This is a genomic window from Streptomyces sp. CB03238 (genome assembly GCF_002099185.1).
GTDB lineage: Bacteria > Actinomycetota > Actinomycetes > Streptomycetales > Streptomycetaceae > Streptomyces.
The window spans coordinates 1-113,003 of record NZ_NBCN01000021.1; the positions used below are offsets into that span (position 1 = coordinate 1).

A 113,003-nucleotide genomic window follows, 5' to 3' on the forward strand; every position below is an offset into this window, starting at 1 on the left:
AACGCTTCCAGGTCTCACCCAGTACGGCCCAGCGGTGGGCCGGCCGCTACCGCACGCACGGCGAGGCGGGCGTGGCAGACCGCTCCAGCCGGCCCCACCGCAGCCCTGGCCGCACGCCGACCCGCACCGAGCGACGGATCATCAAGGTCCGCCTGCTCCGCCGGTGGGGACCGGCCCGCATCGCGCACTTCCTGCACCTGGTGCCCTCGACGGTGCACCGCGTCCTCACCCGCTACCGCCTGGCCCGCCTGTCCCATCTCGACCGGGCCACGGGCCGCATCGTGCGCCGCTACGAACGTGACCGACCCGGCGAACTCATCCACGTCGACATCAAGAAACTGGGCAACATCCCCGACGGCGGCGGGCACAAGGTCCACGGCAGAGCCCAGGGCGGCCGCAACAGCTCCGCGCACCGCGACCCCACCCGACCCCGCCCCTGCCACGGCCGCCCCAACCTCGGCTACAGCTACCTGCACACCGCCGTCGACGACCACTCCCGCCTCGCCTACAGCGAGATCCTCCCCGACGAGAAGAAGGAGACCGCCACCGGCTTCTGGCAGCGGGCCCACGCCTTCTTCAGCCGGGCCGGGATCACCGTCGAGCGGGTGCTGACCGACAACGGCTCCTGCTACCGCTCACGCGACTGGCGCGACGAGCTGACCCGGGCAGGCATCCAGCACAAGCGCACCCGGCCCTACCGGCCCCAGACCAACGGCAAGGTCGAACGCTTCAACCGCACGCTGCTGGAGGAATGGGCCTACGCCCGCCCCTACCGGTCCGAAGCCGAGCGCCGGGCAGCATTCCCGCAATGGCTACACACCTACAATCACCACCGCGGACACACCGCGCTGAAAGGCCAACCACCCGCCAGCCGCGTCCCCAACCTCACGGGTCAGTACAACTAGCCATGCGTCACCGACGATGCCTCAAGGAGGAACGCGCCTCATGCCCCGAGTCCTGACAGACGAACGCCGCGACCTGGTCAAGGCGGTGGGCGACCTCTGCCGCCGCGAGTGCGGCACCAAGGAGCAGCGGGACAAGCTGACGGCCGACGGCCGGGAGCCGCACAACCAGCGGCTCTACGAGAAGATGGCGGAGTTGGGCTGGCTGGGCATCGTCGTCCCCGAGGAGTACGGCGGCGCGGGCCAGGGCATGACGGAGCTGTGCCTGTTCCTGGAGGAGACCTCCTACGGGCGCGCGCCGATCAGCGGTTTCGCGACCACGGTCATCGCCGCGGCGGCGTACGAGAAGTTCGGCACCGAGGAGCAGAAGCGCGTCGTGCTCGGCGGCGTGGCCAAGGGCCGGGTCGAGGCCATCTCGATGTCCGAGCCGGGCGCCGGGTCGGACGTGGGCGCGCTGACCTGCCGCGCGGAACGCGCCGACGGCGGCTATGTGATCAACGGTCAGAAGACCTGGTGCTCCAACGCGCATTTCGCCGATCACATCCTGCTCATCGCCCGTACGTCACGGCAGGAGTCGAAGCACCGGGGGCTCACCCAGTTCATGGTGCCCACCGACGCCGAGGGACTGGAGATCAGGGGCATCGACACGATGGGCGGCCGGGAGGTCAACGACCTGTACCTCACCGACTGCTTCGTGCCGGACGCGGCGGTCGTCGGCACGCCCGGCGAGGCCTGGGCGCAGCTGATGGCCGGGCTGAACCTGGAGCGGATGATCCTCGCCGCGCTGATGCTGGGCGTCGCCCGGCGCGCGTTCGACGACACCCTCGCGTACGTGCGGCAGCGGGAGCAGTTCGGCCGGCCGATCGGCTCCTTCCAGGCGCTCAAGCACCGTATCGCGGACATGGCCACCGAACTCGAGTGCGCCCAACTGCTGCTGGACGACGTCGCGGCCACGATCGACGCCGAGCCCGGCCGCGTGTTCGCCCGCGAGGCGTCCATGGCCAAGCTCAAGTGCACCGAGCTCGCCAAGCACGTGGCCCTGGAGGGCATGCAGATGATGGGCGGCTACGGGTACGCCACGGAGTACGGCATGGAAGCGCTGCTGCGCTCGACCGTCGTGTCCACGGTGTACGGCGGGACGAGCGAGATCCAGCGGGACATCATCGGCAGGACGTACGGCCTGTAGCGGCGGTCCTCAGGGGCAGCGGCCAGGCGCCGGGCCGGCCTGGCCGGCCTCCGTCACCAGCCGGGGTGGGAGCGGCCCTGCCAGGGCGTACCGGGCCGGGCCCGTCTGCCCCACAGCAGCCCCTGCGGCTCGGGGGGCGCGGGAGTGCCCCGGCGCAACGGCCAGGCGATCAGCGCGCCCGCCACGAAGCCGATCACATGCGCCACATAGGCCACGGTGCCGGCCTGTGAGACGCCCGCGCCGTACGAGTACACCGCCTGAAGACCGAACCACAGCCCCAGCACCGACCAGGCCGGAAGCCGCAGGGGCAGGAAGATCAAGAATGGCACCAGCACCCACACCCTGGCCTTCGGAAACAGCACCAGGTACGCGCCGAGGGCACCGGCGACCGCACCCGAAGCACCGATCACCGGAGCCCCCGAGTCGGCGTTGATCAGCGCGAACCCGTACACGGCGGCGTAGCCGCAGACGCCGTAGAACAGCAGGTAGCGCACGTGGCCGAGGCGGTCCTCGACGTTGTCGCCGAAGATCCACAGGAACAGCATGTTGCCGAGCAGATGCAGCCAGCTGCCGTGCAGGAACATCGCCGTCAGGGCGGACAGTGGCGGTGACTTGTCGTAGACGGGCGGGCCGACCAGACAGCCCGGTCCGGCCGGGCCGATGCCCACCCGGCCCGTGGGCACCAGCTGCGGCAGACGGTCATGGATGAGCTCGCGTGGCACGGCCGCCCACTGGTCCAGGAACGCCTCCAGGCGGCACAACTGCGCCAGGCCGCTCTCGCCGGCCACCGAACCGGCCAGGCCGGGGGTGCGCAGGAAGACCACGAAGTTGGCGACGATCAGCGCGTACGTCACCCAGGGGACGCGCCGGGCCGGATTCACGTCATGAACGGGAATGACCACAACAGATCACTTCCCGGTCACCGCCGCCCGAATCCGGCGGTTCCGCGGGGGCGCTACTCGCGCATCCGCGCGTGAGGTCGCCGACAATGGAAGGGCGCGCGTCTCCGGGCTCGTCTCCTCCGGTGTGGAGAGTGATGCAGAAATTGGCCAGGAAGGGAAACGGGCCTTCCCGCCCGAACCGACGGTCGCACGACCGCTTTCGCCGACGCGAGTCCGACGGCTCGCGTCGTGGTCCGAGGTCGGGAATGCGCTCCCTGCTGAGCCTGCGCACCGCCGCCGGGCAGGTGTTCCTGTTGCAGGTCGTGATCGTGTTGCTGGTGGTCGCGGCCGCGGTGACGGCCGTGGTGGTCCAGGCCAATCGGGCCAGTGAGAGGGAAGCCGAGCGCCTGTCGGTGACGGCGGCCCAGTCGTTCGCGAACGCGCCGGGCACGGCCGAGGCGTTGAACAGCCGCGATCCGACAGCCCTCCTGCAGCCACGTGCCGAGGCGGCGCGCGAAGCGGCGGGCGTCGACTTCATTCTCGTCATGACCACCACCGGCATCCGCCTGACGTACCCGGACCCGCGGGAGATCGGGAAGAAGTTCGTGGGCACCATCCAGCCGGCGCTGGAAGGCCGCACCGTCGTGGAGCGGGCCGGCGGGCCGCCGCTGCCCGCCGGCACCGGCGTGGCCGTACAGGCCGTGGTCCCGGTGACGGGTGCCGACGGTTCCGTCGTCGGTCTGATGTCCGCCGGAATCACCGTGGAGAACGTGGGCGACCTGGTCGAACGGCAGCTGCCGCTCATCCTCGGCGCCGGTGCGGCCGCGCTGGCGCTGTCCACCGCCGGGACGGCACTGGTGTCCAGGCGGCTCCGGCGGCAGACGCACGGCATGGGCCCGGCGGAGATGACCCGGATGTACGAGCACCACCACGCGGTGCTGCACGCCGTACGGGAAGGCGTGCTGATCATCGCCGCGGACGGCCGGGTGCTGCTGGCCAACGACGAGGCGCGGCGGTTGCTGGACCTGCCGGTGGACGCGGAGCCGGGGCGGGTGGCGGACCTGGGGCTGGACGGAGAGACGGCGCGGTTGCTGGCGTCGGGCGAACCGGTCACGGACACCGTGTGCCTGGCCGGAGACCGGCTGCTGGCCGTGAACAAACGGCCCACGGCGCCCTACGGGGGCCAGGCGGGCAGCGTGGTGACGCTGCGGGACACCACGGAACTGGCGACGGTCACCGGGCGCGCGGAGGTCGCACGGGAGCGGCTGAAGCTCCTGTACGACGCGGGAGTGCGGGTGGGAGCCACGCTGGATGTGACGCGCACGGCCGAGGAACTCGCGGAGGTGTCCGTACCGCGGTTCGCCGACGCCGTCACCGTGGAGCTGCTGGACGCCGTCCTGCTGGGCGAGGAGCCACCACCCGGGACGAGCGCCGAGTTGCGCCGCGCCGCCGTCCACGGCGTGGGAGCGGACCGTTCCCTCCGCCCCGTCGGCGAGCTGATCCGGTTCGCTCCCACCGGTCCCGTCGCCACCGCGATGGTGACCGGCCGGGCGGTCCTGGAGACCGAGGTTCCGGAGCAGGGCTTCCGCTCCCTCGTCGCGGTGCCGATCCGGGCGCGGGGCGTGCCGCTGGGCGTGGCGAACTTCTGGCGGGCGAGCACCTCCGCACCGTTCGAGGAGGAGGACACGTCCTTCGCCGAGGAGCTGGCCACCCGGGCGGCGGTCGCGATCGACAACGCCCGCCGCTACACCCGCGAGCACACCATGGCCGTCACCCTGCAACGCAGCCTCCTGCCCCGGGGCGTACCCGAGCAGAACGCCCTGGAAGCGGCGTACCGCTACCTCCCCGCCCGGGCCGGGGTGGGCGGCGACTGGTTCGACGTCATCCCGCTGTCCGGCGCCCGGGTGGCCCTGGTCGTCGGCGACGTCGTCGGCCAGGGGCTGCACGCCGCGGCCACCATGGGCCGGCTGCGTACCGCCGTACACAACTTCTCCACCCTGGACCTGCCTCCCGACGAGCTGCTGAGCCATCTGGATGAGCTGGTGGCCCACATCGACACCAACGAGGACGCCCCGGAAGACCGGGACGGTCGGGGAATCACCGGCGCCACCTGCCTGTACGCCGTCTACGATCCCGTCTCCGGGCGGGTGGCCGCCGCCACCGCCGGCCACCCGCAGCCCGCGGTGGTCCACCCCGACGGGAACGTGACCTTCCTGCGCATGCCGGTCTCGCCGCCGCTGGGCCTGGGCGCCGGAATGCCCTCCGAAAGCGCTGAACTGACCCTGGCCGAGGGCTCGAAGCTGGTGCTCTACACCGACGGGCTGATCGAGGACCGCGGCCGCGACCTGGACGCCGGCATGGAAGCCTTGCGTACCGCCCTGACCGGGACCGACCGCACACCGGAGTCCACCTGCGCCGCGGTGATCGAGGCCATGCTGCCCGCCCAGCCGAGCGACGACATCGTGCTGCTGGTCGCCCGCACGCGCCGCCTCGACCCCGCGGACTTCGCCGAGTGGGAGGTGCCCCGTGACCCCGCGGCGGTGGCCCCGGTCCGCACCGCCTGCGCCCGCCGCCTGGCGGACTGGGGCCTGGACGACATCAGCTTCAGCACCGAACTCATCCTCAGCGAACTGATCACCAACGCCATCCGCTACGGCGGTGCCCCGATCACCGTCCGGCTGCTCCACGGCCGCAACCTGATCTGCGAGGTCTCCGACGGCAGCAGCACCTCACCCCACCTGCGCCGGGCCAAGGCCACCGACGAAGGCGGCCGCGGCCTGTTCCTCGTCGCCCAGTACGCCGAACGCTGGGGCACCCGGTACACCCCCGAGGGCAAGGTCATCTGGACCGAACAATCCCTCCACGGCGGAGCGGTGGAAGCCCCGGGACTCGACGACGCCCTGCTCGACCAGTGGAGCGACGAGGGCGACGAGGCGCTTTGACCCGTCGGTCAGGGGGCGCTGGAGGCAGTGGGGAGGCGTGCGGCCAGAAGGGCGACGTCGTCGGTGTGGTCGGCCGTCAGGCCGGCGAGGAGCTCGTCGCAGAAGGTGTCGAGGGGTTCGCGGGCGAGTGCGGCGGCGTGCTGACGGAGCCGGGTCATGCCGTTGGTGAGGTCTTCGCCGCGGCGTTCGATGAGCCCGTCGGTGTAGAGCAGGACCGTCGAACGGGCGGGGAGGGTCTCTGTGGCGTGGGGGCGCGGCAGGTCGGGTTCCACGCCGAGGAGGAGGCCATGGCCGCCGTCGAGGTGACGGGTGTCACCGTCGTAGGTGACGAGGAGGGGCGGTGGGTGCCCCGCGCTGGAGTAGGTGAGGGTCCATGCTCCGTCGTCGCCCCGGTCGAGCAGGGCGTACAGGCAGGTGGCGGTGGCGTGGGGGTAGAGGGAGTGGTGGGCGAGGTCGAGGCGGCGCAGGATGTGACCGGGCGGTTCCTGGCGGTCGCAGCCGATGCCGCGCAGCATGTTGCGCAGCTGGCTCATGGTGATGGCGGCGCGCAGGTCATGGCCGGTGACATCGCCGATGATCATCGTGGTGCTGCCGTTGGGCAGGGGGAAGCTGTCGTACCAGTCGCCGCCGACCTCGGCGGTGGTGGCGGCCGGCGCGTAACGGGCGGCCAGCCGTACCGGGCCCGATCCGGGCAGCGTCGGCAGGAGTGAGCGCTGGAGGCGTTCGGCGATGTGCTGGGTTTCCCGGTAGAGGCGGGCGTTGTCCACGCCGAGCGCGATGCGGTGGGTCAGGTCCTCCACCGTGGCCAGATCATCGGCGGTCAGCGGTGGGCGCTTGTTCGTGCGGCCGATGGTCAGCGCGCCGAGCACCTGACGGCGGGCCCGTACGGGCGCGACGATGGCGGTGTCGGTGCCGAGCTGGTCGAACAACTCCAACTGCCGGAGGTGCAGTGGATCAGCCGCTTCGCCGGGGCTGCGGATGTCCGCCGCGGTCAGCAGCAGAGGGCCGGCACCGACGAGCACGCGGGCCAGCGGTCCGACGGGGTCCTCCGGCACGTCGGGCAGCAGACCGGTCAGGCCTCCGACGGGCAGTACCGCGGGGTCGCGGTGGACGACGCTGACCCGGCGCGGGCGGCCGTCGTCCTCGAGCAGGTCGACCGCGCACCAGTCGGCCAACTGGGGGACGACGATGCGGCAGACCCGCTGCACCCCAGCGTGGGGATCGAGCGTGCTGGTCATGGCAGTGGTGGTCTCGGCCAGCAGCGTCAGCCGGTCCAGCGCCCGCTGCACCACATCGTCCACCTCGAAATCGTTCACTCCCGTTCTCTTCCCGCGGTGGGTGGAAACCACCGGCGCACACCCCCGGACGGCCGTCCAGGGGTGCTGACTGTGCGGAGTCGGGAGCATGAAGTTCATGGGCGTGGGAAATACGTACGGCACCCTGGTGTGTCGTTGGAGGGCTGCGATCGTGCTGATTCCGGACCCGCGCTGTGTGAGAACGCTGCTTGCCCGATACGCGAGTGCACGCATCGCACTGGCGGAGAAGAGTGAGCCGGCATGGCAACGAGAGCTGGAGGACGTCACCTACACGCTGTGTGTGGTGACCGGAAGCCGCTCGATCGCCGACGCCCTCGCGGCTGCCGACGCGCTCCTGGCGAAGCCCGCGGCATCAGGCACCACAGAAACGTCCCTGGCGGCTTGAAAGGCCACGGCACAACTGGGAGATACCGTTGAGAATGCTCATCAACGTGCCCGAGAGCGTCGTCGCCGACGCCCTGCGCGGCATCGCGGCCGCGCATCCCGAGCTCACCGTGGACGTGGAGAACCGGGTCGTCGTACGGCGGGACGCGCCCGTCGCCGGGCAGGTGGCGCTGGTGTCGGGGGGCGGGTCCGGGCACGAGCCGTTGCACGCCGGGTTCGTCGGGCCCGGGATGCTGGCGGCGGCCTGTCCGGGCGAGGTGTTCACGTCGCCGGTTCCGCAGCAGATGGTGCGCGCGGCAGCCGCCGTGGACAGCGGGCGCGGGGTGCTGTTCGTCGTCAAGAACTACACCGGTGACGTGCTGAACTTCGAGATGGCGGCCGAGCTCGCCGAGGACGAGGGCGTGCAGGTCGCCAAGGTCCTCGTGGACGACGACGTGGCCGTGTCCGACAGTACGTACACGGCCGGGCGGCGCGGAACCGGGGCGACGCTGTTCGTGGAGAAGATCGCGGGCGCGGCCGCCGAGGAGGGCGCGCCGCTGGAACGGGTGGAGGCGATCGCCCGGCGGGTGAACGCGAGTTCGCGGAGCTTCGGCGTGGCGCTGAGCGCCTGCACCACGCCCGCGAAGGGCAGCCCGACGTTCGACCTGCCGCCCGGCGAGCTGGAGTTGGGCATCGGTATCCACGGCGAGCCGGGCCGGGAGCGGCGGCCGATGATGACTTCACGGGAGATCGCCGACTTCGCGGTGGACGCCGTGCTGGAGGACCTGAAGCCCGGCGGGCCGGTGCTGGTCCTGGTGAACGGCATGGGCGCGACACCTCTTCTGGAGCTGTACGGGTTCAATGCCGAGGTCCAGCGCGTGCTGGGCGAGCGGGGCGTCGCCGTGGCCCGTACGCTCGTCGGCAACTATGTGACCTCGCTCGACATGGCCGGCTGCTCGGTGACCCTGTGCCAGGCCGACGAGGAACTGCTGCGGCTGTGGGACGCGCCGGTGCGGACCGCCGCGCTCCGCTGGGGACGGTGAGACGGTGACGGCCATGCTGGACGCGGACTTCTTCCGGCGCTGGATGACCGGCGCGGCCGCCGCCGTGGACCGGGCGGCGGACCGGCTCACCGAGCTGGACTCGGCCATCGGTGACGCCGACCACGGCGCCAATCTGCAACGCGGCTTCGCCGCCGTGGTCAAGGCCCTGGAGGGCGAGCCGGCCGGGACGCCGGGGGCCGTGCTCACGCTGGCGGGGCGACAGCTGATCTCGACCGTCGGCGGTGCGTCGGGTCCTTTGTACGGGACGCTGCTGCGGCGCACCGGCAAGGCGCTGGGCGACGCCGCCGAGGTGGCGCCCGTGCAATTGGCCGAGGCGCTGCGCGCGGGCGTGACCGCGGTGGCGGAGCTCGGCGGGGCGAAGGCCGGGGACAAGACGATGCTGGACGCGCTGGAGCCGGCCGTCGAGGCGCTGGCCGAGTCGCTCGGCGAGTCGTTCGCGGCGGCCGCGGAGGCGGCGGACCAGGGCGCCCTCGCGACCGTACCCATGCAGGCCCGCAAGGGCAGGGCGAGCTATCTCGGTGAGCGCAGCATCGGGCACCAGGACCCGGGCGCCACGTCCTCGGCCCTGCTGATCGCCGCCCTCGCGGGGGCGGAGGGGCCCCGGTGAGCGCCCGGGTGGGCATCGTGCTCGTCTCGCACAGCGCGGCGGTCGCGTCCTCCGTGGCCGATCTGGCCCGGGGCCTCGCGGGCGGCGGGGTGACGGCGCCGGTGGCGGCGGCGGGCGGCACGCCGGACGGCGGGCTCGGCACCAGCGCGGAGCTGATCACCCAGGCGGTGACGACGGTCGACGGCGGGGCGGGCGTGGCCGTCCTGGTGGACCTCGGCAGCGCCGTCCTGACGGTGAAGGCCCTGCTCGCGGAGGGCGACGAGCTCCCCGACGGGACCCGGCTGGTCGACGCGCCGTTCGTGGAGGGCGCGGTGGCGGCGGTGGTCACCGCGTCGGCGGGCGGTGACCTGGACGCGGTGGCGACGGCCGCGTCCGAGGCGTACGGCTACCGCAAGGAGTGAGGCGAGGCGCTGCCGAAGAGGGGCGGCGGCCCCTGGCCTCTCCCGCACGCGGACGGAACGGTGTCCCGCGCACGGCCAAGACGCTCGACGACGTCCGTGACCGGCGGACTCGGCCCACACCGCAGCGCGGCCCGGTTTCGGCCGGTCAGGGTTTCCGCTGCGCTCGCCACTTACAGGAGAAGCGGCTTTTCCGGCGCAGAATATGACTTGCCGGAAGGTGATTCATCATTCCAACGGGCGTTCCGCCCGGCTCGTTGGTCGACCACGAGCGACAAAAGGGCGAGTTACTGGCGTGTCCGAGACACGCCACAGTCCGATAAAAGACCCGTCGAAGCACCCATATGCCCCAATGGCGTCACCCGAGTGACGCGCATCCGGATCATGATCGAAGGCGTTAGGGGGACTATGACCACCGCACCAACACCTGTCTCGTCTCCTCGCGGCTTCCTCGGAGGAGGTTGGGACAACCGCCCTCGGGCCACTCGGGCAGGTAAATGGACATTGACCCAGAGGTTCGGCGCATATCCCGTCGGCAAAAGCGCGACTTTGCACAATGACAGCCAGTGCATCGAATTGCATTACTCCTCCTCGGTCCTGGAGGACTTCTTGATGGCGATGAGCCGCATTCAGGCCGAGTTCGACCGCCGATCACAGGCTCTTGAGCCGGTCGCCGTCCACGGCGGCGAGTTCCCGGGACAGCGCTGTCATGTATGAGACGCACAGTCGCCGGGACCAGCCCTCTTCTCACTCACCGTCGGATTTCCCCACCCCGCCGTCGCCCGAGAGCCGGCCCTATCGTGCGGCCGGCCGTCAGCCGCTGCCTCCCCTGGGTCCGCTGGACCCGCTCTGGGACCCGGCGGAGGAACTCGCCTGTCTTTTGCAGGAGTCCGTGCCTCCCGAGCACGTCGACGCGTTCGCGTCCGCGGTACCGGTGCAGGAGACCGCCCATGACGCGTTCGAAGCCGACCACTCACTGGCCGGCCTGGAACAGATCACCGCCCAGCTGTCACCGGTGCGGCCCCCCACCCCGAGCCACCGCCGTGTCTCCCCGAGGAAACGCGCGCTCACTCCCCTGCAGACAGGGAGCTTCTTCACTGCCGCGCTCGCTGCTGTCATCGTCTCCATGGTCAGCGTCTACGGCGGCATGGTCACCTACGACCCGTTGCGCCACGTCGCCGAACCGCGCACTCCCCGCCATGTGGTCGGCTGGTGGCCTCTGCTCGTCTACGGCCCCTGGATGGTCGCGTCCCTCTCCATTCTGAGAGCGGCCCTCCACAGGCGCCGCGCGGCCCATTCCTGGTGCGTCGTACTGCTGTTCTCGACCATCGCCGTCATACTCTGCGTGGCGCAGGCCCCACGGACCATCACTGATGCGGCCGCAGCCGCCCTGCCCGCCGTCGCGGCGCTGGCCTGCTTCCAGCAACTCGTCCGCCAGATCACGCTGACGCGCCCCCCTCGCCAAGCAGCGCCCCGGCACCGCAATGTCACACCCTCACCACCCCCACCACGGCGCGAGGGATCGACTCCTCCGATCCAGTGACACCGTGCATGCGGCCATGCCGGCGCGGGGATTTCCTCCCGCGACCGGAACCGAATCGGCAGGAGGCACGATCATGCAGGCCAGCGTGGGTGACAGGCTGCTCGTCCATGGACGGATCGTCGGGCAGGGCAACCGTACGGCAGAGATCATCGAGGTGCTGGGGTCGGACGGCACGCCGCCTTACCGTGTGCGCTTCGAGGACGGGCACGAGACCATCATGTCGCCCGGCCCGGACACCGTGGTGAGGCACTTCCCCTCCCACGGCTGAGGCTCTCGAGCCGTCTGCCGCACCCGAAGGCCCTGCCGGGACGTCCCGGCAGGGCCTTCGGGCTGTCCGGGCGGGCGAGCACCGTCTTGGCCCGGCCAGGCTGCGCCCGGCCCGTCGTGGCCCGGCCCGGCCGGCGCCGGCCGGTGCCGACCGGACGCCCGCGCTGGTGCGCGGGTTGTGATGTACCTGGTCAACGCACTACTGTCACAGGGCCTTGGTGTACGGGAAACCGGTGCGGTACCGGTGCGGCCCTCGCCACTGTGATCGGGAAGTCCGGCTCCACTCCCTGGGAAACCACCCCGGGAAAGCCACTGGAACACCGCGGGAGACCGCGGGGTCCGGGAAGGCGGAGTCGCGGCGGCATACCCCATGCCATCCCGTCAGCCAGGAGACCGGCCAAGGCGCGTTGTCCATCCACGAGGTGCTGGAGAGGGTCTCCCAACCATGCATATTGCCGAGGGGTATCTACCCCCTGCACACGCGGTCGCCTGGACCGTCGCGGCCGCTCCCTTCGTCGCCCACGGCGTACGGGCCCTGACCCGGGAGGTCAAGGCCCATCCCGAATCGACTCTCCTGCTCGGTGCGTCCGGTGCCTTCACTTTTGTCCTGTCTGCCCTGAAGATTCCGTCGGTGACGGGCAGTTGCTCGCACCCGACCGGTACGGGACTCGGCGCGATCCTGTTCCGGCCGCCGATCATGGCGGTGCTGGGCACCATCACCCTGCTCTTCCAGGCGCTGCTGCTGGCACACGGCGGCCTGACGACCCTGGGCGCCAACGCCTTCTCGATGGCGATCGTCGGCCCATGGGCCGGGTTCGGGGTGTACTGGCTGCTGCGCCGCTTTGACGTGCCGCTGATGGTCAGCGTGTTCTTCGGGGCGTTCGTCGCCGACCTCTCCACGTACTGTGTCACCAGCGTGCAGCTGGCGCTGGCGTTCCCCGACCCGAGCAGCGGTGTCGCCGGTTCGCTGGCGAAGTTCGGCTCCATCTTCGCGGTCACCCAGATTCCGCTGGCGGTCAGCGAGGGCCTGCTCACCGTGCTGGTGATGCGGCTGCTGACGCAGTCCAGCAAGGGCGATCTGGCCCGGCTCGGCGTCCTGCCGATGAAGAAGGAGGCCGTGGCCCGATGAGCCGTAACGCCAAGATCAATACGCTGCTGCTGCTCGTCGTGGTCGCGCTCGCCGTCCTCCCGCTCGCGCTGGGGATGGGTGACCACAAGGAGGAGCCGTTCACGGGCGCCGACGCGCAGGCCGAGACGGCCATCACCGAGCTGAAGCCGGACTACGAGCCGTGGTTCAGCCCGCTGTACGAGCCTCCGTCCGGCGAGGTCGAGTCGGCGCTGTTCGCGCTCCAGGCCGCCATCGGGGCGGGGGTGCTGGCGTACTACTTCGGGCTGCGGCGCGGGCGCCGGCAGGGCGAGGCACGGGCGGGCGTGGACGCGGGGCCGTCGGGCCCCGACGCAGCCGAGGCCACCGGGGCCGGCGGCCGGCAGCCCTCCGTCTAGCCGCCGATGCTGCCGATCGACGCGGCGGCGCACAGCAGTCGCTGGCGCCGCCGTCACCCGTGCGAGAAGGCCGTGCTGGGCTTCGGCCTGACGGCGCTGGCCGTGTGCCTGCCGCCGTGGCCGGGCGCCGTGCTCGTCGCCGCCGCGACCCTCGTGGTGCTGCTCGGCCCGGCCGGGGTCGCGCCCCGGCAGCTGTGGCGGGCGTGGCGCATCCCGCTCGGCTTCTGCGTGACGGGCGCGGTTCCGCTGCTGTTCCAGGTGGGTGGGACGGGCGGGTTCATCACGCCGGCGCCGGACGGGCTGGTGCACGCGGGGCAGTTGCTGCTGCGTACGTCGGCGGCCTCGCTCGGCGTGCTGCTGTTCGCGTTCACCACGCCGGTGTCCGACGTGCTGCCCCGGCTGGTGCGGGCCGGGGTGCCGGCGCCGGTCGTCGATGTGGCGCTGGTGATGTACCGGATCAGCTTCCTGCTGCTGGACGCGGTCCGGCGGATCCGGGAGGCGCAGGCGGCGCGGCTCGGGCTGACGAGCCGGGCAGCCACCTGGCGGTCGCTGGCGGGCCTGGGCGCGACGGCGTTCGTGCGCGCCTTCGACCGGGCGGCGCGGCTCCAGACGGGGCTGGCCGGGCGCGGTTACGTCGGAACGCTGCGGGTGCTGGTACCGCAGGTGGCGGTCTCCGGGCGGTTCCTGGGCGCCAGCGCGGCGCTGCTCGCGGGTCTCGTCGCCCTGACTCTCGTACTCGAAAGGTTCCTGCCATGAATCGTGACGCCGTCGTGGAACTGGTCGGTGCGGGATACGCCTACGAGGACGGCCCCGCCGTGCTGCGGGGCGTCGACTTCACCGTGCCCGAGGGGCGGTCCATCGCGCTGCTCGGCCGTAACGGCAGCGGCAAGACCACGATGCTGCGGTTGCTGAGCGGCGGGCTGCGGTGCGCGAGCGGGCAGTTGCGCCTGGAGGGGCGGGACGTGTCGTACGACAGGGCGGGGCTGACCCGGCTGCGTACGACGGTGCAGCTGGTCGTGCAGGATCCGGACGACCAGTTGTTCGCGGCGTCGGTGGGCCAGGACGTGTCGTTCGGGCCGATGAACCTGGGGCTGACGGAGGCGGAGGTACGGGAGCGGGTGCGCGAGGCCCTGGAGGCGCTGGACATCACGGCGCTGGAGGACCGGCCGACGCACCTGCTGTCGTACGGGCAGCGCAAGCGGGCCGCTATCGCGGGCGCCGTCGCGATGCGACCCCGGGTCCTCATCCTCGACGAGCCGACGGCCGGCCTCGACCCGCACGGCCAGGAACGGCTGCTGGCGGTCCTGGACCGGCTGCGGGCCTCCGGGACGACGGTCGTGATGGCCACGCACGACGTGGACCTGGCGCTGCGCTGGGCCGACGACGCGGCGGTGCTCACCCCGGACGGCCTCCGCACCGGCCCGGTCGCCGAACTGCTGGCGGACGGCGCCCTGCTGGACGCGGCACGCCTGCGCCGCCCGTGGGGCATGGCGGTGGCGCGTGTGCTCCGGGAGCGGGGCCTGCTGGGCGCGGAGGAACCGGGCCCGCGTACGCCGGAGGAGCTGGAGGAGTGGGCTTCGGCGGTACGGGGGGCGTAGGGCCGGTGCCGACGGTCGGCGAGTAGGGTCCCACCGTACGGTTGTGGTGGTCGACGGGGGCGGGGGACGATGCGGCGCTGGGTCAAGGTCTCGGTGGCGGCCGCGGTGGTCCTGGGCGTGGGCGGCTACGTCGCCGAACCCTACGCGCAGGACTGGATGCTCGCCCGTGACGCCTGCGACGGGGCCCTTCCGCCGGACGCGGTGGAGCAGCTCACGCCCGATGACGCGCATCTGCTCGACGAGACGTCCCGCCTTCACGAGGGTCTCGGCTCGTACACGTGCCGCCTCACCGCCGAAGGCGGGGCCAGGGACGACGGGCGGCTGGTCGTCGGCATGGAGGCCTACACCCGGCGGGACGACCAGGACCGGGAGTTCATGAGCATGTTCCCGGAAGAGGGGTTTTCGCCACAGGCCCCGCTGCCCGAGGGGCTGCCCGGGTTCATCGACAAGTACCACGACATCAACTTCCTCTTGCCCTGCCCGGAACTCGCCAAGGACGCCGGGGGCAGGCAGCGCGAGCTTCTGGTACGGATGTCGCTGGGCCGGGAGGCCAACCACGGGGTGCCCGGCGCCGCGTACCGGACGGCCGTGGCGCTCGCGAACGGGGCGTCGGACAGGCTCGGTTGTGGTGCCGAGCCGCTCAAGGCACCGACCGGTGGCGCCGTACCGCCCGACCCCGAGGACGACGTGGAGACCGTGCCGCTGTCGGAGTCGAAGGGCACGGCGTGCGGGTGGATGGCTGGGGCCGGGCTACCTCAGGATCAGGGGCTGCGGGTCGCGGCAGGTGTGAACGACGCCGCCCCCACGGGGCGCTGCGACCTGACGGACAGGGACGGGGAATCGGTGGTGGCCCTGGCCGCCTGGTACGGGGACTGGAGCAACCGTCTCACCTCGCGGCACGGGGTGCGGCACTCCATGACGGCCACCGCCCGCTGCGACGGCGAGGCGGCCAACTTCGCTCTCGGCGCGTCGTCCGACGACATTCCGGGCGTCGGCAAGGCCGTACAGCGGCGGCTGCTCAAGGAGTTCGCCGAGGACCAGGTACGCCGGCGCGGGTGTTCGGACCTGCGGTTCTTCTGACGTCAGAACGTCAGCCACAGTCCCAGGACGTACGCGTCGTCCATCATCTGCCGCATGGTGGTGGCGCGTTGCGCCGGTACGCCGCGTTCCTTCGCCCACCGGTCCAGCACCGTGAACAGCTGGTGCCGTCCGTCCATCGGGTCGCCGCTCAGCGGCCCCGCGACCGGCCGGTCCGCGATGTCCCCCATGGGCGGGCGGGTGTCCAGCTGCCGGGACGCGGGGCGGAACGCCCCCCGGGTGTGTTCGCGTACGGCCCTGTCGAAGGCGGCGAGGTCGGGGATCGTTCCCCTCCTGGCGTGGTCGGCGCGGTGCTTCATCAGGCTGCCCACGCGTTCCGCCAGGTCCCGGAGGTCGAGGTCCACCGAGCCCGTGGGGCCCATGTCGCCGCGCGAGGGGCGGTACGCGGGGTCGCCGCCCTGGCGTGTCAGCCGCTCCAGGTAGTACGCCAAGTAGGCGCGCTCGGCGTCGTACAGGACGGCGAACGCCTCCGGGTCCTTGGCCAGTTCGGCGACCAGTGGCTCGATGTCGGCGTCCGCTTCCGCCGCCCGGTCGGTGTACGGGAAGGCGGCGTGCGCGTCGCCGGAGGTGAGGAAGTCGCCCAGCCAGGCGTTGCCTTCCGGCTTGGGCAGGCTCTGCTGGGCGGACACGGCGGGGAGCGGCACGTCGTCGTACAGCAGGTCCTCGCGCGCCGCGTCCTCGATGTACTCGGCCACCATCCGGGCCACGCCCGGCGCGAGCCCCTCCGGGAGTTCCTCGTCGTCGAGGGCCGCGGCCACCGCGTAGGCGCTGCGGGCCTGTGCCAGGGTGTGGGGCTTGCCGGGACCGGACGAGCGGGTGGCGGCTTCGACGACCCGGCCCAGGACGCGGGCGCCGTCACCGCACAGCCGCTCGTGGACGAGCAGCTTCCTCACGGTCCCGAGGCGGGCCAGGTCGTCGCCCGGGTCGAGGGCCCTGGTGGCGGCCGCGGGGTCGTCGGCGAGGGTTCGTGTCGAGGCGGGCAGCGGCCGGCAGGGCTCTGCGGCGGCTTCGTCGGAGTCGGTGCGGGTCAGGGGCACCGCCAGCCCGGCCGCCAGTACCACCAGGGCGGCACCGGTAAGGATGAGCCGGTGCTTCCCCAGCCGTCGGAACCCGCTCGCCCGCCCGCTGTCGTCTCCCCCCTCACGCATCCCGGCAGCCTAGCGAAGCGCAGGTCGGCCACGTAGCGCAGGTCACGTCCCGATCCTTATGCAACTTGTTGCACAAGTCGTCCGGCGTCGTCTACAACTGGTGCGACGACATCGCGCGAGGAGGCGCCCCCCATGACTGCGACCCCGGCCCCGGCCCCGTACCCGCACCTGCTCAGCCCCCTGGACCTGGGGTTCACCACCCTGCCCAACCGGGCGCTCATGGGGTCCATGCACGTCGGGCTGGAGGAGGCCGAGAACGGCTTCGCGCGCATGGCCGCCTTCTACGCCGAGCGCGCCCGGGGTGGCGTCGGGCTGATCGTGACCGGGGGCATCGCGCCCAACGACGCGGGCCGGCCGTACGAGGGCGGGGCGAAGCTCACCACCGATGAGGAGGCCGCGAAGCACCGCGTCGTGACGGACGCCGTGCACGCGGCGGGCGGGCGGATCGCGATGCAGATCCTGCACTTCGGGCGGTACGCGTACCACCGCGACCTGGTCGCGCCGAGCGCGCTCCAGGCGCCGATCAGCCCCTTCGTGCCGAACGAGCTGACCGACGCCGAGGTCGAGCGGACGATCGAGGACTACGTACGGGCCGCGGAGCTGGCGAAGTCCGCCGGGTACGACGGGGTCGAGATCATGGGCTCCGAGGGCTACCTGATCAACGAGTTCATCGCCGCCGCGACCAACCACCGCACCGACCGCTGGGGCGGTTCGTACGAGAACCGCGTCCGCTTCCCGCTGGAGATCGTGCGCCGTACGCGGGAGCGGGTGGGCGAGGACTTCATCCTGATCTACCGGCTCTCCATGCTGGACCTGGTGCCGGGCGGCTCGTCGCTGGAGGAGGTCGTCGCGCTCGCCAAGGAGATCGAGGCGGCCGGCGCCACGATGATCAACACGGGCATCGGCTGGCACGAGGCCCGTATCCCCACCATCGCCACCTCGGTGCCGCGCGGCGCGTACACCTGGGTCACCAAGCGGCTGATGGGCTCGGTGTCCATCCCGCTGATCACCAGCAACCGCATCAACACCCCGGAGGTGGCGGAGGCCCTGCTGGCCGAGGGCCGCGCGGACATGGTGTCGATGGCCCGCCCCTTCCTGGCCGACCCGGAGTTCGTCGCCAAGGCCGCGAGCGGCCGGCCGGAGACCATCAACACCTGCATCGGCTGCAACCAGGCATGCCTGGACCACACCTTCAGCGGCAAGATCACCTCCTGCCTGGTGAACCCGCGCGCCTGCCACGAGACCGAACTGGTCCTCTCCCCCACCCGGCTGCGCAAGCGCGTCGCCGTGGTCGGCGCCGGCCCGGCGGGCCTCGCCTGCTCGGTGAGCGCCGCCGAACGCGGCCACGACGTCACACTGTTCGACGCGGCGGACGAGATCGGCGGGCAGCTGAACATCGCCAAGCGCGTACCGGGCAAGGAGGAGTTCGACGAGACGCTGCGCTACTTCCGTACGCAGCTGGCCGAACGCGGTGTGGACGTCCGCCTGGGCACGTACGCCGACGCCGAGCTGCTCGCCGGCTTCGACGAGGTCGTCATCGCCACCGGCGTCACCCCGCGCACGCCCGCCATCGAGGGCGTCGACCACCCGTCCGTGGTCAGCTACCTGGACGTGCTGAGGCACGGCGCGCCGGTGGGTGAGCGGGTCGCGATCATCGGGGCGGGCGGGATCGGCTTCGACGTGGCGGAGTTCCTGACGGACGGCGGCGAGGGCGCGAGCCAGGACGCCGAGACGTACTTCCGGCAGTGGGGCGTCGACACCTCGTACGCGGGGAGGGGCGGGCTGCGCGCGCCCGAGCGGCCGAAGCCGCCGCGTACCGTGCACCTGCTCCAGCGCAAGAAGTCCAAGGTCGGCGCGGGTCTGGGTAAGACGACCGGCTGGATCCACCGCACGGAACTCAAGCACCGGGGCGTGACCATGGTCGCGGGCGCCACGTACGAGCGGATCGACGACGAGGGCCTGCACATCACCGTGGACGGCGAGGCCCGCACCGTACCGGTCGACACGGTGGTGCTGTGCACGGGCCAGGAGCCGCGGCGCGAGCTGTACGAGGAGCTCGTGGCGGCCGGGGTGTCGGTGCACCTCATCGGGGGTGCGGACGTGGCGGCGGAGCTGGACGCCAAGCGCGCGATCGACCAGGGGACGCGGCTGGCGGCGGCCCTGTGACGATCTCGCGTCCCTAGGATGCGGTCATGTCACTCCCGCACGCGATCCTCACCGCTCTGCTCGAAAAGCCGTCCTCGGGCCTGGAGCTGACCCGCCGCTTCGACCGGTCGATCGGCTACTTCTGGTCGGCCACGCATCAGCAGATCTATCGCGAGCTGGGAAAACTGGAGCGGGCGGGGCACATCCGGGCCCTGCCCGCCGAGGTTCCGTCCCGAGGGCAGAAGAAGGAGTACGAGGTGCTGCCCGCGGGCCGCGCGGAGCTGACGGACTGGGTGCGGCGCAGCGAGGACCCCAAGCCGATCCGGGACGCCCTGCTGCTGCGGCTGCGGGCGGCGGCGGTGGTGGGGACGGAGGGCTTCGCGGACGAGCTGCGCCGCCATCTCGGGCTGCACCAGGCGCAGTTGGCGGCGTACCTGGGGATGGAGGAGCGGCAGTTCCCGCCGGAGCGCCGCACCACCGAGGCGGACCGGCTGCGCCATCTGGTGCTGCGCGGCGGGATCGAGCTGGAGCGGTTCTGGACAGCGTGGCTGGCGGAGGCGCTGGCCGGGCTGGACAGCGACCCCGGGCCCGGCCCCGACTCGGATTGTTAACGGTAATCATTTTCAGGTAGCGTGGCCGCCACCGTACCGACGATGGAGGTCCCGCAGTCATGGCCGTACCCAAGCGGAAGATGTCCCGCTCCAACACCCGCCACCGCCGAGCCCAGTGGAAGGCGTCCACGCCCCAGCTGGTGCCCGTCACGGTCGACGGCGCCGTCTACCAGGTGCCGCAGCGCCTGGTGAAGGCGTACGAGCGCGGCCTGATCCACCCGGAGGGCTGAGCGCGATGACGACGGCCACGGCGACCGGCTCCCACCCCCGCCTTCCGGTCACGGTGCTCTCCGGCTTCCTCGGTGCCGGCAAGACGACCCTGCTCAACCACGTCCTGAGCAACCGGGACGGCCTGCGGGTCGCCGTGATCGTCAACGACATGAGCGAGGTCAACATCGACGCCGCCCTGGTGCGCGGTGGCGAGGCGGCGCTCTCCCGCACCGAGGAGCGGCTGGTCGAGATGACCAACGGGTGCATCTGCTGCACCCTGCGCGACGACCTCCTGGAGGAGGTGGACCGGCTGGCCCGCGAGGGCCGCTTCGACTACCTCCTCATCGAGTCCAGCGGCATCAGCGAGCCGATGCCGGTCGCCGCGACCTTCGCCTTCCCGCGTGACGACGGCGCGACGCTCGGCGACCTGGCCCGGCTCGACACCATGGTCACGGTCGTCGACGCGGCGAACTTCCTGCCCGAGCTCGAGGGCGGCGACGGGCTCGCGGAGCGCGGCCTGGACCAGTACGAGGACGACGAGCGGACCGTCAGCGATCTGCTGATGGACCAGATCGAGTTCGCGGACGTCATCGTCGTCAACAAGCTGGACCTGGTCGGCGAGGCGGACGCGGCACGGCTGACGGCCGCCGTCACCCGCCTCAACCCGGCCGCGCGGATCGTGACTGCCGTACGCGGCCGGGTGGACCCGAGGGACGTTCTCGGCACCGGCCTGTTCGACCTGGAGCGTGCCCAGCAGGCGCCCGGCTGGGTCATGGAGCTCAACGGCGACCACGTTCCGGAGACGGAGGAGTACGGCATCTCCTCCACCGTTTTCCGGGCTCCCGAGCGGGCGTTCCACCCGCAGCGGCTGTGGCGGTTCGTCACCGAGGCCTTGGACAGCGGGGAGTTCGGCCGGGTGCTGCGCTCCAAGGGCTTCTTCTGGCTGGCCGGCCGCGACCGGGTGACCGGCCTGTGGTCCCAGGCAGGCACGGTGGCCCGCTTCGAGCCGTCCGGCACCCGTGAGGACGGCGGCCAGGGCCAGGATCTGGTCTTCATCGGCACCGGCCTCCGCGCGGGCGCCCTCCACCGGGCGCTGGACGCCTGCCTGGTGGCGGAGGGCGAGAGCGGCCCGTGGGACGACCCGTTCCCGGCCTGGGACGTCCACGGCACGGAGGACGTCTGCGACCACGAGGCGGTGTACGCCTGACGGGCCGTGGCCCGAACCGGGCACGAGCCTGGAGTCCCCGCTCGGTCCGAAGCGTCGGCAACTGGACGTGGCGTGCATGGCCGCCGTCAACCCCGCGTCACGACGGCCATGCCCTGATCACGGCACCGTGAACCAGCAGACGTCCCCGGAGTCGGGCAACCGGGAATGCGGCTGGACCTCTGCCGCGATCCGCTCCAGCACCTCGGCTTTGTCCATTCGCCACGGCACGAAAGGCTTCCCGGCCGACTCCGTCAGTTCGCCCGCTCGCGCTCCCGCGTCATACAGATCGCCGACGATCCGCAGGAGCAGCGTCAGCTGGTCCTGGAATGAGGCGCCGCGTCCGAGGAGGCTGCCCACAGACCCGCTGATGACCGAGAAACCGAGCCAGTCGTCGTTGGCGTACCGCATCAGATAACCCAGCTCGCGGCGGTATGCGTCCTGGTTCACCATGGCTCGCCCGGCAGCCCGACGGCTCAGCACGTCGCCCTGCGCCAGGCCGATTCGCGCAGCAGGCGCAGCCCGTTGAGGCCGACCAGGACCGTGGAGCCCTCGTGGCCCGCCACGCCGAGCGGCAGCGGCAGGTGCCCGGCCAGGTCCCAGATCACCAGGGCGCCGATGCAGACCCCGGCGATCACCAGGTTCTGCACGACGAGCCGGCGGGCGCGCCGGGAGAGGGCCACGACAGCCGGGACGGTGGCCAGTTCGTCGCGTACGACGACGGCGTCGGCGGTCTCCAGGGCGAGGTCCGAGCCGGCGCGGCCCATCGCGATGCCGCAGTGTGCGGCGGCGAGCGCGGGCGCGTCGTTGACGCCGTCGCCCACGACCAGGGTGCGCAGGCCGGCGCGTTCCCAGTCCCGTACGGCGGTGACCTTGTCCTCGGGCAGCAGCCCGGCCCGTACGTCGGTGATCCCGGCGTCGGTGGCGAGGCGGTGCGCCGCGCGTTCGTTGTCGCCGGTCAGCAGGGTCGGCGCGGTGCCGGTGAGCCGGGCGAGGGCGGCGACGGCGGCCGGGGCGCCGTCGCGGAGCCGGTCGGCGATGCCGAGCACGGCGACGGGCACGCCGTCGACGGTCACCACGACGGCGGTATGGCCATCGGCCTCCAACTCCCGCACGGCCAGGGGCGGCCCTTGGTCCGGCTCCAGGCCGGGCTCCCCCGGCACGGTGGTGCTTTCACGGTCCGCGGCCGGGCGGCGCACCGTCACCTCACGGTCGTCGGCGAGGGCGCGGACGCCGACGCCCGGGACCGAGGCGAAGTCCCGGGCGGCAGGTACCGGCAGATCCCGCTCCCGGGCGGCGGCCACCACCGCGCGGCCGAGGGGGTGTTCGCTCGGCAGCTCGGCGGCGGCGGCCAGGCCGAGGACCTCGGGCTCCGTCAGGGCGCCGGTCAGCCGTACCTCCGCGACGCGTGGCGCGCCCTCGGTCAGGGTGCCGGTCTTGTCGAGCGCGACCCGGTCCACCTGGCCCAGCCGCTCCATCACCACGGCCGACTTGACCAGGACACCGTGCCGGCCGGCGTTGGCGATCGCGGAGAGCAGCGGCGGCATGGTGGCGAGGACCACCGCGCACGGTGACGCCACGATCATGAACGTCATGGCGCGCAGCAGCGTCTCGGTGAAGTCCGCGCCGAAGGCCAAAGGCACGGCGAAGAGGGCCAGGGTGGCGACGACCACCCCCACCGAGTAGCGCTGTTCGACCTTCTCGATGAACAGCTGGGTGGGGGCCTTGGTGGCACTGGCCTCCTCCACCATGGCGACGATCCGGGCGATGACGGACTCGGAGGCGTCCTTGTCGACCCGTACGCGTAGCGCGCCCGTGCCGTTGAGGGTGCCGGCGAAGACGTCGTCACCGGGCGCCTTGGGGGCGGGCAGGGGTTCGCCCGTGATGGTGGCCTGGTCGACGTCGCTCGTGCCGTCGAGGACGGTGCCGTCGGCCGGCAGCCGCTCCCCCGGCCGTACGAGGACGGTGTCGCCGACCCGCAGGTCCGCCACGTCCACCGGCTGCTCGTCGGAGCCGTTCAGCCGGACGGCGCGCGCGGGCGCCAGGTCCAGGAGGCCGCGTACGGAGTCGGCGGTGCGGCGAGTGGCGAGGGCCTCCAGGGCGCCCGAGGTGGCGAAGATGACGATGAGCAGCCCGCCGTCCAGGTACTGCCCGATCGCGGCGGCGCCGAGCGCGGCGACGACCATCAGCAGGTCGACGTCGAGGGACTTCTCGCGCAGCGCCTGGAGTCCGGCCCAGCCGGGCTCCCAGCCGCCGGCGGCGTAGCAGACGGCGTAGAGCGGGCCCCAGGCCCACGCGGGAGCTCCGGCCAGGTCGAGCGGGAGCGCGGCGAGGAAGGCCACGGCGGACAGCGCGGCCCAGCGGACCTCGGGCAGGGCGAACAGCCGGGTCCGGCGGGTCGGCGGGACGGCCTGGGCGGGCGGGGCCGCGGGCCTGGTGTCGAGCACCGGGGAAGCCATGGGCGTGCACCTCTTCACGGGGCGGCAGGGACGGGCTCCACCATAGCGGAACGCATGAAGAGGTCTTCATCTGTACGACTGGACACGCGGTTACCATGACCCGCATGGGACATGGAGTGAACGGTGAGACGACCCCGGCGGCCCTCTTGGACGCGGAGTCCGCAGCCACCATCGCCGCCACGCTCCAGGCCCTCGCCACGCCGTCCCGGCTGATGATCCTCACCCGGCTGCGCCAGGGGCCGTGCGGGGTGACCGAGCTGGCCGAGTCGGTCGCCATGGAGCAGTCGGCGGTCTCGCACCAGCTGCGGCTGCTGCGCGCCCTGAGCCTGGTCACCGGCGTGCGACAGGGCCGCCGCATCGAGTACAGCCTGTACGACAACCATGTCGCCCAGCTCCTCGACGAAGCCGTCTACCACATCGAGCACCTCCGGCTCGGCGCACGCGACCTCCCCCAATCCGCGGTGGATACTGGTCAGTCGTAGACCGACGACGCGAAGGGGCGCGCATGGCCGACCAGTTGGGAACGAGGCGCGGGGCACGGCACGCCGTGGTCATCGGTGGCAGCATCGCGGGACTGCTGGCGGCCCGGGTGCTCGCCGAGCACGCGGACCGGGTCACGATCGTCGAGCGCGACCGCTTCCCCGACGAGCCCGAGCCTCGCGCGGGCGTGCCGCAGGGGCGGCATCTGCACGTCCTGATCGACGGGGGCAGGCGCGCGCTGGAGCAGCTGCTTCCGGGGGTCGTCGACGAGCTGCGGGAGCAGGGGTCGCCGAGGGTCGGCATGCCCGAGGACATGGTGCAGTGGCAGGGCGGCTGCTGGTACCGCCGTACCCCGGCCACCGCGTACCTCTACACCGGTTCCCGCCCCCTGGTCGAGCAGGTGCTGCGCCGCCGCGTCCTGGCCGGTCCCAGGATCGGGACCATGGAGGGTACGGAGGCCGTGGGCCTGGTCGGCGACGCCGCCCGCGTACGAGGGGTGCTGTTGCGCGAGCGCGGCGCGGGGAGGAACAAGGAGCCGCGCCCCCTGGAGGCGGACCTCGTCGTGGACGCGTCGGGCCGTGGTTCCCGCGCCCCGGACTGGCTGGCGGCGATCGGGGCGGAGCCGCCGCTGGAGGAGGTCCTCGACACGGGCCTGGCGTACGCGACACGGGTGTACCGGCCGGGTGCGGCGGCGGACGGCGGGGACGTCACCGGCCAGTACATCGTGCCCAACCCCACGCAGACGTACGGCGGTGTGGTACTGCCGATCGAGGGCGGGCGGTATCTGGTGACCCTCTCCGGCCTGCGCGGCGAGGAACCGCCCACGGACGAGGACGCGTTCGAGAAATTCGCGGAACGGCTGCCGCACCCGGTCCTGCGGGACTGGCTCGCCAAGGCGGAGCCCGCGTCGGCGGTGCACGGCTTCCGCCAGACGGCCAACGTCCGGCGCCGGTACGACCGTCCGGGGCGCCGCCCCGCCGGGTTCCTGGCCACGGGCGACGCCCTGTGCACCTTCAACCCGATCTACGGGCAGGGCATGTCGGTCGCCGCGATCGGCGCGGTCGCGCTGCGCGACGCGCTGGCGGACCCGCGCCGTACGCCGACGACGCGCCGCGTGCAGCGGGCCCTGTTCGACGCCTCCGGGCAGGCATGGGACATCTCGGCGGGAGCGGACAGGAAGATGCCGGGCGCGGAGGGCGACGCCGCACGGACCTCGGTCGCCGACCGGGCGGCCGCCTGGTACCTGAAGCGGGTCCAGGACCGCGCCCCGGGCGACCCGGTCGTGGGCGCCGCCTTCCTGTCGGCGCTGTCGCTGGCCGAGCCGCTGACCGCGCTGTTCGCCCCGCCGGTGCTCCGCGCGGTGCTGTTCGGCCCGGTGCTGGAGGCCCCGACGGAACCGCCGCCGCGGCGGGAGGCCGACGCCGCCTGATCCATGCCGCTCACGGACGCATGACGACCTTGACCGCGCCGTCCTGCTTCTGCTGGAACATCTTGTACGCGTGCGGGGCGTCGGCGAGCGGGACGTGGTGGGTGGCGAAGCCGTCCACGCCGAGCGGGTCCTCGTCGGTGAGGAGCGGCAGGATGTCGTCGACCCAGCGGCGGACGTTGGCCTGGCCCATGCGCAGCTGGATCTGCTTGTCGAACAGCGTCATCATCGGCAGCGGGTCGGCCGCGCCGCCGTAGACGCCGCTCAGCGATACGGTGCCGCCGCGCCGCACCAGGTCGATCGCCAGGTACAGGGCGGCCAGCCGGTCGGTGCCGGCCTTCTGGTGCAGGCGGGCCGCCCACGCCTTGGGCAGCAGCCCGGCGGCCTGCTGCTGGGTGCGGGCGAGGGGGCTGCCGTGGGCCTCGGTGCCCACCGCGTCGATGACGGCATCCGGGCCGCGCCCCGAGGTGCGGTCCTTGACTGCGTCCACGAGCTCGTCGTGGCTGTCGAACCCGCTCAGGTCGAACACCTCGACGCCGCGCTCCCGGGCGCGCTGCAGGCGTTCGGGTACGAGGTCGACGCCGACGACCTGGGCGGCGCCCTGGTGGAGGGCGATGCGGCAGCACATGTCGCCGATCGGGCCGAGCCCGAGGACGGCGACCGAGCCGCCCGGGGGGACGTCGGCGTACCGCACGGCCTGCCAGGCGGTGGGCAGGACGTCGGAGAGGTACAGGAAGCGGTCGTCCGGCGGGCCTTCGGGGACCTTGATGGGACCGAACTGGGCCTGCGGGACGCGGAGGTACTCGGCCTGGCCGCCGGGCACGGAGCCGTACAGCCTGGAGTAGCCGAAGAGCGCGGCGCCCATGCCCTCCTCCCGCACTTGCGTGGTCTCGCACTGGGTGGGCAGCCCGGACGTGCACATCCAGCAGTGGCCGCAGGCGATCTGGAACGGGACGACGACGCGGTCGCCCGGCTTGAGCCCCGGGACCTCGGAGCCGGCCTCCTCCACGACGCCCATCGGCTCATGGCCCAGGATGTCGCCGGGTGTCATGAACGGGGTGAGGACCTCGTAGAGGTGCAGGTCCGAGCCGCACAGGCCGGTGGAGGTGACCTTGATGACCGCGTCCGTGGCCTGTTCGATCTTCGGGTCCGGCACCGTCTCCACCCGTACGTCGCGCTTTCCCTGCCATGTCACGGCCCTCATCGTGCGTGTCCCTTCACCGGCTCCTGCGGGGTGCGGGCCGGGTACCCGGGCGCCGCGCCAGTGAATCCGTTTCGGCCAGAGTGCGGCGGAATGACGGACAGCCCCTTCCTAAAAGGTTTAGACCAATGATAGGGATTGATCACCCACACGGCACGCTCGACTACTATGAGCGAAGGAAATTGAGGGTTGAACATGGCTGAGCCCCAGAGCCCCGCGGCACTTCCGCTCTACCTCCGGGTCGCCGCCGCGCTGCGCGACGACCTCACCCAGCGGCGCATCGCCCCCGGAACCAGGCTGCCGTCCGAGCGCTCCCTCGTGCACCGCTTCCGGGTCAACCGGCACACCGTACGCAACGCGCTGCAACTGCTGCGCGACGAGCGGCTCGTGGTGACCGAGCGGCGCGGCACGTTCGCCGCGGCCGCCGCGCCCGAGGCGGCGGGGCCCGTCCTCGCGCCGGGCCTGCTGCGGTTCCCGTGCGGCACCGGCACCCCCGAGGCGTCCGCCGTGACCCGGCTCGCCTGGGAACCCACGCCGACCGGGCTCGCCGAGCGGCTGGGCCTGCTGCCCGGCGAGCCGTCGCTCGTCCACCACCACGAGGTTCCGGGCGCCGCGGGCACGCCCGTACAGGAGGCACTGTCCCGGTTCTCCCGGTACGCGCTGGCGGAGGTTCCCGAACTCGCCCGGTTCCGGCGGCCGGAGGCCTGGCCCGCGCGGCCCGACCTGCGGCTGCTGTACCACTGGATGCACCGCGCCGGGCTGCGGCTGACGCGCCGCGAGTCGATCGGCGTCGGCCACGGTCCGGTCGCCACCACGTGCCTCACCGTGCACCGGGTCGTGAGCGACCAGCACGGCCATGTGCTGGAGGTCACGGACATCCGGTTCGCGCCCGAATCGGCCTCGTGGACGTACGAGTTCACGAGCTGATCGCGTCGTCAGACGATGCCCTCGGAGATCTCCGCCCGCTCCCGGGCGTTCCCGTACGGGGCCGGCGTGCCGTACGAGCCGCGGGCGACGTACCACCACACGCTGGCGAGGATCAGGACCACCGCGAGCGCGATCACGGCGTAGTTCATGGAGTCGATGGTCACCGGCGACTTCTGCGGCAGGCAGAACAGCACCGTGACCACCGCCACCCAGACCACCGCCGTCCAGCCGATCGGCTTGCTCCAGCGGCCCAGGGACCAAGGGCCCGGCCGGAACCGGTCACCCGCGCGCAGCCGCAGGTAGATCGGGATCGCGTACGCGGGGGTGATACCGATGACGTTGATGGCGGTGACCGCGCCGTAGGCGGTGGCCGAGTACAGCGACGGGACGGCGAGGACGCCCGCGACGGCGACCGACAGCCAGACCGCGGGGACCGGTGTCTGGGTGCGGCTGCTGACCTTCCGCCAGAGCGCCGAGCCGGGCAGCGCGTTGTCCCGGCTGAAGGCGAACACCATACGGCTGGCGGCGGCCACCTCGGCGTTGCCGCAGAACAGCTGCGCCACGATCACGACCAGGAGCAGGGCGGAGGCGCCGCCAGAGCCGAGCGCGTCGAGCAGGATCTGCGCGGGCGGCACCCCGGTGGCGCTGTTCTGCGTGCCGGCGTAGTCCTGGATGGCGAAGGTCAGCCCGGCGAGCAGCGCGAATCCGGCGATCCAGGAGACCCAGATGGCCCGGACGATGCCCTTGGCGGCCGAGACGGACGCGTTGGACGTCTCCTCGGAGAGGTGGGCGGAGGCGTCGTACCCGGAGAAGGTGTACTGCGCGAGCAGCAGGCCGACCGCCGCGACGTAGAACGGGTTGGCCCAGCCGGTGTCGTTGACGAACTCGGTGAAGACGAACTCGGCCGACTGGTGGCGGTCGGGGACGATGGCGAGCGCCCCGACGATCACGGCGACACCGGTCAGGTGCCACCACACGCTGATGGAGTTGAGGACGCTGACGAGGCGCACGCCGAACAGGTTGAGCACGGCGTGCAGCAGCAGGATGCACAGGAAGATGACGAAGGTGGAGCCGGGCGTGGGCTCGAAGCCGAACCGCAGGTTGAGGAAGGCGCCGGTGAAGAGCGCGGCGCCGTAGTCGATACCGGCGATCGCCCCGAGCAGACCGAGCAGATTCAGCCAGCCCGTGTACCAGCCCCACCGGCGCCCGCCGAGCCGGTCGGCCATGTAGTACAGGGCGCCGGAGGTCGGGTACGCGCTGGTGACCTCGGCGAGCGCCAGGCCGACGCACAGCACGAACAGGCCGACGCCCGCCCAGCCCCACATCATCACGGCCGGGCCGCCGGTGCCGAGGCCGAAGCCGTAGAGGGTCATGCAGCCGGACAGGATGGAGATGACGGAGAAGCTGATGGCGAAGTTGCCGAAGCTTCCCATCCGGCGGGCCAGGACCGGCTGGTAGCCGAGTTCCCTCAGCCTCTCCTCCTCGTCCGTGGGCCGGGGCGACTGCTCCGGACCGGCCCATAGGGTGCGGGACATGGCGCTACCTCCGAGGTGGTGGGTTGGTGCGGGTCAGCGGGGGGAGGACAGGCAGCGGGCGCGGGCGCGGGTGAACAGCTCCTCGGCCAGGGCCTGGTCGGCGGGGTCGCGGGTGCGGTACGCCCAGGGCTGCGGGGTGTAGTACGGGCCCAGCGCCGCGAAGAGGCGGGCGGCGGCGTCGAACCGGAGGGCTCCCCACAGGGCGTGCGCCAGGTGGTTGAGGTCGAGGAGCGACTCGGCGGCGGGGTCCGTGTGGTCGAACCAGGCGTGCAGGGCGCGCTCGGCGTCACGGGCCGCGTCCTCGGTGACCCAGTGCAGGTCCAGGGCCTTCTCCTGGCCGCGCTCGCGGCGGTACCGCTCGACCCTGGCGTACAGCGGCAGGGCGTGCAGCGCGGAGCCCGGAGGCGCCGAAGCGGCGGCCCACTGGACGAAGTTGACCGCCTCCGACAGCGAGCCGCTGCCCGAGTGGCGGGCGTACAGGAACTGGAGCATCCGGTGGTACGCCTCGCGGTTGTACGGGTCGCGCTTGTCGGCCTCCGCGAGCAGGCCCCATGGTCCGGGCGGCAGCATCGGCCCGGGCGGCCGCATCCGGTGCTGTTCCATGCGCTGTTCCTCGTCCAGGACGGCGAGGGCCAGCAGGCACACCCAGGGCACCGGGTCGGCGGGGGCCGCCTGGGCGGCGGCCGAGCATGCCTCCCAGGCGAGCCGCCACAGTTCGCCGGTGCGCGGGCGCCCTTCGCGGTGGGCGCGCAGGGCGCGTTCCACGGCGACCCTGGCGTGCATGACGGTCGCGGCGGCGCTGTGGGGCTGCTCGGCGCGCCAGGCCCGGACGACGTCGGAGCCGGCGGCGACGGCCGCCAGCACCTGGGTACGCCGGGTCCACAGGGACCGGTCACCGGCGGTGTCCGCCAGGAGCTGGGCCATCGAGAGCCAGCGTCCGGTACGCAGGTCCTGCAGCACTCCGCGCAAGGCGGCGTCGTGGCCCGCCGGGTGGTACACCGGCCGGAAGTCCTGGCCGGACATCACCCCGTCCCCGTCGGTGGGCAGGCCGGTATCGGTGTGCTGGTGGTCATGGGTCCTCTGAGCGTGCGGTGGAGGTCCGGAACGCCACGGAGAGCGGTCGGACTGCTCCATGACTACCGGCCGTTGATCGGCGATCACTATAGGGCTCCATGGACGATCCCGGTCCACTTTTGCGCAGAAAGCGAAATGATCCGAAGAAATAAGCAAGTTGACGCATCATCAGAGACAACCGCGTCCGGTGCGCGTCCGTGCGATCACGGACAGATCTTGACGCCGGCGCCCGGGCTGGACCAGGCTTCCGTTCGACGATCTTCGTCTTTCCGAGCGGCACGAGCGGACGGGAGTGGGCGATGACGGGCCCCGTACTGGCCGTCGATCAGGGCACGTCGGGCACCAAGGCCCTGGTGATCTGCCCGGACCGCGGTGTGATCGGTTCCGCCACGGCACCGGTGCGCCCCCGCCACTTGCCGGGCGGCCGGGTGGAGGCCGACCCGCGCGAGCTGCTCGACTCGGTCGTGGACGCCGGGCGCCGCGCGCTGGCTGCCGCCGGGGAGCCGGTCGCCGCCGTGGGCCTGGCCAACCAGGGCGAGACGGTCCTCGCCTGGGACCCGGCGACCGGCGCGCCCCTGACGGACGCGATCGTCTGGCACGACAAGCGGGCGGAGGACATCTGCGCCGAACTCGCCCCGTACGCCGACCGGTTGCGGCAGATGACCGGGCTTCCGCTCGACCCCTACTTCGCCGCGCCCAAGATGGCCTGGATACGCCGCCATCTCACCCGGGACGGGGTGGTGACGACGAGCGACGCCTGGCTGGTGCGGCAGCTGACCGGTGAGTTCGTCACGGACGCGGCGACGGCCGGGCGCACCCAGCTCCTGGACCTGGACGCGGTCGCCTGGTCGCCGGAGGCGCTGGAGGTCTTCGGGCTGTCCGGCGAGCGCCTGCCGCGGATCGTGGACGCGGCGGGGCCCGTGGGGACCACCCGGGCCTTCGGCACCGGTCTGCCCCTGACGGGACTCCTGGTCGACCAGCAGGCCGCGCTGCTCGCGCAGGGCGCCACCGAGCCGGGCGCCGCCAAGTGCACGTACGGCACCGGGGCGTTCCTCCTCGCGCAGACCGGCGACCGGCCCCGGCGGGGCCCCTCGGGACTGGTCGCCTGCGTCGCGTGGCGGCTCGGCGGGCGGGCCGACTACTGCCTGGACGGGCAGGTGTACACGGCCGCCTCCGCCGTGCGCTGGCTCACCGACCTCGGGGTGATCGGCGGCGCCGCCGACCTCGACCGGGTGGGGTCCACCGTGCCGGACGCGGGCGGTGTCACGTTCGTACCGTCACTGTCCGGGCTCGCGGCGCCGTGGTGGCGCGGGGACGTCCGCGGGTCGGTGACCGGACTCGGGCTGGACACGACGGCCGGGCACCTGGTGCGGGCCCTGTGCGAGGGCATCGCCGCGCAGGTGGTGGAGCTGGCGTCGGCGGCCGGCGCCGACCTGGGCGCGCCGCTCACCTCCCTGCGCGTCGACGGCGGGCTGACCCGGTCGGCGCTGCTGATGCAGACCCAGGCGGACCTGCTCCAACGGCCCGTCGAGGTGTCGGCGCTGCCGGACGTCACCGCACTGGGCGTGGGCGCCCTCGCCCGCCTGGGCCTCGACCCGCTGCTGCCGCTCAAGGACGCGGTCCCGCCGTGGCGGCCGTCCACCGTGTACGAGCCGCGCATCACGGCCGCCGAGGCCGCCGAGCGGATGGGCGCGTTCCGTGCGGAGGTCGCCGCGCTGCTGGACCGTACGCCGTGACCCCCTTCCCCGAGGAACCGTACGACGTGGTGGTCGTCGGCGCCGGAGTGGTCGGCTCGGCCATCGCCCGTGAACTGGCCCGCTTTCCCCTGCGTACCGCGCTCGTGGACGCCGCCGCCGATGTCGGCGAGGGCACGTCGAAGGCCAACACCGCGATCCTGCACACCGGTTTCGACACCGTCCCCGGATCGCTGGAGGCCCGGCTCGTACGGGAGGGGCAGCGGTGGCTCGCCGCGTACGCCACCGAGGTGGGCATCCCGGTGGAGCCGCTGGGCGCGCTGCTCGTGGCCTGGGACGAGGAGCAGCTCGCCGCACTCCCGGGTTTGGCCCGCAAGGCGGAGCAGAACGGCTACCGGGAGGCCCGGATCATCGGCCCCGACGAGCTGTACGCGCGCGAACCGCACCTCGGGCCGGGCGCGCTCGGCGCGCTGGACGTGCCGGGCGAGAGCGTCATCTGCCCGTGGACCACGACACTGGCGTACGCGACCCAGGCGGTCCGCGCGGGGGTGGACCTGCACCTGAACTGCCGGGTGGAGGACGTCCGTCCCGGTCATGAGCTGGTGACGAGCCGCGGGACCCTCCGCACCCGGTACCTGGTCAACGCCGCCGGGCTGTACGCGGACGAGCTCGACCGGCGGCTCGGGTACCGCGACTTCACGGTGACGCCCCGGCGCGGTCAGCTGATCGTGTTCGACACGTTCGCGCGCCACCTGGTCCGGCACATCCTGCTGCCGGTGCCGACGGCCCTCGGCAAGGGCGTGCTGGTCGCCCCCACCGTGCACGGCAAGGTGCTGCTCGGGCCCACCGCCGAGGACCTCGGCGACAAGGCGGCGACCGGTTCGACGGCCGAGGGGCTGGCGTTCCTGCGGGAGAAGGGCCGGCGGATCCTGCCCGCGCTGCTGGAGGAGGAGGTCACGGCGGTGTACGCGGGGCTGCGGGCGGCGACCGGGGAGGACGACTACCGGATCGCCTGCCACCCCCAGCGGCGGTACGTCACGGTCGGCGGCATCCGCTCGACGGGGCTGACGGCGTCGATGGCGATCGCCGCCCATGTGGTGGAGCTGCTGGCGGACGCGGGCCTGGAGCCGGGGCCCGCGCGGAAGCTGCCGGTGGTGCGGATGCCGAACGTGGGCGAGGCGTTTCCCCGTCCGTACAGGGACGCGGAGCTGATCGCGGCGGACCGCGCGTACGGGGAGATCGTGTGCCACTGCGAGCGGGTGACGCGCGGCGAGATCCGCGACGCGCTCGCGTCCACGATCCCGCCCGCCTCCCCGGCCGGGCTGCGGCGCCGGACCCGGGCGGGCGGCGGGCGCTGCCAGGGGTATTACTGCGGGGCGGCGGTCCGGGCGCTGTTCGAGGGGGCGCGGTGACCGCCACGCGTACGGTCGATGTGCTCGTCGTCGGGGCGGGACCCGCCGGGCGCGCGGCGGCCGCGCGGCTGGCCGCCCTGGGCGCGGGCACCGTGGAGGTGCTGGAGCGGGAGGCGGGCGGCGCGCCACGGCCGTCGGGGGGTGCGGTGATCCGGACGGGTGTCACCGCCACCGGCTGGGCGGGGCCGCTCACGCTCGACACGACGAGCCCGGCCGGCCTCGAACGCGTCACCGCGCGGGCGGTGGTCCTGGCGACCGGGGCCCGGGAGCGTCCGCGCGCCGCACGGCTGGTGCCGGGGACGCGGCCGGCCGGTGTGCTGACCGGCGGGGAGCTGCGGCGCGCGGTGTACGGGTACGGGCAGGCCGTCGGTACGCGGGCGGTGGTCGTCGGGGCGGACCCGGCCGCCTTCGGCGCGGTGCGGGCGCTGCGCCGGGCGGGCGTGGCGGTGGCCGCGCTCGTCACGGAGGAGGTGGGGCGGACGTCCAGCGGGTGGCGGCCCGTCCCCGTGCTGAGGGGGACGACGGTCACCGAACTGCTGGGCCGGGGGCGGCTGTCGGGCGTGCGGCTGCGGCACCGCGACGGGCGGGAGGCGACCGTGGCGTGCGACACCGTGGTCTTCACCGGCGACTGGGTCCCGGAGCACGAGCCGGCGCGGTGCGGCGGGGTGGTGCTGGACCCGGGGACGCGCGGCCCGGCGGTGGACGGCGCGTTCCGTACGTCGGTGGCGGGCGTGTTCGCGGTGGGCGACGTCCTGCACGGGGGCGAGCCGGCCGGTACGGCGGTCGCGGAGGGGCGGGCGGTGGCGGGGCCGGTGCTGTCGTTCCTGTCGGGTGCGGTGTCCTGGCCGGAGCGTCCGGTTCCGGTCGTGGTGGACGCGCCGCTGCGGTGGGTGACGCCCAGCCGTATCGGTGGGCCGGCCGGCGGTGGCTTCCTGCTGCGTGCGGCGGAGCGGCTGGTGCGGCCTGTAGTGACGGTACGTCAGGACGGCGCGGTGCTGCACCGGCAGCGGGTGTGGCGCACGGCCACCCCGTCGCGGTCCGTGGTGCTGGCGGGCGGCTGGACGGGCCGGGTGGAGCCGGAGGGCGGGCCCGTCCGGATCACGGTCGCAGGCCGGCCGCCCGGGCGGCACGGCTGAGCACGTCCGTCAGCATGGTGGGGGTGAGGCGGCCGGTGAAGGTGTTGCGCTGGCTGACGTGGTAGCAGCCGAACAGTTCCAGGTCCGGGCCCCCGTCGGTGGCGGCCAGGGTGACGTGCGCCCCGTGCGCGAACGCGGGCCGGGGCCTGGGCACCGACCAGCCGGCCGCGGCCAGTGCGGGCAGGACGGCCTGCCAGCCGAACGCGCCGAGGACGACGAGGGCACGCACGGTCGGGCGCATCAGGCGCAGTTCGCCGGCCAGCCAGGAACGGCAGGTGTCGCGTTCCTCCGGTGTGGGTTTGTTGGCGGGCGGGGCGCAGTGGACGGGGGCGGTGACCCGTACCCCGTACAGGCGCAGTCCGTCGTCGATGTGGGTGGCGTCCGGCTGGCTGGCGAGGCCGACCCGGTGCAGGGCGGCGTAGAGGACGTCGCCGGAACGGTCGCCGGTGAACATGCGGCCGGTGCGGTTGCCTCCGTGGGCGGCCGGGGCCAGGCCGACGACGAGGAGCCGGGCGTCGTCGGGCCCGAAGCCGGGGACGGGCCGGGCCCAGTAGTCCCAGCCGGCGTAGGCGCGCCGCCCCTCGCGCGCCACCTGCTCCCGCCAGTCGACCAGCCGCGGGCAGGCCCGGCAGTGCGTGAGGCGCTCGTCGAGCGCGGGCACGGAGGGGGCGCGGGCCGCCTCCCGTACGGGGTAGTCGGGCGCGTCGGGCCGCCGCTCGGCCCGCTCCGGTCCCTCTGGCCCTTCGGACACGGACATGTGACCTCTCGCTCCCTCGCTCGGGGTGATCGTTCCGACTGCGACGCTAACCCGGCGGCCTGAGGGCAGACTTTCCGGCATGACGGTGAAGCGAAGCGCGGGTCTGCTGCTGTTCCGCACCTCGGGCGGAACCCTGGAGGTGCTCATCGCCCATATGGGCGGCCCCGCCTGGGCGTCTCGCGACGCGGGGGCCTGGTCGGTCCCGAAGGGCGAGTACGAGGCGGACGAGACGCCCGAGGCGGCCGCGCGACGCGAGTTCGTGGAGGAGCTGGGCCTGCCGGCCCCGGACGGGGAACCGGTGCCCCTCGGCGAGACCCGCCAGGCCGGCGGCAAGATCGTCACGGTGTGGGCGGTGGAGGCCGACCTGGACCCGGCCGCGGTGGTGCCGGGGACGTTCACGATGGAGTGGCCGCGCGGATCGGGGCGGTCGCGGGAGTTCCCGGAGGTCGACCGGGTGGCGTGGTTCACGCCCGAGGAGGCGGCGCCCCGGCTCGTCTCGGGGCAGCGGGTGTTCCTGGAGCGGCTGGTGGAGTACGTGCGGGGGCGCGACGAGGGCTGATTGTCAGTGCCGTGCGCGACAGTGGACGGCATGGACGGCACCAACCGGTCGACAGGGAGCGAGAGATGACCACCACGCTGACCATGCATGAGCGCGCCGCTGCCCAGGCGTACATACGGCTGATGGAGGCGGCCCAGGCGGTGCTCTCCGACCCGGAGCTGGCCCCCATGGCCGGGGTGTACCTGTCGTCGCCGATGGCGGAGGCGGACGAGGCGCTGCGCAGCGCCGGCCTGACGGGCAATGAGGCGCGGCTGCTGCGCCTGGTGACCGCCCTGCGCTCACCGGACGGCGCCGCCCCCGCGTAACCGTACGGGCAGGGTCCGTACGCTGTTGCCCACGAAGCTCGGGAGGCGGGGCAGGCGGGCTTCGGGAACGGCGAGGTCCAGATCCGGGAAGCGGGTGAAGAGCCGCTCCAGCGCGATACCGGCCTCCAGCCGGGCCAGCGGGGCGCCCAGGCAGTAGTGCGGGCCGTGGCCGAGCGAGAGGTGGCGGGGGCCGGAGCCGCGGGCGGTGCGGGTGATGTCGAACCGGTCGGCGTCGGGCCCGTGGGCGGCCGGGTCGCGGCCCGCGGCCGAGTAACCGGCCAGGACGGGGGTGCCCTGGGGGATGAGTGTGCCATCGAGGACGAGGTCGCGGGTGGGGTAGCGGAAGGGGAAGTGACTGACGGGGCTGTCCCAGCGCAGGGTCTCCTCGACGACGCCGGCCCAGTCGCCCCGGCCAGTGCGGACCAGGTGGAGCTGGTCGCGGTGGGCGCACAGGGCGCGGACGGCGTTGGTGACGAGGTTCAGCGTGGTCTCGTGTCCGGCGACGACCAGGAGGAGCAGGGTGCCGATCAGTTCCGGCTCGCCGAGCCGGTCGCCGTCCTCCTCCCGGGCGGCGATCAGGGCGCTGGTCAGGTCGTCGCCGGGGGCGGCGCGCCGGGCAGCCACGACGGCGCGGAGGACGTCCACCATCTCCCGGTTGGCGGCCACCGCCTCCTCGGGTCCGATGTCGGTGGCGACGACCCGGCTGGAGAGGTGGTGGAGCCGGTCGTGGTGTTCGGCGTCCACGCCGAGCAGCTCGCAGATGACGCCCATGGGCAGGGGCAGGGCGAAGTGGCGGCGCAGGTCGGCGACGCCGTCACCGGCCCTGGCGGCCTGTTCCAGTCCGTCGAGGAGCCGGGCGGTCAGCGTCTCGACCCGGGGCCGCAGTTCCTCCACCCGCCGTGCGGTGAACGCCTGGCCGGCGAGCGAGCGCAGCCGCCGGTGGTCGGCGCCGTCGGCGGTGGTCATGCCCTGGACGGTGGCGAAGGTCCGCAGGGGCCAGCCGCCGGGTATCAGCCCGTCCTGGAGCGCGGTGAAGTGTTCGGCGCCCTTGGCCACGTCCGGGTGGCTGAGGAACTCCTTCAGCGTCTCGTGGCCGAGCACGGCCATGCCGGGTACGTCGCCGGGGAGGACGACGGACGAGACGGCGCCCCGGGCGAGGAGCCGCGCGTTGTCCGCGTGCGGGCAGCCGCCGGCGGCGTTCATCCGGTGCGGGCGTGCAGCGGTCATGAGCGGTCTCCCGTCCGTCGCGTGAGGTCCTCCGGAAAGAGCTTCCGTCGCACGGACCGGTCAGCCCTCGACCCAGCCGTGCGAGCGCGCCAGTTCGGCGACGCGGGTGCGCACGCGCTTGAGCTGCGCGGTGGTCAGGGTGGCGTCTGCGTCGATGAGGACCTCGGTCAGCTCGGCCTGGAACTCGGCGGTGGACAGCACGTCGAGGGTGTCGTCGTCCAGGTCGTCCCGCATCACCGGGACCGGCCCGGGCTCCGGCAGCCGGCGGGTGGGCTGCTGGACGAGCCTGATCTCGGACGCCTTGGGGCCCTTGTCACCCATCTCCAGGTAGAACTCGACCTCGCGGCCCGCCTGGTACAGGTACTTGTCGTCCACCAGGTCGTTCGCGTGCATGAAAACGTCCTCGCCCCCTTCTCTGGGGACGATGAACCCGTAACCGCGGACCTCGTCGAACCGAAGGATCTTGCCCACCATCAACACAGCCGTACCTCCGCGCCAACACCACTGCTCTTCCACCCGGGCGCGTCCCCCCGTGGGGCGCGCCCGCTCGCCGGTGAATCTACAGCGTCGCGTGGACCCGGGCGTACCAGAACAGCATCAGCGGCGGCAGGAGCAGTTCGACGCCGATGAAGGCCGTGTGCATGGCGTGCGGTGCGCCCACGTCGAGGTACGAGATACCGCGTGCCACTCCCCCGAGGAACACGGCGCCGAAGACGGCCCGGAGGGCGGGGGCGTGGCTTTCCGGGCGGCGTGCGGCGATCGTCAGGAGGATGCCGAGGCTGCACCAGATCCCGGCGAAGAACCGGTAGTTGCTGTCGACGGTGGTGCTCACGTCGGGGTCGCCTGGCAGCAGCGAGGGCCCGACGATGATCTCCAGCGCGCCGGTGACCAGCACGAACACTGCGAGCAGGACCACTACCAACCGGAAACCGCGACGTGCCGACATGACCGCTCCTCATGTGTCCGTGCATGACCGGCTTCCATCGTCGGCCGGAGACCTCCCCTTGAGGAAGCGGAAAATGATGCGCCTCGCACCCTCATTGATACCGTCCAGGGCATGGATGGTGAGCCGGGCGGGTCCGATCCGAGTGTGCGTCAGTTGCGGCTGCTGCTCGTACTGGCCGAGGAGCTCCACTTCGGCCGGGCGGCCAGGCGCCTCTACATCAGCCAGCCGGCGTTCAGCCGCCAGATCCGCAGGCTGGAGGATCACCTGGGCGTCGTCCTCCTGGAGCGCTCCACCCGGCGCGTACAGCTGACCGCCGCCGGGGAGGCGCTGCTCCCCCGGGTCCGGGCCATGGTGGAGGCCGCCGACCAGCTGCGCGAGGCCGTGCGCGCGGAGGCCGGGGCGCCGGCGGGCCGGGTGGTCCTGGGCTGCTACATCACCGCCCTGCCGGTCATCACCGCCCTGGCCGAGCGGGTGCGCGCGCGACACCCGGGCGTGGAGGTCGTGCTGCGGGAGGTGGACTTCGTCGAGCAGACCGCCGCCCTGCTGGACGGCCGGGTGGACGCCGTCGTGGCGTACGCCCCCATGCCGCCCGGCATCCAGACCCTTCCGCTGGCGACGGAACGGCAGGTGGTGTGCCTGTGGGAGGGGCATCCGTTGGCCGGCCGGACGTCCGTGGCGCTCGCGGAGCTGGCGGACCTGCCCGTCATCGGGTCGTCGCCCCTGGTGGCCCCGGTGTGGCGGGACTTCTGGGCGGCGGACCCCCGCCCGGACGGGGCGCCGGTCACGTACACCGGCCATGCGACCACGACGTTCGAGGGCGGGATGTCGGCGGTCATCCAGGGGCGCGGCATCCGCTTCGTGTCGGCCGGCTGCCGCGAGCTGTTCCCCCGGCCGGGGATCCGTTATGTCGACGTGCCGGACGCGCCCGTGTGCACGGCGGTGCTCGCCTGGTCATCCGCACGCCGCGACACACCGGAGGTCGCCGCGCTGCGTCGCGCGGTGGGCGGCATGGTGGGGAGGGGCAGGACCGACCCGAACCCTCGCTGGTGGCACACCGAGCACACCGAGTCCAAAGGGGATTGACATGCCGATGATGCGCCGGGCGCGCGTGTCCGACCATCGCACGCTCGTCGAGTGCGTGCACAGGTGGTGGGGCGATTCGCGTACGCCCGCGGAGGCCCGTGAGCTGTCCCTGCTGCTGCCGAGGCTGTTCCTGCAGTGCTTCGCGGGTACGAGTCTGGTCGCGGAGGACAGTACGGGGGTCAAGGCGTTCCTGGTGGGCCTGCATTCCGGCGACAACGGGGAGGACGCCTACATCCACTTCGTGGGGGTCGATCCGGCGCTGCGGGGGAGGGGTCTGGCGCGCGGACTGTACACGGCGTTCTTCGACCGGGCCGCGGAGGCGGGGCGTCGGGAGGTGCGGGCGGTGACGTCTCCGGGGAACACGGGGTCGATCGCGTTCCACCGGGCGCTGGGCTTCAGTCTGGTGGCGAGCGACGACGAGGTCGGGGGCGTGCCCGTGCACCGCGACTACGACGGGCCCGGGCAGGACCGGGTGTGCTTCCGCAGGAAGATCGAGGTGTGAAGGCGGGCCCGGGGAGGGTCCCCGGGCCCGCGCGCTAGCCGCCCTTCTTGCAGATCGGTATGCAGCCGGCCGCCTTGGTGACGCCCTCCTGTCTGCGCATCCGGCGCACGGCCCAGGGGATGCTGATCAGAGCTGCCGCCGCGGCGGTGGCGGCGCCTGCGGCCTTGGCCTTCGAGGACCGGGATCGGCTGGTGCGGGCCATGAGGGACTCCTTCGGTGTGCTTCCGGTCGGTGCCGCTTGTGCGGGATTTGTCCCGTCCCTCATGAGTCTGGGCGGTCCCGGGTCTCGGGTGCATGGGGCTGAGGTCCCGTCGCTGTCCCAGACGCGATCAGCCCGGTCGCGGCGGTGGAGGCGGGGCGGGAGGGGAACACGGCACGGACGACCGTCCCGTCGGCGCTGCTGGTGAGGGTGAAACGGCCGCCGAGCTCGTCGGAGCGTTCCGCCATGGAACGCAGGCCCACCCCGGCGTGCTGCTGGTGGTCCGAGAAGCCGTCGCCGTTGTCGTGGACCTGGACGGTCACGGTGTCGTCGGCGACGGTGATCATGGCATGGGCGTGGTCGGCGTGGGAGTGCCGTACGGCGTTGTTGAGCGCCTCGGCGGTGATGCGGTACACGGCCACTTCGAGCGCGGCGGACAGCCGGGGCAGCGGGTCGGGGCGTACGGTCACGGAAATGCTCAGCGTACGGCTGCTGAGGTGCTCGCCGAGCTGCCGCAGCGCCCGGGACAGGTCGGCGCCGTCCAGCGCGGCGGGCGCCAGGCCGTCCGTGATGTGGCGCAGCTCCCGGATGGCGCGGCCGATGCCCTCGGAGACGGTGAGCAGGGGGCCGGCGGCATCGGGCTGGGCGGTGCAGCGGACCGCGTCGACCTGGAGGCGGAGGCCCGACAGGGCGGGGCCCAGGCCGTCGTGCAGGTCGTGCCGCAGCCGGCGCCGCTCCTCCTCGCGGGCGACGATGATCTGTTCGCGGCTGCTCTGGAGGTCCTCGTACAGCCGCAGCGACGCGATCGCGGGGGCGGCGTGGTCGGCCAGCACCTGGACGGCTTCCCGGTCCTGCGGGTCCAGTGCGAGCTCGCCGGGGCGCGCGGGCACCGTCAGGCGGCCTATCTCCTCGCCCTGGTAGCAGAGCGGGAACTTCTCGCCCGCCGGGCCGGGGTGGCCGAGGGCGACCAGTTCACGCGGGCCGTGGTGGGTGTCCACGGTCAGGGCGGCGGCGCTCAGGCCCAGCGTGTGCACGACCGTGGCGCACAGCAGCCGTGGCGCCTCGCCCGGGTCGGGTGCCTTGCTCAGGCGGTCGGCGAGGTCGCGGACGACCTGGTACGGCTGGGCGCGGGCGCCGTAGTAGTAGCGGTCGACGACACGGGACGCCCAGCGGGCGGTGGGGCGCAGCAGCGCCCCGATCACCAGGGCGACGGCGACGGGCAGCAGGGTCGAGCCGTCGAGGTCCCGGGGCCCGGCGTTCCAGACGAGCAGTCCGCCGGCGCCGTACACCAGGAACAGGACGAAGGTCAGCACGAGGGCCGTCAGGATGCGGCGGGCCGCCCGGTCCAGGTGCCAGGCCCGTTCGCGGAGATCGATGAAGGCGAGGGCGGCCGGCCAGACGGCCGCGCCCAGGTACTGCACCGCGTAGACGACGGTCTGCGGGGTGTCGGCGTAGGCCCCGAAGTACATGACGGCGAGCCACACCAGATATGGCAGGGCCAGGAAGTAGTTGCCGCGTCCCGCCGCCGGTGTGCGGTACCAGCGGACCACCAGGATGAGCAGGGCCGTGCCGGCGGCGAACGGCGGCACCCACTGGATCGCCGGGACCATCACGGGTGCGGCCCACTGCCCGAGACTCGCCCAGCCGCCCCCGGCGAGGGGGTTGTCCATGTACCAGGTGTCGAGCTGGATGAACTCGTACAGCTGCTGTGCGAAGCTCCACACCGTCAGGGCGATCACATAGGCCCTGGCCCATCCACGGGGGAACCGGCCGTCGGGAAGCCACAGCGGGAGCGTGTAGACGACCGTTCCGAACAGGGCGTAGCCCGTCACGTCGACGAGTATCAGGACGGCCGCGACCGCCGGGGGGACTCCGGCGAGCCCTGCCGTCAGGGACAGGGCCGCGCCGCCCGCGAAGACGCCGCCGGTGGACAGCAGCAGCCAGCCCAGGGCGAGTCCGGAGCCGCGCGCGACGAGCGCCATGCCGGACAGGGCGAGCCCCATGGCCAGCAGGGCGCCGATGGCCGCGTAATGGAGGGTGATGGTGTCCAGGACCGGATGGCCGGGATGGACGAGGACGAGCGTCACCCACAGGAACCCGGAGAGCATCGCCGCCACGCACACCACATAGGCGGGGAGAGCGGCAGGACCGGCTCCGGGAGTCCCCCTGGTGGTCTGCGGTCGAGGCATCTCACGCTCCTCGCGGTCGGTGCTCCCGTTCACGTTCAGGGTGGGCGGCCCGCTGTCCCGGCCGCATGAGGTGGCTGTCCCGCCCCGGTCCCGGGCCGGTGTCCCGGTGCCGGTCCCGGGCCGGTCCTGGGCCGGTGTCCCGGGCCGGTGTCCCGGTGCCGGCAGCGGTCCCGGGCGGGGGCGGTGAGGTCAGGCGTCCTCGCCGAGGCCGGCGTCCCTGGCGCGGGCGACGGCCTCGGCACGGGTGGCCACATGGAGCTTTTCGAAGATGTGCGTGATGTGGTTGCGCACGGTCTTCTCCGACAGCACCAGCTCGCGGGCGATCCGGCGGTTGTCGAAACCGCGGGCGATCAGCTCCAGGACCTCGACCTCACGTGCCGTCAGCGCCGGGAAGAGCTGCTCGGCGTCGCGCCGCCGGCTGCCGGAGACCAGCCCCGTCAGGCGGGCGGCGACTCCGGCGCCGAACACGGCGCCGCCCGCCGCGACGGTACGCACGGCGTGCAGCACCTCGTCCGCGCTCGCGCCCTTGACGACGTAGCCGCGCGCGCCCGCCTGGAGCGCGGCGAGCAGGTCGCCGTCGTCGTCGGACATGGTGAGGGTGAGGACCGGCAGCCCGGGATGGAGTTCGGCGAGCCGGCGGATCGCCTCGATGCCGGAGCCGTCCGGCAGGGACAGGTCCATCACGACGACGTCCGGCCGGCACCGTCCCACCGCGTCGGGCACCTCTGCGACGGTCTCGGCCTCGCCGACCACCAGTACCTCGCCGAGGTTCTCCAGCGCGGACTTCAGGCCGTTCCGGAACAGCGGGTGGTCTTCGACGATGAGCGTGCGGAGCACGGGCCGCTCCGCCACGTCCGGGGTTTCACCTTCTTCACTCACACTGCAGACGGTAAGTGATCTTTGTGACGCAGGCATATTTTTGAGGCATTAGGGCATGGTCAGCACCGGTTTGACGACCTTGCCGCTCGTCGCGGCCGCCGCCGCTTCCCCGATCGCGGCGAAGGGGAACGTCTCCACGATCGCGTCGACGGGCAGGCGTCCGGCCCGGTACAGGTCCAGCAGGGCGGGGATGAACGTACGCGGCACGACACCGCCCTGGTTCACCCCGACGATCCGCGGCCCCCGGTCGAGCATCCGCGGTACGTCCAGACGCACGTCCGTCCCGGCGGGCGGGGCGCCGACCGCCCCGCACACGCCCCCGACGGCGAGACCGTCCACGGCCTGGCGCAGCACCCGCGGCAGGCCGCTCGTCTCCAGCGCCCGGTCCGCGCCGCGCCCGCCCGTCAGGTCCCGCACCGCCTCCAGGGGGTCGGCGTCGCCCGGGTCGACCGCGTCGGTTGCGCCCAGCCGGAGGGCCAGGGCCCGCCGCCCCGCGTCGGGGTCGACCGCGACGACCCGGGTGGCGGCGGTGAGCCGGGCGGCCATGACGGCGGCCAGGCCCACCGAGCCGGTGCCGTACACCGCGAGGGTGTGGCCCGGCTCGGGGTGCAGCACGTTGAGCACGGCGCCCGCGCCGGTCTGGACGCCGCAGCCGAACGGGGCGACGACCTGGGGCGGCAGGTCGCCGGGCACGGGCACCACGCTGCGTTCGGCTGCCAGGGCGAGCGTCGCGAACGAGGACTGGCCGAAGAAGTGGCCGTGCAACGCGGCGTCCGCGCGCCGGCCCGTCCCGCGCAGGGTGGGGCTGCCGTCCAGGCGGCTGCCGCCGAACAGGTTCAGCGCGGGCCAGTGGGCGCACCTCACGGGGTGGCCCGTCAGGCACTCCGGGCAGGCCCCGCACGAGGCGAAGCTCATCACGACGGTGTCGCCGGGCGCGACGGAGGTGACGGCGGCGCCCACGGCCTCGACCGTGCCGGTGCCCTCGTGGCCGAGGACGGCGGGCAGCGGGAAGGGCGTGTGCCCGGCGCGGACGCTCAGGTCGGTGTGGCAGATGCCGACGGCGCGTACGCGGACGAGGACCTCGTCCGGGCGGGGCGCGTCGACCCGTATCTCTTCGAGGGCGAAGGCGTGGCCGGGGGCGCGGACCACTGCGGCGGTGGCGAGAGGCATGGAGCTCTCCTTACGTGTCAGGGCAGCACGCCGCCTTCGCGGGCGGTGCGCAGTGCCTGGGCGGCGATGGTCAGGGTCGGGTTGACGGCGGCGGAGGAGGGGAAGAAGCCGCCGTCGACGACGAACAGGTTGCGGACCTGGTGGCTGCGGCAGTGCGGGTCGAGGACGGAGCGGGTCTCGTCGAGTCCGGCGACCGTCGTGCCGCACTGGTGGCCGGTGGCCTCCACGCCCATCCGGCGGCGCAGCACCAGCGGGTAGCCGGCGCGCCGCATCATGCGGGCCGCGCCGCGCACCAGGCCGCGGTGGGCGCGGGTGTTGGTGGGCCGCCGGCGCAGGATGACACCGCCGTCCGGGCCGGGCAGGACCCGGTTGTCCGGGTCGGGCAGGTCCTCGGACATCACCCACCAGTCCACGCTGCGCGCGGCCACGGCGCCGAGGAGCCGGCGCGGCAGGTGCGGGTGGGAGGCGGTCAGGGCGGCCTCGTGGACCTTCCCCATGAGCTGGAGGTTGCCGAGCGGGTGGTAGAAGTCGTTGACGGCCAGGGTCTTCTGGAACGTCACGGGATTGCGGCGCCGGGGGTCGACGGCCATGAGCACGCTGTTGTTGTGCACCATCAGGTTGCGGCCGACGAGCCCGCTGCCGTTGGCCAGCCCGTCGGGGTGCGCCGCCCCGCCCGAACGCAGCAGCAGCGCCGCCGAGTTGATCGCCCCGCACGACACCACGACGGTGCCCGCCCGGATGCGTACCCTCCGCCCGCCCCGTTCGGCGTCGACCGCGGTGACCCTGCGCCCGGTCGGGTCGGTCAGCAGCCGCTCGGCCCGGGTACGGGTCAGCAGCCGGACCGTCCCGGTGCGCAGCGCGGGCCGCAGCGCACGGGTCTCCGCGTCGCTCTTGGCGTCGACGCGGCACGGGAAGGCGTCACACGTACCGCAGCGCAGGCAGGCGCCCCGGGCCGCCAGGTCGATGCCCAGCTCGATCGGGAAGGGGTGCAGTCCCTGGTCCGTCAGCTTGGCCGCCAGCTCGCCGATGACCGGCTCGTGCGGGACGGGCGGGTGGGGGTACGGCTCCGAGCGCGGCGGCGCCGTGGGGTCGGCGCCGTCCTGGCCGTGAACGCGGTAGAGGCGTTCGGCCTCGGCGTAGTACGGCTCCAGGTCGGCGTACGAGAACGGCCAGGCCGGCGAGGTCCCTTCGAGCTGCTCGGTGGCGTCGAAGTCGCTGACGCGGAGCCGGGGCAGGGCGGCGCCGTACACCTTGGTGGTGCCGCCCACGTAGTAGTGGTTGGCGGGGGTGAAGGGCCGGCCGTCGGCGGTGTGCCAGGTGCCGGCGTTGTGGTAGCGGCCCTCGCCGAAGACGGCGTCGGGCGACCAGTTGGCCTCCTCGTGGGGGAGGAAACCGCCGCGTTCCACGACCAGGACGCGGGCGCCGGTGGAGGCCAGGGCCCAGGCGAGGGTGGAGCCCCCGGCGCCCGATCCGATGACGGCGACGTCGGCGTCGTAGGCGTCCTGCTCCTGGATGACGACGGGCGGGGTGCCCCGCCCCCAGATGCCGGTCATGACGTGTCTCCTGTCGGGTCGAACAGACGGACCGTGGTCTCGTCGTGGTACGGCAGCCGGGCGGGCGCCTGGACGAGTTCGATGTGCAGGCCGATGGGGGTGCGGAGGTAGAGGAAGCGGGTCCCTGCGATCGGCCCGTCGCCGACGGTCTGCGGCTCGCCGAGCGGGCGGACCCCGTCGTACGCGGTGAGCCGGCGCAGCGAGGCGTCGAAGTCGTCGGTCCACAGGGCAAGGTGGTGGCCGCCCCAGTCGCTGTTGCGGGGGTGCTCCCGGCGCTGGCCGGGCGCCTCGTACTCGAACAGCTCGACGTTGGTGACCGGGCCGAGGCGCAGCATGGCGATGTGGGCGACGGCGTGCGGGTGGACGCCCAGCTGGCGGGCCATCCACTGTCCGTCCCGGTCGGCTATCGGGCCGGTCCGGTAGGCGAGTTCGGCGCCGAGGACGCCGGTGAAGAAGCCGACCGCCTCGTCGAGGTCGGGCACGGTGTACGCGACGTGGTGGACGGCGGTGACGCCGGGCACCAGCTGCGGGTGTGCGGTCATGACGGGTGCTCCTCGGGGATGCTGGGGGTACGGGGTGGCAGGGCGCGGGTGACGGCGGGCGGGGTGAGGGTGAGGCACAGCAGGGCGGCGCCGGACGGGCCGGCGGTGAGCCGTACGCGGTGCCCGTGCCGGCCGAGGACGAGGGCGCGCGCGGTGAGCGGCACCGGTTCGTCATCGGCCGTGACCGAGCCCGAAAGGACGTACCAGGCGGCTTCGGTGCCGTCCCGGCCGGCCAGGTCCAGGCGGGTGCCGGGGTCGAGGCGTACCTCGTCGAAGGCCTCGCACTCGCTGTGGAGCATGCCGCGCCGGGCAAGGCACCGGATGGTGGTCCGTTCGCCGCCGGTGCCGAGGAGGACGGAGGCCCGGTCGCCGGAGTGGATGATCATTGAGGTCCCTCCGGTACGGCGAGGACGGCGTGGAAGTACTCCAGCCCCTCCGAGCCCGCGCTCAGCCACGCCGACGTGCCGAGCGGCAGGGTGAGGGCGGTGCCCCGCGCCACGGACACATGCCGGCCCGTGGCGCGGGCGGTGCCCGACCCTCCGGTGATGAACACGGTGTGCTCCTCGCCGTGGGCGTCGAGCGCGGTGCTGCCGCCGGCCGGCAGCTGGGTGAGGCGGACCGTGCGCAGGGGTCCGGCGAGGACGGTGGAGGCGTCCAGCGGGCCGTGGGCGCGCAGGTCGCGCACGACGGCGCTGTGGTGACGGTCCATCGGGTGCTCCTTCGTGGCGGTGGGGGCGGTGAGTTCGACGACGAGCCAGGCCAGCGGCCGGCGCCCGGTGTTGCGCAGCGCGTGGCGGGTGCCGAGGCCCGTCAGGACGGTGTCGCCCGCCCTGACGAGGTGGGGGCGGCCGTCGAGGGTGATCTCGCCGCGCCCGGAGAGCAGGAAGTACAGCTCCTCGGTGCGGGAGTGCAGGTGCTCCCCGCTCACCCCGCCCGGCGGCAGCCAGGCCCATTCGACGGCCTCCCAGCCGCCGTGGAGCCCGGTGCGGCGGGCGAGGCACGTCCAGCGGGAGTGCCCTTCGGCGGCGTGTACGCCGTGGACGTCGGCGGGGGCGTGCACATCGGCGACGACGACTGCCTCACGCATGGGAAGTCACCTCCCCGAGGGCCGCCAGCTCGCCGGCCGCGCGGGCCAGTTCGCCGGTGGTGAGGTCGTTGACGAACACGGAGCCGCCGATGCCGACCGGCAGCGGCAGGCGCTGCTTGCCGTCGCGGTGGCGGACGGTGTCGGCGAGGGCCTCCTTCAGTACGCCCGGTTCGCACAGGGCGTGCGTGACCGGCAGCCCGAGGGTGCGCATCACGCTCAGGACGCGGTCGCGCTGATCCATGCTCATCAGGCCCCGTAGGCAGGCGATGACGGTGGTGAGCGCCATGTCGAGGGCGACGGCCTCGCCGTGCAGGAGGGCGGGCAGGGCCCGCATCTCCAGCGTGGGGCTGAAGGAGTGCCCGTAGTCCACGACGCGTTCCAGCTTGTGTTCCCAGAGGTTGTCGTGGAGCTCTTCGAGCATGCCGTGCACGGCTCTGCCCAGGACCTCGTCGCCCGTCGCCCCGGCCGGCTGGAAGCGGTCGGCGACGAGCCGGGCGCCATGGGTCTCCAGCAGTGCGAAGAGGTCGGCGTCCTTGATCAGGGCGATCTTCAGGATTTCCGCCATGCCGTTGCTGACGTGCCGCTCGTCCAGGGTGGCGAGGAAGCCGGGGTCGAGCAGGGTCTCGGTGGCGGGGTGGTAGGTGCCGAGCCGGTTCTTGCCGGTGCCGAAGTTGACGCCGGTCTTGGCGCCGACGCCGGCGTCGACCAGCCCGATGAGGGTGGTGGGTACGCGGACGTAGGGGGTGCTGCGCCGGTACAGGCTGCACGCCAGGCCGACGATGTCGAGCAGCACGCCGCCGCCGACCGCGACGACCGGCTCCCGGCGGCGGTCCAGGCCGAACCGGTCCATGGCGGCGACCACGGAGAAGACGGAGTCCATGGTCTTGAGCCGCTCGTGGGCGGGCAGCACATGGATCACGTACTCGTCGTGGCCGCGCGCGTCGCAGTAGGCGCGGATCAGGTCGCCGTACAGCATGTCGACGCGTTCCTCGACGACGAGGAGCCGCCGGGCCGGGGCCGGGCCGCCGTCGACGGCTCCGGCCTTGGCGAGGGCGCTGTTGGACGGATTGAAGACGCCGGGTGCGAAGCCGACGCGGTAGCTGACCGGTTTGGCGGTGCTGACGGTCCAGCTGCGGACCGGGCCGCCGTGGGTGAACAGTCCGTGCGGGTCGGTGTGGTGGGCGAACATGGTTCTCCTCAGTGGATGTTGATCAGGTCGGTTTCGGATACGAGGGTGTGGGGGGCGATCACGTCGAGCGCCGGGCGCAGTACGTCGTCGTCGACCTCGGTGAGCATCCGGCCACGTACGACGTGCGGGGCGCCCAGCCCGTCGAGCAGCACCATCCGGGCGGGTCCGGCGTACGGGGCCGGTACCGGGCCGGTGGCCGCGCCGCGCCGGAGGACCGCCGCGACGGTGTCCGCCGTGAGTGGGGCGGGCAGCGCGCGCGGGGCGCCCCAGCGGGCCATCAGCTCGTGGTGGGCGCGCTCGGCGGCCGGGTCGAGCAGCCCGAGCAGGACGGCGACCCGTGCGGCGACGAGCATCCCGAGCGCGGCTGCGTCGCCCTCGGACAGCCCGGCGCCCATCGACAGCAGGGCGTCCGCGACGCTGCGGCCGTAGCTGAACGCCATGGCCGGGCCTTGTTCGCTCGGGTCGTAGTACATGAGCGTGGCGCGGATGTCGGCGTTCAGGGCGACGACGCGTGCCATGAGGCGGGTGTCGAAGCCGGTCACGTCGGGCCGCAGCAGGGCGGCGGCCGTGTCGTAGAAGGACGGGCTGACCGCCAGGACGTTCCTGACGAGGGCCGCGAGCCCGGTGCGCAGTTCGTCCGGCGGCAGGGTGCGCAGCAGGTCGAGCTGGGCCCAGACCAGGGTGGGCGCCAGGCCGTGGGCGGCCGGGTGCTCCAGGCTCAGTGCCGTGTCGGTCATGGCCCGCGGCGTGGTGGGCACGAGAAGCAGGCGCGGCCGGTCCGGGGCGCCGGCGGCCAGCCGGGCGGCGGCCTCGATGACGGTGCTGCCGCCCAGGGCGACGACCACCGTGTCCGGCGTGGGGGTCTCGTCCCAGGCCGTGTCCGGGGCGGGTGCCCGAAGGACGCGCGTCGGGGCGGCCGGGCCGAGCGCGGACAGCACCCGGGCGGTGTGGCCGCGGGGCAGTCCCGCGTCGGTGACCAGCCAGAACGCGTCCGCCGCCAGGTCGGTGGCGATCCGCGTCAGCTCCGGCCAGGTGGCGTCGCCGCCCCGGATGAGAACGGGGAAGTGGAGGTTGCCGGCGAGGATGGCGCGGTCCATGGAGATGGTGGTCGGCGGGGTGGTGGTCGGTGGAGTGGTGGTCGGTGCGGTGGTGGGGTACATGAGAGAGCTCGTTCACTCGTTCACTGGTGCGTCTCGGAATGTCGCCCCTTCACCGTCGGGCGCCCGCTGTCCCGTCCACCTGAGGCCCCGGCCCCCACGCGGCCCCTGACCTGCCCCGTTTCCCACCGGGACGTGCACCCGGCCCCCGCGCACCGGGCCGGGACGCCGACCGGGACAGGGGCCCGGGCCGTGCCCGGGGGCCCGGGACATGGGGCCGGGATCCGGGGCCCGGACCGGGCCCGGCTCCGGGCCGGCATCCGGGGCGGCGATCTCCGCGACGGGGCGCGCTCCGTGTCATACGATCACGCCCGGCGGCTGCGTCACCCCGGCGTCACCCCGGCGTCATCCGAGGCCGCCCACGCGCCCATGGAGGTCAACCGTGACGAGGACTGCCGGCGGCAAGCGACGCACCCACCGCACCCCCCGTACCGTCTTCACCGCCTGTGCCGCGGCGACCGGGCTGCTGCTCGCCGCCACCGGGTGCGGGAACGGCGACGAGGGCCCCGGTGAGGCGGCGGGCGGGGTGCCCGTGGTGGAGAAGGGCAAGCTGACGACCTGCACCCATCTGCCGTACCCGCCCTTCCAGTTCGAGCGGGACGGCAGGATCGTCGGCTTCGACGTGGCGCTGATCGACCTGGTCGCCAAGAACCTGAAGGTCGAACAGAAGATCCTCGACACACCGTTCGAGAACTTCAAGACCGGCGCGTTCCTCAACTCCGGCGAGTGCGACCTGGCCGCCGCCGGGATGACGATCACCGAGGACCGCAAGAAGAACGTCGACTTCTCCGTCCCCTACTTCGACGCCACCCAGGCCCTGCTGGCGACCAAGAAGAGCGGCGCCACCAGCCTCGCGGACGTCAAGGCGAAGAAGCTGAAGCTGGGTGCCCAGGCCGAGACCACCGGGGAGAGCTACGCCACGTCCCAGGGCTTCGACCCGGTGGCGTTCGAGAGCTCCGACGCCGTGCTCAACGGCCTGCGCACCGGCCAGGTCGACGCCGTCGTCATCGACTACCCGGTCGTGCAGGGCTGGTTGAAGGACAAGGCGAACGCCGACGCCTTCGCGCTCGGGCAGAACATCGAGACCGGTGAGCAGTACGGCTTCTCGGTGAAGAAGGGCAACGACAAGCTGCGCGCCGCGATCGACAAGGCGATCAAGGACGCCAAGGCGGACGGCACGTACAACAAGCTCTACGAGCAGTGGATCGGCCCGCTGCCCAAGGGCCTGTCGTGACCTCACGGCTCACGAGGCGGCAGCGGCGGCGGATCTCGCAGGGCGTTCAGTACGCGGTCTTCGTCGCCGTCGTCGTCCTGATCGCCGTCCTGGCCGACTGGGACCGGCTCCAGAACCAGTTCGCGCAGGCGGACCTGGCGGGGCGGCTCTTCCCGGACATCATCACCACCGCGCTGCGCAACACGGTGGTGTACACCCTCTCCGGGTTCGCCTTCGGCCTCGTCCTCGGGCTGGTCATCGCCCTGATGCGGCTGTCGTCGGTGGCGCCCTACCGGTGGGCCGCGAGCGTCTACATCGAGATCTTCCGCGGCCTGCCCGCCCTGCTGATCTTCATCTTCGTCGGCGTCGCCGTACCGCTCGCGTTCCCGGGTACGGAGATCCCCGGCGGGACGTACGGCAAGGTCGCCCTCGGCCTCGGGCTGGTGGCCGCGGCGTACATGGCGGAGACGATCCGGGCGGGCATCCAGGCGGTGCCCAAGGGCCAGATGGAGGCGGCGCGTTCGCTGGGCTTCTCGCACGCCCGCGCGATGGTATCGGTGATCCTCCCGCAGGCGTACCGGATCATCATCCCGCCGCTCACCAATGAACTGGTGCTGCTGTTCAAGGACTCCTCGCTGGTGCTGTTCCTCGGGGTGACGCTGCAGGAGCGGGAGCTGACGAAGTTCGGCCGGGACCTGGCCAGCCAGACCGCCAACTCCACACCCATCCTCGTCGCCGGCCTGTGCTACCTGCTGGTGACGATTCCGCTGAGCTTCGTGGTGCGCCGCCTCGAGGCCCGTGCCGCCAGGGCCAAGTGAGGGACACCGATGCCGACACGGAACGAGATCGAGATCCGGGGGCTGTACAAGTCCTTCGGCGACAACGAGGTGCTGCGCGGCATCGACCTGGACGTCGCCACCGGCGAGGTGGTGTGCGTCATCGGGCCGTCCGGCTCCGGCAAGTCGACACTGCTGCGCTGCGTGAACCTGCTGGAGGAGCCCAGCAAAGGGCAGGTGTTCGTGGGCGGTACGGAGGTCACGGACCTGGACGTCGACATCGACGCCGTACGCCGCCGGATCGGGATGGTGTTCCAGCAGTTCAACCTCTTCCCGCATGTGACGGTGACCGAGAACCTCACCCTGCCGCAGCGGCGGGTGCTGGGGCGCGGCAAGGAGCGGGCCGCGAAGGTCGCCCGGGAGAACCTTGCGCGCGTCGGGCTGGCGGACAAGGCGGACGCCTATCCGGCGCAGTTGTCGGGCGGTCAGCAGCAGCGGGTGGCGATCGCGCGGGCCCTGGCTATGGGCCCGGAGGTGATGCTGTTCGACGAGCCGACGTCGGCGCTCGACCCCGAGCTGGTCGGCGACGTGCTGGCGGTGATGCGGATGCTGGCGGCGGAGGGCATGACGATGATGGTCGTCACCCACGAGATGAGCTTCGCCCGGGAGGTAGCCGACCGGGTGGTGTTCATGGACGACGGCCGGATCGTCGAGGAGGGCCCGGCGGCCCGGGTCGTGGGCGACCCGCAGCACGAACGTACCCGCCACTTCCTGACCCGCATCCTCGACCCGGCCGCCGCCGAACCCCCGGGACCGGACAAGGCTCCCTAGGCCGCGCGCCGGGTCCTGGCGAGCAGGAGCAGGGACGCCACGGCGGCGAAGGCGCACCAGGTGGAGACGAACTCGGTGCGCCACAGCGCGACGCACAGCGCCGCCCCGGCCGCGACGACCGCGCCGAGGATTCTCAGGCCCCGGTCGGCCGCGAGGAGCAGGGCGCCGACGGTGGCCAGGAGGTAGCCGGCGACGAGGAGCGGGGCGTACGGGAGGTCCAGGACGTAGCCGATGGTGCGGCCCCGGATGTGGGCCGTCACCGGCCGGGTGGCGAGGCAGTACGCGAGAGCGGCGGCCGTCACGAGCCCGGCGGCGGCCGGGACGGTGAGGCGGGCGCGGCTCCCGGCGGGCGTGACGAGCAGGACGCCGAGCGGCAGCCAGAGGGGCAGCAGCGGCAGCGCGATGACGGCCCAGGCGAGGGTGGCGGGGCCGCTGCCGCCGCCGGCGTCCCAGACGGCGGACTCGACGATCTGGTGTGCGCCGAGCAGCAAGGGCAGGGCGGCGAGCGGCAGTTCGCGTACGCCGCGGGCGCGGGCCACGCACAGGGCGCCGACGGCGGTGATGACGGTGCCGGCCGCGAGGTCGGCCGTCGCGCTCCAGCACATGTGGGTAGCGTACGAGGGGAACCGTACGACGGCCGGGAGGAGATCCCTTGTCAACGCTGCGGGTGTCGCGGGCGACGCCGGAGGACTGGTCCCTGGTCGGGGAATGGGCCGCGGCGGAGGGCTGGAACCCCGGCCTTTCGGACGGGCCGAGCTTCTTCGCGCAGGATCCCGACGGGTTCTTCCTCGGCAGGCTCGACGGCGAGCGGGAGCCGGTGTCGGCCATCTCGGTCGTCAACTACAGCGACACGTACGCCTTCCTCGGCTTCTATCTGGTACGCCCCGACCGGCGCGGCCTCGGGCACGGGCGGGCCACCTGGAAGGCGGCGCTCGCCCATGCCGGGGACCGCACCGTCGGCCTCGACGGGGTGCCCGCGCAGCAGGACAACTACCGCCGCTCGGGCTTCGCCCTGGCGCACCGCACGTTGCGCTATGTGGGGGCGGTGTCGCCGCGAGCGCCGGGGGCGGGTGTGGTGCCGGCCGCCGAGGTGGGGCTCGCCGCGATCGCCGCGTACGACAGCGGCTGCTACCCGGCGGAGCGGCCCCGGTTCCTGGGGCGGTGGCTGGGCGCGCCCGGCCACCGGGCGCTGGCGCGGGTCGTGGACGGCCGCCTGACGGGGTACGGGGTGATCCGGCCGGCGCTGGAGGAGGCCCGGGTCGGTCCGCTGTTCGCCGACTCGCGGGGTGACGCGGAGGTGCTGCTGGACGCGCTCGTGGACGGTTTCGGGGCGGAGCGGGTCGCCGTGGACGTACCGGAGTCGAACCCGGCGGCGGTGCGGATGGCCCAGGGGCGGGGGCTGGTGCCGTCGTTCCGTACGGCGCGCATGTATACGGGGCCGGTGCGGCCGTTCGCCCAGGAGCGGGTGTTCGGCGTCAGCACCCTGGAGCTGGGGTGAGTCACGATCCCGTGCCGTACTGGTCGGCCTGGAGGAGGTACATGCGCCGGTAGCGGGAGCCCGGCCGGTCCATCAGTTCCCGGTGCGAGCCCGACTCGACGAGCCTGCCCTCGTGGAGGACGTGGATGACGTCGGCGGACTGGATGCCGGCCATGCGGTGGCTGACGAGCACGACGGTCCTGCCCTCGCCGGTGAGCGCGCGGATGCGTTTGAACGACTCGATCTCCGCCTCGGGGTCCAGGGCGGAGGTCGGCTCGTCGGCGATGACGAGGCCGGCCTCGCGGTAGCGGAAGCGGGCCTGGCCGACGGTCTGCCACTGGCCGCCGGAGAGCTCGGAGCCGTGCCGGAACTGGCGGGCGAGCAGGGTGTCGTAGCCGCGCGGCAGGGTGGCGCCGAGCTTGTCGGCGCCGGAGTAGGAGGCGGCGCGCTCGACCCGGCCGGCGTGCGGGGTGGTTCCGGGCTGCCCGATGCGGATGTTGGTGTGGAGGGTGAAGGGCCAGCGCTGGAAGTCCTGGTCGAGGACGGCGACATGGCGGAAGATGTCCAGCCGGTCGGCGTCGGCGAGGTCGGTGTCGCCCCACAGGACACGGCCGTCGCCCGGCTGGTGGAGGCCGGAGAGGATTTTGACGAGGGTGGACTTGCCCGATCCGTTGGCGCCGACGAGGGCGACGACCGAGCCGGCGGTGATGGTCAGGGACACGCCGCGCAGGGCGGGTTCGTCGCGGTCGGGGTAGCGGAAGGTGACGTTCTCCAAGGTGATCTTCTCGGGCAAGTCCGGGACGGGGGTGCCGCCGAGCGGGATGGCCCGCGCTTCGGCGGCGGCGGTGAAGCGGTCGAGGTCGCGGACGTACAGGGACTCCTCGTGCAGGGTGTTGATGTGGGTGATCAGCGCGCTGAGGCTGGCCGAGCCGGTGCGTACGGCGAGGGCCGCGGTGCCGGCCATGGCGATGTCCATGCGGCCGGTGACCAGGAGGGCGCCGAGGGCGGCGTACGTGAGGAGGGCGGCCACGCCGGAGAACGCGGCGGCGAGCAGCTCGGTGACGGCGCGTCCGTCGGCGAGGCGGGTCTGCTCGGCCTCGGACGTCTCGGCCATGTCGTGGAACTTGTCGAGGAGGTAGCGGCCGACCTGGTGGACGCGGACCTCCTGGGCCGACTCGCGGCTGGTGATGAGGTTGTTGACGAGGCGGGCCGCTCGCTCGTGCTCGATCCAGTTCATCCGGGAGGCGTAACGGCGCTGCGCCACGTGCATGGCGCCCCAGCCACGCGGGAGGGCGATCAGGACGAGCAGCGGCAGGAGCGCCGGGTGGAGCACGGTGAGGACACCGGCGGCGGCGACGATGGTGAACACGCCGTTGAGGGCGCCCACACAGGCGCCGATCATGTTCCGGGCGGCCAGGGCGCCGAACTGGGCCGAGTCCAGGAGCTTGCGGAACGCCCCGTCCTCGATGGCTTCGAGTTCCACCCCTGCGGCGCGGTGGAGGTACTTCTCGGTGGCGAGCCGTTCCACCTTGGGCTCCAGGCGGCCGGTGCCGGCCGTGGAGAGGGAGGCGAGGACCGCGTTGACCACGGCGAGGACGCCGGCGGCGATCAGCGCGGGCAGGGCGGCGCGGAGGCGTTCGGTGGTGGTGCCGGCGGCGAAGAGGGCCTGGAGGACCTGGTTCGTCAGGAGCAGTCCCACGGCCTGGGCGATGCCCTGGCCGATCTCGGTGAGGCCGACGGTGAGCAGGGCGCGCCGGTCGGACTCCCAGGCGAGCCGGAGGGTGCTGCCGACGAGGCGGGGCAGGGCGCGGACGGCGGCCAGGGGCTTGAGGTCGAGCACGGCGTACTCGTGCTTTACCCAGCCGAAGTCGTAGCGCAGGGCTCCGCCGAAGAGCTCGCGTTCGCTGTCCGAGACGGGTGGCTCGGCCCTCCAGGCCCGCCGGAACAGCTTCTTGTCACGCACGATCCCCCACCCCCCGGCTGCGGCTCCCTTGCCATCGCAGCAACCGCTCCCCCACCGCCGACCGGGTGAAACGTCGCCCGACCGGGTGGGCGCGTCCCCGCCATCATGGGTCCGACGATCCTATTTTCTCCGCTATGCGAACGACTGGACTGGCGGCCGTGATTCCGGCGGTGGTGTGCGGGCTGTGCGCGGTGAGCCCCGGAGCGCCGGCGACTCGGGCACACGAGACCTCCGCCACGATCGGCAACCCGATGGCCGGGAACAACGGCTTCGGTGTCGTCACGCGGCGGGACGCGCGGCTGGGCGGTACCGAGTCCGGCAGCGCCGTCGCCGTGGGCGGCGACCTCGCCCTCGGATCGCGGTACACCGTGGCGCGGCGCGGTACGGGCGGCTTCGTGGCTGCCGGGGACGCGCGGCCCACCGCTCTCCTGGTCGGCGGCGCGGTCGACTTCGCCGGCAGTGCGGCGGACGCGGTGCTGCGGGTGGCCGGTGACCGCTACGTCAAGGTGGGCGACCTCGGCGGCGGCGCCACGCGGGCCACCGGCATGAACGGCACGCCGGTCAAGACCCGGCTGGTCGCGGCCGGGGCCGGGTACGGCACGACGCCGCGCGTCGAGCTGACCACCGCGCAGCCGCCCCCGTCGGTGGGGCCGGCGCGGGGCCTCATGGACTTCGGCACCCTCTTCGCCGGCCACCGGCAGCGCGCCGACGCGCTGGCCCGGTGCCGGGGCACGGTGGCGCCGCGCGACGCGGGCGACGCCACGGTGCGCGTCCGGCTGGCCGACGACCGTACGAACGTGCTGCGGCTGACCGGTGCCCGGCTCGCCGGCATCCGGGTGCTGGCGTTCGAGAACCGGCCGACGGCCGCGCGCCCGCTCGTGATCGTGGTCGACACGACGGCCGAGGGCGGCGAGCTGTCCTGGCGTACGCCGACGATGGCGGGCGTCGGGGGCGAGGACGCCCCGTACATCCTGTGGACCTTCGCCGACGCCACCGACATCGCCCTCACGGCGGGCGACACCCTGACCGGGTCCGTCTACGCACCGCGCGCGGAACTGACGGACGGCAGCCCGGCCGACATCGAGGGCGACGTCGTGGTCCGCGCACTGAAGGCGGGCCCCCTCGCGGGCGGCATCCGCAACGCCCCTTTCACGGCGGAGCCGTCGTGCGACGACGCCCCTGCGACGACGCCCACGCGCTCCCCCTCACCGGCCCCGTCACCACCGGGCGCACCCGGACCGGAACCGAAGCTGGAGCCTGGGCCGGAGCCGGAGCCGGAGCCGAAGGGGGAGCCGGACGCGGAGCCCGAACCGGAACCGGAGCCCGCCGCCTCGGGAGCCGTCACGGACGCTCGGCCGCCCTCCGAGCCATCCCCCGCCCCGCGCGGCGAGCCGCGTGCCGAGAGCGCCGAGATGGCGGACACGGGCTCCCGCCCGAAGCTCTGGCTCCTGGGCGCGGGCGCCGTCCTGCTCGTCACCACCGGCGCCGTCCTGACCAGGGCGTCCCGCCGCAACCACCGGGACCCCGGCGAGTGAGCCGAGCTCAGGGGCCCCGGAGGAGAACCGAGCCATAAAAAAGAGAGGCCCGGGTACCCGAACCGCCTCCCGCAGGCCGACGAGGAGGGCGGAACACCCGTGAGGAACCACTCGCAAGACGCCACCCAGCCGGGCGGGCCGGGCGGGCCGGCCGAGCCGTCCGGGCTGCGACTGGCCGGGGGCAGAGCTGTGGAGGGCGAGCCGGACGGCGCGCTCCTCGGCGCGCCCATGGGCGGCGGGGCGGCGGGCGGCGGCGGTCCGGGCGGGCCCACTGGCCCCGGTGGCCCCGGTGGCCTCAGTCGCAGCCTTCCTCCGGACCGTACGCAGTCCATCCTGGAGGCCACCAAGCAGGTGGCGGGGCTGCTCAAGAGCACCGGCCATCCGTTCGCCCTGGCCGGCAGTGTGGCGGCGTACGCGCACGGCGTCCCGCAGAGCCTCCAGCACGACACCGATTTCGCCATCCTGCGCGAGGACGCGGAGGCGATCACCCAGGATCTGGAGGCCGCCGGCATCCAGGTGCGGGTGCCGCCGGAGGACTGGCTGATCAAGGCGCGCAGCCACGGTGAGGAGATCGACCTGATCTTCGAGCTGGCGCGGCACCCGGTGACGCGGGAGTTGCTGGACCGGGCCCACGTCCTGCCGGTGGATTCGGTACGGATGCCGGTGCTGGCGCCGACCGACCTGGTGGGCAGTCTGCTGGCCGCCTTCTCGGAGCACCACTGCGACTTCGGTGCCGTCCTGCCGATCGCCCGCACGCTGCGGGAGAAGATCGACTGGGACCTGCTGCGCCGGGAGAACGAAGGCTCTCCGATGCCCGAGGCGTTCCTGTACCTGCTGGAGCGCCTGAACGTCATCGAACCACCCGAACCACGGGAGGCAACCCCATGAGCGCCGCCGACACCGCCGAGTACCGCATCGCCCATCTGCGGGACCGGCTGGCGAGCGAGGACATCGCCGAACTCGGCATCAGGATCGAGCAGCGCGGTACCAGCGTGATGCTCTACGGCACGGTCGCCAGCGCGGAGTGCCGGTCCGAGATCCTGCGCATCGCCCAGGAGGAACTGGCCGGGCTGCCGCTGCGCGAGGACCTGGTCGTCGTCTGCGGGGACGCCCCCGACCACCCCGAGGAGCTGTCGTGATCCGAGTAGCAGCGGTCGGTGACATCCATCTGGGCCCGGGCAGCACGGGCGCTCTGCGGCCGGCCTTCGACAAGATCCACGAGCAGGCGGACCTGCTGCTGCTCGCCGGTGACCTGACGCGGCACGGCACGGCCGAGGAGGGCGAGGTCGTGGCCGGCGAGGTGGCAGGCCTGGGTGTGCCCGTGGTCGCCGTGCTGGGCAACCACGACTACCAGAGCGACCAGGAGGCGGAGGTGACGGCGGCACTCGACCGGGCCGGGGTGACCGTCCTGGAGGGCGAGGGCACGGTGCTGAACGTCGGCGGGGTGCGCGTGGGCGTCGCCGGGACGAAGGGGTTCGGCGGCGGGTTCGCCGGGCGCAGCGGCGGTGAGTTCGGCGAGCCGGAGATGAAGGACTTCATCCGCTACACCCGGCGCTGCGCGGACGGGCTGCGGACGTCCCTGACGATGCTGCACGAGGCGGACTGCGCCGTACGGATCGCGCTGACGCACTACGCGCCCGTGCCGGACACGCTCGCGGGCGAGCCGCTGGAGATCTATCCGTTCCTGGGCAGCTACCTGCTGGCCGAGGCGGTCGACGAGGGCGGCGCCGACCTGGCCGTACACGGTCATGCGCACCATGGCACCGAGCACGGCATGACCGGTGACGGCGTACGGGTGCGCAATGTCGCCCAGCCGGTGATCGGCCGGGCGTTCGCCGTCTACCACCTGCCCGTGCACGCCGGGAGCGCGGCCGTGGGTGACGGCGGCGTGAAGGCGGGAGCCGGCGCGGCGGCGCACAAGGCGGGGATCGGCGGTTAGAGGCCCCGATGGGTGGGTAACGGGGCATACTGCGACATAGAGGGCGCAGTGGCAGGACGTAGAGCGACAACAGCAGCAGAGGAGCCGAGGATCGTGACCGACGTTTCGAGCCAGGGTCCCGCACCCGGCGACGACCGGAAGGTACTCACCAACCGGCAGGGCCACCCTGTCTACGACAACCAGAACCAGCGCACGGTCGGGGCCCGGGGCCCGGCGACGCTGGAGAACTACCAGTTCCTGGAGAAGATCAGCCACTTCGACCGGGAGCGCATCCCCGAGCGGGTCGTCCACGCGCGCGGGGTGACGGCCTACGGCTACTTCGAGGCGTACGGCGCATGGGGTGACGAGCCGATCAGCCGCTACACCCGCGCCAAGATCTTCCAGGAGCGCGGCAAGCGCACCGACCTGGCCGTCCGCTTCTCCACCGTGATCGGCGGCCGGGACTCCTCCGAGGCGGCGCGCGACCCGCGCGGGTTCGCGGTGAAGTTCTACACCGAGGACGGCAACTGGGACCTCGTCGGGAACAACCTGGGTGTCTTCTTCATCCGGGACGCCATCAAGTTCCCCGACGTAATCCACTCCCTCAAGCCGAACCCGGTCACCTTCGAGCAGCAGCCGCGCCGGATCTTCGACTTCATGTCGCAGACCCCGGAGTCCATGCACATGCTGGTCAATCTGTTCAGCCCGCGTGGCATCCCGGCCGACTACCGCCATATGCAGGGGTTCGGCGTCAACACGTACAAGTGGGTCAACGCCGAGGGCAACACGGTCCTGGTCAAGTACCACTGGATGCCCAAGCAGGGCGTCCGGAGCATGACCGAGGAGGACGCGGCCAATGTGCAGGCCGAGGGCCTCGGCCACGCCACCAAGGACCTGTACGAGGCGGTAGGGCGCGGCGACCACCCCGAGTGGGAGCTGCTGGTCCAGATGATGGAGGACCACGACCACCCGGAGCTGGACTTCGACCCGCTGGACGACACCAAGACCTGGCCGGAGCAGGACTTCCCGCCGAAGCCGGTCGGCAAGATGGTGCTCAACCGGATGCCGGAGAACTTCTTCGCCGAGAACGAGCAGATCTCCTTCGGCACGGGTGTGCTGGTGGACGGCCTGGACTTCTCGGACGACAAGATGCTGGTCGGCCGGACGTTCTCGTACAGCGACACCCAGCGCTACCGGGTCGGCCCGAACTACCTCCAACTGCCGGTCAACCAGGCCAAGAACGCGGACGTGCGCACCAACCAGCGCGACGGGTTCATGACGTACCGCCAGGACGGCCACGGCGAGAACCCGGACGTCAACTACGAGCCGTCGATCCGGGGCGGGCTGCGCGAGGGCCAGTACCCCACGCACGACGAGCAGGGCCCGGAGATCCACGGCAGGCTCACCCGCAAGCGGATCCCGCGGACCAACGACTACATGCAGGCCGGCCAGCGCTATCTGCTGATGGAACAGTGGGAGCGGGACGACCTGGTGCGCAACTTCGTCAACGCGCTGAAGCAGTGCGACCGGGCCGTGCAGGAGCGGATGGTCTGGCACTTCCTGCTGGTCGAGAACGACCTGGGGCTGCGCGTCGGCGAGGGCCTCGGCATCAGCCCGCAGGACGTGGCCCACCTCGAACCCCTGGCGAGCCAGGACCTCACCGAGGAGGACCGCAAGCGGCTGGCCAACCTCGGGGAGAACCCGCCCCGGGACGTCGAGGGGCTGACGATGACGCACTGCGTGCCGGACGAGCGGCATGTGGTGAGCCGCTGACGGCGTACGCGTGACAGGGCCCCCGCCCATCCCGGGCGGGGGCCCTGTGTCACGTGCTCATGGTCGTCGCCAGGCGTCGCTCTCCAGGTGGGAGCCGGCCTGCGGGCCCATCCGGAGCATGCCGCCGTCCACCACCCACGAGGCGCCCGTGACGTACGAGGCGTCCTCGCCCGCCAGGAACGCGATGACCGCCGCGACCTCACGCGCGTCGCCCGGCCGCCCCAGCGGCACGCCGGGCCGGGACTTCTTCCGTACGTCCTCGTCGTCCTGGCCCGTCATCGGGGTGGCGATCTCGCCCGGTGCGACGGCGTTCACGGTGATGCCGTACTCGGCCAGTTCCAGCGCCATGACCTGGGTGAGCAGCCCGAGTCCGCCCTTGGCCGCGCAGTAGGGCGCCGCTCCGACGCGCGGCTGGTGCTCGTGCACGGACGTCACGTTGACGATCCGTCCGCCGTCGCCCTGCTCGATCATGCGGCGGGCGGCGGCCTGGGAGCACAGGAACGGCCCGATCAGGTCGACGTCCAGCACGTCCCGCACGGTGTCGTACGTCATGTCCAGGAAGGGCGTGGCCGTGCCGGTGCCGGCGTTGTTGACCAGGACGTCGACGCGCCCGAGTTCGCCGGCCAGCTCGTCGACGACGCCGGCGGCTTCCGGCAACCGTGTCAGGTCCAGGTGCGCGACGGCGGCGCGGCGCCCGTGACCGCGTACCTCCTCGGCGGTGCGGTGTGCGCCGTCCTCGTCGGTGTGCCAGGTGATGCCGACGTCCATGCCCTGCGCGGCGAGCCGGACGGCGGTGGCGCGGCCGATGCCGGAGTCGGAGCCGGTGACGACGGCGACGGGGGTGCCCCGGTTCACGGGCGGGTTCATCGTGCCTCCTCGGCAAGGGGAAACGGGACTTTGGCGGTACCACGTCACGGGTGAGGCAAAACGGCGTCCGAGGGGTTCCTGGGACTGAAGTGTGGTGAGTGGCTCATGATCGGGCACGTGAAGGGGATGCCGGACGTATCAGCACCCGTGATCAAACTGGTGCGGCGGACCACCGAACCCGTCGCGGCGCAGACGCTGCGCTCCACGGCCGCCGCCGTCATCTCCTTCGTCGTCGCCCTGATGGTTCTGCCCGCGCAACCCGCCCCTCTGACGGCCCCGCTGACCGCGCTGCTGGTCGTGCAGGTCACCCTGTACGCGACGCTCACCACCGGTATCCGGCGCGTCAACTCGGTCGTCGTCGGTGTCCTCATCGCCATCGGCTTCACCGCCCTGGTGGGGCTGACCTGGTGGAGCCTCGGTCTGACGATCTTCACCGCGCTGATCATCGGCCGTTTCGTGCGGGTGGACGAGTTCGTGCCCGAGGTGGCGATCAGCGCGATGCTGGTCCTCGGTGTCTCCCAGGCCACGTCGGCGGCCTGGCACCGGGTGCTGGAGACGCTCATCGGCGCCGGGGTGGGCCTGCTGTTCAACCTGCTGTTCGCACCGCCCGTGTGGACGCAGTCGGCCGGGGCGTCCATCGACGGGCTGGCGCGCGGGATGGGCCGCATGTTCCGCACCATGGGCGCGGAGATCTCCGAGGGCCACCTCCCGTTCCCGCACGCGGCGGCGCGGCTGCACGAGGCGCGGCGGCTGGACCACGACATCGTGGAGGTCGACGCGTCGCTGCGGCAGGCGGAGGAGAGCCTGCGGATGAACCCGCGCGTACGGGAGGGCCTGCTGTCCCGGGTGGTGCTGCGGACGGGGCTGGACACCCTGGAGATCTGCGCGGTGGTGCTCCGGGTGCTGACCCGGAGCCTGACCGACCTGGCGAAGTTCCGTACGGAGGAGTCGCTGTTCCCGGAGGACGTGTCGGCCGGGCTCAAGGAGCTGTTCGCGCACATGGCCGACGCCATCGAGAGCTTCGCCCGCCTGATCACCACCCAGGTGGCCGCCAACGCGGAGGCCGCCGAGGAGCGGCTGACCGCCGCCCTGGCCGCGAGCCGGGTCACCCGCGACCGGGTCGCCGACATGCTGCTGGAGGACGTGCAGGAGCACCCCCGGCAGTGGCAGCTGCACGGCGCGCTGCTCGCCGAGATCGACCGGATCCTCGACGAGCTGGACCTGGACAGGCGGAGCGAGCGCCTCATGCAGGAGCTGGACCGCCGCTCGGCGGAGCTCAGCGAGCGCTACCCCCGGCTGGCCGCCCTGCGCCGCCGGCTGCGCGGCGAGGGCGGCACCGAGCGGCGGCCGGGCGTGGAGGCCTGAGCCTCGTACGTCTCCGTACGTCGGCGTACGCATCGGGCGCCGGGGGCGTGGAACCCGGGTGGGTGACCAGTCACCGCCCGTCGGAGGAGGCGTACGTGTCGGAGAACCCCGAGCCCGTGTACGACCGGATCAGGGAGGAGGTCGCCGCCCGAGCGGAGCGGCTGTGGGACGTCGGCCTCGCGCTGCACCGCTCACCGGAGACGGCGTTCGAGGAGCGGCAGGCGGCGCGGCTGCTGACCGGTGAACTCGAACGGGAGGGGTTCGAGGTGGAGCGCGGGGTGGCGGGCCTGCCGACCGCGTTCACCGGCCGCACCGGCTCGGGTGAGGGACCGTGCGTGGCGCTGCTGCTGGAGTACGACGCGCTGCCGCTGCTGGGGCACGCGTGCGGCCACAACCTGATCGCCGCGGCCGGTCTGGGCGCGGCGCTCGCGGTACGGGGAGCGCTCGGCGAGGTCCCGGGGTCGCTGTTGGCGGTGGGTGCGCCGGCGGAGGAACGCGGGGGCGGCAAGGTCGTGGAGGTCGAGGCGGGGCTGTTCGACGGGGTGGACGCGGCGCTGATGTTCCACCCGGGCGTCTACAGCTGGTCGTGGGCGCCGCTGACGGCCAGCGCGCAGATCCGGGTGGCGTTCCACGGGCGGGCCGCGCATCCGACGGGCAACCCCACGGAGGGCATCGACGCGCTCGGCGCGCTGATCCAGCTGTTCAACACCCTGGGCGTGCTGGACCGGCGGCTGCCGGCCGGGTCCCACGTCCAGGGCATCATCGCGGACGGCGGCCGGGCGACGAACATCGTCCCCGAGTACGCGGAGGGCCTCTTCGGGCTGCGCGGGGCGACGACGGCCGCACTGGAGGACCTGGTGGAGGAGCTGCGCTCGTGCGCCCAGGGCGTGGCGACGGCCACGCGTACCCGGGTGGAGGTGACCGGCGTGGGCGGGCGCTACGAGCACTTCCGCGACAACGAGGTGCTGTCGGGGCTGTTCGCCCATCACCTGGACCGGGCGGGCATCCCGTTGTCGGAGCCCGTGCCCGGCGTGTACCTGGGATCGTCCGACATCGGCAATGTGAGCACGCGGGTGCCCGCGATCCACCCGTTCGTCGCGATCATGGGCTCGGACGCGTCGGACCACACGCCCGAGTTCGCCGAGGCGGCGGCGGGGCCGCGCGGGCGCCAGGTGATGCTGGCGGCGGCGGAAGCGCTGGCCTGCACGGCGGCGGATGTGCTGCTGCGTACGGAGATCTCCGGGCAGGCGTGGGCGTGCCTGCGGGAGAAGGCCGCGGCGGGCCTGTGACCGAGGCCTTTCAGTGCTCCACGGTCACCCGTACCGTCTTGACCTCCGTGTCGGCGGCGTCCGGGACGACCATGCCGGCGTCGACACCGCTGCGCAGGTAGTGCAGCACCTCGGCGTTGAGCTTCTCGCCGGGCAGCGCTGCGGGGATGCCGGGCGGGTACGGGGTGAGCATCTCGGCGCTGATCCGGCCGACGGCCTTCTCCCACGGCACCTGCTCGACCCGCCCGAAGAACGCGTCGCGCGGCAGCATGACCTGCTCCAGGCGGAGGTCGGCCGGGTCGGGGACCTCCACCCGCGGCGCGGGGCGCAGTTCGTCCGCGTGGCCGGCGACGTCGCGCAGCGCGGTGAGCAGGGCGTGGGCGCTGCGTTCGTCGTCGGCGTGGGTGAGCTGGGCGCTGCTGCGGCGGTGGTCGGACAGGTGCATGTTGATGTGGTGGTGCTCGCGCAGCCAGTCGGCGACCCGGTAGCCGGTCGTACCGAGCCCCGTGACGTCGATGATGACCTGGAGGGGGTCGAGGTCCGCGGAGCGGCCGGGTCCGCAGAAGTCGTCGCGCCCGTGCACGTGGAGGCCGTCGATCTCGGCGATCCGCGTCCGTACCGTCTTGGCCAGGGCCAGCGCGTCGTCGTAGAGGGCGTGGCCGTGCTGCACCATCTGGCGGCGCCAACCGTCGAGGGCGGCGTAGACGAGGACGGAGGGGCTGGTGGTGCCGAGCAGGTCCTCGCGGTTCTTCAGGACCTCCGGTTCGATCAGGTCGCCCTGGAGGTGGAAGACCGAGCCCTGTTCGACGCCCGAGCCCATCTTGTGGACGGAGGTGACGCAGATGTCGGCCCCGGCGTCCATCGCCCAGGTGGGCAGGTCGGGGTGGAACGGCAGGTGGGCGCCCCACGCCTCGTCGACGATGAGCGGTACGCCGTGGTCGTGGCACGCCTCCGCGATGGCGGGCAGATCGGAGCAGGTCCCGTACGGCGTCGGGGTGGTCACCAGGGCGCCCCGCGCGTCGGGGTGTTCGGCGAGGGCGGCGCGGAAGGCGTCGGCGGACGGCGGGTGGGCGAGGTGGCGCTCGGCGTCCCACTGCGGTTCCACCCAGATGGGGACGATCCCGGCCAGGACGAGACCGGACACCACCGACTTGTGCGCGTCACGTCCCACCAGCAGCTTCTCGTGCGGTCCGGCGACGGACAGCATGGCGGCCTTGATGGACAGGGAGCTGCCGCAGGTCGAGAAGAACGTGTGCTCCGCCCCGACCGCGTCGGCCATCAGCTCCTGTGCCTTGGCGAGCACGCCGTGGGACGAGGTCCGGTCGTCCAGCCCGCTGGTGGCGAGCACGTCCGAGTGGAAGACGGCGTCACCGAGGACGGCGCGTACGCGTGGGTCGGCGCCGCGGCCCTGTTTGTGGCCGGGCGGGGTGAAGGGCGTCTGGTTCTCTGAGTGGTACGCGGCCAACGCGTCGAGCACGGGTGCCTGTGAATGGTCCATGCCGTCCCAGTGCCCTGCAAAGGAGGACAAAAACGGGGACGATCATGGCCGGGGGCGGATGCGCTGCCACCGTGGCCGGGCGTCGCCGCCCCGGCGGCCGGCCACGGAGGCGCAGCGGGGGCAGACCCGCTGGACGCGGTCGGCGGCGCCGCCGGACTCGGGCAGGACGTCCGGCCAGACGACGTGCGGGAAGCGGCCGAGCTGCGACCGGCTGAGGGAGAGGCCGCAGACGGTCTGGTTCATGCCCGGCTCCCAGGCGTGGACCTCCCCGGCGGGCAGCCGGCGGCGGCCGTCCTCCTCGTCCGTCCACTGTCCGGAGGCGGCGACCGCGTACCGCTTGGTCGCGGGCATGGGTGACCGTCAGCCGGCGGCGTTGTCGACGCGCATGCGGACCTGGTCCTCCAGGCGCTGGAGGCTGTGGTCGAGGGCGTCGTTCACCGGCTTCTCGCCCGGGTCGTGGCTCTCGTCGAAGAACGACAGGTGCACGGTCACCTCGCTGGCTCCGCTGCCGATACCGGCGACCTGGAGCCACCCGGCGTAGCTGCCCTGCTCCCTGGTGCCCCATTCGAGGCGCATCTGGTCCTTCTCGGCGCGCAGCAGCGCGGAGGTGTCCTCGTCGGTGCGGTCCTCGTGCACGGTGACGGCGGGCAGCTCCTCGGCGTGCACGTGCAGGGCCTCGGGCAGCCAGTTGTCGAGCTGGTCGACGTTGGCGGCCTGGTCGAAGACGTGCTCGGGCAGTGCCGGCATGGTGCGTGAACGCTCGTACTCGGTCATCGCTCCACCGTTCCTCGTCTCTCGGCTCTCGATCTTCCGAGGGGACGGGTGCCCGGCCTGCGGGAGCTGAAGCCGGGCGGGAACGCAAGACGCCCCGGCTGGACGGGGGGACCAGCCGGGGCAGTGTGTGGCGGTCGTGAAGGCGTCTTCACAACCGACTGAATGAACGATAAACCATTGAGCGGCGCTCCATCCAATCGGCCGCCGGTTCGCCGCGCGTCACCGCGTCACGGCACCGTGCGCGCGGTGGCGGTGGTGGGGCCGGCCGGTGTCATGGCCTTGGCGGCCTGCGCGGACAGCGGGGTCGCGATGTCCTCCAGCGACTTGCGTTCCGCCGCGACCGCGAAGAACAGCGCCACCAGACCACCCAGCACCATGAGCGTGGCGCCGATGCAGAAGGCGAGCACCGTGTCCGCGACGACACCGCTTTCGGTGAGACCGGCGAAGATCAGCGGACCGGAGATGCCTCCGGCGGCCGTGCCGACGGCGTAGAAGAACGCGATGGCCATCGCGCGGGTCTCCATGGGGAAGATCTCGCTCACCGTGAGGTACGCGGAGCTGGCACCGGCGGACGCGAAGAAGAGGACCACGCACCAGCTGATGGTCATCGTCGTCGCGGTCAGCCAGCCGTTGGAGAACATCCAGGCGGTGACGAACAGCAGGGCGCCGGACAGGATGTACGTACCCGCGATCATCGGGCGACGGCCCCAGGTGTCGAAGAGCCGGCCCAGCAGCAGGGGGCCCATGAAGTTGCCGAACGCGATGACGGCGAAGAAGTAGCCGGTCGAGCCGGTGCCGATGTCGAAGAACGTCACCAGGATCGAGCCGAACCCGAAGGTGATGGCGTTGTAGAGGAAGGCCTGCCCGATGAAGAGGGCCAGGCCCAGCACCGCCCGCCGGGGATAGGCGCGGAAGAGCGTACGGGCGATCTGCACGAAGCCGACGCTGTGCCGCTGCTTGATGGTGATCGCCCCGGCCGGCTCGGGCAGCGGGCGGCCCGTCTCCGCCTCCACCTGCCGCTCGACGTCCGCCACCAGCTGCTCGGCGCCCTCCTCGCGCCCGTGGATGAACATCCAGCGGGGGCTTTCCGGCACATGGCGGCGGACGAGCAGGATGACCAGGCCGAGGACGACGCCGAGGCCGAAGGAGATCCGCCAGCCCAGGTCCTTGGGGAGGATGTCCGTGTCGAGGGCGAGGACGGACAACAGGGCACCGCCCATCGCGCCGAGCCAGAAGCTGCCGTTGATGATCAGGTCCACCCGGCCGCGGTACGCGCTGGGGATCAGCTCGTCGATGGCGGAGTTGATGGCGGCGTACTCGCCCCCGATGCCGAAGCCGGTCAGGAAGCGGAAGACGAAGAACCACCAGGAGGAGAAGGACAGCGCCGTCAGCGCGGTCGCGGCGAGATAGACGGCCAGGGTGATCAGGAAGAGTTTCTTGCGGCCGTAGCGGTCCGTGAGCCAGCCGAAGAACAGCGCCCCGGAGCACGCCCCGGCGACGTACAGCGCGGCGGCGACGCCGGTGACCTGGGCGCTGCTGATGGCGAGCCCGCTGCCCTCCTCGGAGAGCCGGCCGGCCATGCTGCCCACGATGGTCACTTCCAGGCCGTCGAGGATCCAGACGGTGCCCAGTCCGATGACGATCATCCAGTGCCAGCGCGACCACGGCAGTCTGTCCAGTCGCGCCGGTACCTGGGTCGTCACGGTGCCGTTCGACGCTTGCCCAGCCGCTTGCCCGAGCTCCCGCTCAGTCATGGGTCACCTCCGAGGCGTGAACACGGCGGGCGGGTACCCCATGATCAATCCGGTGAAACGGCGCCGATGGGTGGGTACCCGGCGCGCATGGACACCGTGAAACCGCTGGCGGTGGTGACCGGAGCCTCCAGCGGCATCGGCCTCGCGCTGGCCCGGCAGTTCGCCGACCACGGGTTCGACCTGGTGGTCTGCGCCGAGGACACGGCCCTGACGGCCGCCGCCGACGAACTGCGCGGCCGGGGCGCCGACGTCGTCGCCGTACGGGCGGACCTCGCCATGTACGACGGTGTCGAGCAGCTGTACGCCGCGGTCCTCGCGACCCGCCGCCCGGTCGCCGTCGCCGCGCTGAACGCGGGCGTGGGGCGGGGCGGGGCGTTCCTCGACGTCGACCTCGCCGACCACGCCCGGATCATCGACCTCAACATCAACGCGACGGTGCACCTCGCGCACCGGCTCCTGCGCGGCATGGCCGAGGAGGACGAGGGCCGGCTGCTGGTCACCTCGTCGCTGGCCTCGATGGCGCCGGGGACGTTCCAGTCCGTCTACAGCGCCTCGAAGTCCTTCCTCCAGTCCTTCGCGCAGGCCCTGCACAGCGAGCTGCGGGACACCGGGGTGAGCGTCACGTCGCTGATGCCTGGCGCCACGCAGACGCCCTTCTTCCGCCGCGCCGGCATGGCCGACACGCGCCTGGGGCGCATGGCGAAGGACGATCCGGCCCGGGTCGCCGAGGACGCCTTCGAGGCCCTGATGCGCGGCCGGGACAAGGTGGTCGCCGGGTCGGTGCGGACGAAGGTCCTGGGCGCGGCCACCAAGGTGCTGCCCGACCGTCTGAAGGCCGCCGGCCAGCGGTACCTCTCGCAGCCGCGCCCGAAGCGTTAACGCACCTCGGGGTTGGCGCAGTGGGCGAGCGGTTCGCCACGGAGGAAGCGGGCCGCCTCGGCCGCCACGATCCGGGCCGCCTTGTGGGCCACTTCCCGGCTGGCGCCCGCGATGTGCGGGGTGAGGACGACGCCCGGTGTGGACAGCAGCCGGGCGCCGGCCGGGACCGGCTCGGCGGGGAACACGTCGAAACCGGCGCCCGCGAGCCGTCCCGAGTCCAGCGCGTCGCACACGGCCTCGTAGTCGACGAGCGCGCCGCGCGCGCAGTTGACGAGCACCGAGCCGGGCGGCATCGACGCGATCTGAGCCGCCCCGATCATGCCCTTGGTCTCCTCCGTCACGCGCGCGTGCAGCGAGACGATCCGGGAGCGGCTCAACAGCTCGTCCAGCGGGACGAGTTCGGCGATGCCCTGCACCGCCTCGGGCGTGACGTACGGGTCGTGCACCAGGATCTTGGCACCCATGGCGACCAGGACCCGCGCCACACGTGAGCCGATCGCGCCGAAGCCGACCAGGCCGACGACCGAGCCGTCGATCTCGATGCCGCAGTTGTCGTAGTCGTAGTAGTCGCCGCGCCAGGTGGCGTGCTTGAGGTCGGTGTGGACGTCGCCGATCCCCCGCGCGGCGGCGAGGATCAGGGCGAGGGTGTGCTCGGCGGTGGCGACGGCGTTGCGGCCCGGCGCGTAGCAGACGGCGACACCATGGCGGGTGGCTGCCTTCAGGTTGGCGTTGACCGGGCCGCCGCGGCTGACGCAGAACAGTTCCAGGTCGGGGCAGGCCGTGAGGATCCGCTCGGTGAGCGGGGCCATCTGGGTGAGGCAGATCCGTACGCCGCGCAGCGCCTCGATCAGCTCGTCCTCGGTGCCGGACGCCTCGTCGACCTCGGCGACCGGGCCGAAGGGCGTGTGCGGCCATGGGAGTTGGATCTGCCGTACGTCGAGGTCGGCGCCGGGCGGCGCGGCGGCGCGGAGTTCCTCGTCGAGCAGCCGGGGCAGGACGAAGTGGTCGCCGGCGGCGAGGACGGTGGTGGTCACGGTGATGCTCCGATGGGTCAGTGGGTGAGGAGGGCGGGCGCGTTGAGCCGCAGCAGGGAGGCCTGCCTGCCGGGCAGCAGCCGCAGTTCGGTCAGGGCGCCGTTCTCCAGGGCGGGGAAGACCTGGCGGTAGCGGGCGAGCGGGATGCCGAGCAGCTCGCACAGCACCAGGCGTACGAGGGTGGAGTGGGCGACGACGAGGACGCGGCCGTCGGGGAGTTCCCGCGCGACGTCCTCCAGGCAGGCGATGGCCCGGTCGGCCGCCGCGACCGGGTCCTCGCCGCCGGGCAGGTGGTGGGTGACCGGGTCGTTGAGGAAAGCGGCGAGCGCGTCGGGGAACTCCTCGGCCATCTCGCCGCGCGTGAGCCCGTCGCCGCGCCCGAAGTCCACCTCGTACAGCCGCTCGTCGACCCGGGGGGTGAGGCCGAGCGCGGTCGCGGCGGGTTCGGCGGTGAGGCGGGCGCGGGACAGGGGCGAGCAGAGGACGGCGTCGAGGTGCTGTCCGGCGGCCCAGGCGCCGAGCGTGGCGGCCTGTTTGTGGCCGAGCTCGGTCAGCGGTACGTCGGTGCGGCCCGCGTAGCGGTTCTCCGCGTGCCACTCGGTCTCGCCGTGGCGTACGAGGATGAAGTCGGTCACTGCTCGGCCTTTCTGCGGGCGTGCGCCGCGACGGCCTGGTCCAGCCGGCCGCGTCGGGTCAGTTCGTCGACGAAGTCGAGGTAGACGGGGGTCAGCCGGGCCGTGCGGGAGGGGTCGGGGGTCAGGTGTCGGCGGACGCGCACCATGGCGGCCGCGGCCTGTTCCAGCGTGGCGCCCGAGGCGGTCGAGGCGAGCACCGCCATGCCGGTGGCGCTCTCGGCGTGTTCGGGGAGGGTGACGGTGCGGCCGAGGACGTCGGCGCGCAGCTGCGACCAGTAGGCGTTGCGGGCGCCGCCGCCGGTGAGGGTGAGCGGGCCGTCGACGGGGGCGCCGAGGTGGTCGAGGTAGTCGAAGCAGAGGCGTTCGACACAGGCCACGCCGAGCAGCAGGGCGTGGAACTCCTCGGCGTCACCGGACGGGTCGCCCAGGACGAACGGGGTGGCGTCGGGCGCGCGGAACGGGAACCGTTCGCCGCCCTCCCCCGCCAGGGGGTAGGTGACGGCGGTGGAGCCGGTGGCGGCGGCCTGCCGGGTGAGGGCGTCGAGGTCGGCGCCGGGGAAGCGCCGGGCGATGGCTCCGGCGCCGCTGCTGGACGCGCCGCCGGGCAGCCAGGTGCCGCCGGGGCCTCGGTGGCAGTAGACCACTCCCCCGGGGTCCCGGACGAGGTGGGGACTCACGCCCTTGAGGACGAGGGTGGTGCCGAGGACGGAGTTCCAGGCGCCGGGCGTGAGGGCCCCGGCGCCGATCTGCGCGGCGCAGCCGTCGGTCATGCCCGCGACGATCGGCGTGCCGGCGGGGATGGATGTGGCCCTGGCGGCGTCGGCGCCAACCGTGCCGATGACGGTGCCGGGCCGGACGACGTCCGGCAGCAGCCCTGCCGGGACGCCGAGCCTGGCCAGTTCGTCGTCCGGCCAGCGCTCGGCGACCAGGTGGTAGCCGGTCTTGAGGGCATGGCTGGCGTCGCTCGCGACCTGGTGCCCGGCCAGCCGCCAGGTGACCAGGTCGGCCTGGTGCAGCAGCCGGGCGTCGGGGAAGTCGGTGTTGTCCAGCAGCCACAGCAGTTTGGGCAGTGCCCAGGACGGCTGCATGGTGCGGTAGCCCAGCTCCTGCCAGATCTCCTCGCCGTCCTTGTTGACGCGGGGCGTGTACGCGCGGGCGCGCCCGTCGTCGTACATGAGGCCGGGTGTCAGCGGTCTGCCCCGCTCGTCGGCGAGGAGGACGGTGCCGGAGGTGGCGTCGACGGCCAGGCCCCGGACGCGCTCGGGCGCGACTCCGGTCAGGGCCTCGCGGCAGGCGGCGGCGAGGGCGGACCACCACTGCTCGGGGTCCTGTTCGTGGCGTACGCCGTCGCGGTGGCCGGTCAGCGGACGGGACGCGGCGGCGAGGAGCCGGCCGGTGCCGTCCACGGCGACCGCCCGGGCGCTCTGGGTGCCGAGGTCGAGGCCGAGGTGGACGGCGTCGGCCGTCAGGGCGTCAGACATGCGGTGCTTTCTGTACGTCGGTGGGGGCGGGCGACCAGCCGAGGGAGCGGGCGGCGCCGCGCCAGGTGAGGAACGACTCGTAGAGCCCGTCGTAGAACGCGCCGCGCTCGGGGTCGGGCTCCCAGCCGGAGCGCATGCGGACGTACTTCGCGGCCGCGTTGTGCATGCTGCTCTCGGCGCCGCTGAGGACGAGCCCGGTCAGGAACGCGCCCTTCGCGCCGAGTTCGGTGTCGGCGCTGCGGGCCGTGGGCACGCCGGTGACGTCGGCGATGAGCCGACACCACTGGTCGCTGGCGGACCCGCCGCCGCACAGGCGCAGTTCGTGGACGTCGGTGCCGGATGCCCGGAGGCAGTCGCGGACGACGAGCGACAGGCCCTCGAAGACCGCACGGGCGAGGTCGGCGGGCGTGTGGTCGAGGGACAGGCCCCAGAAGGTGCCGCGGGCGTGCGGGTCGAGGAAGGGGGCGCGTTCCCCGGCGGGTGAGAGGTACGGCAGGAACGCCGGCCCGCCGGGCGCGGGTTCGGTGCCGAACGCCAGCTCGCCGAGGGCGGCGGGCCCGTCGACGGCGAGGAGGCGGGACGCCCAGTCGAGGACCTCGGTGCCGGAGAGGGTGGGGAAGGCGCGGAGGATGCGCTCGCGGCCGCGGTAGGCGATGTTGATGCCGCACGGTTCGCCGCTCGTGTCCACCTGGCGGGTGACGATCTCGGTGCACAGGGTGGTGCCGAGGATGGCGCACGCCTGGCCGGGATTGACGACGCCGGCGCCGCGGGCGGTGGCGGCGATGTCGTAGGGGGCCATGACGACGGGCAGGCCGGCCGGGAGGCCCAGTTCGCCGGCGGTGTGGTGGGTGATCTCGGCGATGCGCTCGTTCTCGCCGAGCACCCTCGGCAGGAGGCGGGCGTGCGGGTCGAACCCGAACAGGCCGATGATCGCCGGGTCGTAGGCGCCGGTGGTGTGGTCGAGGAAGGGTGCCGAGGCGTCGGACTCGTCGATGGCCCTCACCCCGGTCAGCTTCAGGAACAGCCAGCCGGCCGCCGTCAGCGCCGTACGGGAGCGCTCCAGGCGTCCGGGGTCGTGGGCGGCGAGCCAGCTGATCACCGCGTTGGGCATGCCGCTGCAGGTGAGGGAGCCGTTGCGGCGGTAGGCCTCCTCCAGGACGCCGTCGGCGGCCCAGCCGGTGAGCAGGTCACCGGCGCGGCCGTCGGACCAGAGGACGGCGGGCCCGGTGGGGCGCCCCTCGGCGTCGACGAGCCAGCAGCCGTCGCCCTGGGCCGTGAAGCTCACCAGCCAGACCGGGTCATGGCCCGGCCCGAGCTGGGAGAGGGCGCTGCGTACGGTGAAGACCACGCCGTTCCACACCGCGTCCATGTCCTGCTCCGCCCAGCCGGGGCGGGGGCGCAGTACTTCGGTGCCGATACGGGAAAGCGCTATTTCCTGCCCCTGGTCGTCGAAGACGACCGATTTGATGACGGACGTACCGACGTCGATGGTGAGAACCGACATGACTGGAATACCTGCCCCTTCACTCGCGGACGTCAGGTAAACGCGCGGCCGGGCGGAGCGTCAATCGGCCGCGCGATTATCCCGTGACCGGCCGTGGCCGCCGTGTGAGATCCCGGCCCCGCGCCGCTCGGCCGGGCGACGACACCGTGCTGCCGTGTTAAGTTCACGTGAGATTCGCACCGTGTGGCAAGGAGCAGGACGCCATGACCCGTATGGACGCCCAGGAGGAGCGGCGGCGCACGCTGCGCGAGCTGGTGACCGCGAAGGGGTTCGTGCGGACGAACGACCTGGCCGACGAGTTCGGCGTGAGTGTGATGACGATCCACCGCGATCTGGACGCGCTCCAGGCGCAGGGCTGGCTGCGCAAGGTGCGGGGCGGGGCGAGCTGTCTGCCGTCGACGCAGTTCCACGGCAGCGTGAGCGAGCGCATGACGACGATGGCGCAGACCAAGCACCGGCTGGCGCGGGCCGCCGCGGAGCTGCTGGCGCCCGGGCAGATCGTGATGCTGGACGACTCCACCACCTGTCTGAGCCTGGCCCAGCAGATGGCCGACCACACACCGCTCACGGTGATCACCAACTCGCTGCCGGCCGTCACCGCGCTGTCGAGGGAGCCGGGGGTCTCGCTGATCGCCCTCGGGGGCACGTACTTCCCGGCGTACGACGCCTTCATGGGGCTGCACACGGCGCACAGTGTGGAGTCGTTCCGGGCGGATGTGCTGTTCATGTCGACGACGGCGGTGACCGGGGGCCGCTGCTACCACATGTCGCCCGAGACGGTGCAGGTCAAGCGGGCGATGATGGCGTCCGCGGCGCGCCGGGTGCTGCTCATCGACCACACCAAGTTCGCCAATCAGGGGCTGTACGCGCTGGCGCCGCTCACCGACTTCGACCTGGTGCTGGTGGACGACGCGGCACCGGCGGCGGAGGTGCGGCGGCTGCGGGACATAGGCGTGGACGTGCGGACCGTCGAGTGAAGATCACAGACGCCACGTGAAGGTAACACCGACTTAACCCGGTGGCCGGTTCGGCGTCATGCCGAGACAGGGCCTTTGACCTGCCGTGATGAGTGCTGTCCGGCAGCCCGGGACACCGCCGCTCCATCGATTTCACGCCACGGCCGGGATGCGTCACGGGGTTTTTCTCCCGCTCATTGACCCTTCTCACACGGTCGTTTCATCGTGACGCCTCAGCGCACCGCTCCCCGCGCTGCTCTCACCGCGCTTTCCGCGACTTTTTCGAAAAAGGTGGTTCTCGTGGCCGTCGTTCTGGATCCGTCGTCTTCCGCCGAAGAGACACCCGCGAGGCATTGGCTGGACAGGATCGGCATTCCCAAGGCGCTCGCCTGGGGATTCCTGGGCGTGCTCATCTTCATGATCGGAGACGGTGTCGAGTCCGGTTACCTGTCCCCCTACCTCCTGGACGAGGGCATGTCCAAGGAGCGGGTGGCGCTGCTGTTCAGCGTCTACGGCGTCACCGCGAGCGTCGCCGCCTGGTTCTCCGGCGCCCTGTCGGACCTGTGGGGTCCGCGCCGGGTGATGATGCTGGGCCTCGGCATCTGGGGCGTGTTCCAGGTGGTGTTCCTGGTCTTCGCCGTCCCCACGGTCGACTTCTGGCTCCTGCTGCTCTCCTACGGGCTGCGCGGCTTCGGCTATCCGCTCTTCGCGTACGGCTTCCTCATCTGGGTCACGGCGGTGACGCCGAAGGCCCGGCTGGGCTCGGCTGTGGGCTGGTTCTGGTTCGCGTTCACGGGCGGGCTGCCGACGCTGGGGTCGCTGGTCGCCAGCTTCGCGGTGCCGCGGGTCGGCGCGTACAGCACGCTGTGGCTGTCGCTCGGGCTGGTCCTGGCGGGCGGCCTGATCGCCCTGCTGCTGGTGCGCGAGCCCACCGGCAGAAGCCGGCTCGCCCCCGCCGGGGAGCGCCCGGTCGCCACCCTGATCGGCTCGCTCGCGATCATCTGGCGCAACCCGAGGATCGGTACGGGCGCGGTCGTGCGGGCCATCAACACGGCGCCGCAGTTCGGCTTCCTGGTCTTCCTGCCGGTCTTCTTCACCGACACGCTGGGCTTCTCGCTCAGCGAGTGGCTCCAGCTGCTGTCCGCGATGTTCGCCACGAACATCTTCTTCAACCTGATCTTCGGCGTCGTCGGCGACCGCATCGGCTGGCAGCGCACCGTCGCCTGGTTCGGCGGGGTCGGCTGCGCCGTGACCACGCTGCTGCTCTACTACGGCACCGTGTCGGCGGGCGACAACTACGCCCTGGCGATGGTGCTGGTGAGCCTGTTCGGCGCGACGCTCGCCGGTTACGTACCGCTGTCGGCGCTGATGCCGTCGCTGGACCCGGCCCACAAGGGCCAGGCGATGTCGGCCCTCAACCTGGGCGCCGGAGCCAGCACCTTCCTCGGCCCGGCCCTGGTGGGCGTCTTCCTGGGGCCGCTGGGGGTCCAGGGCGTGATGTGGATCTTCGCGATGCTGTACCTGGCGAGCTCCGTCATGGCGCTGTTCCTGAAGCTGCCCGACCCGGTAGCGCCGGGGGCGCCGGGGTACTCGTCCCGCCCCGGCCCGGCATCGCGGGCACGGAACGAGTCGCCGGAGGCGTAGCGATGAGTGATGCGTGGGACTACCCGACCCCCTCCCAGGCGGAGGGCGAGCGCGAGCGCGAGCCGGGTATGGACGAACACCCCGACGTGGCCCGTTCGACTCCGTCCCAGGCGGAGGGCGAGCGCCTCGCCAATGAGGAGGAGCAGGAGTCCGGCAAGGACAAGGGCATGGACACGAGATAAGACGGTCGGCGATCGGTGAGGGGCGGGCGCCCGGCAGGCGCCCGCCTCTCGTCGACGAGGCTCCAGGCATGCCCGGCGATCAACGGGGCACCCGGCCGGATGGAGCGGGTCGCCGCGCACGGCCGGGACAGACGGCAGGTAGGGGTGCCCCGCTCCCCGTCTTCGAGGAGTTGTGGTGACTGATTCATATGGGGTTGAGGAGGACGCTGAGGTCCCGGATGTGCTGGGGGCGGCGGATACGGCACGGCGGGGAGGTGCCGTATGTGTGGCCTGAGTGGGGAGATCCGCTTCGACGACCGGCGGCCCGATGTGGCCGCGGTGGAACGCATGACCGACCGGCTGGCGGCCCGGGGGCCGGACGGCCGGGGCATCTGGTCACAGGGGCCCGTGGCGCTGGGCCATCGCCGCCTGAAGATCATCGATCTCTCGGAGCGCGGCGCACAGCCGATGACGGACACCGAGGCCCGGCTCACCGGGGTGTTCAACGGGTGCGTGTACAACTACCAGGCGGTGCGCGCCGAGCTGCGCGCCCTGGGGCACCGGTTCTTCTCCACCTCGGACACCGAGGTGATCCTGAAGGCCTACAGACAGTGGGGCACGGACTGCGTCGACCACTTCATCGGCATGTTCGTGTTCGTCATCGTCGAGAACGACACCGGCCGGGTGGTGCTGGCCAGGGATCGGCTGGGCATCAAGCCCCTGTACCTGGCCCACGCGCCCGGCCGGCTGCGGTTCGCCTCGACGCTGCCCGCCCTGCTCGCGGGCGGCGGCATCGACACGTCGCTCGACCCGGTCGCGCTGCACCAGTACCTGAGCTGGCACGCCACGGTGGCGGCGCCCCGCACGGTGCTCGCCGGGGTGCGCAAGCTGCCGCCCGCGACGGTGCGGGTGGTGGAGCCGGACGGCTCGTACCAGGACCGCTGCTACTGGCAGCCCTCGTACACGCGCCGCCCCGAGTTCGCCGGCATGGACGCCGGTGACTGGCGGGACGCGGTGCTGGACGCGCTGCGGACGGCGGTGCGCCGCCGGATGGTCGCCGACGTGCCGGTCGGCGTGCTGCTCTCGGGCGGTCTCGACTCGTCGCTGATCGTGGCGCTGCTGGCCGAGGAGGGACAGAAGGACCTGGCCACGTTCAGCGTCGGATTCGAGGCGGAGGGCGGCGAGGAGGGCGACGAGTTCACCTATTCGGACCTGATCGCCCGGCGCTACGACACCGACCACCACCAGCTGATGGTGCCCTCCGACCGGGTGTCGACCGCGCTCGACGCGGCGATCGCGGCCATGAGCGAGCCGATGATCAGCCATGACGTGGTCGCCTTCCACCTGCTGTCCGAGCTGGTCTCCAAGGAGGTCAGCGTCGTCCAGAGCGGTCAGGGCGCCGACGAGGTGTTCGCCGGCTACCGCTGGTACCCCGAGATGGCCGCCGTCGAGCGGGAGCGCGAGCCCGAGAGATACGCCGACGTGTACTTCGACCGGCCGCACTCCGACATGGCCCGGATCCTCCAGCCGCACATGCTCACCGACCACGACGTCTCCAGCCGGTTCGTACGCGAGCACATGGCCGCGCCCGGCGCCGAGACCGCCCTGGACGCGGCGCTGCGGCTGGACACGCACGTGATGCTGGTCGACGACCCGGTCAAGCGGGTCGACAACATGACCATGGACTGGGGCCTGGAGGCGCGCACGCCGTTCCTGGACCACGAGCTGGTGGAGCTGGCCGCGGCCTGCCCGCCGGAGCTGAAGCTCGCGCAGGGCGGCAAGGGCGTGATCAAGGACGCCGGACGGGCGCTGCTTCCGCGCGAGGTCGTCGACCGGCCCAAGGGGTACTTCCCGGTGCCGGCGATCCGGCACATGGCGGGTCCCGTGCTCGAACGGGTCCGTGAGGCGTTGTACGCGCCCGAGGCGAAGGCACGCGGTCTCTTCCAGGAGGAGTACATCGCCGAGCTGCTCGCCGCCCCCGACGACCACCGTACGAAGCGCGGGGCGAACGCCCTGTGGCACGTAGCGTTGCTGGAGATATGGCTGCAGACGCACAGGATCAGCTGACCGGAGCGACACCACCGGGCGGCGCCACGTCGGCGGCACCCTTGCTGGTGCCGCTCGCCGACGCGGCAGGCCTGCGGGACACCCCTCAGCCGCTGGTCTCGCACGGCTGCTGGTATCCGTCGGCGGACCCCACCGGCGAGCACGTGGCGTTCATCTGCGACCGGACCGGGGTGCCACAGCTGTGGACCGGGCCCGTGGACGGACGGTTCGACGGGGAGGGCATCCACCTGCTCGACTCCGACCCCGACCCCGTGACCGAGGTGGCGTGGTCGCCCGACGGGCGCTGGATCGCTTACACGGTCGCCCCCGGCGGCGGCGAGCACACCCGGGTGCTGTGCGTACGCCCGGACGGCACCGGACGGCGGATCGTGGCGGGCGCGGACTCGGGGAGCTCCGCGTACCTGGGGTGCTGGGCGCGTGACGGCTCGGCCGTGGCGGTCACGGTCGCCGAACCCCCGCTGTCGCTGGGCGGCCCGCCCGACCGCGAGGACGCCGCCGTGGAGGAGCCGGAGGCCTTCGGGGAACTGCCCGCCGACTGGGCGGGACGGGACGGCCACGCCACCCTGCTGGGCGGCGCGCACCGGGGCGAGGTCGGCCCGAAGGACGCGGGACCGGAGCTGGACGGTGCCGTGAGGGACCGGCTGAGCGCCTACCTGGTCGATCCGGACGGGGTCCGGTCGCCCGTGCTGGTGGCCACCGAGTCCGGGGCCGCGACGCTGCGGGTGTGCGACGTCAGCCAGGACGGGCGGTTCGCGCTGGTGCGCCGGGGGCCGCGCGGGCGGCGGGAGGCCGTGGTGGTGCGTACCGCCGACCTGGGCACGGGGTCCGTTCTGCGGGTGGCCGACGGGGACCCCTGGATCGGCCGGTTCTCGCCGGACGGCCGCACCGTGTGGCTGCGCAGCGACCACGAGCGGGAGTTCGCGGCGCTGCTGGCCGCCGGGCTGGACGGCGAAGGGCTGCGGACCGGACTGTCCGTGGTCGCCGAACGGGAGGGCAGCGACCTCGAACTGCTGGCGTTCGCCGAGGACGGGCGTACCGCCGCGCTCGCCTGGAACGTGCGGGGCGCGAGCGAGTTCCGGACGCTGGCACTGCCGGTGACCGAGCCGGCCGCGCCCGCGCCCAGCGGCGGCGCCACCGGAACGGCGCCGCCCCACGGGGTGGCCCTGCCGCACGAGGTGGTGACCCGGATCAGCCGGGCCGGGCCGGGCGGGCTGGTGCTGGCCCTGTCGGGTTCGCAGCGGAAGCCGGGCGTGTGGTGGGTGTCCGGGACGGCGTCCCCCGCCCGCACTCCCTGGTCGTCACGGGACGAGGACGCCGTACCGCCGGGGCGGCCGCCCGTGCGCCCGGCACCGCTGCGGCCCGCCGCGCGCGACGGGCTGGTGCTGGGCGGCTGGTACTACCGGGCGCCGGGGCGCGCCGAGGGCCGGCCGGCGCCGTGCGTGATCCACCTGCACGGCGGCCCGGAGGAGCAGGAACGGCCGGTGTTCGAGCCGCTGTACCACGAGCTGACCGGGCGGGGCCTGGACGTCTTCGCGCCCGACGTGCGCGGCTCCTCCGGCTACGGGCGGTCCTTCGTGGACGCCGACCTCGGTACGGGGCGGTTCGCGGCGATCGAGGACGTCGCCGACTGCGTGGCGCACGTGGTCCTGACCGGGCGCGCCGACCCCACGCGGCTGGCCGTGATGGGCCGCTCGTACGGCGGTTACCTCACGCTGGCCTCGCTGGTGTGGCACCCGGAGCTGTTCCGTACCGGCGTCGCGGTGTGCGGGATGTCGGACTTCGCGACGTTCTTCGCCGGGACCGAGCCGTGGATCGCGGAGTCGGCGGCCCACAAGTACGGCCACCCGGTGCGCGACCGGGAGTTGCTGCGCGCCCTGTCCCCCATGAGCCGGATCGACGAGCTGCGCGTACCGCTGCTGGCGGTGCACGGCGAGCACGACACCAACGTGCCTCCTGGCGAGTCGGAGCAGGTCGTGCGGGCGGCGCGGGAGCGGGGGCTCGCGGCGGAGCTGCTGATGCTGCGCGAGGAGGGCCACGATTTCCGGCGGGCCGACAACCGTCGGCTGTTCCGCCGGACCGCAGCCGACTGGATGGAGCGGCATCTGACCGGCTGAGCCGTGCGACGGCTCTGCCATGCGCATAAAGTGACCGAAGACGGGCATTCCGTATGTCGCTTCGGAAACCGACCCAGGATGTGGAGGCGCGGACGCATGATCCCCTCGCTCGCCTCGTACGCCGTGGTCGTCCCCACCATCGGACGGCCCTGCCTCGTCGACGCTCTCGCCGCGCTGGCCTCCTGCGAGGGGCCCGAACCGAGCCGGATCGTGCTGGTCGACGACCGCCCGGGTCCGCCGGGCGGCCCACTGCCACTGGAGGCGCTGGGGGCGCTCGCGGACCGCGCCCTCGTCCTGCGCACCGGCGGCCTCGGGCCCGCGGCGGCCCGCAACGCGGGGGTGCGCGCCGTGGAGGAACCATGGACGGTGCTCCTCGACGACGACGTACGGGTCAGCGCGTACTGGCGCGAACAGCTCGCCCGCGACCTGGCGGAGGCCTCCCCCGACACGGGCGGCGTGCAGGGCGTGGTCCGGGTGCCGCTGCCCGCCGACCGCCGCCCCACCGACTGGGAACGCAACACGGCGGGCCTCCAGGGCGCCCTGTGGGTGACCGCCGACATGGCCTACCGCACCGAGGTGCTCAAGGCGGTCGGCGGCTTCGACGAACGGTTCCCCCGGGCCTTCCGTGAGGACGCCGACCTGGCACTGCGGGTCATCGACGCGGGCTGGCGGATCGTACGCGGCGAACGGCGCACCGAGCATCCGGTGCGGCCCGCCGACCGGTGGGTGTCGTTGCGGCTCCAGAAGGGCAACGCGGACGACGCGCTGATGAAGCGGCTGCACGGCCCCGACTGGTGGGAGCGGGCCGCGGCGCCGCGCGGCCGGATCCGGCGGCACGCGGCGGTCACGGCGGCGGGCGTCGGTGCCCTGCTCCTCGCCGCCACCGGACGGCGGCGGGCCGCGCGCCTCGCCGCGGCGGGCTGGGCGCTGGGCACGGCGGAGTTCGCGCGGGCGCGGATCGCGCCGGGCCCGCGGACGCTGGACGAGATCGTGACCATGACGGCGACGAGCGCGCTCATCCCCGCCGTCGCCACCTGGCACCGGCTGTCCGGGGAGCTGCGCCACCGGTCGGCGGAGGCCTGGGACGGCGTCCTGTGACGCGCCCGGCGGCGGTGTTGTTCGACCGTGACGACACGCTCGTCGAGGACGTCCCGTACAACGGCGACCCGGAGAAGGTCCGCCCCATGCCCGGCGCCCGGGAGGCGCTGGGGCTGCTCAGGGAGCGCGGGCTGCGGCTCGGGGTGGTCTCGAACCAGTCGGGCATCGGGCGCGGAGTGCTGACGGAGGCCGACGTCCAGGCGGTCAACGCACGCATAGAAGCCTTGTTGGGCCCCTTCGACGCGTGGGTGCACTGCCCGCACCTACCGGACGACGGCTGCGGCTGCCGCAAACCGGCGCCGGGCCTGGTCGTGGAGGCGGCACGCCTCCTGGGCGTGCGGCCCGAGGAGTGCGTGGTGATCGGCGACATCGGCTCCGACATGGGCGCGGCGCTGGCTGCGGGCGCGCGGGGGGTGCTGGTGCCGACGGCGCGGACGCTGCCGGAGGAAGTGGCGGCCGCGCCCCACGTGTGCCGGGACCTGCTGAGCGCGGTACGACACGCGCTGGGGAGGCGGCCATGAGGGCGCTCGTCGTGCGCCTCGACAGCTTCGGGGACGTCCTGCTGGCCGGGCCCGCCGTACGAGCGGTCGCCCACCGGGCGGACCGGGTGACGCTGCTGTGCGGGCCGCGCGGGGCACCGGCCGCGCGGCTGTTGCCGGGCGTGGACGAGGTGCTGGTGTGGGACGCGCCCTGGGTGGGCTTCAGCCCGCCGCCCGTGGAGCGCGCCGACATCGACCAGGTGGTGACCCGTATCGCCGCCGCGCGCGCCGACGCCGCGCTCGTCCTGACGTCGTTCCACCAGAGCCCGCTGCCCGCCGCGCTGTTGCTGCGCATGGCGGGCGTCGGGCACATCGCCGCCGACAGTGTGGACGCCCCCGGTTCACTGCTGGACGTACGCCATCGGCGGGCGCCGCGCGCCCATGAGGCCGAGGCGGCATTGGACCTCGCCGGGGCGGCGGGCTTCCCCCGGCCGCCGGGCGACGACGGGCGGCTGCGCGTCCGCCACGCGCCGGGCGCGCCGGAACTGACCGGGCCGGGGCCGTACGTGGTGGTCCACCCGGGCGCGAGCGTGGAGGCCCGGCGGTGGAGCCCGGAACGGTGCGCCCAAGCGGTGCGGCTGCTGGCCGGGGCGGGCCACCGGGTCGTCGTCACCGGCGGGCCCGACGAGCGGGAGCTGACCGCGCTGGTCGCGGGCCGGGACGGGCTGGACCTCGGCGGCCGGACACAGCCGCCGCAACTGGCCGCGGTGCTGGCGACGGCCGGTGCGGTGGTCACCGGCAACACCGGCCCCGCGCACCTGGCGGCGGCCGTCGGCACCCCGATCGTCTCCCTCTTCTCACCGGTCGTCCCCGCCGAACGCTGGGGCCCGTACGGCGTCCCGCACGTCCTGCTGGGCGACCAGGCGGCACCGTGCGCGGACACCAGGGCCCGGGAGTGCCCGGTGCCCGGCCATCCGTGCCTGGACGGGGTGACGGCGGAGGACGTACTGGCGGCGGTGGAGAAGCTGCTCAAGGCCGGGGAATGAGCCCGGGGACCCACCGGCCCGCAGCCGCGCGACGGCCGGAGTGGGGCCGTGCAGGGTCGTCCCCGCAGAGGTTGGCGGCGCCGGGCGGGCTCCCTGTCCGACGTACCCAAGGCCGCCGGCCTCGAGGAGACGAGCCCGGAGGGGCCACGCCCCCCATCCACTGGGGGTGGCCGTCACCCGGCACCGCGCCAGATTCCGGCCGGCCGGTTGTATGCAGCCGTCCCGCAGAGCCGGACGGGCGGGCACAACGGCCACGGGTGCTCGTGCTGCGGGCGCTCGGCCTCGGTGATCTGCTGGCGGGGGTGCCGGCGCTGCGCGCGCTGCGGCGGGGCTTTCCGGGGTACGAGATCGTGCTGGCCGCGCCGGAGCAGTTGGCGGCGCCCGCGGCCGCGTCGGGGGCGGTGGACCGGCTGCTGCCGGCGTCGGCGCCCGGGAGGGCCGTACCGGTGCGGCTGGAGTGGGAGGGGCCGCCGCCGGACGTGGCGGTGGATCTGCACGGCAACGGACCGTCCAGCCACCGGCTGCTGCAACGTATGCACCCACAACGACTGCTGGCGTTCGCGCACCCCGGGACGCCGGAGATCGCGGGGCCCGGGTGGCGGGCCGACGAGCACGAGCGCGCCCGGTGGTGCCGGCTGCTGGAGTGGTACGGCATCCCGGCGGACCCGGCCGATCTGCGGCTGCCGGTGCCCGGCGTGCCGTCCCCCGCGCCCGGCGCGGTGGTCGTGCACCCGGGCGCCGACTCGGGGGCGCGGCGCTGGCCGGCGGAGCGGTACGCGGCGGTGGTGCGGGGGCTGCGGCAGCGCGGGTACCGGGTGGTGCTGACCGGCGGGCCGGGCGAGGACGAGTTGCTGGACCGGGTACGGGACGGAGCCCTCCAGCCGGACGACCACGAGGCTGCCGGGCCGCTCGGCACGTCGGCCCCGCGTGGCCCCGCCGGGGCGGCCGCAGCCGGTGGGCGCGCCGGGGAAGGGGGCGTGGACGGCGACGTCACCGTGTTCCGGGGCGGGCTGCCGTTCGAGCGGCTGGCCGCCCTGTTCGCGGGCGCGGCGGCCGTGGTGAGCGGCGACACCGGCATCGCGCACCTGGCGGTGGCGTACGGCGTCCCCTCCGTCACCCTGTTCGGCCCGGTATCACCCGGATTGTGGGGCCCGCCTCCGGGTACGCGGCACGTGGCGTTGTGGCACCCGGGGCCGCCGGGCGACCCGCACGGGCGGGAGCCCGACCCCCGGCTGTTGCGGATCCGGCCCGACGACGTCCTGAAGGCCCTGTTCGACCACCCGGAGGTACCGCGCCCGTGACCGCCGACAGCCGCACCACCGTCGTCGTGATCACCCACAACCGGCGTGACCAGCTCCTGGCGACGCTCGACCGCCTCGCCGCGCTGCCGGAGCGACCACCGCTGATCGTCGTCGACAACGCCTCGACCGACGGCACGCCGGAGGCCGTCGCCGACCGCCACCCCCAGGTCACGGTGCTGCCCCCGGGGCTGAACCTGGGCGCGGCGGGCCGCAATATCGGCGTACGGCACGCCCGTACGCCGTACGTGGCGTTCAGCGATGACGACTCGTGGTGGGAGCCGGGGGCGCTGGGGCGCGCGGCGGATCTGATGGACCGCCATCCGCGGCTGGGGCTGCTCGCCGCCCGTGTCCGGGTCGGCCCCGACGGGGAGCCGGACCCGCTGAACGACCAGCTCGCCGCCTCCCCGCTGGAGCGCGTCGCCGATCTGCCGGGGCCGCCGGTGCTGGGCTTCCTGGCGTGCGCCGCCGTGGCCCGGCGGGAGGCCTACCTGGAGGCGGGGGGCTACCACCCGATCCTGTTCCTGGGCGGTGAGGAGACGCTGCTGGCGTACGACCTGGCGGCGCGCGGCTGGGGCGTGTGCCACTCCCCCGACGTGGTGGCCGTGCACAGCCCGGTCGGCGGGGTGCGGCCCGGCCGGCCCGCCGTCCAGCTCCGCAACGCGGCGCTCACCGCGTGGCTGCGCCGCCCGCTGACGGTGGCGCTGCGGCACACGCGAGGGATCGCCGTACGGGCACGGCGGGAGCCGGAGGCCCGGGAGGCGCTGCGCGACCTGCTGGGCCGGCTGCCCGCCGCGCTGCGGGAGCGCCGGCCGCTCCCGGCGGCCGTGGAGGCGGCGGCCCGGGCCGTGGAAGGAGCCGTGGCGTGACGGACGGCCGCACGACCGTCGTCGTGATCACCCACAACCGGCGCGACGAGCTGCTGCGTACGCTGGGCAAGCTGGCCGCGCTGCCGGAACGCCCGCCGGTGATCGTCACCGACAACGGCTCGACGGACGGCACCGCGGAGGCGGTCGCCCGGCTCCACCCTGAGGTCACGCTGCTGACGCCGGGCCGGAATCTGGGGGCGGTGGGCCGCAATCTCGCGGTACGCCGGGTCCGTACGCCGTATGTCGCCTTCTGTGACGACGACTCCTGGTGGGAGCGGGGGTCGCTGGCGTACGCGGCGGATCTGCTGGACCGGCACGACCGGCTGGGGGCGGTCACCGCGCGGATCCTCGTCGAGCCGGACGGCCGGGAGGACCCGATCGTGGCCGAGCTGCGCGACTCGCCGATCCAGGGCCCGGACTGGCTGCCCGGTCCCGCGCTGGGGTCGTTCCTGGCGGCGGCGACGGTGCTGCGGACGGAGGCGTTCCGGGCGGCGGGCGGGTTCAGCGAGCGGATGTGGCTGGGCGGCGAGGAGGAGCTGCTCGCCACGGATCTGGCGACGCAGGGCTGGTGGCTGGCGTACGTGGCGGGGATGACCGTCCACCACGCGCCGTCGGTGGCGCGCGACCCGACGCTGCGGCGGGTGCACGGGCTGCGCAACACGCTGTGGTTCTGCTGGCTGCGCCGCCCGGTGCGGCCCGCGCTGCGCCGGACGCTGGACCTGGCGCGTACGGTTCCGCGCGACCGGGCGTCGCTGCGGGCGTTCGGGCTGGCGCTCGCGGGGCTGCCGTGGGTGCTGCGGGAGCGGCGGGTGGTGCCGCCGGCGGTGGAGGCGCGGCTGGGTGTGCTGGCGGAGTCGCAGCGCACGTCGACGGCTCGACGCTATGTGGGCTGACCGGGTGAGCTGATGATGTCCGATTCATCCGATCGTTCGGAGGGTACCCGGGGCGACATGATCACCATTGGGGTCGAGGAAGAGTACTTGCTGCTCGATCCGGACACGTGCCTGCCGGTCCCGCTGGCGGACCATGTACGCGCGGCGGCCGGTCTTGAGCCGATCGTCGAGGACGCGGAGGTCCAGTCGGAGCTGCTGCAGGCGCAGGTGGAGGTGGCCACGCCGGTGTGCACCGACCTGGAGGAGGTCGGCGGCCATCTGCTGCGGCTGCGCCACGCGCTCGGCACCGCGGCGGAGAAGAACGGCTGCCGGATCGCGGCCTGCGCGACGGCCCCCTACCGGGAGGTGGCGCCGGTGCCGGTCACGCAGAAGGCCCGCTACCTCGCGATGCGCTCCCAGGCACCGCAGCTGGTGGCCGAACAGCTCGTCAACGGGATGCATGTGCACGCGGCCGTGCCGGACCGGGAGATGGGCGTCGCGGTCCTGAGCCGGATACGCGTCTGGCTGCCCGTCCTGGTCGCCATGTCGGCCAACTCGCCCCTGTGGGACGGCAAGGACACCGGTTTCGCCAGCTGGCGCACGGTGATCTTCGGGCGCTGGCCGGTGAGCGGCCCGCCGCCCTCGTTCACCTCGCTCGCGGACCACGAGCGACGGGTGCAGTCGCTGCTGGACACCGGCATCATCACCGACACCGGCCAGCTGTACTGGCAGGCCCGGCTGTCCGACAAGTACCCGACCATCGAGGTGCGGTGCGCGGACGTGCAGCTGCGCGCGGACGCGGCGGTCATGTTCGCCGGGATCGTCCGCGGCCTGATCGCCACGGCCATCCGGGAGGAGAAGGCCGGCCTGCCGCTGCCGCAGTGCCCGCCGGAACTGCTCCAGGCGTCGAACTGGCACGCCGCCCGCCATGGTCTGAGCGGCCTGCTGGTCGATCCGGAGGGCAGGGCGCGGCGGGCGGGCGACGTGCTGTGCATGCTGCTCGACCACGTCACGCCCGCGCTCGACGAGGCCGGTGACAGCCGCGAGGTGGCCTCGCTGGTGCACCGGCTGCTCCAGCAGGGCACGCCGGCGGACCAGCAGCGCCGGGCGCTGGCGGAGGGCGGCCTGCCGGCTCTGGCGGAGCTGATCACCAGCGAGACCGTCGCGCCCTGATCCCGTCCGACCTGGGCGTATGAGCCCGTCGGACCGTCCCGGGAATACCTGCCGACGCCTCTGGCGCGGCCTCCGTCACCGTGCGTGACCACTCGAACGGCTCACACCACCGCGCCCCCGGCCCCCGTACGGCCGAGCCTGGTCGCAGGTGCAGGGGGCACTGGAGCGTCGTTCGCGTTCCGCACTCGTACGGAGGAGACCGCATGAACACCGCTTTCTCACGCAGCTGGAAACACGCCGTCGTCACCGGCGGCGCCGGCTTCGTCGGTTCGCACCTGTGCCATGCGCTGCTGGACTCGGGCACCGCCGTCACGTGCGTCGACGACTTCAGCACCGGGCGGCCGGAGAACATATCCGACCTGCTCGGCCACCCCGGCTTCACGCTCGTCGAGGCGAACGTCTCCGAGCCCTTCTCCGTCGACCGGCCGCCCGACCTGGTGCTGCACTTCGCGTCGCCCGCGTCCCCCGCCGACTATCTGCGCCTCCCGCTGCACACGCTGGACGCCGGCAGCCTCGGCACCCGCCACGCGCTGGAACTCGCGCACCGCTCCGGCGCCCGCTTCCTGCTCGCCTCCACCTCCGAGGTGTACGGCGACCCCCAGCAGCACCCCCAGAACGAGCGCTACTGGGGCAACGTCAACCCGGTCGGCCCGCGCAGCGTGTACGACGAGGCCAAGCGGTTCGGCGAGGCGCTGACCACCGCCGAGGCCGAGGTGCACGGCACGGACGCCGGCATCGTACGGCTGTTCAACACCTACGGTCCGCGGATGCGCGGCCACGACGGCCGGGCGGTCCCCACCTTCGTACGCCAGGCGCTCGACGGCGAGCCCCTCACGGTCACCGGCGACGGGCTGCAGACCCGGTCGCTGTGCTACATCGACGACACCGTGCGCGGCATCCTCGCCGCGGCGGCCCACGGCCTGCGCGGCCCGGTGAACATCGGCAACCCGACCGAGATCACCATGCTGGAACTGGCGCGGCTCGTCATCGAACTGACCGGCTCCGACTCGGAGATCCGCTTCATCGCACGGCCGACGGACGACCCGGCCGTGCGCTGCCCCGACATCACCCTGGCCCGCGACAAGCTCGAATGGGAGCCGGTGGTCGGTGCCGAGGAGGGTCTGCGGCGCACCATCGCCTGGTTCCGCGACCACGCGGACACCGACTCCTGACGCTCCCCTCCCCCGACTCGCCGAAAGGCCTGGGACCCCATGCGCATTCTCGGAATCAACGCACTCTTCCACGATCCCGCCGCCGCGCTGGTCATCGACGGCCGCACCGTCGCCGCCGCGGAGGAGGAGCGGTTCTCCCGCCGCAAGCACGGCAAGCGACCGGTGCCGTTCTCGGCCTGGGAACTGCCCGAGAAGGCCGCCGCCTGGTGCCTGAAGCGGGCGGGCCTGCGCCCCCAGGACCTGGACGCGGTGGCGTACTCCTTCGACCCCGAACTCGCCCGGCCCGCCGACGAGATGGGCCTGGACGACCCGTGGGACCACCTGCGCCTGACGTACGCGCGGGAGGCGCCCGGCTTCCTCAAGGCGACGCTGCCGGGCCTGGACCCGGGCATCGTCCGCTTCGTACCGCACCACATGGCGCACGCCGCCTCCGGTGCCTTCGCCGCCGAGGGCGCCGACACGTCGTCGGTGCTGGTCCTCGACGGGCGGGGCGAGCGCGCTTCGCACCTGGCGGCGCGCCGTGTCCACGACCGGCTGGAGGCGCTGTACGCGCAGGAGCTGCCGCACTCGCTGGGGCTGGTCTACGAGGAGCTGACCGACCACCTCGGGTTCCTGCGCTCCTCCGACGAGTTCAAGGTGATGGCGCTCGCCTCGCACGGCCGGCCCCGGATGCTGCCCGAGCTGCGGCGGTACGTGTACCCGACCGGTGACGGCGGGTTCCACGCGACCGGGGTGCCGTGGGCGGAGCTGTGCCCGCGGCGCCGCCCCGACGAGGCGTGGACGCAGGACCACGCGGACATCGCCGCCGGCGCGCAGGCCGTGCTGGAGGAGACGCTGCTGGACCTGGTGCGCTGGCTGCACGGCCAGACCCACGACGGCGTCCTCACCCTCGCCGGGGGTGTGGCCCTCAACTGCGTGGCCAATTCGCGCATCGCGCGCGAGGGCCCGTTCGACCGGGTCTGGGTGCAGCCCGCGGCCGGCGACGCCGGTACGGCGCTGGGCGGGGCGCTGCTGCTGGCGGCGGGCGGCGGGGACGATCCGGATCCGATGCCGGGCGCGGACCTGGGGCGGGACTGGTCCGACGCGGAGCTGGGCGCCTGGCTGAAGACGGCCGCCGTCCCGTTCGACCGGCCGGCGGACATCGCGGAGACGGTGGCCCAGGCACTGGCGGACAACGCGATCGTGGCCTGGTTCCAGGGGCGTTCTGAGTACGGGCCCAGGGCGCTCGGGCACCGCTCGCTGCTGGCCCACCCGGGGCACGCGGGGAACCTGGAACGGCTCAACGACGTGAAGGGGCGCGAGCAGTTCCGGCCGGTGGCGCCGATGGTGCTCGCGGACCGGGCGGCGGAGATCTTCGACGGCGTGATCCCGAGCCCGTACATGCTCTTCGTGCACGACGTGGCGCCCGAGTGGCGGGAACGCATCCCGGCCGTGGTGCACGTCGACGGCACGGCGCGGATCCAGACCGTCGACCGGCAGGCCGAGCCGCTGGTGGCACGGATGCTGACCGAGTTCGAGCGGCGCACCGGGCTGCCGGTGGTGGTCAACACCAGCCTCAACACGGCCGGCCGGCCCATGGTGGACGACCCGCGTGACGCCCTGGAGTGCTTCGGCTCGTCGCCCGTCGACCTGCTGGCCATCGGCCCGTACGCGGTGCGGCGCGGGGACTTCTTCCGCTCCGACGACACCGACGACGCGGCGCGGTGAGGGGAGGAGACGGCTCATGAACATCCTGCTGTGGCATGTGCACGGGTCCTGGACGACGGCGTTCGTCCAGGGGCCCCACACCTACCTGGTGCCGGTACTTCCGGACCGCGGTCCGGACGGACGCGGCCGGGCCCGTACGTTCACCTGGCCCGACTCGGTACGGGAGGTGACGCCCGAGCGGTTGCGGGACGCGCCGGTGGACCTGGTGGTCCTCCAGCGGCCGCACGAGTTCGAGCTGGCCGAGCGCTGGCTGGGCGGGCGCCGACCGGGCCGTGACGTACCGGCGGTGTACCTGGAGCACAACGCGCCCGACGGGAACGTCCCCGACACCCGTCATCCGTGCGCCGACCGCACCGGCCTGACGCTGGTGCACGTCACGCACTTCAACCGGCTGTTCTGGGACAGCGGTTCGGCACGGACCGAGGTGATCGAGCACGGGATCGTCGACCCGGGGCACCTGTACACCGGGCGCCTGGCGCGGGCGGCGGTCGTCGTCAACGAGCCCGTGCGGAGGGGTCGTTACACCGGTACGGATCTGCTGCCCGCGCTGTGCGAGGCGGCGCCGCTGGACGTGTTCGGCATGCGTACCGAGGGTCTCGCCGCGCACCTGGGCGTACCAGAGGAGCGGTGCCGCGGCGCCGACCTGCCGCAGCGGGAACTGCACGCGGCGATGGCGGAGCGCCGGCTGTATCTGCATCCGGTGCGCTGGACATCGCTGGGCCTGTCCCTGCTGGAGGCCATGCACCTGGGCATGCCGGTCGTGGCGCTGGCCACGACGGAGGCCATCGAGGCGGTGCCGGCCGGCGCCGGGACGCTGTCGACGCGGCCCGAGGTGCTGGCGCGGGCCGCCCGGCGCTACCTCGACGAGCCGGAGGCGGCGGCCGAGGACGGCGCGCGGGCCCGGCAGGCGGCGCTCGAACGGTACGGGCTCAAACGCTTCCTGAACGACTGGGAGCGCGTGATGACGGAGGTGCGCTCATGACATCCCTCGACCCCCTGGATCCCATGGACACCGGCCCGGGCCACCGCCGCCGGGTGGACGCCGGCGCGCTCGACGACGTGTTGGATGACGCCGACGGGCTCGGCGACATCGACGCCGAGGCCGAGGCGATCGAGGCCGAGGCTCTGGACGCCGGGGCCATCGACGTCGACGCTCTGGATGCCGAGTCGGTCGACATCGACATCGGTGCGGGCGGCCGGACCGGAGGCGGCCGCCACGGGCTGTCCATCGCGCTCGTCTCCGAGCACGCGAGCCCGCTCGCCGTGCTGGGCGGCGTCGACGCGGGCGGCCAGAACGTGCACGTCGCACGCCTCGCGAGCGCCCTCGCCGATCGCGGCCACCGCATCACCGTCTACACCCGCCGCGACTCCCCGGACCTCCCCGACCGGGTGATGCTGCGCCCCGGCGTCGAGGTGCGCCACGTGCCCGCCGGACCGCCCGAGCCCATCCCGAAGGACGAACTCCTGCCGTGCATGGCGGCGTTCGGCCGCTGGATGGCCCGCGAGTGGCGGACCCGGCCACCCGATCTGGTGCACTCGCACTTCTGGATGTCCGGCGTGGCCTCGCTGCGGGCGACCCGGGAGGCACGCCTGCCGTTGCTGCACACGTACCACGCGTTGGGAACGGTGAAGCGGCGCCACCAGAAGCAGGCCGACACCAGCCCGCCCGAGCGCATCGCCCGCGAACGAGAGGTGGGCCTGGGCTGCGACCGGGTGATCGCCACCTGCCACGATGAGGTCTTCGAGCTGAGCCGGATGCGGATACCGACCGACAAGGTGGGTGTCGTGCCGTGCGGCGTGGACACCGAGCAGTTCCGACCGGACGGCCCGGCCGCCGAGCGGGACGGCGGTGCCCGGTACCGGCTGCTCCAGTTGGGCCGCCTGGTGCCCCGCAAGGGCGCGGCGGTCTCCATCACGGCGCTCAGCCGGCTGCCCGACACGGAACTCCTCGTCGTCGGCGGCCCTCCGGCCGGCCGGCTCGACGCCGACCCGGAGGTACGCCGGCTGCGGGAGGTCGCCCGGCTGGCCGGCGTCGCGGACCGGGTCCGGTTCACCGGCGGCGTCGCCCCCGAGGACGTGGCGCCGCTGTTGCGCAGCGCGGACGTGGTGCTGTGCCCGGCGGACTACGAGCCGTTCGGCATCGTGCCGCTGGAGGCCATGGCGTGCGGGCGGCCCGTCGTCGCCAGCGCGGTGGGCGGACAGCTCGACACCGTCGCCGACCCGGACACCGGACGGCTGGTGCCGCCCCGCGACCCCGACGCGCTGGCCCGCGCGGTCGGCGAACTGCTCGCCGATCCCGCGCTGCGGGCGGCGTGTGGGGCGGCCGGCCGCCGCCGGGTGCTGAGCCGGTACGGCTGGGCGCGGGTCGCGGCGGCCACCGAGAAGGAGTACGCCGCGGTGCTCGCCGCCCGGCCCGCCGTGACGGGTGTGGCCTGACCGGCCCGACCACGGTCCAGCCGTACGACGAAGTCCGAAGGAGGTGTGGGCCCCGCCGCCGTCCCCCAGGGACGCGGTACGCCCGAACGCCATGACCGATCCCCTCGCTTCCCTCACCCTCGAAGCGGCGCACGAGCACTGCCGGGCGCTGCAGGACGCGCTCGGCCGGTTCCGGCGCCACCATCTGGACCGGATCGCGGAGTGGGGCGGCCATCTCGCGGCCGTCCTGCCGGTCGGCGGCCGGCTGCTGGCCGCCGGCAACGGCGGCAGCGCGGCACAGGCCCAGCACCTGACCGCCGAGCTCGTGGGCCGCTACCAGCGCGAACGCCCCGCCTTCTCGGCCATCTCCCTGCACGCCGAGACGTCCAGCGTGACGGCCATCGGCAACGACTACGGGTTCGACCAGGTGTACGCCCGTCAGGTCACCGCCCACGGCCGGCCCGGTGACGTGCTGGTGCTGCTGTCCACCTCGGGCCGCAGCGCCAACCTGATCGCGGCGGCCGTGACCGCCCGGCGGGCCGGGCTGCGGGTGTGGGCTCTGACCGGTCCACGGCCCAATCCACTGGCCGAGGCCGCCGACGAGGCCCTGTGCGTGGAGGCCGGTTCGACGGCGACCGTGCAGGAGACTCACCTGGTGGCCGTGCACCTGCTGTGCGAGTGCTTCGACGCGGCGGTGGCGGCGGGGCCGCCCACCCGTGCGGCGGGCGCGGCGGCGCCCGTCGCGGTCCGGCGGAGGATGTCATGAGCGCGTACAAGCCCTTGGTGGTCGTCGGTGACGTCCTGCTGGACGAGGACATCGAGGGCGTGTCGACCCGGCTGGCCCCGGACGCCCCGGCCCCGGTCGTCGACGTCACGGGCGACCAGCGCCGCCCCGGCGGTGCCGGGCTGGCGGCCGCGCTCGCGACGCGCGGCGGGCGGGACGTGGTGCTGGTGACCGCGCTGGGCGACGACCCGGCCAGCGAGGCGGTGCGGCGTTCGCTGCGCGGCCGGGTGCGGGTGGTGGAGCTGCCGCTGAACGGCACCCTGCCGGTGAAGACGCGGGTGCTGGCGTCCGGCCGGCCGCTGGTGCGGATCGACCGCGGCGGCGGTGACCCGGGCGAGCCGGACGGGGCGGTGCGCGAGACGCTCGCGCAGGCCCACGCCGTGCTCGTCGCCGACTACGGGCGGCACACCGCGAGCGCGGTACGGGAGCACCTGGCGGCCGTCGCGCCGAAGGTGCCGGTGGTGTGGGACCCGCACCTCAAGGGCGACGCGCCGGTGCCGGGCTCGCGGATCGTCACCCCGAACGCCGCCGAGACGATGGCGCTGTGCCGCGGCGACGGCGACTCACTGCGCGCGTTCGCGGAGCGGGGCGCGGATCTGGCCGAACGGTGGCGGGTGGCCGCGGTGGCCGTGACGCTCGGCGAGCGGGGCGTGCTGCTGACCCGGCCGGGTGCCACCACCCCGATGCTGGTCCCGGCGCCGTACCGGGCGGAGGGCGACGCGTGCGGTGCGGGCGACTGCTTCGCCGCCGCGACGGCCGCCGCGCTGGCGGACGGCGCCCTGCCGGAGGAGGCGGTGCAGCGGGCGGTGGCCGAGGCGGCCGCGTTCGTCGCCGCGGGCGGCGCGGGCAACCCGTCGCTGTGGCGTACGCCGCCCCCGGCCGGGCCACGGGAGGTGCCGGAGACCGACCCGTTCGTGCTGGCCGAGCAGGTGCGGGCGCGGGGCGGGACGGTCGTCGCGACGGGCGGCTGCTTCGACCTGCTGCACGCGGGCCACGTGGGCCTGCTGGAGAGCGCCCGCCGGATCGGCGACTGCCTCATCGTGTGCGTCAACTCCGACGAGTCCGTCGGGCGGCTCAAGGGCCCCGGCCGGCCCCTGAACCCGCTCCCCGACCGGGTGCGGGTGCTCGCGGGCCTCGGCAGCGTCGACGCGGTCGCCGTCTTCGACGGGGACACCCCGGCGGAGCTGCTGAGCCGGCTGCGGCCGGACGTGTGGGTCAAGGGCGGCGACTACTCCGCCGAGGACCTGCCGGAGGCGGAGGTGCTGCGCGCCTGGGGCGGCCAGGCGGTGGTGCTCCCGTACCTCGACGGCCGCTCCACGACCCTGCTGGCCCGTCGCGCCGCCCAAGCCGCGGCCCCGATCCGGCCCCCGGGCCGGTAACCGGCCGGTGGCTGCGCCCCCAGCCCCCCAGCCCCCCGGCGCCGTGCCGCGTATGGCGCGGCGCCGGGGGCGCCTCCACGCCCCCGTTGCGGGCACTCGCCACTGAGACGGCTCCCCCACCCGCTGTGCGCGATCGCCCCGCTGAGGCGGGGCGCCCCCACCCGCTGTGCGCGATCGCCCCGCTGAGGCGGGGCGCCTCCCCCCGTTGTGGGCAGTCGTTCCGCAGGGCGGAACGGGTGGGCACAACGGGACGGGGCGGTGCCTTTGCGGCGGTTCCTCCCGGGGCGGTGCCCGTTCCCGGTTCGCTCCGGTGCCGTGCGGGTCGGTGGCCTGCCGGGGGGTGGGGGGGGCGTGGCCCCTCCGGGCTCGTCTCCTCGAGGCCGGCGGCCTCGGGCGCGAGGAAGGGAGCCGTTACGGCGCCGCCGACCTCTGCGGGGACGACCCTGCACGGCCCCACCCCGGTCGTCGGCCGACTGCGGGCCGGTGGGGGGCAGGGGGTCACCCCGGTCGTCGGCCGGCCGCGGGCCGGTGGGAGGCAGGGGCACGGCCACTCCGGTGGCCGGCTGCGGGCCGGTGGGGGCCAGGGGCACGGCCCCACCGCGGCGGCGTGGCGTCAGGCCGCGGTGGAGAGGGCGGGGCGGTCCGTCAGGACGGGGGTGTCCGGGTGGAGCAGGACCGGCTCCGGGCCGCGGCGGCGCAGGAGGTACCCCGCCCCGATCGTGCCGGCGATGAGCAGGCCGCCCGCCACCAGGGCGCCGCGCGCGCCGGCCAGCTCCATGAGGAGGCCGAGCGCCGGGGGGCCGGCGAGGCCCCAGACGGTCTTGATGCTGCCCCAGACGCCGAGGACGCGGCCGCGCATATGGGCGGGCGGGTCCGTCTGGAGGACCGTCGTACCGGCCGTGTCGGAGACGGACTCGACGACGGCCATCGGCAGGACGAGGACCAGGAGGACGGCGAGCGACGGCGAGAGTCCGGCGACGACCTGGAGCAGCGCGCCACCGGCGGCCAGGGTGCCCACCAGGCGTACGGAGGGCTTGCGCAGCCGGGCGCCGAGAACGGCGCCGAGGATGCCGCCGACGGCGAGGACGGTGGAGACCGTGCCGAAGGCGCCGGCGCCGCCCGCGAGCGGGCCGGTGACGAGGACGGCGAGGGTGAGGCTGTAGTTCCGGCCGAAGATCGCGCTGATGCCGGTGATGCCGGCGAGGGCGACCAGCCGGGGGCGGCGGGCGAAGAAGGCCAGGCCTTCGCGGACCGTCATGGTGTCGTCGTCGCGCGGCGTGACCGGTTCGGCCTTGGTGGCGGCGTTCGCCACCGGGCGCAGGAACGGGATGACGGCGGCGACGAACAGGAACGACAGGCCGTTCGCGGCGTACGCGGCGGCCGTGCCGAAGACGCCGAGCGCGAGGCCGGCGAGGCCCGCGCCGGTGAGGCGGCCGGCGTTGTGGACCAGGGAGCCGACGCCGATGGCGGACGGCACGTCCTCGGCGCGGACCAGGTCGTTGCCGAGCAGCGCGCAGGCGGGCCCGTCGACGGTGGCGATGAGGCCGGTGACGGCCGCGAGCGCCATCAGGACGCCCAGGTTGAGCTGGTCGAACGCGACGAGCAGGGCCGTGGTGAAGGCGACCGCGCCGAGCAGCGCCTGGCTGACGGCGGCGGTGAACTTGCGGGGCCAGCGGTCGACGGCGGCGCCGCCCGCGACGCTCATCAGGAGCCCGGGCGCGGCCTGGACCGAGAGGGACAGGCCTGTCGCGGCGGCGGACCCGGTGATCTGGAGGACCAGCAGGTTCTGCACGGTGAGCTGCATCCACGTACCGGCGTTGGACACGAAGTTCGCGACCGACCACCAGCGCATGCTGCGGTACTTCAGGGAGCGCCACGGCGAGTGGTCACCGGAGCGGAATCGGCGGGCGAAGGGGCGGGCGGGCGCGGGGGCGTCAGAAGATGAAGGCACAGTGAGGTACGGGGGTGAAGAGTCCGGTGGACTCGGATGGCGGAATTCGGCGGAACTCAGGACACGGCTGCGTCGCACGGCCGATCCACCGGATCTGTCTGCTGCCGCGTCCCTCGTGAGGGGCGGTCGGGCAGCGTCGACCATGGTGGCAGACGGTGGACCGGCCCGGCGGGCCAACGGGCGCTGCCGGGAGGGCCGTAGGGCGTAAATCCCTTGCCCCGTCTGGGTTTGCGTACTTCTGGTGTGCTTGCTCACAGTGACCGCTCGGCATGCCGAACGTAGTGGCGCAGGCCACAGTGGAGGTCAGGTATCGGCAGGAGGAGGCAGGCATGGGCGGAGTGCGGGTCGATCTTGGGGGCAGGCAGGCGCTGGTCACCGGCGGGGCGCGCGGGCTGGGTGCCTCGATCACCCGGGCTCTGGCGGGGGCGGGGGCGTCGGTCCTGGTCGCGGATGTGCGCAAGGAGCAGGCGCGGGAGCTGTGCGAGGAGCTGGGGCGGGACGGGCGGGATGTTCGGTTCGTCGAGATGGACGTCCGGGACGCCGAGGCGGTGGCCGGTGTGTTCCGGGAGCTGGAGGAGGACGGTCAGCACGTGGACGTGCTGGTCAACAACGCGGCTGTGGATGTGTCCAAGCCCATCGAGCACCTCACGGCGGAGGAGGTGACGCGGGTGGTCACGACGAACCTGCTGGGGCCGATGTACCTGTGTCTGGAGTCCTACCGGCGGATGGTGGCGAGGGGTGGCGGCCGCATCGTGAACATCCTGTCGACCGCGTCGAACCGGACGTGGACGGAGGCCGGGCCGTATGCGGCGGGCAAGTCGGGGCTGCGGGCGTTCACGCACACGCTGTTCCAGGAGGCGCAGCGGGACTGCCCGGGCATCGGCGTGACGGGGATCATCGCGGGCGGCATGGAGACGCCGTTCATCCTGGAGCGTTTCCCGGACGCCGATGTGTCGATGCTGCAGAGCCCGGACATCGTGGCCGACACGGTGCTGTACGCGTTGTCGGTGCCGGAGGGCAGTGTGGTCCCGGAGCTGGTGGTGGTGCCGCGCAAGGAGCCGTCCTGGCCGTGATCAGCCGGGCGGCCGGCTGGTGCGCAGCATGCGGAGGACGGCCCGCTCGGCGGGGCCCTGGGTGGCGGGGATGCCGTACGCGCCCTCGTCGCCGAGGTGGGGCAGTGCGGCGGCCACGGTGACGCCCTCCTCGTACAGCTCGATCACGCGCGGGTTGATGTAGGAGGCCCGGCAGATGGCGGGGGTGTTGCCGAGGTATCCGGCGACTTCACGGGCGGCCCGGCTGATGGCGCGGCGGCGGGCGGTCTCGCTGTGGGCGACGCTCTGGGAGACGGCGAGGGCGACGGCGGCCATGACGGTGGCGTGCCAGGTGCGGAAGTCCTTGGCGGTGATCTCCAGGCCGGCGAGTTCCCTGAGGTACGCGTTGACGTCGGCGCCGCTCACCTCGTGCCAGGAGGGCCGCTCCCAGTAGGCGAGGAGCCGGTCGCCGCCGCCCTGACGGCGCAGCAGGGCGGTGAGGCTGCGGCAGGCGGCGGGGTCGGCGACGGTCTGGACGATCTCCTTGGCGTGCTTGCCGGTGTAGGTGAACAGGACGGCGCCGGCGTGGCAGCGGGAGTGTTCGCGCAGCAGGGTGGTCAGGCCGTAGCTGTTGTTCTCCTCGGTGTAGCGGTCGCTGCCGATGCGGAAGAACCCGAGGTCGAGCAGGCGTACGGCGGTGGCGAGGACGCGCCGGCGGGTGAGGCCCCCGTCGCTCAGGTGTCCCTCGACGGCCTCGCGGACGGCGGGGAGGCGTTCGGCGACGTCCAGGACGTGGTCGTGCTTGGCCTGCTCCTGCTCGGCGCGGAACTGCGGGTGGTAGAGGTACTGGCGGCGCCCGGCGGCGTCGGTGCCGACGGCCTGGAGGTGGCCGCTGGGCCTGGCGCAGATCCAGACGTCCCGCCAGGCCGGCGGGATGACCAGCGCCTTGACGCGGGCGAGTTCCGCCGGGTCGCGCAGGGGCTGTCCGGCGGGGTCGAGGTAGCGGAAGCCGCGGCCGTGGCGGAGGCGGGTGTAGCCGGGGTCGGTGGGGCGGCTGTGGGAGAGACGCAACGGATCCTCCTCGTCGGGACGCTACGGCCGGTGGAGAATCCGCGGGGCTGGATCGTCAGGTCGGTTTGAGCGGGTCGTGACCGATGTCCATCAGGCTGTGGCGCCAGTCGGTTCCCCCGGCCTGCGGTTCGAGGGAGGGGTCGCGCTGCGAGCGGACGATGTCGCAGACGCGCTGCATGACGCTCACGTCGTCCTGGGTGAGGTCGGTGCGGCGCTTGCCGAGGATGTCGAGGACACGTCGGCCCATGGGCTTTCCGGCGCGGTCGGGGACCTCTTCGGTCTCCTCGCCCGCCGATGCGACGTTGAGCCATTCCCGCAGCTCGCGCGAGGTCATGTTGACGACGGTGTGGAACTCGTCCCAGAGCCCGTCACTGATCTGTTCGGACACTGCCATGACGTACCTCCCGTGCGTGTCGGCCACCCCCGGGTTTCCGGGCCGGAGCCTCGGCAAACGTCAGGGCGGGATCGGCTGCTCGGCCCAGATGGTCTTGCCGGTGGGGGTGTAGCGGGTGCCCCACTGCTGGGTCATCTGGGCGATGAGGAACAGCCCGCGGCCGCCCTCGTCCTCGCTGCCCGCGCGCCGTAGGTGCGGCGAGGTGTGGCCGGTGTCGGACACCTCGCAGATGAGGGTCCGGTCGCGGATGAGCCGCAGCTGGATGGGGCCGGAGGCGTAGCGGATGGCGTTGGTGACGAGTTCGCTGACGACCAGTTCGGTGGTGAAGCCCAGCTCGCCGTCGAGCCCCCAGGCGCCCACCTGCCTGGTGGCCAGGGCGCGGGCCCGGCCGACCACTTCGGGGTCGTCGGGCAGGTCCCAGGCGGCCACCTCGTGGCTGTCGAGGGTGCGGGTGCGTACGAGGAGGAGCGCGGCGTCGTCGTCGACGGGGCCGGGCAGCAGCGTGGTGACGATCCGGTCGCACAGGTCGTCCAGGGGGCGCCGGTGCTCGGCGAGGACGGCGTGCAGCGCGTCGAGTTCGGCGTCGCGGTCCCGGTCGCGGCCCTGGATGAGCCCGTCGGTGAACAGGGCGATCAGGCTGCCTTCGGGGAGGGTGAACTCGGCGCTCTCGAACGGCAGGCCGCCCAGGCCCAGCGGCGGGCCGGCGGGCACGTCCGGGTGGCTGACGGCTCCGGTGCCGGGGTCGACGATCGAGGGCAGGGGGCTTCCGGCGCGGGCCATACTGCACCGCCCGGAAACCGGGTCGTAGACGGCGTACAGGCAGGTCACGCCGAGTGCGGCGTCCTCGGTCCCGGCCTGGACGGCGGTCTGTTCGTGGGCGTCCTGGGTGATCAGTTCGTCGAGGCGGGTGAGGAGTTCGTCGGGCGGCAGGTCGAGTCGGGCGAACGCGCGCACGCTCGTACGGAGGCGGCCCATGGTGGCGGCGGCGCGCACCCCGTGGCCGACGACGTCGCCGACGACGAGGCCGACGCGGGTGCCGGACAGGGCGATCACGTCGTACCAGTCGCCGCCGACTCCGGCCCGGTTGTCGGCCGGCAGGTAGCGGTGGGCGACGTCGACGGCGGTGAGGCGTGGCAGGTGGCGCGGCAGCAGGCTGCGCTGGAGGGTGAGGGCCGCGGCGTGTTCGCGGGTGAAGCGGCGCGCGTTGTCGATGCTGACGGCGGCGCGGGCGGCGAGTTCGTCGGCCACCAGCAGGTCGCCGGACTCGAACGGGTCGGGGTGGCGGTCGCGGCAGAAGGTCACCACGCCGAGCGGGCCGCCTTCGGTGCGCAGCGGCACGGCGAGCCGGGAGTGCGCGCTCTGCGTGGGCGTCGGCCCTTCCAGTACGGGCTGTCCGCCGGCCAGGCAGCGGGCCTGGAGGGAGTCCGCCGGGTAGGCGACCGGTCTGGCGGTCCTGGGGCCTTCCGAGGGGCCTTCCCACACCCGTACGACGCGTCTGGCGGTCGCCGTTCCGGGGGCCGGCTGGTCGCCCTCCAGGACGACGTCGATGAGGTCGACCGTGATGGCGTCGGCGAACTGCGGGACGGCGACGGCGGAGAGTTCCTGTGCCGTGCGGGTCATGTCCAGGGACGTGCCGACCCGGCCGCCGGCCCGTACGAGGAGGTCCAGGCGCTGCTGGGCGAGGTAGCGGTCGGTGATGTCCACCGTCTCCTCGCACACGCCGAGCGCGCGGCCGTCGGCGTCCTGGAGCCGGTAGTAGGAGCAGGACCAGACGTGGTCGTGTTCGGGGTCGGCGGGCGGGCGGCCGCTGTAGTGGAGTTCGATGACGGGCTCGCCGGTGGCGATCACCTGGCGCATGGTCTCCGTCAGGGTGCCCGGGTAGCCGTCGGAGAGGATCTCGCCGTCGGCGACCATCTCGTCGGGGCCGAGTCCGGCGTACTGGAAGGTGCCCATCTCGCGGTACAGGGCGTGGTTGGTCCATACGACCCGCAGGTCGGTGTCGTAGATGGCGAGGCCGACGGGCGACTGGGTGGCCAGGCCGCGGAGCATCGACTGGAGGGCCTCCCACCGCTCGGTCTCGTCGGCGTCGGCCACCGCGAGCAGCCGGGCGGGGCCGGCGCCGGCGTGGGACAGCGGGAGCGTCGCGGTCGCCACACGGACGATGTGGCCGTCCCGGTGGCGCATGTGGAGCACCTGGCGCCGGGCCAGCGCCGCGCCGGGCAGGGGCGCCGACATGCGGTACGCGCCGGGGCGGTCCACGACGAACGTGCCGATGGGGCGGCCGACCGCTTCGTGCGGCGGGTAGCCCAGCAGGGCGTGGGCCGCCGGACCCCAGCCGACGACCGTGCCGTCGCCGTCCAGCACGGCCGTCGCTGCTTTCGTGACGTCGAGGGGGCCGCGGAAGTCGGCATCCTCGGCCGCGTACACCGCGCTCATGGCACCTGCCTTCTTACGTCTCCTCATGGTCGGTCGGCGTTCCGTGCGGCACAACCGCGCTCATGCCGCGCTGCTCCGGCGGGGGCCGCCGTCGGGGCGGCGGGCGGCGAGGAGCAGGGCGATGTCGTCGGGCCGGTCGTGGGCGCCCGTGGCCTCGCGGATGAGCCGCTCGGCGGTGTCGGCGAGGGGGGACGGGCCGACCCCGGAGAGGGCGCCGCGCAGCCGCTCGATGCCCAGGTCGATGTCGGTTCCGGGCTGTTCGACGAGCCCGTCCGTGAACAGGGCGAGGACGTCGCCGGGCGCGAGCCGCAGTTCGGTGACCGGGTAGGTCGCTTCGGGGTCGACGCCCAGGACCACGCCGCCGGGCAGGTCGAGGACCTCCGTTGTGCCGTCCGGGTGACGCAGCAGGGGCTGGAGGTGGCCGGCGCGTACGGCGCGGGTGACGCCGGTCGCCGCGTCCAGGACGATGTAGCAGCAGGTGGCGAACTGGCCGGCGTCGAGGTCGATGAGCAGGCGGTTCGTCCCGCTCATCACCTCCTCGGGGTCGTGGCCGCTGAGGGCGAAGGCGCGTACGGCGCTGCGCAGCTGGCCCATGGTCGCGGCGGCGGCCACCCCGTGTCCCTGGACGTCGCCGATGATGAGGGCGATGCCGCGGCCGGTGTCGATGACGTCGTACCAGTCGCCGCCGACCTCCATGCCCTGGGTGCCGGGGAGGTAGCGGCCGGCGGTGTCGACGTCGTGGAGCCGGGGCAGCGTGTGCGGCAGGAGGGCGTCCTGGAGGCCTCGGGCGAGGGCGGCCTCGGAGTCGTAGCGCCGGGCGCGTTCGAGGGCCTGGGCGATCAGTCCGGCGAGGGCGGTGAGGACGGTGCGCTCCTCGGGGCTGAAGCCGCGGGGCTGGTCGAAGCCGAGGATGCAGGAGCCGACGGGGCGGCCGGAGGCGATGAGGGGCAGGAAGGCCCGGGCGCCGACGTGGGCGTCCATGGGGATGCCGGGGTAGGCGGCGGCGAGCCGCTGCATGGACTCGAAGAAGATGGGGCGGCCGGTGGTGAGGGTTTCGACGCCGGGCAGTTGGGCGTCGAGCCCGACGCCGTCGAAGCGGTCGAGGAAGCCTTGCGGGAAGCCGGTCTCCCAGGCGAGGTGGAGCTGGCGCTCGCTGAGGAGGTAGATCGCGAGCTGCCGGCCGCCGAACGCGGGCAGCAGTTCCTCGGTGACGACGGCGGACACCTGGCGGGCGGTGACGGCCTCGGTGAGCGCGATGGCGAGGGCGACGGGGCGGTACAGCATGGACGCCCGGTCGGCCGGGGAGCCGAGTCCGGCACCGGGCGAGGCGACGGAGCCGGGCGTGTACTCGGGCTGTTCGGCGGGGGCGAGGGTCATGGTCAGGCCCTCGTGGCCGGGGTGGAGGGAGACCGACAGCCACGTCTCGGGGTCGCGGTGCACCAGGAAGTGGACGGGCTCGTCGGAGAGCAGGGCGGCCCGGAAGTTGTCCTCGTACGCGGGCCGCCCGAACCAGGGCAGGGCCTCCCACAGGTCGCGCCCGATGAGCTGGGGCCTGCCGCGGCCGAGGAGGGTCTCGGCGCTGCGGCTCACGAACGTGATCCTCCCGAGCCGGTCCAGCGAGCAGATCCCGCCCGCCAACCGGTCGGCCGCCGCACCCCCGACAGCCCCGGCCCCCGGGTCCACCAGTACCCCCCGCAGCCGCCGCCCCGCCCCCGGACCGGCGGGCGCGTGGCTGCCGGGGCCGGCGGGGGCGCGGCTTCCCCCTGCGGCTGGCGGTGGACGTTCCTCCGCGGACCGGTCGGCGGGCGCCGGGGTGCTCGGGGCAGCGGTGGGCGGCTCCTGCACCGCGCGGTCGTCGGCGCCTCCGCTGACGGTCCCGCCGGCCACACGGTTCCCCGCACCGGCGGACTCGCGAGGCCCCGCCGCCGACCGGTCCGCGGGCACGGGGGCACGCGGGGTGGCGGGGGGAGGTGGCCGTCCGGTGTCGGGTGGGCGGTGCGCCGGGTCGTCGGAGAGTGGCCGGGGCACTCGGCCGCCGGGGGGCTGGTGGGGCGAGAGTTCCAGGAGGCAGGGGCGGCCGTCGCGGGCGCGCAGCCAGATGCGGCGGGTGTGGGGGTGGTCGGCGTCGGTGAGCCGTCGGGCGACGGTCCACAGGCCGTACGCGTCCTCCGGGGCGAGCAGGGCGGTGAAGGCGTCGATGGTGGCGGGCGGGCCGGTGTCCGGTGCGGCGCCGAGGATCGTACGGAACTCCTCGTCGGTGGTGACGGCACCGGTCGCGGTGTCCCAGTCGAGGTGGCCGGTCCGCACGGGCGGGGCGGTGCGCGTGGGCAGTTGGACGTTGACGGGCGGGTCGTCCCAGGCGACGGGGGTGCCCCCGGCGGCGAGGCCGGCGAACCGTGTGCCGAGGTGCCGCGCCGCCCGGTGCATCCGGCGCCGGTCGCCCGGGTCGACGGGGCGGCCGGGGGTGGCGGCGCGGAGGACCACGAGCACGCCGAAGCCGTCGCCGCCGTGGGCGACCGGCTCGTACAGCGACCCGAAGGGGAACGGCAGGCCCGCCATGAGCTGGGGGTAGCGGCGCATGGCGTCCTCGGCGTCGGCGAGGTGGACCGGCTTGCCGGAGCGGTGGGCGTCGGCCACCGGGAAGGGGCGGTTGATGTGCATGCGCCACCAGGGGTGGAACAGCAGGGCGGGCAGCCCGGCGAGGGCCGCCAGCCGCAGCAGCCCCGGGGTGCCGCTGCGCAGGTAGACGCCGCCGGCGAATCGCCGGTGGATTCGACGGCGCCCACCGTCGCCTCGGCCAGCGCCAGGGCCAGTGCGCCGGGCCGGCCCTCGGCGTTCCCGGTGCCGTTGCTGTGTGGTTTCCCTGGCATGTCCCAGCCTCACTCAGCGGGAGGTACCCGGCGCCGCCGTGCCCGGTACGGCACGGGTGCGGGCACACAGACAGCATGCTCCCGAGCGGCCGGGTCGCGCACATCGGTGGCCCGGGGGCGGCCGGACCGGGTGAGCTATGTTGAGCGGAATCGGGACAAGAAGGAGGCACACCGGTGGTGCCATCAGGGCAGCAGGCACGTGCGCAGGCGGCTGCGATCACGCCGGGCACGCCGTCCGCGGCGGCGGAGCCGGCCCCGGCCGTCCCCCTGGACCGGGTCATGGCGCTCTTCGGCGGCCACCGGCTGTCGCCCGCCCAACGCCGCATCGCCCAGTACATGATCGACCACCTCACCGAGGCCGCGTTCCTGTCGATCACGGATCTCGCGGAGCGCGTGGGGGTGAGCCAGCCGTCGGTGACGCGGTTCGCGACGTCCCTGGGGTACAGCGGGTTCCCCGCGCTCCGGGAGGCGTTGCAGCCCATCGCGCTCAGCGCGGTGGCCGGTGCGCCGGACACCCGCGAGGAGATCCGCCGCAATGAACTGCAGGCCGCCATCGACGCCGAGATCGAGAACCTGGAGCATCTGCGCCGCCTGCTCGCCGATCCCGGCCAGATCCTCGATGTGGGGCGTGAGTTGGCGACTTCCGTCCCCTTGACGGTCCTGGGTCTGCGCATCTCGGTGTCGCTGGCGGAGTACTTCGCGTACGCGGCCCGCCGTATCCACCCCGACGTGCGCCTGGTGACGCGCGGCGGCAGCGTGGCCTACGACGCGCTGCTGCAGTCCCGGGAGGCGGGCGGGACGTGGGTGCTGGCGTTCGCGATGCCGAGGCACGCCCACGAGACCCTGGCCGCGATGCGGGCGGCCCGCCGGACGGGGCTGCACATCGCGCTGATCACGGATCTGACGCTCGGGTCGCTGGTGGACGAGGCGGATGTGACGCTGACGGCCGGGACGGGGTCGCGGCTGGTCTTCGACTCGTACGCGGCGCCCGGCGTCCTCGCGGCTTCGGTGCTCCAGGCCATGGCGGACGCCAACCCGGAGCGCACGCAGCTGCGGCTCGAGGGGTACGAACAGGCTGCGGAGCAGCACAACTTCTTCCTCGACGACTGAGCCCGGGACAAGGGCGTTTTCAGTCGTTTTCACGCGTCAGCAGCGCATGAAATTTTTCATACGCTTGCTTACTCGACGGTAAATATATTTACTGCACGGACACCCCGGTGAAACGGCCCGGGGTGTCGTGACAGAACACCGCGTGACGGCGCTCCCTCCTCGCGTCGCCCCCGGTGTTCCGACCGGGCGCTCCGCACTCCCCGCGGACACCCGTGGCGGCCCCGGTCAACCCCTGGGCCGGGGCCGCCGAAAGTCCTCCCGCGTCAGCCGGCGGTACCGGCCGTAGCCGGTGCCGCCGTGGTGGCCCCCGCCGTGGCGGCCAGCCTCGCGCGTGCGGCGGCCAGCGCTTGGTCCAGCTGCCGCGTTCCGGTGGTCACGCACAGCGTGTACGTGACATCGTCGAGCCGTCGTTTCAGGTCGGGCGCGAGGGCCAGCTCCTGGGAGGCGGTGCACAGGGATTCGTAACGGGCCACGAGCTCACGAAGCACTGCGGGATGCGCCAACAGCATGAACGTACCTGCCTTTCCCACGCCACGAAGCAAGGAGAGAGGGACGCCGATGCCTTCTCCAGGCCGGCCTCCCCAAGGCCGGGCGATGCGCCGGCCCCCGAACCGGGTCGCCCTCCCGCACATGGATGTGCCCGCACTCTCCGGTCCTCACACGACATTGTGATGCAACCGTGACGGATTCGCGCTGCGTGGGGAGAAAAGGTGCCTGTGCTCCATTGTCGTGACATGGACTTTGGTACCGGTATCCGGTTCCCGCGCCGGGGTACCCCTCGACCATGGCTGTGAACCCCATCGAAATGCAGAAGGCCCTCGGCGGCGTCGAATACCCGGCATCGAAGGAGCAGATCGTCGATCAAGCACAGAAGCACAAGGCCGACAAGAAGGTCATGGAGGCCCTGAAGTCCCTCCCCGAGAAGCAGTACGACTCGCCGGCCGCCGTGAACAAGGAGGTCGGCAAGGGCGGGTCCTGACCCGGCCCCCGCCTCACCGACGTCACACCACACGCCGTCCGCCCCGTCCCCCCATCCCGGGTGACGGGGCGGACGCATGCGTGCCCACGCACAGTCACGCACTCACCCGAGTGGACGGCGTGGGGCTGTGAACCTCCCGCCACCGCGCTCCACTGGCTGGACAGGGCGAACTCCGTTGCCCTGTGCAGGCAACCCCGGTGGCCCCATGGCCATCCTCCCTATGCGGCGGCCCCGAACTCCCGGCCGCCGTCCCGCACACCAGTGCATGGAGTGAGCAGCCCATGGTCCATATGTCGGTCGTCGTCCCGTGCTTCGACGAGAGCGAGGTGATCGACGCCTTTCACACCGCCCTGGTCGACGCCCTCGAACCGACCGCCGTGACCTTCGAGGTGTGTTACGTCGACGACGGCAGCGGCGACCGGACGGTGGACCGGCTGCGGGACCTCGCGGCGGCCGACGGGCGGGTGCGCTACACCTCCTTCAGCCGCAACTTCGGCAAGGAGTCCGCGCTGCTCGCCGGCATGCGCATGTCCCGGGGCGAGGTGGTCGTCCTCATGGACGCCGACCTCCAGCACCCTCCGGGCCTCCTCCCCCGCATGCTGGAGCTGCACCGGCACGGCTACGACCAGGTGATCGCCCAGCGCGACCGTACGGGCGAGGGCGCCGTACGCACCGCGCTCAGCCGCGCCTACTACCGCCTCGTCCGCCGCTTCATGGACGTCGAAGTCATCGACGGGGCGGGCGACTTCCGGCTCCTGTCGCGCCGCGCGGTCGACGCCCTGCTCTCCCTGCCCGAGAGCAACCGCTTCTCCAAGGGCCTGTTCTCCTGGATCGGGTTCGACACCGTCAGCTTCACCTACGAGAACGTCGAGCGCGCCGCCGGCCGGTCCAAGTGGGGCGGGCGCCGGCTGCTCAACTACGGCATCGACGGGCTGCTGTCGTTCAACAGCCGGCCGCTGCGCCTGGCCATCCACACCGGACTGTGGCTGTTCCTGTCCGCGCTCGTCTACGCCCTGTGGATCGTCGCCAACGCGGTCCTCAACGGCGTCGACACCCCCGGCTACGCGACCCTCATCACCGCCATCGTCGCGCTCAGCGGCATCCAGCTCGCCACACTCGGTGTCATCGGCGAGTACGTGGGCCGGATCTACCACGAGGCGAAGCGCCGCCCGCACTACGTGGTGCGGGAGACGGACCGGTCGGCGGCCGTCCGCCACGACGACATCCGCCTGGAGGCGGCGGGACGGGCCAGGCCGAAGTCGTGAGAGCGCCGGCCGTCCGCCAGTTCGTCACCTTCGCCGTCATCGGGCTGGTCAACACCGCCGTCTACTACGGCGTGTACGCCACGCTCAACATCTGGCTGCCCTACCTCGCCGCCCACGTCATCGGGTACGGGGTCAGCGTCGTGGGCTCGTTCCTGCTCAATTCGTACGTCACCGTCCGCACCCGCCCGACGTGGCGGGCGTTCGCCCGCTATCCCCTGTCGGGCGCGGCCAATGTCGTGGGCAGCGGGATCCTGCTCCATCTCGCCGTCAGCAGGCTGGGGATGGACGAGAACCTCGCGGCCATCGCCGCCGGTGTCGCCGTCACGCCGCTGTCGTTCCTGCTGGCCCGCTGGGCCATCACCTCCGGGGCGGCCGCGGCCCGTCGCTCGGGGCCGCGGCCGCCGCAGGAAGCTCAGGTCACGGAAGCCGGGTCCCGTGAGTGACCCTGTCCAGGTGGTAGTAGTCGGCGACGCACCGGGCCGGCCAGGGCCTGCGTCCGTTGTCGCCGAACGGCTCCAGCATCCTGCCGACCGACAGCGGCTTGTACGGGGCGACCTTGGCCCCGCTCGCCGCCTGCTCGCGCAGCCACTGGTCCTGACGGTCCCACTTCTGTGCCCGTACCTTCATGTCGTGGCCCAGGTGGTACAGGGGCGCGACGAGGCCGAGCACGGACACCGCGCACACGGCGGCGGCCAGTGCCGTCACGACGCCCGTCCTCCCGCCCCCGCGGAGGCGCAATGCGCGGCCCAGCAGGGCGCCGAGGCCGACGAGCAGCAGGACGTACACCAGCAGCCAGTCGTTCCAGGTCCGCTCGGTGCGCACCACCCGCTCGCCGAACGCGGGGTACGTGATGGCCGTGCACAGGTAGCCGCAGGCCAGGAAGGTGACCGCGCCGAGCGCCGCCAGCAGCAGCGGGCGGCACGGCATGAGCACCGGCCGGTGTCCCGTCCGGCGCCGCGCCAGCAGGCCCAGCAGCACGCCGGCGGCGACGGCCCCCACGTACTGCCAGGTCGTGAAGACGGTCTCCAGGATGCGGACGTAGGCGCGCAGCGAGCCGATCAGCGATTCCGGGGCGAGCACGGAGACGGTCTCGGCGTCGTACCGCTGCCGCCGGTTGCGCGAGCCGGGGGACGTCATCAGCACGAAGGTGCCGATGGCGACGCCCGCCATGCCGACGAGCGCCCAGCCGCGGACGTAGGAGCGGACGCGCTCGGTGAAGAGCAGCGGGGCGCACAGGACGGCGACGGCGAGCACCACCAGGGCGACGACCGACGCCTCCTCGGAGAGGGTGCCCATGAAGACGCCCGCCGCGAACACGACGGCCAGGGCGGCGATCCGGCCCCTCCGGGCGCGGGCCCGGAGCAGCGGGATCGCGGCCGCGCAGGCGAGCACCGGGGCGAGCGTGTGCGAGACGGAGGCGGCCGGCCAGTAGAAGGTCTTGTACGTGTTGGGCGTGGCGAAGAGGAACACCGCCGTGATCATCGACGCGATGAGCAGCGGCACCCCGCGCGGCACGCGCTGTCCGGCGGCACGCAGCGCGTGCACGGTCACGGCCCACAGCAGCACCAGCATCAGGACGCCGCTGATCACGGCGTACCACTGGTGCCCGGCGACCGGGAACTCGGCGTACAGCCCGACGAGGAGCCCGTTGGCGATCCGTCCGTTGTCGGTGACGTAGAACTTGCCGACCAGGCCCCAGATGCCCTGGTCGCGTACGACGGGCAGGAAGCACCATTCGTCGGCGCTGGGGCGGACGTACCGGCCGAGGTAGGAGGCGGCCGCGAGCAGGCCGAGCGGCAGCAGGGCGAGGCCCGCCGTCCACGCGGTCGTACGTGTCGTCCGTGACCCGCGCGGGTCACCGCCGCCCTTCTCGCGCCCGGGCCCGGGGCGCTTCCCCGGGTCCGGTGGGACGGTGACACTCGATGCGCCGACGGCCATGTCTTCTTCACTGCCTCTCGGGAAACCACTGGTACGACACCGAAGAGGTGAATCCGGCCGGTGCCGTTGTCCGCGCGCCGTACCGGATTCGGCGAATCGCGGACCGGTCTCCCACTCGACCGGCAGTTCAGGTTCCCCGCAACCGGCCGTCGCCCAGGTGGCTCAGGTGCGCAGCGCGGTCACCACGCGGCAGTAGGGCGATCCGTCGGGCCGCCGGCCGAACTCCTCCAGCGGGGACAGCTCCACCGTGAACCCGGTGCGGGTCAGCTCCGCGACGACGTCGGTGAGCCGGAGGGTGCGGTAGTACATGATGAAGCGCGGTCGCCACAGCAGGTTGCGCAGCCGCATCGCCGCGTCGAACGCCCACAGCTCCCAGTAGGGCAGGGAGCCGACCGGGGGCGGGGCGGGGATGGGGAAGACGAACCGGCCGCCGGGCCGCAGGGCCCGGTGCACCCCGGCGAACAGGCGGGGCCGCTCCTCGGGGAGGAAGTGCCCGAACGCCCCGAAGCTCACGGCCAGGTCGAAGGCGGAGCGGAACGGCAGGGCGCGGGCGTCGGCGCGTACCCAGTGGACGTCGGGGGTACCGCCGTTCGCGTCCGCGTGGGTGGCGCGGGCCTGGTCGAGCATGCCGGCGCTGAAGTCGACGCCCGTCACACGCTCCTGGCACAGCTCGCGCAGCACGCCCACCCCGGCTCCGGTACCGCAGCACACGTCGAGGCCGGCGCGGAACGGTCCGAGCGGGCGGAGGGCGTCGGCGACCGCACCCAGCACGCTGTCGGAGGTGCGGTAGGGGGTGTGGTCGAACTTGGGGGCCAGCAGGTCGTACCCGGTCTGTGTGGACGAGAGGGCCTGGGCGGCGAGTTCGCGGAGGGTCGGGCCGTGCGGGGTGAACATGGGCGCCTTTCAGATCAGGCCGGCGTTGAAGACGTCGAGCGGCAGGGTGCCGGTGCCTTCGCCGGAGGACGAGCCGGCGCCGGGGAGCGGGAGTTCGGCCCAGATGACCTTGCCGTGGGCGGTGTAACGGGTTCCCCAGCGTTCGGCCAGCTGGGCAACGAGGAAGAGGCCGCGGCCGCCCTCGTCGGTGGTGGCGGCGTACCGCAGGTGGGGAGAGGTGCTGTTGTGGTCGGCCACCTCGCAGGTCAGGCCGCGGTCGTACAGCAGGCGTACGCGGACGGGGGCGGCGCCGTAGCGGATGGCGTTGGTGATGAGCTCGCTGAGGATCAGCTCGGCGGCGAAGGACAGGTCGTCCAGGCCCCACTCGGTGAGCTTGCGTACGGCGGCCGAGCGTATGCCGCCTACGGCGCCGGGGTGGAACGGCACGTCCCAGTCGGCGACGCGGTCGCCGGCGAGCGCGCGGGTGCGGGCGACGAGGAGGGCCACGTCGTCCTTGGGGTGGGCGGGCAGGAGCTCGTCGAGGACCAGTTGGCAGCGGTCCTCGGGGGTGGCGGCGGGGCGGCCCAGGGCCTTGCGGAGCAGTTCGATGCCGACGTCGATGTCGCGGGTGCGGTCCTCGATCAGCCCGTCGGTGTAGAAGACGATCTGGCTGCCCTCGGCCAGCTCCAGTTCGGCGGTCTCGAAGGGTATGCCGCCGAGGCCGAGCGGCGGTCCGGCCGGCAGGTCGGGGAACTCGACGTCGCCGTCGGGGTGGATCAGCGCGGGCAGCGGGTGTCCCGCGCGGGCCATGGAGCAGCGCCGGGAGACGGGGTCGTACACCGCGTACAGGCAGGTCGCCCCGGTCATCCCGGCGGCGCCCGTGTCGTCCTCGTCCTCGTCCTGGTCGATGCGGCCGACGAGGTCGTCGAGGCGGCCGAGGAGTTCGTCGGGGGGCAGGTCGAGGGTGGAGAAGTTGTGTACGGCGGTACGCAGCCGGCCCATGGTGGCGGCGGCGTGCAGGCCGTGCCCGACGACGTCGCCGACGACGAGGGCGACCCGGCTGCCGGGCAGGGGGATCACGTCGAACCAGTCGCCGCCGACGCCCGACTGGGCGGGCAGGTAGCGGTGGGCCACCTCCAGGGCGCTCTGCTCGGGCAGGGCGCGGGGCAGCAGGCTGCGCTGGAGGGTGACGGCCATGGCGTGTTCGCGGGTGTAGCGGCGGGCGTTGTCGATGCAGACGGCGGCGCGGGCGACGAGCTCCTCGGCGAGGGCGAGGTCCTCCTCCTCGAAGGGTTCGGGCTTCTCGGAGCGCCAGAAGTTGGCGACGCCGAGGACGACGCCCCGGGCCTTGAGGGGGACGGCGATCAGGGAGTGGATGCCGTACTGGACGATCCGGGCCGCCCGCTCCGGGTCCTGGGCCTGCCAGCCGGGGGCCTTGGACAGGTCGGGCACCAGTTCCGCGCGGCCGCTGCCGTAGCCGCGTGCCTGGGGCGTGGAGGGGACGAAGCCGATCATCTTGCCGCGCGGGTAGAGGGGGTGGTCGTCGCGGATGCCGGCGACGGCGGTGCGGCGCATGTCGGCGGCCGTGCCGGAGGGCTCCTCGCCGCGCAGGACGGGGTCGGCGAGGTCGAC

General features: G+C 73.3%; 105 protein-coding genes and 1 riboswitch (1 of these 106 running past the window's edge). Of the genes, 63 read left to right on the forward strand and 42 right to left on the reverse strand.

All coding sequences use genetic code 11. From position 1 onward, the window contains the following. Positions 1 to 905, forward strand: a 905-nt coding sequence (locus tag BKD26_RS29945) for an IS481 family transposase (RefSeq protein WP_084904684.1), incomplete at its 5' end; no start/stop codon positions are given. 40 nt (positions 906 to 945) lie between these two features. After that, positions 946 to 2,088: an acyl-CoA dehydrogenase family protein gene (locus tag BKD26_RS29950; protein ID WP_084904687.1), complete on the forward strand. Its 1,143-nt coding sequence runs from the start codon at positions 946 to 948 to the stop codon at positions 2,086 to 2,088. Between the two features lie 53 nt (positions 2,089 to 2,141). Here BKD26_RS29950 and BKD26_RS29955 read toward each other — a convergent pair whose 3' ends face one another. Then, positions 2,142 to 2,990 (reverse strand): rhomboid family intramembrane serine protease, encoded by an 849-nt coding sequence (locus BKD26_RS29955; protein ID WP_084904690.1) that lies wholly within the window; start codon positions 2,988 to 2,990, stop codon positions 2,142 to 2,144. A gap of 245 nt (positions 2,991 to 3,235) precedes the next feature. On the opposite strand from BKD26_RS29955, the gene BKD26_RS29960 reads away from it, so the two are divergent. Beyond that, positions 3,236 to 5,911, forward strand: a complete 2,676-nt coding sequence (locus BKD26_RS29960; protein WP_241518909.1) for a SpoIIE family protein phosphatase/ATP-binding protein — start codon at positions 3,236 to 3,238, stop codon at positions 5,909 to 5,911. Between the two features lie 8 nt (positions 5,912 to 5,919). Here the strand turns inward: BKD26_RS29960 and BKD26_RS29965 are convergent, their stop codons facing one another. Then, a complete protein-coding gene (locus BKD26_RS29965; protein ID WP_241518910.1) occupies positions 5,920 to 7,227 on the reverse strand; it encodes a GAF domain-containing SpoIIE family protein phosphatase in 1,308 nt (435 codons plus the stop codon). An 88-nt stretch (positions 7,228 to 7,315) separates the two neighbouring features. Between BKD26_RS29965 and BKD26_RS29970 the strand changes: the two genes are divergently transcribed. The 11 genes from BKD26_RS29970 to BKD26_RS30025 all read left to right on the forward strand — a co-directional run bounded on the left by BKD26_RS29970 (position 7,316) and on the right by BKD26_RS30025 (position 15,650). Then, positions 7,316 to 7,612: a DUF5133 domain-containing protein gene (locus BKD26_RS29970; protein ID WP_347105825.1), complete on the forward strand. Its 297-nt coding sequence runs from the start codon at positions 7,316 to 7,318 to the stop codon at positions 7,610 to 7,612. A 28-nt stretch (positions 7,613 to 7,640) separates the two neighbouring features. Further along, complete coding sequence (dhaK, locus tag BKD26_RS29975; protein WP_084904700.1) at positions 7,641 to 8,633, forward strand: dihydroxyacetone kinase subunit DhaK; 993 nt, start codon at positions 7,641 to 7,643, stop codon at positions 8,631 to 8,633. A 13-nt stretch (positions 8,634 to 8,646) separates the two neighbouring features. Next, positions 8,647 to 9,261, forward strand: coding sequence for a dihydroxyacetone kinase subunit DhaL (gene dhaL, locus BKD26_RS29980; RefSeq protein ID WP_084904703.1), 615 nt, complete (start codon positions 8,647 to 8,649; stop codon positions 9,259 to 9,261). After that, a complete protein-coding gene (gene dhaM / locus BKD26_RS29985; protein WP_084904706.1) occupies positions 9,258 to 9,662 on the forward strand; it encodes a dihydroxyacetone kinase phosphoryl donor subunit DhaM in 405 nt (134 codons plus the stop codon). The genes dhaL and dhaM overlap by 4 nt, the downstream gene beginning before the upstream one ends. An 817-nt stretch (positions 9,663 to 10,479) precedes the next feature. Beyond that, on the forward strand, positions 10,480 to 11,202 hold the full coding sequence (locus tag BKD26_RS29995; protein WP_241518923.1) for a DUF2637 domain-containing protein: 723 nt from the start codon (positions 10,480 to 10,482) through the stop codon (positions 11,200 to 11,202). Between the two features lie 73 nt (positions 11,203 to 11,275). Beyond that, entirely contained in the window at positions 11,276 to 11,470 is a 195-nt protein-coding gene (locus BKD26_RS30000; protein WP_084904716.1) for a DUF1918 domain-containing protein, read from the forward strand. Between the two features lie 170 nt (positions 11,471 to 11,640). Then, positions 11,641 to 11,886, forward strand: a riboswitch (cobalamin riboswitch). Positions 11,887 to 11,914: 28 nt separating this feature from the next. After that, entirely contained in the window at positions 11,915 to 12,598 is a 684-nt protein-coding gene (locus BKD26_RS30005) for an energy-coupling factor ABC transporter permease (protein ID WP_084904719.1), read from the forward strand. Continuing rightward, positions 12,595 to 12,972, forward strand: coding sequence for an energy-coupling factor ABC transporter substrate-binding protein (locus BKD26_RS30010; RefSeq protein ID WP_084904722.1), 378 nt, complete (start codon positions 12,595 to 12,597; stop codon positions 12,970 to 12,972). Before BKD26_RS30005 ends, BKD26_RS30010 begins: the two co-directional genes overlap by 4 nt. A gap of 6 nt (positions 12,973 to 12,978) precedes the next feature. Further along, complete coding sequence (cbiQ, locus tag BKD26_RS30015) at positions 12,979 to 13,728, forward strand: cobalt ECF transporter T component CbiQ (protein ID WP_084904725.1); 750 nt, start codon at positions 12,979 to 12,981, stop codon at positions 13,726 to 13,728. Then, complete coding sequence (locus BKD26_RS30020; protein WP_084904727.1) at positions 13,725 to 14,570, forward strand: ATP-binding cassette domain-containing protein; 846 nt, start codon at positions 13,725 to 13,727, stop codon at positions 14,568 to 14,570. The genes cbiQ and BKD26_RS30020 overlap by 4 nt, the downstream gene beginning before the upstream one ends. A 69-nt stretch (positions 14,571 to 14,639) precedes the next feature. Then, complete coding sequence (locus tag BKD26_RS30025; RefSeq protein ID WP_084904729.1) at positions 14,640 to 15,650, forward strand: hypothetical protein; 1,011 nt, start codon at positions 14,640 to 14,642, stop codon at positions 15,648 to 15,650. Positions 15,651 to 15,652: 2 nt separating this feature from the next. Here BKD26_RS30025 and BKD26_RS30030 read toward each other — a convergent pair whose 3' ends face one another. Beyond that, on the reverse strand, positions 15,653 to 16,816 hold the full coding sequence (locus tag BKD26_RS30030; RefSeq protein WP_143662729.1) for a hypothetical protein: 1,164 nt from the start codon (positions 16,814 to 16,816) through the stop codon (positions 15,653 to 15,655). A gap of 132 nt (positions 16,817 to 16,948) precedes the next feature. Here BKD26_RS30030 and BKD26_RS30035 point away from each other — a divergent pair, with 132 nt between their 5' ends. From BKD26_RS30035 to BKD26_RS30050, 4 genes are read left to right on the forward strand one after another with little or no spacing between them, the layout of a single operon-like run. Next, complete coding sequence (locus tag BKD26_RS30035; protein WP_084904734.1) at positions 16,949 to 18,982, forward strand: NADPH-dependent 2,4-dienoyl-CoA reductase; 2,034 nt, start codon at positions 16,949 to 16,951, stop codon at positions 18,980 to 18,982. 26 nt (positions 18,983 to 19,008) lie between these two features. Beyond that, positions 19,009 to 19,572 (forward strand): PadR family transcriptional regulator, encoded by a 564-nt coding sequence (locus BKD26_RS30040; RefSeq protein ID WP_084904737.1) that lies wholly within the window; start codon positions 19,009 to 19,011, stop codon positions 19,570 to 19,572. A gap of 59 nt (positions 19,573 to 19,631) precedes the next feature. Further along, positions 19,632 to 19,802: a 50S ribosomal protein L32 gene (gene rpmF, locus BKD26_RS30045; protein WP_073755986.1), complete on the forward strand. Its 171-nt coding sequence runs from the start codon at positions 19,632 to 19,634 to the stop codon at positions 19,800 to 19,802. Between the two features lie 5 nt (positions 19,803 to 19,807). Continuing rightward, positions 19,808 to 20,989, forward strand: a complete 1,182-nt coding sequence (locus BKD26_RS30050; protein WP_084904740.1) for a GTP-binding protein — start codon at positions 19,808 to 19,810, stop codon at positions 20,987 to 20,989. A gap of 117 nt (positions 20,990 to 21,106) precedes the next feature. Here BKD26_RS30050 and BKD26_RS30055 read toward each other — a convergent pair whose 3' ends face one another. Together BKD26_RS30055 and BKD26_RS30060 are read right to left on the reverse strand one after the other, a co-directional pair. Further along, a complete protein-coding gene (locus BKD26_RS30055) occupies positions 21,107 to 21,439 on the reverse strand; it encodes a hypothetical protein (protein WP_084904743.1) in 333 nt (110 codons plus the stop codon). Positions 21,440 to 21,462: 23 nt separating this feature from the next. Beyond that, on the reverse strand, positions 21,463 to 23,445 hold the full coding sequence (locus BKD26_RS30060) for a heavy metal translocating P-type ATPase (RefSeq protein ID WP_084904746.1): 1,983 nt from the start codon (positions 23,443 to 23,445) through the stop codon (positions 21,463 to 21,465). Positions 23,446 to 23,549: 104 nt separating this feature from the next. Here BKD26_RS30060 and BKD26_RS30065 point away from each other — a divergent pair, with 104 nt between their 5' ends. Then, entirely contained in the window at positions 23,550 to 23,927 is a 378-nt protein-coding gene (locus tag BKD26_RS30065; protein WP_084904749.1) for a metalloregulator ArsR/SmtB family transcription factor, read from the forward strand. 23 nt (positions 23,928 to 23,950) lie between these two features. Further along, a complete protein-coding gene (locus tag BKD26_RS30070) occupies positions 23,951 to 25,354 on the forward strand; it encodes an FAD-dependent monooxygenase (RefSeq protein ID WP_084904752.1) in 1,404 nt (467 codons plus the stop codon). 10 nt (positions 25,355 to 25,364) lie between these two features. Here BKD26_RS30070 and BKD26_RS30075 read toward each other — a convergent pair whose 3' ends face one another. Continuing rightward, entirely contained in the window at positions 25,365 to 26,555 is a 1,191-nt protein-coding gene (locus BKD26_RS30075; protein ID WP_084904756.1) for a zinc-dependent alcohol dehydrogenase, read from the reverse strand. A gap of 192 nt (positions 26,556 to 26,747) precedes the next feature. Between BKD26_RS30075 and BKD26_RS30080 the strand changes: the two genes are divergently transcribed. Next, entirely contained in the window at positions 26,748 to 27,479 is a 732-nt protein-coding gene (locus BKD26_RS30080; protein WP_084904970.1) for a GntR family transcriptional regulator, read from the forward strand. 8 nt (positions 27,480 to 27,487) lie between these two features. Here BKD26_RS30080 and BKD26_RS30085 read toward each other — a convergent pair whose 3' ends face one another. Both BKD26_RS30085 and BKD26_RS30090 read right to left on the reverse strand, forming a co-directional pair. Beyond that, complete coding sequence (locus BKD26_RS30085; RefSeq protein WP_084904759.1) at positions 27,488 to 29,014, reverse strand: amino acid permease; 1,527 nt, start codon at positions 29,012 to 29,014, stop codon at positions 27,488 to 27,490. A 33-nt stretch (positions 29,015 to 29,047) separates the two neighbouring features. Next, on the reverse strand, positions 29,048 to 30,037 hold the full coding sequence (locus BKD26_RS30090; protein WP_084904972.1) for a hypothetical protein: 990 nt from the start codon (positions 30,035 to 30,037) through the stop codon (positions 29,048 to 29,050). Between the two features lie 350 nt (positions 30,038 to 30,387). Between BKD26_RS30090 and BKD26_RS30095 the strand changes: the two genes are divergently transcribed. Genes BKD26_RS30095 through BKD26_RS30105 form a run of 3 tightly spaced genes read left to right on the forward strand, consistent with a single transcriptional unit; the run spans position 30,388 to position 34,330 of the window. Then, positions 30,388 to 31,824, forward strand: coding sequence for an FGGY family carbohydrate kinase (locus tag BKD26_RS30095; RefSeq protein WP_084904761.1), 1,437 nt, complete (start codon positions 30,388 to 30,390; stop codon positions 31,822 to 31,824). Beyond that, entirely contained in the window at positions 31,821 to 33,194 is a 1,374-nt protein-coding gene (locus BKD26_RS30100; RefSeq protein ID WP_084904764.1) for an FAD-dependent oxidoreductase, read from the forward strand. Before BKD26_RS30095 ends, BKD26_RS30100 begins: the two co-directional genes overlap by 4 nt. After that, positions 33,191 to 34,330, forward strand: a complete 1,140-nt coding sequence (locus BKD26_RS30105) for an FAD-dependent oxidoreductase (RefSeq protein ID WP_084904766.1) — start codon at positions 33,191 to 33,193, stop codon at positions 34,328 to 34,330. The genes BKD26_RS30100 and BKD26_RS30105 overlap by 4 nt, the downstream gene beginning before the upstream one ends. Here BKD26_RS30105 and BKD26_RS30110 read toward each other — a convergent pair. Next, on the reverse strand, positions 34,293 to 35,087 hold the full coding sequence (locus BKD26_RS30110; RefSeq protein ID WP_084904769.1) for a uracil-DNA glycosylase: 795 nt from the start codon (positions 35,085 to 35,087) through the stop codon (positions 34,293 to 34,295). The genes BKD26_RS30105 and BKD26_RS30110 overlap by 38 nt on opposite strands. Before the next feature lie 79 nt (positions 35,088 to 35,166). On the opposite strand from BKD26_RS30110, the gene BKD26_RS30115 reads away from it, so the two are divergent. Continuing rightward, positions 35,167 to 35,646, forward strand: a complete 480-nt coding sequence (locus tag BKD26_RS30115) for an NUDIX domain-containing protein (protein ID WP_084904771.1) — start codon at positions 35,167 to 35,169, stop codon at positions 35,644 to 35,646. A gap of 65 nt (positions 35,647 to 35,711) precedes the next feature. Then, complete coding sequence (locus BKD26_RS30120) at positions 35,712 to 35,951, forward strand: hypothetical protein (RefSeq protein ID WP_179166759.1); 240 nt, start codon at positions 35,712 to 35,714, stop codon at positions 35,949 to 35,951. Here the strand turns inward: BKD26_RS30120 and BKD26_RS30125 are convergent. From BKD26_RS30125 to BKD26_RS30135, 3 genes are all read right to left on the reverse strand, one after another. Continuing rightward, positions 35,925 to 37,178: a cytochrome P450 gene (locus BKD26_RS30125; protein ID WP_084904774.1), complete on the reverse strand. Its 1,254-nt coding sequence runs from the start codon at positions 37,176 to 37,178 to the stop codon at positions 35,925 to 35,927. The genes BKD26_RS30120 and BKD26_RS30125 overlap by 27 nt on opposite strands. A gap of 60 nt (positions 37,179 to 37,238) precedes the next feature. Next, positions 37,239 to 37,658, reverse strand: coding sequence for a cold shock domain-containing protein (locus tag BKD26_RS30130; protein WP_084904778.1), 420 nt, complete (start codon positions 37,656 to 37,658; stop codon positions 37,239 to 37,241). A 79-nt stretch (positions 37,659 to 37,737) separates the two neighbouring features. After that, positions 37,738 to 38,124, reverse strand: a complete 387-nt coding sequence (locus BKD26_RS30135) for a DUF4345 domain-containing protein (RefSeq protein ID WP_084904780.1) — start codon at positions 38,122 to 38,124, stop codon at positions 37,738 to 37,740. A 111-nt stretch (positions 38,125 to 38,235) separates the two neighbouring features. Here BKD26_RS30135 and BKD26_RS30140 point away from each other — a divergent pair, with 111 nt between their 5' ends. Together BKD26_RS30140 and BKD26_RS30145 are read left to right on the forward strand one after the other, a co-directional pair. After that, positions 38,236 to 39,207, forward strand: coding sequence for a LysR family transcriptional regulator (locus BKD26_RS30140; RefSeq protein ID WP_241518911.1), 972 nt, complete (start codon positions 38,236 to 38,238; stop codon positions 39,205 to 39,207). A 1-nt stretch (position 39,208) separates the two neighbouring features. Next, on the forward strand, positions 39,209 to 39,709 hold the full coding sequence (locus BKD26_RS30145) for a GNAT family N-acetyltransferase (protein WP_084904781.1): 501 nt from the start codon (positions 39,209 to 39,211) through the stop codon (positions 39,707 to 39,709). 34 nt (positions 39,710 to 39,743) lie between these two features. Here BKD26_RS30145 and BKD26_RS40605 read toward each other — a convergent pair whose 3' ends face one another. The 10 genes from BKD26_RS40605 to BKD26_RS30190 form a co-directional block, all read right to left on the reverse strand. Next, positions 39,744 to 39,911 (reverse strand): hypothetical protein, encoded by a 168-nt coding sequence (locus BKD26_RS40605; RefSeq protein WP_179166760.1) that lies wholly within the window; start codon positions 39,909 to 39,911, stop codon positions 39,744 to 39,746. Between the two features lie 59 nt (positions 39,912 to 39,970). Then, positions 39,971 to 42,097 carry an ATP-binding protein gene (locus BKD26_RS30150; protein WP_084904783.1) on the reverse strand — a complete coding sequence of 709 codons (2,127 nt, stop codon included), beginning with the start codon at positions 42,095 to 42,097 and terminating at the stop codon, positions 39,971 to 39,973. 189 nt (positions 42,098 to 42,286) lie between these two features. After that, complete coding sequence (locus BKD26_RS30155; RefSeq protein ID WP_241518912.1) at positions 42,287 to 42,976, reverse strand: response regulator transcription factor; 690 nt, start codon at positions 42,974 to 42,976, stop codon at positions 42,287 to 42,289. Positions 42,977 to 43,024: 48 nt separating this feature from the next. Continuing rightward, entirely contained in the window at positions 43,025 to 44,146 is a 1,122-nt protein-coding gene (locus tag BKD26_RS30160) for an NAD(P)-dependent alcohol dehydrogenase (RefSeq protein ID WP_084904787.1), read from the reverse strand. Positions 44,147 to 44,163: 17 nt separating this feature from the next. Continuing rightward, the gene (locus BKD26_RS30165; protein WP_084904789.1) at positions 44,164 to 45,699 is read right to left on the reverse strand and encodes a GMC family oxidoreductase; all 1,536 of its coding nucleotides are present in this window, start codon (positions 45,697 to 45,699) and stop codon (positions 44,164 to 44,166) included. Beyond that, the gene (locus tag BKD26_RS30170) at positions 45,696 to 46,241 is read right to left on the reverse strand and encodes a VOC family protein (RefSeq protein WP_084904792.1); all 546 of its coding nucleotides are present in this window, start codon (positions 46,239 to 46,241) and stop codon (positions 45,696 to 45,698) included. Before BKD26_RS30170 ends, BKD26_RS30165 begins: the two co-directional genes overlap by 4 nt. Continuing rightward, positions 46,238 to 46,627, reverse strand: coding sequence for a pirin-like C-terminal cupin domain-containing protein (locus tag BKD26_RS30175; protein ID WP_084904794.1), 390 nt, complete (start codon positions 46,625 to 46,627; stop codon positions 46,238 to 46,240). Before BKD26_RS30175 ends, BKD26_RS30170 begins: the two co-directional genes overlap by 4 nt. Continuing rightward, positions 46,624 to 47,328 (reverse strand): cupin domain-containing protein, encoded by a 705-nt coding sequence (locus BKD26_RS30180; protein ID WP_084904797.1) that lies wholly within the window; start codon positions 47,326 to 47,328, stop codon positions 46,624 to 46,626. The genes BKD26_RS30175 and BKD26_RS30180 overlap by 4 nt, the downstream gene beginning before the upstream one ends. Then, the gene (locus BKD26_RS30185; RefSeq protein WP_084904799.1) at positions 47,321 to 48,517 is read right to left on the reverse strand and encodes a sedoheptulose 7-phosphate cyclase; all 1,197 of its coding nucleotides are present in this window, start codon (positions 48,515 to 48,517) and stop codon (positions 47,321 to 47,323) included. Before BKD26_RS30185 ends, BKD26_RS30180 begins: the two co-directional genes overlap by 8 nt. 8 nt (positions 48,518 to 48,525) lie before the next feature. Beyond that, the gene (locus tag BKD26_RS30190; protein WP_084904801.1) at positions 48,526 to 49,677 is read right to left on the reverse strand and encodes a hypothetical protein; all 1,152 of its coding nucleotides are present in this window, start codon (positions 49,675 to 49,677) and stop codon (positions 48,526 to 48,528) included. Between the two features lie 460 nt (positions 49,678 to 50,137). On the opposite strand from BKD26_RS30190, the gene BKD26_RS30195 reads away from it, so the two are divergent. Genes BKD26_RS30195 through BKD26_RS30205 form a run of 3 tightly spaced genes read left to right on the forward strand, consistent with a single transcriptional unit; the run spans position 50,138 to position 52,494 of the window. After that, positions 50,138 to 50,908, forward strand: coding sequence for an ABC transporter substrate-binding protein (locus BKD26_RS30195; RefSeq protein WP_241518925.1), 771 nt, complete (start codon positions 50,138 to 50,140; stop codon positions 50,906 to 50,908). Beyond that, positions 50,905 to 51,705: an amino acid ABC transporter permease gene (locus BKD26_RS30200; RefSeq protein WP_084904804.1), complete on the forward strand. Its 801-nt coding sequence runs from the start codon at positions 50,905 to 50,907 to the stop codon at positions 51,703 to 51,705. Before BKD26_RS30195 ends, BKD26_RS30200 begins: the two co-directional genes overlap by 4 nt. A 9-nt stretch (positions 51,706 to 51,714) precedes the next feature. Next, positions 51,715 to 52,494: an amino acid ABC transporter ATP-binding protein gene (locus BKD26_RS30205; protein ID WP_084904807.1), complete on the forward strand. Its 780-nt coding sequence runs from the start codon at positions 51,715 to 51,717 to the stop codon at positions 52,492 to 52,494. Here BKD26_RS30205 and BKD26_RS30210 read toward each other — a convergent pair. Further along, positions 52,491 to 53,099 (reverse strand): DUF6629 family protein, encoded by a 609-nt coding sequence (locus BKD26_RS30210; RefSeq protein WP_084904809.1) that lies wholly within the window; start codon positions 53,097 to 53,099, stop codon positions 52,491 to 52,493. The two genes, BKD26_RS30205 and BKD26_RS30210, sit on opposite strands and share 4 nt — an antisense overlap. 47 nt (positions 53,100 to 53,146) lie before the next feature. Here BKD26_RS30210 and BKD26_RS30215 point away from each other — a divergent pair, with 47 nt between their 5' ends. Then, positions 53,147 to 53,992, forward strand: a complete 846-nt coding sequence (locus BKD26_RS30215; protein WP_084904811.1) for a GNAT family N-acetyltransferase — start codon at positions 53,147 to 53,149, stop codon at positions 53,990 to 53,992. A gap of 1 nt (position 53,993) precedes the next feature. Here BKD26_RS30215 and BKD26_RS30220 read toward each other — a convergent pair whose 3' ends face one another. Continuing rightward, positions 53,994 to 55,934, reverse strand: a complete 1,941-nt coding sequence (locus tag BKD26_RS30220) for an ABC transporter ATP-binding protein (RefSeq protein ID WP_084904814.1) — start codon at positions 55,932 to 55,934, stop codon at positions 53,994 to 53,996. A gap of 134 nt (positions 55,935 to 56,068) precedes the next feature. Here BKD26_RS30220 and BKD26_RS30225 point away from each other — a divergent pair, with 134 nt between their 5' ends. The 5 genes from BKD26_RS30225 (at position 56,069) to BKD26_RS30245 (ending at position 61,160) form a co-directional block, all read left to right on the forward strand. Further along, the gene (locus BKD26_RS30225; protein WP_084904816.1) at positions 56,069 to 57,469 is read left to right on the forward strand and encodes a collagen-binding domain-containing protein; all 1,401 of its coding nucleotides are present in this window, start codon (positions 56,069 to 56,071) and stop codon (positions 57,467 to 57,469) included. 99 nt (positions 57,470 to 57,568) lie between these two features. Further along, positions 57,569 to 58,357 carry a nucleotidyltransferase family protein gene (locus BKD26_RS30230; RefSeq protein ID WP_241518913.1) on the forward strand — a complete coding sequence of 263 codons (789 nt, stop codon included), beginning with the start codon at positions 57,569 to 57,571 and terminating at the stop codon, positions 58,355 to 58,357. Further along, the gene (locus BKD26_RS30235; protein ID WP_073755951.1) at positions 58,354 to 58,608 is read left to right on the forward strand and encodes a hypothetical protein; all 255 of its coding nucleotides are present in this window, start codon (positions 58,354 to 58,356) and stop codon (positions 58,606 to 58,608) included. Before BKD26_RS30230 ends, BKD26_RS30235 begins: the two co-directional genes overlap by 4 nt. Beyond that, entirely contained in the window at positions 58,605 to 59,408 is an 804-nt protein-coding gene (locus BKD26_RS30240) for a metallophosphoesterase (protein ID WP_084904818.1), read from the forward strand. The genes BKD26_RS30235 and BKD26_RS30240 overlap by 4 nt, the downstream gene beginning before the upstream one ends. A gap of 93 nt (positions 59,409 to 59,501) precedes the next feature. Then, a complete protein-coding gene (locus BKD26_RS30245; RefSeq protein WP_084904821.1) occupies positions 59,502 to 61,160 on the forward strand; it encodes a catalase in 1,659 nt (552 codons plus the stop codon). A gap of 57 nt (positions 61,161 to 61,217) precedes the next feature. On the opposite strand, the gene BKD26_RS30250 is transcribed toward BKD26_RS30245, so the two are convergent. Then, complete coding sequence (locus BKD26_RS30250; protein WP_084904823.1) at positions 61,218 to 62,027, reverse strand: SDR family oxidoreductase; 810 nt, start codon at positions 62,025 to 62,027, stop codon at positions 61,218 to 61,220. 126 nt (positions 62,028 to 62,153) lie between these two features. Here BKD26_RS30250 and BKD26_RS30255 point away from each other — a divergent pair, with 126 nt between their 5' ends. Beyond that, entirely contained in the window at positions 62,154 to 63,392 is a 1,239-nt protein-coding gene (locus BKD26_RS30255; RefSeq protein ID WP_084904981.1) for an aromatic acid exporter family protein, read from the forward strand. A 95-nt stretch (positions 63,393 to 63,487) separates the two neighbouring features. Then, complete coding sequence (locus BKD26_RS30260; RefSeq protein ID WP_084904983.1) at positions 63,488 to 64,681, forward strand: amidohydrolase; 1,194 nt, start codon at positions 63,488 to 63,490, stop codon at positions 64,679 to 64,681. Between the two features lie 10 nt (positions 64,682 to 64,691). On the opposite strand, the gene BKD26_RS30265 is transcribed toward BKD26_RS30260, so the two are convergent. The 4 genes from BKD26_RS30265 to BKD26_RS30280 all read right to left on the reverse strand — a co-directional run bounded on the left by BKD26_RS30265 (position 64,692) and on the right by BKD26_RS30280 (position 68,686). Then, the gene (locus BKD26_RS30265; RefSeq protein ID WP_084904826.1) at positions 64,692 to 66,158 is read right to left on the reverse strand and encodes an ornithine decarboxylase; all 1,467 of its coding nucleotides are present in this window, start codon (positions 66,156 to 66,158) and stop codon (positions 64,692 to 64,694) included. 42 nt (positions 66,159 to 66,200) lie between these two features. Then, positions 66,201 to 66,509, reverse strand: coding sequence for a hypothetical protein (locus tag BKD26_RS30270; protein ID WP_084904830.1), 309 nt, complete (start codon positions 66,507 to 66,509; stop codon positions 66,201 to 66,203). 9 nt (positions 66,510 to 66,518) lie between these two features. Further along, positions 66,519 to 66,932, reverse strand: a complete 414-nt coding sequence (locus BKD26_RS30275; RefSeq protein ID WP_073755944.1) for an SRPBCC family protein — start codon at positions 66,930 to 66,932, stop codon at positions 66,519 to 66,521. A gap of 227 nt (positions 66,933 to 67,159) precedes the next feature. Next, positions 67,160 to 68,686, reverse strand: a complete 1,527-nt coding sequence (locus BKD26_RS30280) for an MFS transporter (protein WP_084904832.1) — start codon at positions 68,684 to 68,686, stop codon at positions 67,160 to 67,162. Positions 68,687 to 68,773: 87 nt separating this feature from the next. Between BKD26_RS30280 and BKD26_RS30285 the strand changes: the two genes are divergently transcribed. Further along, positions 68,774 to 69,565, forward strand: coding sequence for an SDR family NAD(P)-dependent oxidoreductase (locus tag BKD26_RS30285; protein WP_084904985.1), 792 nt, complete (start codon positions 68,774 to 68,776; stop codon positions 69,563 to 69,565). On the opposite strand, the gene BKD26_RS30290 is transcribed toward BKD26_RS30285, so the two are convergent. From BKD26_RS30290 to BKD26_RS30305, 4 genes are read right to left on the reverse strand one after another with little or no spacing between them, the layout of a single operon-like run. Then, the gene (locus BKD26_RS30290) at positions 69,562 to 70,599 is read right to left on the reverse strand and encodes a 2-hydroxyacid dehydrogenase (protein WP_084904835.1); all 1,038 of its coding nucleotides are present in this window, start codon (positions 70,597 to 70,599) and stop codon (positions 69,562 to 69,564) included. The two genes, BKD26_RS30285 and BKD26_RS30290, sit on opposite strands and share 4 nt — an antisense overlap. 17 nt (positions 70,600 to 70,616) lie before the next feature. After that, entirely contained in the window at positions 70,617 to 71,234 is a 618-nt protein-coding gene (locus tag BKD26_RS30295; RefSeq protein ID WP_084904838.1) for a histidine phosphatase family protein, read from the reverse strand. Continuing rightward, entirely contained in the window at positions 71,231 to 72,715 is a 1,485-nt protein-coding gene (locus tag BKD26_RS30300; protein WP_084904840.1) for an FGGY family carbohydrate kinase, read from the reverse strand. The genes BKD26_RS30295 and BKD26_RS30300 overlap by 4 nt, the downstream gene beginning before the upstream one ends. Then, positions 72,708 to 74,219, reverse strand: coding sequence for an FGGY-family carbohydrate kinase (locus tag BKD26_RS30305; protein WP_084904843.1), 1,512 nt, complete (start codon positions 74,217 to 74,219; stop codon positions 72,708 to 72,710). The genes BKD26_RS30300 and BKD26_RS30305 overlap by 8 nt, the downstream gene beginning before the upstream one ends. Positions 74,220 to 74,422: 203 nt before the next feature. On the opposite strand from BKD26_RS30305, the gene BKD26_RS30310 reads away from it, so the two are divergent. From BKD26_RS30310 to rfaE2, 18 genes are all read left to right on the forward strand, one after another. After that, positions 74,423 to 75,196 carry a DeoR/GlpR family DNA-binding transcription regulator gene (locus tag BKD26_RS30310; RefSeq protein ID WP_179166762.1) on the forward strand — a complete coding sequence of 258 codons (774 nt, stop codon included), beginning with the start codon at positions 74,423 to 74,425 and terminating at the stop codon, positions 75,194 to 75,196. 279 nt (positions 75,197 to 75,475) lie between these two features. Then, positions 75,476 to 76,819, forward strand: coding sequence for an MFS transporter (locus tag BKD26_RS30315; protein ID WP_241518914.1), 1,344 nt, complete (start codon positions 75,476 to 75,478; stop codon positions 76,817 to 76,819). 2 nt (positions 76,820 to 76,821) lie between these two features. Continuing rightward, positions 76,822 to 77,001: a hypothetical protein gene (locus BKD26_RS30320; protein ID WP_084904845.1), complete on the forward strand. Its 180-nt coding sequence runs from the start codon at positions 76,822 to 76,824 to the stop codon at positions 76,999 to 77,001. 261 nt (positions 77,002 to 77,262) lie between these two features. Continuing rightward, positions 77,263 to 79,047, forward strand: a complete 1,785-nt coding sequence (locus tag BKD26_RS30325; protein ID WP_084904848.1) for an N-acetylglutaminylglutamine amidotransferase — start codon at positions 77,263 to 77,265, stop codon at positions 79,045 to 79,047. Further along, positions 79,020 to 81,161 (forward strand): prolyl oligopeptidase family serine peptidase, encoded by a 2,142-nt coding sequence (locus tag BKD26_RS30330; protein ID WP_084904852.1) that lies wholly within the window; start codon positions 79,020 to 79,022, stop codon positions 81,159 to 81,161. Before BKD26_RS30325 ends, BKD26_RS30330 begins: the two co-directional genes overlap by 28 nt. A gap of 96 nt (positions 81,162 to 81,257) precedes the next feature. Beyond that, positions 81,258 to 82,259 carry a glycosyltransferase gene (locus BKD26_RS30335; RefSeq protein WP_084904853.1) on the forward strand — a complete coding sequence of 334 codons (1,002 nt, stop codon included), beginning with the start codon at positions 81,258 to 81,260 and terminating at the stop codon, positions 82,257 to 82,259. Further along, the gene (locus tag BKD26_RS30340) at positions 82,256 to 82,780 is read left to right on the forward strand and encodes an HAD family hydrolase (RefSeq protein ID WP_084904856.1); all 525 of its coding nucleotides are present in this window, start codon (positions 82,256 to 82,258) and stop codon (positions 82,778 to 82,780) included. The genes BKD26_RS30335 and BKD26_RS30340 overlap by 4 nt, the downstream gene beginning before the upstream one ends. Then, positions 82,777 to 83,784: a glycosyltransferase family 9 protein gene (locus BKD26_RS30345; protein WP_084904858.1), complete on the forward strand. Its 1,008-nt coding sequence runs from the start codon at positions 82,777 to 82,779 to the stop codon at positions 83,782 to 83,784. The genes BKD26_RS30340 and BKD26_RS30345 overlap by 4 nt, the downstream gene beginning before the upstream one ends. A gap of 257 nt (positions 83,785 to 84,041) precedes the next feature. Then, complete coding sequence (locus BKD26_RS30350) at positions 84,042 to 85,085, forward strand: glycosyltransferase family 9 protein (RefSeq protein WP_241518915.1); 1,044 nt, start codon at positions 84,042 to 84,044, stop codon at positions 85,083 to 85,085. Then, entirely contained in the window at positions 85,082 to 85,951 is an 870-nt protein-coding gene (locus BKD26_RS30355; protein WP_084904863.1) for a glycosyltransferase family 2 protein, read from the forward strand. The genes BKD26_RS30350 and BKD26_RS30355 overlap by 4 nt, the downstream gene beginning before the upstream one ends. After that, a complete protein-coding gene (locus BKD26_RS30360; RefSeq protein ID WP_084904866.1) occupies positions 85,948 to 86,844 on the forward strand; it encodes a glycosyltransferase in 897 nt (298 codons plus the stop codon). Before BKD26_RS30355 ends, BKD26_RS30360 begins: the two co-directional genes overlap by 4 nt. Positions 86,845 to 86,901: 57 nt before the next feature. Beyond that, positions 86,902 to 87,996: a glutamate--cysteine ligase gene (locus BKD26_RS30365; RefSeq protein ID WP_084904869.1), complete on the forward strand. Its 1,095-nt coding sequence runs from the start codon at positions 86,902 to 86,904 to the stop codon at positions 87,994 to 87,996. A gap of 203 nt (positions 87,997 to 88,199) precedes the next feature. Continuing rightward, positions 88,200 to 89,168 (forward strand): UDP-glucuronic acid decarboxylase family protein, encoded by a 969-nt coding sequence (locus tag BKD26_RS30370; protein ID WP_084904871.1) that lies wholly within the window; start codon positions 88,200 to 88,202, stop codon positions 89,166 to 89,168. A 39-nt stretch (positions 89,169 to 89,207) separates the two neighbouring features. Then, a complete protein-coding gene (locus BKD26_RS30375; RefSeq protein ID WP_084904874.1) occupies positions 89,208 to 90,875 on the forward strand; it encodes a carbamoyltransferase C-terminal domain-containing protein in 1,668 nt (555 codons plus the stop codon). A gap of 16 nt (positions 90,876 to 90,891) precedes the next feature. Continuing rightward, on the forward strand, positions 90,892 to 91,857 hold the full coding sequence (locus BKD26_RS30380) for a glycosyltransferase (protein ID WP_084904876.1): 966 nt from the start codon (positions 90,892 to 90,894) through the stop codon (positions 91,855 to 91,857). Next, the gene (locus BKD26_RS30385) at positions 91,854 to 93,311 is read left to right on the forward strand and encodes a glycosyltransferase (protein WP_241518916.1); all 1,458 of its coding nucleotides are present in this window, start codon (positions 91,854 to 91,856) and stop codon (positions 93,309 to 93,311) included. Before BKD26_RS30380 ends, BKD26_RS30385 begins: the two co-directional genes overlap by 4 nt. Before the next feature lie 91 nt (positions 93,312 to 93,402). Further along, positions 93,403 to 94,056 carry an SIS domain-containing protein gene (locus tag BKD26_RS30390; protein WP_084904995.1) on the forward strand — a complete coding sequence of 218 codons (654 nt, stop codon included), beginning with the start codon at positions 93,403 to 93,405 and terminating at the stop codon, positions 94,054 to 94,056. Beyond that, on the forward strand, positions 94,053 to 95,453 hold the full coding sequence (gene rfaE2, locus BKD26_RS30395) for a D-glycero-beta-D-manno-heptose 1-phosphate adenylyltransferase (RefSeq protein ID WP_084904993.1): 1,401 nt from the start codon (positions 94,053 to 94,055) through the stop codon (positions 95,451 to 95,453). The genes BKD26_RS30390 and rfaE2 overlap by 4 nt, the downstream gene beginning before the upstream one ends. A gap of 613 nt (positions 95,454 to 96,066) precedes the next feature. Here rfaE2 and BKD26_RS30400 read toward each other — a convergent pair. Then, positions 96,067 to 97,548, reverse strand: coding sequence for an MFS transporter (locus tag BKD26_RS30400; protein WP_084904879.1), 1,482 nt, complete (start codon positions 97,546 to 97,548; stop codon positions 96,067 to 96,069). A 185-nt stretch (positions 97,549 to 97,733) separates the two neighbouring features. Here BKD26_RS30400 and BKD26_RS30405 point away from each other — a divergent pair, with 185 nt between their 5' ends. Next, positions 97,734 to 98,477, forward strand: a complete 744-nt coding sequence (locus BKD26_RS30405) for an SDR family oxidoreductase (RefSeq protein WP_084904881.1) — start codon at positions 97,734 to 97,736, stop codon at positions 98,475 to 98,477. On the opposite strand, the gene BKD26_RS30410 is transcribed toward BKD26_RS30405, so the two are convergent. From BKD26_RS30410 to BKD26_RS30425, 4 genes are read right to left on the reverse strand one after another with little or no spacing between them, the layout of a single operon-like run. Next, complete coding sequence (locus BKD26_RS30410; RefSeq protein ID WP_084904884.1) at positions 98,478 to 99,506, reverse strand: DNA topoisomerase IB; 1,029 nt, start codon at positions 99,504 to 99,506, stop codon at positions 98,478 to 98,480. It abuts the gene before it with no gap. Between the two features lie 55 nt (positions 99,507 to 99,561). Beyond that, positions 99,562 to 99,900: a DUF3140 domain-containing protein gene (locus BKD26_RS30415; protein ID WP_084904997.1), complete on the reverse strand. Its 339-nt coding sequence runs from the start codon at positions 99,898 to 99,900 to the stop codon at positions 99,562 to 99,564. A 60-nt stretch (positions 99,901 to 99,960) separates the two neighbouring features. Next, entirely contained in the window at positions 99,961 to 102,336 is a 2,376-nt protein-coding gene (locus BKD26_RS30420) for a SpoIIE family protein phosphatase (RefSeq protein WP_084904887.1), read from the reverse strand. 60 nt (positions 102,337 to 102,396) lie between these two features. Then, positions 102,397 to 105,219, reverse strand: a complete 2,823-nt coding sequence (locus tag BKD26_RS30425; RefSeq protein ID WP_241518917.1) for a SpoIIE family protein phosphatase — start codon at positions 105,217 to 105,219, stop codon at positions 102,397 to 102,399. Positions 105,220 to 105,383: 164 nt separating this feature from the next. Here BKD26_RS30425 and BKD26_RS30435 point away from each other — a divergent pair, with 164 nt between their 5' ends. Further along, positions 105,384 to 106,316, forward strand: coding sequence for a MurR/RpiR family transcriptional regulator (locus BKD26_RS30435; RefSeq protein WP_084905001.1), 933 nt, complete (start codon positions 105,384 to 105,386; stop codon positions 106,314 to 106,316). A 263-nt stretch (positions 106,317 to 106,579) separates the two neighbouring features. Here the strand turns inward: BKD26_RS30435 and BKD26_RS30440 are convergent, their stop codons facing one another. Then, positions 106,580 to 106,825: a DUF5133 domain-containing protein gene (locus tag BKD26_RS30440; protein ID WP_084904892.1), complete on the reverse strand. Its 246-nt coding sequence runs from the start codon at positions 106,823 to 106,825 to the stop codon at positions 106,580 to 106,582. A 275-nt stretch (positions 106,826 to 107,100) separates the two neighbouring features. Between BKD26_RS30440 and BKD26_RS30445 the strand changes: the two genes are divergently transcribed. From BKD26_RS30445 to BKD26_RS30455, 3 genes are all read left to right on the forward strand, one after another. Next, a complete protein-coding gene (locus BKD26_RS30445) occupies positions 107,101 to 107,295 on the forward strand; it encodes a DUF2795 domain-containing protein (RefSeq protein ID WP_084904895.1) in 195 nt (64 codons plus the stop codon). A 281-nt stretch (positions 107,296 to 107,576) separates the two neighbouring features. Beyond that, positions 107,577 to 108,560: a glycosyltransferase family 2 protein gene (locus tag BKD26_RS30450; protein ID WP_084904897.1), complete on the forward strand. Its 984-nt coding sequence runs from the start codon at positions 107,577 to 107,579 to the stop codon at positions 108,558 to 108,560. Beyond that, positions 108,557 to 109,003 (forward strand): GtrA family protein, encoded by a 447-nt coding sequence (locus tag BKD26_RS30455; protein ID WP_084904900.1) that lies wholly within the window; start codon positions 108,557 to 108,559, stop codon positions 109,001 to 109,003. The genes BKD26_RS30450 and BKD26_RS30455 overlap by 4 nt, the downstream gene beginning before the upstream one ends. Here BKD26_RS30455 and BKD26_RS30460 read toward each other — a convergent pair. The 3 genes from BKD26_RS30460 to BKD26_RS30470 form a co-directional block, all read right to left on the reverse strand. Then, positions 108,978 to 110,498, reverse strand: a complete 1,521-nt coding sequence (locus BKD26_RS30460; RefSeq protein ID WP_084904903.1) for a DUF6056 family protein — start codon at positions 110,496 to 110,498, stop codon at positions 108,978 to 108,980. The genes BKD26_RS30455 and BKD26_RS30460 overlap by 26 nt on opposite strands. Positions 110,499 to 110,660: 162 nt before the next feature. Further along, the gene (locus BKD26_RS30465; RefSeq protein WP_084904906.1) at positions 110,661 to 111,392 is read right to left on the reverse strand and encodes a class I SAM-dependent methyltransferase; all 732 of its coding nucleotides are present in this window, start codon (positions 111,390 to 111,392) and stop codon (positions 110,661 to 110,663) included. Between the two features lie 9 nt (positions 111,393 to 111,401). Then, positions 111,402 to 113,003: the 3' portion of a SpoIIE family protein phosphatase gene (locus BKD26_RS30470; RefSeq protein ID WP_241518918.1), read on the reverse strand. 1,143 nt of this gene lie beyond the right edge of the window; only the last 1,602 of its 2,745 coding nucleotides appear in the window; the start codon falls outside the window, past its right edge — the gene reads right to left on this strand; its stop codon occupies positions 111,402 to 111,404.

Coding starts and splice junctions, on each gene's coding strand:
- BKD26_RS29950 (WP_084904687.1), top strand. CDS start 946: ATGCCCCGAGTCCTGACAGACGAACGCCGCGACCTGGTCAAGGCGGTG.
- BKD26_RS29960 (WP_241518909.1), top strand. CDS start 3,236: ATGCGCTCCCTGCTGAGCCTGCGCACCGCCGCCGGGCAGGTGTTCCTG.
- BKD26_RS29970 (WP_347105825.1), top strand. CDS start 7,316: ATGAAGTTCATGGGCGTGGGAAATACGTACGGCACCCTGGTGTGTCGT.
- dhaL (WP_084904703.1), top strand. CDS start 8,647: ATGCTGGACGCGGACTTCTTCCGGCGCTGGATGACCGGCGCGGCCGCC.
- BKD26_RS30000 (WP_084904716.1), top strand. CDS start 11,276: ATGCAGGCCAGCGTGGGTGACAGGCTGCTCGTCCATGGACGGATCGTC.
- BKD26_RS30005 (WP_084904719.1), top strand. CDS start 11,915: ATGCATATTGCCGAGGGGTATCTACCCCCTGCACACGCGGTCGCCTGG.
- BKD26_RS30010 (WP_084904722.1), top strand. CDS start 12,595: ATGAGCCGTAACGCCAAGATCAATACGCTGCTGCTGCTCGTCGTGGTC.
- cbiQ (WP_084904725.1), top strand. CDS start 12,979: ATGCTGCCGATCGACGCGGCGGCGCACAGCAGTCGCTGGCGCCGCCGT.
- BKD26_RS30020 (WP_084904727.1), top strand. CDS start 13,725: ATGAATCGTGACGCCGTCGTGGAACTGGTCGGTGCGGGATACGCCTAC.
- BKD26_RS30025 (WP_084904729.1), top strand. CDS start 14,640: ATGCGGCGCTGGGTCAAGGTCTCGGTGGCGGCCGCGGTGGTCCTGGGC.
- BKD26_RS30030 (WP_143662729.1), bottom strand. CDS start 16,816: ATGCGTGAGGGGGGAGACGACAGCGGGCGGGCGAGCGGGTTCCGACGG.
- BKD26_RS30035 (WP_084904734.1), top strand. CDS start 16,949: ATGACTGCGACCCCGGCCCCGGCCCCGTACCCGCACCTGCTCAGCCCC.
- BKD26_RS30040 (WP_084904737.1), top strand. CDS start 19,009: ATGTCACTCCCGCACGCGATCCTCACCGCTCTGCTCGAAAAGCCGTCC.
- rpmF (WP_073755986.1), top strand. CDS start 19,632: ATGGCCGTACCCAAGCGGAAGATGTCCCGCTCCAACACCCGCCACCGC.
- BKD26_RS30050 (WP_084904740.1), top strand. CDS start 19,808: ATGACGACGGCCACGGCGACCGGCTCCCACCCCCGCCTTCCGGTCACG.
- BKD26_RS30055 (WP_084904743.1), bottom strand. CDS start 21,439: ATGGTGAACCAGGACGCATACCGCCGCGAGCTGGGTTATCTGATGCGG.
- BKD26_RS30060 (WP_084904746.1), bottom strand. CDS start 23,445: ATGGCTTCCCCGGTGCTCGACACCAGGCCCGCGGCCCCGCCCGCCCAG.
- BKD26_RS30065 (WP_084904749.1), top strand. CDS start 23,550: ATGGGACATGGAGTGAACGGTGAGACGACCCCGGCGGCCCTCTTGGAC.
- BKD26_RS30070 (WP_084904752.1), top strand. CDS start 23,951: ATGGCCGACCAGTTGGGAACGAGGCGCGGGGCACGGCACGCCGTGGTC.
- BKD26_RS30075 (WP_084904756.1), bottom strand. CDS start 26,555: ATGAGGGCCGTGACATGGCAGGGAAAGCGCGACGTACGGGTGGAGACG.
- BKD26_RS30080 (WP_084904970.1), top strand. CDS start 26,748: ATGGCTGAGCCCCAGAGCCCCGCGGCACTTCCGCTCTACCTCCGGGTC.
- BKD26_RS30085 (WP_084904759.1), bottom strand. CDS start 29,014: ATGTCCCGCACCCTATGGGCCGGTCCGGAGCAGTCGCCCCGGCCCACG.
- BKD26_RS30090 (WP_084904972.1), bottom strand. CDS start 30,037: ATGTCCGGCCAGGACTTCCGGCCGGTGTACCACCCGGCGGGCCACGAC.
- BKD26_RS30095 (WP_084904761.1), top strand. CDS start 30,388: ATGACGGGCCCCGTACTGGCCGTCGATCAGGGCACGTCGGGCACCAAG.
- BKD26_RS30110 (WP_084904769.1), bottom strand. CDS start 35,087: ATGTCCGTGTCCGAAGGGCCAGAGGGACCGGAGCGGGCCGAGCGGCGG.
- BKD26_RS30115 (WP_084904771.1), top strand. CDS start 35,167: ATGACGGTGAAGCGAAGCGCGGGTCTGCTGCTGTTCCGCACCTCGGGC.
- BKD26_RS30120 (WP_179166759.1), top strand. CDS start 35,712: ATGACCACCACGCTGACCATGCATGAGCGCGCCGCTGCCCAGGCGTAC.
- BKD26_RS30125 (WP_084904774.1), bottom strand. CDS start 37,178: ATGACCGCTGCACGCCCGCACCGGATGAACGCCGCCGGCGGCTGCCCG.
- BKD26_RS30135 (WP_084904780.1), bottom strand. CDS start 38,124: ATGTCGGCACGTCGCGGTTTCCGGTTGGTAGTGGTCCTGCTCGCAGTG.
- BKD26_RS30140 (WP_241518911.1), top strand. CDS start 38,236: ATGGATGGTGAGCCGGGCGGGTCCGATCCGAGTGTGCGTCAGTTGCGG.
- BKD26_RS30145 (WP_084904781.1), top strand. CDS start 39,209: ATGCCGATGATGCGCCGGGCGCGCGTGTCCGACCATCGCACGCTCGTC.
- BKD26_RS40605 (WP_179166760.1), bottom strand. CDS start 39,911: ATGGCCCGCACCAGCCGATCCCGGTCCTCGAAGGCCAAGGCCGCAGGC.
- BKD26_RS30150 (WP_084904783.1), bottom strand. CDS start 42,097: ATGCCTCGACCGCAGACCACCAGGGGGACTCCCGGAGCCGGTCCTGCC.
- BKD26_RS30160 (WP_084904787.1), bottom strand. CDS start 44,146: ATGCCTCTCGCCACCGCCGCAGTGGTCCGCGCCCCCGGCCACGCCTTC.
- BKD26_RS30165 (WP_084904789.1), bottom strand. CDS start 45,699: ATGACCGGCATCTGGGGGCGGGGCACCCCGCCCGTCGTCATCCAGGAG.
- BKD26_RS30170 (WP_084904792.1), bottom strand. CDS start 46,241: ATGACCGCACACCCGCAGCTGGTGCCCGGCGTCACCGCCGTCCACCAC.
- BKD26_RS30175 (WP_084904794.1), bottom strand. CDS start 46,627: ATGATCATCCACTCCGGCGACCGGGCCTCCGTCCTCCTCGGCACCGGC.
- BKD26_RS30180 (WP_084904797.1), bottom strand. CDS start 47,328: ATGCGTGAGGCAGTCGTCGTCGCCGATGTGCACGCCCCCGCCGACGTC.
- BKD26_RS30185 (WP_084904799.1), bottom strand. CDS start 48,517: ATGTTCGCCCACCACACCGACCCGCACGGACTGTTCACCCACGGCGGC.
- BKD26_RS30190 (WP_084904801.1), bottom strand. CDS start 49,677: ATGTACCCCACCACCGCACCGACCACCACTCCACCGACCACCACCCCG.
- BKD26_RS30205 (WP_084904807.1), top strand. CDS start 51,715: ATGCCGACACGGAACGAGATCGAGATCCGGGGGCTGTACAAGTCCTTC.
- BKD26_RS30210 (WP_084904809.1), bottom strand. CDS start 53,099: ATGTGCTGGAGCGCGACGGCCGACCTCGCGGCCGGCACCGTCATCACC.
- BKD26_RS30225 (WP_084904816.1), top strand. CDS start 56,069: ATGCGAACGACTGGACTGGCGGCCGTGATTCCGGCGGTGGTGTGCGGG.
- BKD26_RS30235 (WP_073755951.1), top strand. CDS start 58,354: ATGAGCGCCGCCGACACCGCCGAGTACCGCATCGCCCATCTGCGGGAC.
- BKD26_RS30250 (WP_084904823.1), bottom strand. CDS start 62,027: ATGAACCCGCCCGTGAACCGGGGCACCCCCGTCGCCGTCGTCACCGGC.
- BKD26_RS30255 (WP_084904981.1), top strand. CDS start 62,154: ATGCCGGACGTATCAGCACCCGTGATCAAACTGGTGCGGCGGACCACC.
- BKD26_RS30265 (WP_084904826.1), bottom strand. CDS start 66,158: ATGGACCATTCACAGGCACCCGTGCTCGACGCGTTGGCCGCGTACCAC.
- BKD26_RS30270 (WP_084904830.1), bottom strand. CDS start 66,509: ATGCCCGCGACCAAGCGGTACGCGGTCGCCGCCTCCGGACAGTGGACG.
- BKD26_RS30275 (WP_073755944.1), bottom strand. CDS start 66,932: ATGACCGAGTACGAGCGTTCACGCACCATGCCGGCACTGCCCGAGCAC.
- BKD26_RS30280 (WP_084904832.1), bottom strand. CDS start 68,686: ATGACTGAGCGGGAGCTCGGGCAAGCGGCTGGGCAAGCGTCGAACGGC.
- BKD26_RS30285 (WP_084904985.1), top strand. CDS start 68,774: ATGGACACCGTGAAACCGCTGGCGGTGGTGACCGGAGCCTCCAGCGGC.
- BKD26_RS30300 (WP_084904840.1), bottom strand. CDS start 72,715: ATGTCTGACGCCCTGACGGCCGACGCCGTCCACCTCGGCCTCGACCTC.
- BKD26_RS30305 (WP_084904843.1), bottom strand. CDS start 74,219: ATGTCGGTTCTCACCATCGACGTCGGTACGTCCGTCATCAAATCGGTC.
- BKD26_RS30310 (WP_179166762.1), top strand. CDS start 74,423: ATGACCCGTATGGACGCCCAGGAGGAGCGGCGGCGCACGCTGCGCGAG.
- BKD26_RS30320 (WP_084904845.1), top strand. CDS start 76,822: ATGAGTGATGCGTGGGACTACCCGACCCCCTCCCAGGCGGAGGGCGAG.
- BKD26_RS30325 (WP_084904848.1), top strand. CDS start 77,263: ATGTGTGGCCTGAGTGGGGAGATCCGCTTCGACGACCGGCGGCCCGAT.
- BKD26_RS30330 (WP_084904852.1), top strand. CDS start 79,020: ATGGCTGCAGACGCACAGGATCAGCTGACCGGAGCGACACCACCGGGC.
- BKD26_RS30335 (WP_084904853.1), top strand. CDS start 81,258: ATGATCCCCTCGCTCGCCTCGTACGCCGTGGTCGTCCCCACCATCGGA.
- BKD26_RS30345 (WP_084904858.1), top strand. CDS start 82,777: ATGAGGGCGCTCGTCGTGCGCCTCGACAGCTTCGGGGACGTCCTGCTG.
- BKD26_RS30365 (WP_084904869.1), top strand. CDS start 86,902: ATGATCACCATTGGGGTCGAGGAAGAGTACTTGCTGCTCGATCCGGAC.
- BKD26_RS30370 (WP_084904871.1), top strand. CDS start 88,200: ATGAACACCGCTTTCTCACGCAGCTGGAAACACGCCGTCGTCACCGGC.
- BKD26_RS30375 (WP_084904874.1), top strand. CDS start 89,208: ATGCGCATTCTCGGAATCAACGCACTCTTCCACGATCCCGCCGCCGCG.
- BKD26_RS30380 (WP_084904876.1), top strand. CDS start 90,892: ATGAACATCCTGCTGTGGCATGTGCACGGGTCCTGGACGACGGCGTTC.
- BKD26_RS30385 (WP_241518916.1), top strand. CDS start 91,854: ATGACATCCCTCGACCCCCTGGATCCCATGGACACCGGCCCGGGCCAC.
- BKD26_RS30390 (WP_084904995.1), top strand. CDS start 93,403: ATGACCGATCCCCTCGCTTCCCTCACCCTCGAAGCGGCGCACGAGCAC.
- rfaE2 (WP_084904993.1), top strand. CDS start 94,053: ATGAGCGCGTACAAGCCCTTGGTGGTCGTCGGTGACGTCCTGCTGGAC.
- BKD26_RS30400 (WP_084904879.1), bottom strand. CDS start 97,548: ATGGTCGACGCTGCCCGACCGCCCCTCACGAGGGACGCGGCAGCAGAC.
- BKD26_RS30405 (WP_084904881.1), top strand. CDS start 97,734: ATGGGCGGAGTGCGGGTCGATCTTGGGGGCAGGCAGGCGCTGGTCACC.
- BKD26_RS30415 (WP_084904997.1), bottom strand. CDS start 99,900: ATGGCAGTGTCCGAACAGATCAGTGACGGGCTCTGGGACGAGTTCCAC.
- BKD26_RS30420 (WP_084904887.1), bottom strand. CDS start 102,336: ATGAGCGCGGTGTACGCGGCCGAGGATGCCGACTTCCGCGGCCCCCTC.
- BKD26_RS30440 (WP_084904892.1), bottom strand. CDS start 106,825: ATGCTGTTGGCGCATCCCGCAGTGCTTCGTGAGCTCGTGGCCCGTTAC.
- BKD26_RS30445 (WP_084904895.1), top strand. CDS start 107,101: ATGGCTGTGAACCCCATCGAAATGCAGAAGGCCCTCGGCGGCGTCGAA.
- BKD26_RS30450 (WP_084904897.1), top strand. CDS start 107,577: ATGGTCCATATGTCGGTCGTCGTCCCGTGCTTCGACGAGAGCGAGGTG.
- BKD26_RS30460 (WP_084904903.1), bottom strand. CDS start 110,498: ATGGCCGTCGGCGCATCGAGTGTCACCGTCCCACCGGACCCGGGGAAG.
- BKD26_RS30465 (WP_084904906.1), bottom strand. CDS start 111,392: ATGTTCACCCCGCACGGCCCGACCCTCCGCGAACTCGCCGCCCAGGCC.